Source organism: Kitasatospora sp. NPDC005856, assembly GCF_040629945.1.
Lineage (GTDB): Bacteria > Actinomycetota > Actinomycetes > Streptomycetales > Streptomycetaceae > Kitasatospora.
Map to the genome: position 1 here is coordinate 1 of NZ_JBEXWT010000011.1, position 115,343 is coordinate 115,343.

The 115,343-nt window shown below is 71.7% G+C and carries 95 protein-coding genes, 9 pseudogenes and 4 CRISPR repeat arrays (1 of these 108 running past the window's edge); of the genes and pseudogenes, 58 read left to right on the plus strand and 46 right to left on the minus strand.

Annotation, left to right across the window (positions count from 1 at the left end; translation table 11 throughout):
- Positions 1–450: 450 nt before the first annotated feature.
- Positions 451–834 (plus strand): annotated as a pseudogene (locus tag ABZ449_RS09265) (transposase); the annotation flags it as partial.
- Positions 835–904: 70 nt separating this feature from the next.
- Here ABZ449_RS09265 and ABZ449_RS09270 read toward each other — a convergent pair.
- Both ABZ449_RS09270 and ABZ449_RS09275 read right to left on the minus strand, forming a co-directional pair.
- The gene (locus ABZ449_RS09270; RefSeq protein WP_360343043.1) at positions 905–2,452 is read right to left on the minus strand and encodes an ISL3 family transposase; all 1,548 of its coding nucleotides are present in this window, start codon (positions 2,450–2,452) and stop codon (positions 905–907) included.
- Between the two features lie 70 nt (positions 2,453–2,522).
- Complete coding sequence (locus ABZ449_RS09275; protein ID WP_360343058.1) at positions 2,523–3,098, minus strand: hypothetical protein; 576 nt, start codon at positions 3,096–3,098, stop codon at positions 2,523–2,525.
- Here ABZ449_RS09275 and ABZ449_RS09280 point away from each other — a divergent pair.
- The 3 genes and pseudogenes from ABZ449_RS09280 to ABZ449_RS09290 all read left to right on the plus strand — a co-directional run.
- Positions 3,018–3,182: pseudogene (locus ABZ449_RS09280) on the plus strand (hypothetical protein); the annotation flags it as partial. The gene ABZ449_RS09275 and the pseudogene ABZ449_RS09280 overlap by 81 nt on opposite strands.
- Positions 3,130–3,489: a transposase gene (locus tag ABZ449_RS09285; RefSeq protein ID WP_360343046.1), complete on the plus strand. Its 360-nt coding sequence runs from the start codon at positions 3,130–3,132 to the stop codon at positions 3,487–3,489. The pseudogene ABZ449_RS09280 and the gene ABZ449_RS09285, both read left to right, overlap by 53 nt.
- A gap of 314 nt (positions 3,490–3,803) precedes the next feature.
- The gene (locus ABZ449_RS09290) at positions 3,804–4,208 is read left to right on the plus strand and encodes a nuclear transport factor 2 family protein (RefSeq protein ID WP_360342718.1); all 405 of its coding nucleotides are present in this window, start codon (positions 3,804–3,806) and stop codon (positions 4,206–4,208) included.
- A gap of 228 nt (positions 4,209–4,436) precedes the next feature.
- Here ABZ449_RS09290 and ABZ449_RS09295 read toward each other — a convergent pair whose 3' ends face one another.
- The 4 genes and pseudogenes from ABZ449_RS09295 to ABZ449_RS09310 all read right to left on the minus strand — a co-directional run.
- Positions 4,437–5,315, minus strand: a complete 879-nt coding sequence (locus ABZ449_RS09295) for an ABC transporter substrate-binding protein (protein ID WP_360342721.1) — start codon at positions 5,313–5,315, stop codon at positions 4,437–4,439.
- 104 nt (positions 5,316–5,419) lie between these two features.
- The gene (locus tag ABZ449_RS09300) at positions 5,420–6,175 is read right to left on the minus strand and encodes an SDR family oxidoreductase (protein WP_360342724.1); all 756 of its coding nucleotides are present in this window, start codon (positions 6,173–6,175) and stop codon (positions 5,420–5,422) included.
- Positions 6,142–6,531 (minus strand): hypothetical protein, encoded by a 390-nt coding sequence (locus tag ABZ449_RS09305; protein WP_360343061.1) that lies wholly within the window; start codon positions 6,529–6,531, stop codon positions 6,142–6,144. The genes ABZ449_RS09300 and ABZ449_RS09305 overlap by 34 nt, the downstream gene beginning before the upstream one ends.
- Before the next feature lie 135 nt (positions 6,532–6,666).
- A pseudogene (locus tag ABZ449_RS09310) lies at positions 6,667–6,792 on the minus strand (IS630 family transposase); the annotation flags it as partial.
- Positions 6,793–7,201: 409 nt separating this feature from the next.
- On the opposite strand from ABZ449_RS09310, the gene ABZ449_RS09315 reads away from it, so the two are divergent.
- The 3 genes from ABZ449_RS09315 to ABZ449_RS09325 all read left to right on the plus strand — a co-directional run bounded on the left by ABZ449_RS09315 (position 7,202) and on the right by ABZ449_RS09325 (position 10,478).
- Positions 7,202–7,549: a hypothetical protein gene (locus ABZ449_RS09315; protein WP_360342727.1), complete on the plus strand. Its 348-nt coding sequence runs from the start codon at positions 7,202–7,204 to the stop codon at positions 7,547–7,549.
- Positions 7,550–8,524: 975 nt separating this feature from the next.
- Positions 8,525–8,919: a CRISPR direct-repeat array (repeat unit 29 nt; unit sequence GTCCGCTCCGCCCGCGCGGAGGTGACCCG).
- 68 nt (positions 8,920–8,987) lie between these two features.
- Entirely contained in the window at positions 8,988–9,962 is a 975-nt protein-coding gene (locus ABZ449_RS09320) for a hypothetical protein (RefSeq protein ID WP_360342730.1), read from the plus strand.
- A 162-nt stretch (positions 9,963–10,124) separates the two neighbouring features.
- Complete coding sequence (locus tag ABZ449_RS09325; protein ID WP_360342733.1) at positions 10,125–10,478, plus strand: hypothetical protein; 354 nt, start codon at positions 10,125–10,127, stop codon at positions 10,476–10,478.
- Positions 10,479–11,062: 584 nt separating this feature from the next.
- Here the strand turns inward: ABZ449_RS09325 and ABZ449_RS09330 are convergent.
- From ABZ449_RS09330 to ABZ449_RS09340, 3 genes are all read right to left on the minus strand, one after another.
- Entirely contained in the window at positions 11,063–11,641 is a 579-nt protein-coding gene (locus ABZ449_RS09330) for a PASTA domain-containing protein (protein ID WP_329356610.1), read from the minus strand.
- Positions 11,638–12,186, minus strand: a complete 549-nt coding sequence (locus ABZ449_RS09335) for a SigE family RNA polymerase sigma factor (protein ID WP_360342736.1) — start codon at positions 12,184–12,186, stop codon at positions 11,638–11,640. The genes ABZ449_RS09330 and ABZ449_RS09335 overlap by 4 nt, the downstream gene beginning before the upstream one ends.
- 363 nt (positions 12,187–12,549) lie before the next feature.
- A complete protein-coding gene (locus ABZ449_RS09340) occupies positions 12,550–12,687 on the minus strand; it encodes a hypothetical protein (RefSeq protein ID WP_360342739.1) in 138 nt (45 codons plus the stop codon).
- Positions 12,688–12,702: 15 nt separating this feature from the next.
- Between ABZ449_RS09340 and ABZ449_RS09345 the strand changes: the two genes are divergently transcribed.
- On the plus strand, positions 12,703–14,187 hold the full coding sequence (locus ABZ449_RS09345; RefSeq protein ID WP_360342742.1) for a hypothetical protein: 1,485 nt from the start codon (positions 12,703–12,705) through the stop codon (positions 14,185–14,187).
- Here ABZ449_RS09345 and ABZ449_RS09350 read toward each other — a convergent pair.
- The 3 genes from ABZ449_RS09350 to ABZ449_RS09360 form a co-directional block, all read right to left on the minus strand.
- Positions 14,141–14,530 (minus strand): hypothetical protein, encoded by a 390-nt coding sequence (locus ABZ449_RS09350; RefSeq protein ID WP_360342745.1) that lies wholly within the window; start codon positions 14,528–14,530, stop codon positions 14,141–14,143. The genes ABZ449_RS09345 and ABZ449_RS09350 overlap by 47 nt on opposite strands.
- Positions 14,531–14,618: 88 nt before the next feature.
- Positions 14,619–17,036, minus strand: coding sequence for a tetratricopeptide repeat protein (locus ABZ449_RS09355; RefSeq protein WP_360342748.1), 2,418 nt, complete (start codon positions 17,034–17,036; stop codon positions 14,619–14,621).
- Positions 17,037–17,182: 146 nt separating this feature from the next.
- The gene (locus ABZ449_RS09360) at positions 17,183–17,662 is read right to left on the minus strand and encodes a hypothetical protein (RefSeq protein ID WP_360342751.1); all 480 of its coding nucleotides are present in this window, start codon (positions 17,660–17,662) and stop codon (positions 17,183–17,185) included.
- 513 nt (positions 17,663–18,175) lie between these two features.
- Between ABZ449_RS09360 and ABZ449_RS09365 the strand changes: the two genes are divergently transcribed.
- Positions 18,176–19,363, plus strand: coding sequence for a hypothetical protein (locus tag ABZ449_RS09365; protein WP_360342754.1), 1,188 nt, complete (start codon positions 18,176–18,178; stop codon positions 19,361–19,363).
- Between the two features lie 1,077 nt (positions 19,364–20,440).
- Positions 20,441–23,398 (plus strand): hypothetical protein, encoded by a 2,958-nt coding sequence (locus ABZ449_RS09370; RefSeq protein ID WP_360342757.1) that lies wholly within the window; start codon positions 20,441–20,443, stop codon positions 23,396–23,398.
- A gap of 413 nt (positions 23,399–23,811) precedes the next feature.
- Positions 23,812–24,329: a CRISPR direct-repeat array (repeat unit 29 nt; unit sequence GTCGGCCCCGCACGCGCGGGGATGGCTCC).
- Between the two features lie 241 nt (positions 24,330–24,570).
- On the opposite strand, the gene ABZ449_RS09375 is transcribed toward ABZ449_RS09370, so the two are convergent.
- A complete protein-coding gene (locus ABZ449_RS09375) occupies positions 24,571–25,848 on the minus strand; it encodes an NlpC/P60 family protein (RefSeq protein WP_360342760.1) in 1,278 nt (425 codons plus the stop codon).
- A 495-nt stretch (positions 25,849–26,343) separates the two neighbouring features.
- Between ABZ449_RS09375 and ABZ449_RS09380 the strand changes: the two genes are divergently transcribed.
- The 4 genes from ABZ449_RS09380 (at position 26,344) to ABZ449_RS09395 (ending at position 29,423) form a co-directional block, all read left to right on the plus strand.
- Complete coding sequence (locus tag ABZ449_RS09380; RefSeq protein WP_360342763.1) at positions 26,344–27,216, plus strand: hypothetical protein; 873 nt, start codon at positions 26,344–26,346, stop codon at positions 27,214–27,216.
- Positions 27,217–27,756: 540 nt separating this feature from the next.
- Positions 27,757–28,119, plus strand: a complete 363-nt coding sequence (locus tag ABZ449_RS09385) for a hypothetical protein (protein WP_360342766.1) — start codon at positions 27,757–27,759, stop codon at positions 28,117–28,119.
- A 102-nt stretch (positions 28,120–28,221) separates the two neighbouring features.
- Entirely contained in the window at positions 28,222–28,935 is a 714-nt protein-coding gene (locus ABZ449_RS09390) for an HAD family hydrolase (RefSeq protein ID WP_360342769.1), read from the plus strand.
- 56 nt (positions 28,936–28,991) lie between these two features.
- Complete coding sequence (locus ABZ449_RS09395) at positions 28,992–29,423, plus strand: hypothetical protein (RefSeq protein ID WP_360342772.1); 432 nt, start codon at positions 28,992–28,994, stop codon at positions 29,421–29,423.
- Positions 29,424–29,568: 145 nt separating this feature from the next.
- Here the strand turns inward: ABZ449_RS09395 and ABZ449_RS09400 are convergent.
- Positions 29,569–29,829: pseudogene (locus ABZ449_RS09400) on the minus strand (transposase); the annotation flags it as partial.
- A gap of 4 nt (positions 29,830–29,833) precedes the next feature.
- Between ABZ449_RS09400 and ABZ449_RS09405 the strand changes: the two are divergent.
- Positions 29,834–30,076 (plus strand): annotated as a pseudogene (locus tag ABZ449_RS09405) (IS110 family transposase); the annotation flags it as partial.
- On the opposite strand, the gene ABZ449_RS09410 reads toward ABZ449_RS09405, so the two are convergent.
- Entirely contained in the window at positions 30,069–30,554 is a 486-nt protein-coding gene (locus ABZ449_RS09410; protein WP_360342775.1) for a hypothetical protein, read from the minus strand. The pseudogene ABZ449_RS09405 and the gene ABZ449_RS09410 sit on opposite strands and share 8 nt — an antisense overlap.
- Positions 30,555–31,050: 496 nt before the next feature.
- On the opposite strand from ABZ449_RS09410, the gene ABZ449_RS09415 reads away from it, so the two are divergent.
- From ABZ449_RS09415 to ABZ449_RS09425, 3 genes are all read left to right on the plus strand, one after another.
- On the plus strand, positions 31,051–31,632 hold the full coding sequence (locus tag ABZ449_RS09415) for a hypothetical protein (protein WP_360342778.1): 582 nt from the start codon (positions 31,051–31,053) through the stop codon (positions 31,630–31,632).
- A gap of 142 nt (positions 31,633–31,774) precedes the next feature.
- Complete coding sequence (locus ABZ449_RS09420) at positions 31,775–32,326, plus strand: hypothetical protein (protein WP_360342781.1); 552 nt, start codon at positions 31,775–31,777, stop codon at positions 32,324–32,326.
- 221 nt (positions 32,327–32,547) lie between these two features.
- The gene (locus tag ABZ449_RS09425) at positions 32,548–33,558 is read left to right on the plus strand and encodes an endonuclease/exonuclease/phosphatase family protein (protein ID WP_360342784.1); all 1,011 of its coding nucleotides are present in this window, start codon (positions 32,548–32,550) and stop codon (positions 33,556–33,558) included.
- 1,664 nt (positions 33,559–35,222) lie between these two features.
- On the opposite strand, the gene ABZ449_RS09430 is transcribed toward ABZ449_RS09425, so the two are convergent.
- Entirely contained in the window at positions 35,223–35,909 is a 687-nt protein-coding gene (locus ABZ449_RS09430) for an AraC family transcriptional regulator (RefSeq protein ID WP_360342787.1), read from the minus strand.
- 63 nt (positions 35,910–35,972) lie between these two features.
- On the opposite strand from ABZ449_RS09430, the gene ABZ449_RS09435 reads away from it, so the two are divergent.
- The 9 genes and pseudogenes from ABZ449_RS09435 (at position 35,973) to ABZ449_RS09475 (ending at position 56,154) form a co-directional block, all read left to right on the plus strand.
- On the plus strand, positions 35,973–36,776 hold the full coding sequence (locus ABZ449_RS09435; protein WP_360342790.1) for an NAD(P)H-binding protein: 804 nt from the start codon (positions 35,973–35,975) through the stop codon (positions 36,774–36,776).
- Between the two features lie 414 nt (positions 36,777–37,190).
- Positions 37,191–39,869, plus strand: coding sequence for a S8 family serine peptidase (locus ABZ449_RS09440; protein ID WP_360342793.1), 2,679 nt, complete (start codon positions 37,191–37,193; stop codon positions 39,867–39,869).
- Positions 39,870–39,969: 100 nt separating this feature from the next.
- Positions 39,970–42,783 (plus strand): annotated as a pseudogene (locus ABZ449_RS09445) (DUF6603 domain-containing protein); the annotation flags it as partial.
- Between the two features lie 728 nt (positions 42,784–43,511).
- A pseudogene (locus tag ABZ449_RS09450) lies at positions 43,512–43,583 on the plus strand (hypothetical protein); the annotation flags it as partial.
- A gap of 57 nt (positions 43,584–43,640) precedes the next feature.
- The gene (locus ABZ449_RS09455) at positions 43,641–44,534 is read left to right on the plus strand and encodes a kelch repeat-containing protein (protein WP_360343049.1); all 894 of its coding nucleotides are present in this window, start codon (positions 43,641–43,643) and stop codon (positions 44,532–44,534) included.
- Positions 44,535–44,564: 30 nt separating this feature from the next.
- Positions 44,565–45,773 carry a kelch repeat-containing protein gene (locus ABZ449_RS09460; RefSeq protein ID WP_360342796.1) on the plus strand — a complete coding sequence of 403 codons (1,209 nt, stop codon included), beginning with the start codon at positions 44,565–44,567 and terminating at the stop codon, positions 45,771–45,773.
- A complete protein-coding gene (locus ABZ449_RS09465) occupies positions 45,770–49,075 on the plus strand; it encodes a hypothetical protein (protein WP_360342798.1) in 3,306 nt (1,101 codons plus the stop codon). Before ABZ449_RS09460 ends, ABZ449_RS09465 begins: the two co-directional genes overlap by 4 nt.
- Entirely contained in the window at positions 49,056–54,311 is a 5,256-nt protein-coding gene (locus ABZ449_RS09470; protein ID WP_360342801.1) for a hypothetical protein, read from the plus strand. The genes ABZ449_RS09465 and ABZ449_RS09470 overlap by 20 nt, the downstream gene beginning before the upstream one ends.
- Positions 54,304–56,154 carry a hypothetical protein gene (locus ABZ449_RS09475; RefSeq protein WP_360342804.1) on the plus strand — a complete coding sequence of 617 codons (1,851 nt, stop codon included), beginning with the start codon at positions 54,304–54,306 and terminating at the stop codon, positions 56,152–56,154. Before ABZ449_RS09470 ends, ABZ449_RS09475 begins: the two co-directional genes overlap by 8 nt.
- A gap of 249 nt (positions 56,155–56,403) precedes the next feature.
- On the opposite strand, the gene ABZ449_RS09480 is transcribed toward ABZ449_RS09475, so the two are convergent.
- Both ABZ449_RS09480 and ABZ449_RS09485 read right to left on the minus strand, forming a co-directional pair.
- Positions 56,404–57,255, minus strand: coding sequence for an NAD(P)H-binding protein (locus ABZ449_RS09480; RefSeq protein ID WP_360342807.1), 852 nt, complete (start codon positions 57,253–57,255; stop codon positions 56,404–56,406).
- A gap of 66 nt (positions 57,256–57,321) precedes the next feature.
- Positions 57,322–58,203, minus strand: a complete 882-nt coding sequence (locus ABZ449_RS09485) for an SDR family oxidoreductase (RefSeq protein ID WP_360342810.1) — start codon at positions 58,201–58,203, stop codon at positions 57,322–57,324.
- 107 nt (positions 58,204–58,310) lie between these two features.
- Here ABZ449_RS09485 and ABZ449_RS09490 point away from each other — a divergent pair, with 107 nt between their 5' ends.
- Positions 58,311–58,889 carry a helix-turn-helix domain-containing protein gene (locus tag ABZ449_RS09490; RefSeq protein ID WP_360342813.1) on the plus strand — a complete coding sequence of 193 codons (579 nt, stop codon included), beginning with the start codon at positions 58,311–58,313 and terminating at the stop codon, positions 58,887–58,889.
- A 370-nt stretch (positions 58,890–59,259) separates the two neighbouring features.
- Positions 59,260–59,808, plus strand: a complete 549-nt coding sequence (locus tag ABZ449_RS09495; RefSeq protein WP_360342816.1) for a hypothetical protein — start codon at positions 59,260–59,262, stop codon at positions 59,806–59,808.
- Between the two features lie 597 nt (positions 59,809–60,405).
- Here the strand turns inward: ABZ449_RS09495 and ABZ449_RS09500 are convergent.
- The 3 genes and pseudogenes from ABZ449_RS09500 to ABZ449_RS09510 form a co-directional block, all read right to left on the minus strand.
- Complete coding sequence (locus ABZ449_RS09500) at positions 60,406–61,614, minus strand: cytochrome P450 (protein ID WP_360342819.1); 1,209 nt, start codon at positions 61,612–61,614, stop codon at positions 60,406–60,408.
- Positions 61,615–61,706: 92 nt separating this feature from the next.
- A complete protein-coding gene (locus ABZ449_RS09505; protein WP_360342822.1) occupies positions 61,707–61,925 on the minus strand; it encodes a ferredoxin in 219 nt (72 codons plus the stop codon).
- 218 nt (positions 61,926–62,143) lie between these two features.
- Positions 62,144–62,450, minus strand: a pseudogene (locus ABZ449_RS09510) (ATP-dependent DNA ligase); the annotation flags it as partial.
- 34 nt (positions 62,451–62,484) lie between these two features.
- On the opposite strand from ABZ449_RS09510, the pseudogene ABZ449_RS09515 reads away from it, so the two are divergent.
- From ABZ449_RS09515 to ABZ449_RS09525, 3 genes and pseudogenes are all read left to right on the plus strand, one after another.
- Positions 62,485–62,583 (plus strand): annotated as a pseudogene (locus tag ABZ449_RS09515) (IS5/IS1182 family transposase); the annotation flags it as partial.
- Positions 62,584–62,745: 162 nt separating this feature from the next.
- Positions 62,746–63,042, plus strand: a complete 297-nt coding sequence (locus ABZ449_RS09520) for a hypothetical protein (protein ID WP_360342825.1) — start codon at positions 62,746–62,748, stop codon at positions 63,040–63,042.
- A gap of 394 nt (positions 63,043–63,436) precedes the next feature.
- On the plus strand, positions 63,437–63,814 hold the full coding sequence (locus tag ABZ449_RS09525) for a ribosomal protein L7/L12 (protein WP_360342828.1): 378 nt from the start codon (positions 63,437–63,439) through the stop codon (positions 63,812–63,814).
- Between the two features lie 61 nt (positions 63,815–63,875).
- Here the strand turns inward: ABZ449_RS09525 and ABZ449_RS09530 are convergent, their stop codons facing one another.
- The 7 genes from ABZ449_RS09530 to ABZ449_RS09560 form a co-directional block, all read right to left on the minus strand.
- Positions 63,876–64,340, minus strand: coding sequence for an NUDIX domain-containing protein (locus tag ABZ449_RS09530; RefSeq protein WP_360342831.1), 465 nt, complete (start codon positions 64,338–64,340; stop codon positions 63,876–63,878).
- 87 nt (positions 64,341–64,427) lie between these two features.
- Positions 64,428–64,973, minus strand: coding sequence for a dTMP kinase (locus ABZ449_RS09535; RefSeq protein ID WP_360342834.1), 546 nt, complete (start codon positions 64,971–64,973; stop codon positions 64,428–64,430).
- On the minus strand, positions 64,970–66,481 hold the full coding sequence (locus tag ABZ449_RS09540) for a radical SAM protein (protein WP_360342836.1): 1,512 nt from the start codon (positions 66,479–66,481) through the stop codon (positions 64,970–64,972). Before ABZ449_RS09540 ends, ABZ449_RS09535 begins: the two co-directional genes overlap by 4 nt.
- Positions 66,435–67,403, minus strand: a complete 969-nt coding sequence (locus tag ABZ449_RS09545; protein ID WP_360342839.1) for a hypothetical protein — start codon at positions 67,401–67,403, stop codon at positions 66,435–66,437. Before ABZ449_RS09545 ends, ABZ449_RS09540 begins: the two co-directional genes overlap by 47 nt.
- Before the next feature lie 169 nt (positions 67,404–67,572).
- Positions 67,573–69,042: a hypothetical protein gene (locus ABZ449_RS09550; RefSeq protein ID WP_360342842.1), complete on the minus strand. Its 1,470-nt coding sequence runs from the start codon at positions 69,040–69,042 to the stop codon at positions 67,573–67,575.
- Positions 69,039–69,992, minus strand: a complete 954-nt coding sequence (locus tag ABZ449_RS09555; protein ID WP_360342845.1) for a hypothetical protein — start codon at positions 69,990–69,992, stop codon at positions 69,039–69,041. The genes ABZ449_RS09550 and ABZ449_RS09555 overlap by 4 nt, the downstream gene beginning before the upstream one ends.
- A gap of 214 nt (positions 69,993–70,206) precedes the next feature.
- Positions 70,207–70,773 (minus strand): ATP-binding protein, encoded by a 567-nt coding sequence (locus tag ABZ449_RS09560; protein ID WP_360342848.1) that lies wholly within the window; start codon positions 70,771–70,773, stop codon positions 70,207–70,209.
- A gap of 256 nt (positions 70,774–71,029) precedes the next feature.
- Here ABZ449_RS09560 and ABZ449_RS09565 point away from each other — a divergent pair, with 256 nt between their 5' ends.
- From ABZ449_RS09565 to ABZ449_RS09575, 3 genes are all read left to right on the plus strand, one after another.
- On the plus strand, positions 71,030–72,394 hold the full coding sequence (locus tag ABZ449_RS09565; protein ID WP_360342851.1) for a tetratricopeptide repeat protein: 1,365 nt from the start codon (positions 71,030–71,032) through the stop codon (positions 72,392–72,394).
- Between the two features lie 466 nt (positions 72,395–72,860).
- Positions 72,861–73,175 carry a hypothetical protein gene (locus tag ABZ449_RS09570; protein WP_360342854.1) on the plus strand — a complete coding sequence of 105 codons (315 nt, stop codon included), beginning with the start codon at positions 72,861–72,863 and terminating at the stop codon, positions 73,173–73,175.
- A 413-nt stretch (positions 73,176–73,588) separates the two neighbouring features.
- Positions 73,589–74,653, plus strand: coding sequence for a hypothetical protein (locus ABZ449_RS09575; protein WP_360342857.1), 1,065 nt, complete (start codon positions 73,589–73,591; stop codon positions 74,651–74,653).
- 205 nt (positions 74,654–74,858) lie between these two features.
- Here ABZ449_RS09575 and ABZ449_RS09580 read toward each other — a convergent pair whose 3' ends face one another.
- Positions 74,859–75,107, minus strand: coding sequence for a hypothetical protein (locus ABZ449_RS09580; RefSeq protein ID WP_360342860.1), 249 nt, complete (start codon positions 75,105–75,107; stop codon positions 74,859–74,861).
- 104 nt (positions 75,108–75,211) lie between these two features.
- Here ABZ449_RS09580 and ABZ449_RS09585 point away from each other — a divergent pair, with 104 nt between their 5' ends.
- Positions 75,212–75,847 carry an HAD family phosphatase gene (locus tag ABZ449_RS09585; RefSeq protein WP_360342863.1) on the plus strand — a complete coding sequence of 212 codons (636 nt, stop codon included), beginning with the start codon at positions 75,212–75,214 and terminating at the stop codon, positions 75,845–75,847.
- Here the strand turns inward: ABZ449_RS09585 and ABZ449_RS09590 are convergent.
- The gene (locus ABZ449_RS09590) at positions 75,830–77,104 is read right to left on the minus strand and encodes a helix-turn-helix transcriptional regulator (protein ID WP_360342866.1); all 1,275 of its coding nucleotides are present in this window, start codon (positions 77,102–77,104) and stop codon (positions 75,830–75,832) included. The genes ABZ449_RS09585 and ABZ449_RS09590 overlap by 18 nt on opposite strands.
- A gap of 137 nt (positions 77,105–77,241) precedes the next feature.
- Between ABZ449_RS09590 and ABZ449_RS09595 the strand changes: the two genes are divergently transcribed.
- From ABZ449_RS09595 to ABZ449_RS09635, 9 genes are all read left to right on the plus strand, one after another.
- Positions 77,242–78,006, plus strand: coding sequence for a 6-carboxytetrahydropterin synthase (locus tag ABZ449_RS09595; RefSeq protein WP_360342868.1), 765 nt, complete (start codon positions 77,242–77,244; stop codon positions 78,004–78,006).
- Complete coding sequence (locus tag ABZ449_RS09600) at positions 78,003–78,728, plus strand: 7-carboxy-7-deazaguanine synthase QueE (RefSeq protein ID WP_360342871.1); 726 nt, start codon at positions 78,003–78,005, stop codon at positions 78,726–78,728. Before ABZ449_RS09595 ends, ABZ449_RS09600 begins: the two co-directional genes overlap by 4 nt.
- A complete protein-coding gene (locus ABZ449_RS09605) occupies positions 78,718–79,233 on the plus strand; it encodes a phosphoribosyltransferase family protein (RefSeq protein ID WP_360342874.1) in 516 nt (171 codons plus the stop codon). Before ABZ449_RS09600 ends, ABZ449_RS09605 begins: the two co-directional genes overlap by 11 nt.
- Positions 79,230–80,336 carry a glycosyltransferase family 4 protein gene (locus ABZ449_RS09610; protein ID WP_360342877.1) on the plus strand — a complete coding sequence of 369 codons (1,107 nt, stop codon included), beginning with the start codon at positions 79,230–79,232 and terminating at the stop codon, positions 80,334–80,336. The genes ABZ449_RS09605 and ABZ449_RS09610 overlap by 4 nt, the downstream gene beginning before the upstream one ends.
- Positions 80,337–80,423: 87 nt before the next feature.
- Positions 80,424–81,047, plus strand: a complete 624-nt coding sequence (gene folE, locus ABZ449_RS09615) for a GTP cyclohydrolase I FolE (protein WP_360342880.1) — start codon at positions 80,424–80,426, stop codon at positions 81,045–81,047.
- Positions 81,044–81,715, plus strand: a complete 672-nt coding sequence (locus ABZ449_RS09620) for a thymidylate kinase (protein WP_360342883.1) — start codon at positions 81,044–81,046, stop codon at positions 81,713–81,715. The genes folE and ABZ449_RS09620 overlap by 4 nt, the downstream gene beginning before the upstream one ends.
- Positions 81,712–82,764, plus strand: a complete 1,053-nt coding sequence (locus tag ABZ449_RS09625) for a radical SAM protein (protein WP_360342886.1) — start codon at positions 81,712–81,714, stop codon at positions 82,762–82,764. The genes ABZ449_RS09620 and ABZ449_RS09625 overlap by 4 nt, the downstream gene beginning before the upstream one ends.
- On the plus strand, positions 82,757–83,848 hold the full coding sequence (locus ABZ449_RS09630; protein ID WP_360342889.1) for an aminotransferase class I/II-fold pyridoxal phosphate-dependent enzyme: 1,092 nt from the start codon (positions 82,757–82,759) through the stop codon (positions 83,846–83,848). The genes ABZ449_RS09625 and ABZ449_RS09630 overlap by 8 nt, the downstream gene beginning before the upstream one ends.
- Entirely contained in the window at positions 83,848–84,501 is a 654-nt protein-coding gene (locus ABZ449_RS09635; RefSeq protein WP_360342892.1) for a 3'-5' exonuclease, read from the plus strand. Before ABZ449_RS09630 ends, ABZ449_RS09635 begins: the two co-directional genes overlap by 1 nt.
- Before the next feature lie 9 nt (positions 84,502–84,510).
- Here ABZ449_RS09635 and ABZ449_RS09640 read toward each other — a convergent pair whose 3' ends face one another.
- Positions 84,511–85,005, minus strand: coding sequence for an NUDIX domain-containing protein (locus ABZ449_RS09640; protein WP_360342895.1), 495 nt, complete (start codon positions 85,003–85,005; stop codon positions 84,511–84,513).
- A gap of 147 nt (positions 85,006–85,152) precedes the next feature.
- Between ABZ449_RS09640 and ABZ449_RS09645 the strand changes: the two genes are divergently transcribed.
- The 5 genes from ABZ449_RS09645 to ABZ449_RS09665 all read left to right on the plus strand — a co-directional run bounded on the left by ABZ449_RS09645 (position 85,153) and on the right by ABZ449_RS09665 (position 89,744).
- Positions 85,153–86,136 carry a hypothetical protein gene (locus tag ABZ449_RS09645; RefSeq protein WP_360342898.1) on the plus strand — a complete coding sequence of 328 codons (984 nt, stop codon included), beginning with the start codon at positions 85,153–85,155 and terminating at the stop codon, positions 86,134–86,136.
- The gene (locus tag ABZ449_RS09650; RefSeq protein WP_360342901.1) at positions 86,133–87,731 is read left to right on the plus strand and encodes a PEP/pyruvate-binding domain-containing protein; all 1,599 of its coding nucleotides are present in this window, start codon (positions 86,133–86,135) and stop codon (positions 87,729–87,731) included. Before ABZ449_RS09645 ends, ABZ449_RS09650 begins: the two co-directional genes overlap by 4 nt.
- On the plus strand, positions 87,728–88,372 hold the full coding sequence (locus ABZ449_RS09655; RefSeq protein WP_360342903.1) for an HAD family phosphatase: 645 nt from the start codon (positions 87,728–87,730) through the stop codon (positions 88,370–88,372). The genes ABZ449_RS09650 and ABZ449_RS09655 overlap by 4 nt, the downstream gene beginning before the upstream one ends.
- Positions 88,356–88,991, plus strand: coding sequence for a PIG-L deacetylase family protein (locus ABZ449_RS09660; protein WP_360342905.1), 636 nt, complete (start codon positions 88,356–88,358; stop codon positions 88,989–88,991). The genes ABZ449_RS09655 and ABZ449_RS09660 overlap by 17 nt, the downstream gene beginning before the upstream one ends.
- A gap of 321 nt (positions 88,992–89,312) precedes the next feature.
- Complete coding sequence (locus ABZ449_RS09665) at positions 89,313–89,744, plus strand: hypothetical protein (protein WP_360342907.1); 432 nt, start codon at positions 89,313–89,315, stop codon at positions 89,742–89,744.
- Positions 89,745–90,111: 367 nt separating this feature from the next.
- Here ABZ449_RS09665 and ABZ449_RS09670 read toward each other — a convergent pair whose 3' ends face one another.
- Positions 90,112–90,468, minus strand: a complete 357-nt coding sequence (locus ABZ449_RS09670; RefSeq protein ID WP_360342910.1) for a hypothetical protein — start codon at positions 90,466–90,468, stop codon at positions 90,112–90,114.
- A gap of 1,040 nt (positions 90,469–91,508) precedes the next feature.
- Here ABZ449_RS09670 and ABZ449_RS09675 point away from each other — a divergent pair.
- Both ABZ449_RS09675 and ABZ449_RS09680 read left to right on the plus strand, forming a co-directional pair.
- Entirely contained in the window at positions 91,509–92,159 is a 651-nt protein-coding gene (locus ABZ449_RS09675; protein WP_360342913.1) for a helix-turn-helix domain-containing protein, read from the plus strand.
- 250 nt (positions 92,160–92,409) lie between these two features.
- Positions 92,410–93,021: an AAA family ATPase gene (locus ABZ449_RS09680; RefSeq protein ID WP_360342916.1), complete on the plus strand. Its 612-nt coding sequence runs from the start codon at positions 92,410–92,412 to the stop codon at positions 93,019–93,021.
- Between the two features lie 1,265 nt (positions 93,022–94,286).
- Here ABZ449_RS09680 and ABZ449_RS09685 read toward each other — a convergent pair.
- The 3 genes from ABZ449_RS09685 to ABZ449_RS09695 all read right to left on the minus strand — a co-directional run bounded on the left by ABZ449_RS09685 (position 94,287) and on the right by ABZ449_RS09695 (position 97,792).
- Positions 94,287–94,523 carry a hypothetical protein gene (locus ABZ449_RS09685; RefSeq protein WP_360342919.1) on the minus strand — a complete coding sequence of 79 codons (237 nt, stop codon included), beginning with the start codon at positions 94,521–94,523 and terminating at the stop codon, positions 94,287–94,289.
- A 265-nt stretch (positions 94,524–94,788) separates the two neighbouring features.
- Positions 94,789–95,541 (minus strand): transposase family protein, encoded by a 753-nt coding sequence (locus ABZ449_RS09690; RefSeq protein WP_360342922.1) that lies wholly within the window; start codon positions 95,539–95,541, stop codon positions 94,789–94,791.
- A 402-nt stretch (positions 95,542–95,943) separates the two neighbouring features.
- Positions 95,944–96,948: direct repeats of the CRISPR family, unit length 28 nt; unit sequence GTCGGCCCCGCGCACGCGGGGATAGCTC.
- 13 nt (positions 96,949–96,961) lie between these two features.
- Positions 96,962–97,792 (minus strand): hypothetical protein, encoded by an 831-nt coding sequence (locus ABZ449_RS09695; RefSeq protein ID WP_360342925.1) that lies wholly within the window; start codon positions 97,790–97,792, stop codon positions 96,962–96,964.
- 856 nt (positions 97,793–98,648) lie between these two features.
- Between ABZ449_RS09695 and ABZ449_RS09700 the strand changes: the two genes are divergently transcribed.
- On the plus strand, positions 98,649–99,611 hold the full coding sequence (locus tag ABZ449_RS09700) for a 5'-nucleotidase (RefSeq protein ID WP_360342928.1): 963 nt from the start codon (positions 98,649–98,651) through the stop codon (positions 99,609–99,611).
- A 1,477-nt stretch (positions 99,612–101,088) separates the two neighbouring features.
- A CRISPR array of direct repeats spans positions 101,089–101,482; the repeat unit is 28 nt; unit sequence GTCGGCCCCGCGTACGCGGGGATAGCTC.
- 483 nt (positions 101,483–101,965) lie between these two features.
- Here ABZ449_RS09700 and ABZ449_RS09705 read toward each other — a convergent pair.
- Positions 101,966–102,613 carry a response regulator transcription factor gene (locus ABZ449_RS09705; RefSeq protein ID WP_360342931.1) on the minus strand — a complete coding sequence of 216 codons (648 nt, stop codon included), beginning with the start codon at positions 102,611–102,613 and terminating at the stop codon, positions 101,966–101,968.
- Positions 102,604–103,824: a sensor domain-containing protein gene (locus tag ABZ449_RS09710; protein ID WP_360342934.1), complete on the minus strand. Its 1,221-nt coding sequence runs from the start codon at positions 103,822–103,824 to the stop codon at positions 102,604–102,606. Before ABZ449_RS09710 ends, ABZ449_RS09705 begins: the two co-directional genes overlap by 10 nt.
- Positions 103,825–103,934: 110 nt before the next feature.
- Between ABZ449_RS09710 and ABZ449_RS09715 the strand changes: the two genes are divergently transcribed.
- Positions 103,935–105,545 carry a serine hydrolase domain-containing protein gene (locus ABZ449_RS09715; RefSeq protein WP_360342937.1) on the plus strand — a complete coding sequence of 537 codons (1,611 nt, stop codon included), beginning with the start codon at positions 103,935–103,937 and terminating at the stop codon, positions 105,543–105,545.
- 169 nt (positions 105,546–105,714) lie between these two features.
- Here the strand turns inward: ABZ449_RS09715 and ABZ449_RS09720 are convergent, their stop codons facing one another.
- The 4 genes from ABZ449_RS09720 to ABZ449_RS09735 are packed head-to-tail and all read right to left on the minus strand — an operon-like array spanning position 105,715 to position 108,525.
- Positions 105,715–105,879: a hypothetical protein gene (locus tag ABZ449_RS09720; RefSeq protein WP_360342940.1), complete on the minus strand. Its 165-nt coding sequence runs from the start codon at positions 105,877–105,879 to the stop codon at positions 105,715–105,717.
- Positions 105,867–106,808 (minus strand): hypothetical protein, encoded by a 942-nt coding sequence (locus ABZ449_RS09725; protein WP_360342943.1) that lies wholly within the window; start codon positions 106,806–106,808, stop codon positions 105,867–105,869. Before ABZ449_RS09725 ends, ABZ449_RS09720 begins: the two co-directional genes overlap by 13 nt.
- Positions 106,809–106,820: 12 nt before the next feature.
- A complete protein-coding gene (locus ABZ449_RS09730) occupies positions 106,821–107,579 on the minus strand; it encodes an ABC transporter permease (protein ID WP_360342946.1) in 759 nt (252 codons plus the stop codon).
- A 58-nt stretch (positions 107,580–107,637) separates the two neighbouring features.
- Positions 107,638–108,525: an ATP-binding cassette domain-containing protein gene (locus tag ABZ449_RS09735; protein ID WP_360342949.1), complete on the minus strand. Its 888-nt coding sequence runs from the start codon at positions 108,523–108,525 to the stop codon at positions 107,638–107,640.
- Between the two features lie 148 nt (positions 108,526–108,673).
- Here ABZ449_RS09735 and ABZ449_RS09740 point away from each other — a divergent pair, with 148 nt between their 5' ends.
- Positions 108,674–109,342, plus strand: coding sequence for a helix-turn-helix domain-containing protein (locus ABZ449_RS09740; RefSeq protein ID WP_360342952.1), 669 nt, complete (start codon positions 108,674–108,676; stop codon positions 109,340–109,342).
- Positions 109,343–109,634: 292 nt separating this feature from the next.
- Complete coding sequence (locus tag ABZ449_RS09745) at positions 109,635–110,054, plus strand: DUF5959 family protein (protein WP_360342955.1); 420 nt, start codon at positions 109,635–109,637, stop codon at positions 110,052–110,054.
- Positions 110,055–110,126: 72 nt separating this feature from the next.
- Here the strand turns inward: ABZ449_RS09745 and istB are convergent, their stop codons facing one another.
- Together istB and istA are read right to left on the minus strand one after the other, a co-directional pair.
- Positions 110,127–110,924 carry an IS21-like element helper ATPase IstB gene (gene istB, locus ABZ449_RS09750; protein ID WP_360342958.1) on the minus strand — a complete coding sequence of 266 codons (798 nt, stop codon included), beginning with the start codon at positions 110,922–110,924 and terminating at the stop codon, positions 110,127–110,129.
- Between the two features lie 11 nt (positions 110,925–110,935).
- Positions 110,936–112,558 carry an IS21 family transposase gene (istA, locus tag ABZ449_RS09755; protein ID WP_360343052.1) on the minus strand — a complete coding sequence of 541 codons (1,623 nt, stop codon included), beginning with the start codon at positions 112,556–112,558 and terminating at the stop codon, positions 110,936–110,938.
- Positions 112,559–112,946: 388 nt separating this feature from the next.
- Here istA and ABZ449_RS09760 point away from each other — a divergent pair, with 388 nt between their 5' ends.
- Positions 112,947–113,138 carry a hypothetical protein gene (locus tag ABZ449_RS09760; protein WP_360343063.1) on the plus strand — a complete coding sequence of 64 codons (192 nt, stop codon included), beginning with the start codon at positions 112,947–112,949 and terminating at the stop codon, positions 113,136–113,138.
- A gap of 10 nt (positions 113,139–113,148) precedes the next feature.
- The gene (locus ABZ449_RS09765; RefSeq protein ID WP_360342961.1) at positions 113,149–113,364 is read left to right on the plus strand and encodes a hypothetical protein; all 216 of its coding nucleotides are present in this window, start codon (positions 113,149–113,151) and stop codon (positions 113,362–113,364) included.
- Positions 113,365–113,490: 126 nt separating this feature from the next.
- On the opposite strand, the gene ABZ449_RS09770 is transcribed toward ABZ449_RS09765, so the two are convergent.
- The 3 genes from ABZ449_RS09770 to ABZ449_RS09780 form a co-directional block, all read right to left on the minus strand.
- The gene (locus ABZ449_RS09770) at positions 113,491–114,537 is read right to left on the minus strand and encodes a hypothetical protein (protein WP_360342964.1); all 1,047 of its coding nucleotides are present in this window, start codon (positions 114,535–114,537) and stop codon (positions 113,491–113,493) included.
- Positions 114,537–114,968, minus strand: a complete 432-nt coding sequence (locus ABZ449_RS09775) for a hypothetical protein (RefSeq protein WP_360342966.1) — start codon at positions 114,966–114,968, stop codon at positions 114,537–114,539. The genes ABZ449_RS09770 and ABZ449_RS09775 overlap by 1 nt, the downstream gene beginning before the upstream one ends.
- A 72-nt stretch (positions 114,969–115,040) precedes the next feature.
- Positions 115,041–115,343, minus strand: the 3' portion of a protein-coding gene (locus ABZ449_RS09780) for a hypothetical protein (protein WP_360342969.1). It continues 255 nt past the right edge of the window; the window shows 303 of its 558 coding nt (coding positions 256–558); its start codon lies off the right edge, out of view — the gene reads right to left on this strand; the stop codon is at positions 115,041–115,043.

Below are 115,343 nucleotides of genomic sequence, written 5' to 3' on the forward strand. Positions count from 1 at the left end.
GCCGCCGCGCGCGGTGAGAGTGCCCGGATGATTCGCAACTACGCCGTATTGACGTGACAGGGAGTGGCGACATCGCGGAAGATTGAGCCAGAGCCGCAACTCGTGGTTAAAACCATTCTCACGCGAGCACATCGCATTCCGGATTTGAGGTGCCGTGTTCTTCGAATTTGCCGTTGGCCTCGACTTACCGCTATGCCAGGTGACAAAACGCGGCGGACTGAGATTTGAGGGGGTGCAGTTAGGGTGTGGGGTGGCATGTGGGCTGGGGTGTTGTTAGTGAGGCGAGAACGGGCAGGTAGGGGTTTGCCGTGCCGGACAGGGGCTGCGAACTGGGGATATCGCGGGTTTTGTGAATGTGGTGACCGGTATTGAGGGTTTCACCATGTACTGATGGCTGTTTTCGGGTCAGGGCTGTTTTCCCTGGTCAGGGGGGATGTCTCGGGGGCTGTACCCCGCACCGTCGCCGGCTGGATCCTCCGGCGGCCCACGGCGCTCTCCGAGGCCGAACAGCTCCAGCTCAAGACCGTCCTGTCCCACTGCCCCAAGCTCGACGCCCTCACCCGACACGTCCGCACCTTCGCCACCATGCTCACCGAACGCCAGGGCGAACGACTCCCCGATTGGCTCGACGCCGTCCGTCAGGACGACCTGCCCAGCCTCCACACCCTCGCCGCCGGCATCGACCGCGACCGCGCCGCCGTCATCGCCGGCCTCACCCTCCCCTGGAACTCCGGCATCGTCGAAGGGCGCGTCAACCGGATCAAGATGCTCAAGCGCCAGATGTTCAGCCGCGCAGGCTTCGAACTCCTTCGCAAGCGCGTTCTGTTGGCGTGACGGAGAGTGGCGGCGCCACGGAAGTTCGGAAGTTGGCTCTGTCGCTGATTGAGGGGTCTTGGCTGGTTGATCAAGGTGACAGGAGGATGCGGCGTCGGAGGAGGTCGAAGTTGGCTCGGCCGTACATCTGTCTCTTCAGCAGTTTGATCCTGGTCACGTTGCCCTCGACTGCTCCCGAGGTGAGAGTGGTGTTCAGGGCCGCGAGGACGGCGGCGCGGTCGCGTCGGATGCCGCCGGCCAGGGTGCGGAGTTCTGGTTGTCCGTCGAGGCGGACGTCGGCGAGCCGGACGTCGAGGGCCAGGTGCTCGCTTCGGCGTTCGCGCACCATGGTGGCCAAGCGCCGGGCGTACTCGGTGGTAGTGGCCAGCGCGGGGTTGCGTTCGCACAGATCCTCAAGGGACTTGCGTTCGGTGTCGTCGAGCCGCTCGGGTCGGCGCATGATCCAGTCGGTGACGCGGCGGACCGTCAGGTGCGGCAACGGGGCCTCTGCTGGGATCGCTCCGGTGCGGTAGAGCCGCAGATGCCGCTGGACGGTGTTCACGTCACCGCGGTAGCCCAGTTGCTGGATCTCGCGGGTGAGTGCGGAGGCGTTGGTGCATCCCTCCATCCACCGGTGGTGCAGGTAGCGCCGGTAGTCGTCGATCACGCTGGGGCGGTGGGTCGCCGCGACGAGGAGTTGCTCGACGTCGGCGGCTCGGGCGAAACGCAGGACGGTGCCGCGGCTGAGGCGCAGTTCGCGGGCGATGGCACGCAGGCTGTCGCCGCGTTCGATGCGTTCGTGGATCTGCTGGTGGCGCTCGCGGGTTCGGGCGACCAGGGGACGCGGCCGGCCGTGGACGTCCAGCTCGTTCGAGCCGGCGGCCCCGGGGCGGGGCGTGTTGTCCTGCTCTTCTCTGAGGGGGAGGGGTTCGCGCAGGTCGGCGCGGTGGCGGCCGACAACGCGCTCGACGGCTTCGGCGAGGTTGTGCAGCAGGTGCCAGGCGTCGGCGACCTGTTGGGCCTGCGGCGCACCCGCGCTGGCACCGTCGCGGAAGGACCCGGCTCGATCCCGGCAGACGACCCGCACCTCGGGATGGTCGCGCAGCCAGGCGGCGAAGGTGTTCGCGCTCCGGTCGGCGAGGACGTCGACCGGCCGGTGGGTGTCCATGTCGACGAGGACCGTCGCGTAGGTGTGACCGCGGCGCACGGCGAACTCGTCCACGCCCAGATGCGGGACGAGGCCCGGCGACGGGACGGGCAGCGCGCGGATGAGACGAAGCAGGGTGTCGCGGCAGGTGGTGATGGCCAGACGATCGGAGATCCGGGCTCCGGCTCGTCCGCCTAGGAACAGGGCGATGTCGGTGAGCTGAGCGGTGAGGGCGGTCGTGCGGCGCGCGTGCCTGGACGTCAGATCCTGGATCTGCTCGGCGAACGTCCGCCGCCCGCACCGGTCGTTCCCGCACACGAGACGACGTGCCCTCAGCTCCAGGCGCACCCGTCGGCCAGCTATCGGGCGGTCCGCAAGACGCCGCCGGTAGTAGCAGTGCAGCCGCGACGATCTCCGCCCGCACCCCGGGCAGACGGCGGACACCGCCGCCGACCGCAAGGCGAGACGAACCTCGCCATCCCCGAGGACCATCTGCTCGACCTCCACGCCGATCCCAGGGAAGAGAAGGTCAACCACACGCGCCGCATCCGTCACGCCCAGTTCATGCCCACCACCCGTTCCTGGTCGGCACAGACCCCTCAATCAGCGACAGAGCCCGGAAGTTGAGCCAGAACCATTTCTCGTGAACATTCATGGGCCTCAAGATCAGCAACTGCCGCCCAAACCGGCGGACAAACGCTGCCCCTTGAAGTGAACGAAGCCACTGGTGCGGCTGCAAGGTCCAGTCCACCTCACCGAGACCTGCGACGACGGCACCGACGACGACGCAGGGACCCGGCCCCGGAGTCCGAACCTGATCACGGACGTGGCCACCACCGTGGCGACCGCGCCGGACGTGACCGCCACCGCCGGCATCCAGCACCGCCTGACGGAACGACAGGTCAAGCCGGGCGAGCACTACCTCGACTCCGGTTACCCCTCCGCCGACCTGGTCACCGCCGCCGCGGGCGAGGGCATCGCCATGGTCACACCGCTGTTGGCCGACCATTCCCGTCAGGCCCGGGCTGCCGAGGGCTTCGACAAGAGCGCCTTCCGTATCGACTGGACCGCTCGTCAAGTCCGGTGCTCCGAGGGCCGCACCAGTGCGGGCTGGTATCCCGTTCAGCAGCACGGCCACGACGCCATCGTGATCGAGTTCGCCCGCTCCCATTGCAGCTCCTGCCAGTCCCGCGACAAATGCACCACCGCGGCGCGCGGCAACTGCATGCTCACCCTGCGGCCCCGCGAGCTGCACGAGACCGTCGCCGCCGCCCGGGCCCGAGCAGAAGACCGACACCTGGCAGGCCAAGTACGCCCTTCGCGCCGGTGTCGAGGGCACGATCAACCAGGCTCTGGACGTCACCAGGTTGCGCCGGGCCCGCTACCGCGGCCTGCCCAAGGTCAACCTGCAGCAGGCCTACTCCGCCACCGCGATCAACGTCATCCGGCTCGATGCCCACTGGGCCGAAGGCCCCCGGCGCCCACGGAACAGCCGACTCACACGACTCGCTCATCAACTCGCAGCCTGAACACCGACCCGAACAGAGCAACAGAGTCCGGCACGCCGGCAAAGTGGTCAACTGTCGTGCAAGGGCACAAACCGTGCGCCCGCTGCCGCAGGTTGCCGCTGTGGTGCCTCTGGGGTTGCTTCTTGGGGTTGCGTCAGGTGGCGCCATCGGAAGCGATATCGGCGACTTGTCCTGTCCTGAAGCTGAGCCGCTGCCTTGGCGATCTACGCTGTCACCGTTGCCCATGACGTTCAACGGCCCGGCGTCCCGGGGGAAGCCTTGAAGCGATCCCAGGTCTCCGGATCGCTCCGGCCGCCTGCAGAGGGGACAGTGTGATGGATGCTGACATCCGGACCAGGGCCGCGATCGAGGAACACTGGCGGGCATCGGAACGCGGGGACACCGAAGCCGAGCACGCGATCTACGCTGCGGACGCGATCCTCGACTACCCCCAGTCAGGTGAACGATTCCGCGGCCGCGCGACGATTTCGGCGCAACGTGGCGGGCACCCTGCCGATCGGCACTTCACCGTCCACCGGATCGTCGGCAGCGGGGATCTGTGGGTGAGCGAGTGTGTCATCACGTACGACGGGGTACCCACCCACTCGGTGAGCATCATGGAATTTGCCCACGGTCATGTGGTGCACGAGACGCAGTACTTCGCGGACGCCTTCGGTGCGCCTGAGTGGCGGACGGCACTCGCGGAGCCGATGCCGGGCAGGAATATCGCCAGGGCCTGACCCAGGGTTGGCTTCGATCGTCCATGAGCCTGTGACAGCTGGCTGACGCGGGCTCTGGGCTCTTGTCGGATGGGCGTGTGCTGTCCTGTAGGTGTGGCGCGGCCCGAGTGTCGACTCGGGGGCGCACAGCTGCTGCCAGCCCCTGGCCAACCAGCGGCCGCGGGGGTCGCTGCGTGGGTGGTCTTGAGGTACGGCCCGCGCTTCGGCAGCGCCGGCGTCGCCGGGCTTCTAGGGTGTGGTGGTTGCGGTGCGGTAGAACTCAGCTGCCGTGACGGTGGCGGGGACACCGAGTTCGGCGGCGACCGCGGTGATCGCGCTGTCGCCGACCGCGAGGTCGGCTTGGCCGTCGGTGGTGAAGTACAGTGCGATGAACCTCTCGTAGTGGGCTCGGACTTCATCCTCGGTCTGTCCGCCGAGGAACGTCCGCATGTGCCGCACCGTGGTGTCGGGGTCGTTGTGGATCACCTGCAGGGCGCGCCGGTGGGCTCGTACGACGGCCTGGACCGCGGGGTCGTCCGGGGAGATGTAGGTGGGGTCGACGGCCACGCCCACGGTGGGGATCTGGAAGTGGTCGCCGACCCAGGCCGGAACCTGCCAGCCGTGCTCGGCGGCGACCGCCTCGGGTGCCATGGTGCTACCGACGTAGGCGGCGTCGATGCTGCCGTCGCGCAGCCCGCGCAGGTCCATGCCGTAGTCGCCGGGATGGCGGACAACGGTGTGGACGTCGCGGTCCGGGTCGAGGTCGGCCTGGCGCAGTACGATTCGGGCGAAGCACCCGGGTGGGGTGTGGGGGGCGTGTACCGCGAGCCGTCGGCCGGCCAGGTCGGCCAGGGAGGTCAGGCCGGGGCGGGCGAGAAACCAGAACAGCGGGTGCTGGGTGTTGACAGTGAGTGCGACCCACGGGGTGCCGTCGGTCAGCCGGGACAGCAGTGCCCGGCCGAGCCCGATGGTGGCGCAGCGGCGCAGGCGCTCGACGTCCCAGGAGCAGCCGTCGCGCACCGCGACGTGGACGCCCTCATCGGCGTGGAAGTCCTCCTGGTCGGCGATGTAGGCGGCCAGTTCCTCGTGCAGGCCCCGCCCGACATAGGCGAGATCGATCGTATACATGAGACTCTTCCTTGGTCCTGTCGTCGCCGCGCCGTCCCGCGCGGGCGCGGTACGGCGCGGCGTACGGTGCCGAGGTGACGGTGCGGCGGATACCGGTCGGACTGTCAGTCCATCGCCATTCCGCCGTTGACCGCGGCCGTGGTGCCGGTCATGAAGGCGTTGTCCTCGCCAGCGTAGAAGGCGACCGCTTGGGCGACATCGGCCGGGCGTGCCAGGCGGCCCACGGGGGTGAGGGCCACCTGCCGCTGCTTGATCTTCTCGTCGAGCGCGGACCCCATGCGGGTGTCCTCCACCGGGCCGGCTGCGACAATGTTCACCGTGATGCCCTGCGGGCCCAGTTCCTGGGCGAGGTAGCGGGCGAACTGCTCCAGGGCGGCCTTGGCCGCGCCCAGCGCAATCATGCCCGCCCGGGGGCGGCGGCTGAGGCCGGTGCTGATGTAGATGATGCGTCCCCAGCCCTGTTCGCTCATGGCGGGCAGGACGGCCTTGGTGACCGCGAACGCGGCATGCATCTCGGCGTCGATCTTGCCGCCCAGCTCCTCCCACGTCATGTCCTGGAACGACTTGACCGCATACGGGATCAGCGCGTTGTGCACGAGCACGTCGACGCCGCCCCACGCCACCTGGACCCGCCCGACCATGCTCTCGACGGCCGCTGCCTCGCGCACGTCGGCCTGCACGGCCATGGCCTGCCCGCCAGCGGCCTCGATGTCGGCCACGACCTCGTCGGCGGCCTTGGTGTTGCGCAGGTAGTTGACCACCACGCGCATCCCTCGCGCGGCAAGGAGACCCGCGGTGGCCGCACCGATTCCGCTGCCAGCCCCTGTCACCAATGCCACCCGGCCCTCTGCCCCAGCCACGAGCCCACCTCCTGATCACCGTCGCGGACCGTCGGAATGATCGCCCGGAGTCCTGCGCCGTCGGCGCCGGGGTCTGCTGAGCGGATCGCCCCGTAGCACACGGTGTCGACGGCCGCCCGCAGCAGATCCGCCGCGGTCCGGTCCGGTCCGCGCGGCACCTGCTGGTCGGGCAGCCGCTCCACCGCGCCGCGAGTGATCCCACTCGCAGGCAGCGCCGACCGCAGTCCCCGGCGGTGCCCGTCCTGGAGCAGCTCGTCGAGCCGCCGACAGACCACCGCGTCCACCCGCTGCCCCACGTACTGGCGCAGCATCGCATCGCCCCGCCCCGTCGCGAGCTGAGCCACGCCGATCCGCACGACGTCACGGTGCTCGCACTCTGACTGGTGAGGTTGTGCAGAGCACCGGTCCACCCCGCGAGGCGGCCAGCGCCTGTGGTCGCATGGGGGAGTCAGACAGTGTCCTCGGTCACTGGGATCCCGGTCTTCTCGGCGGACCACGTCCCGGATTTTGTCGATCAGCAGCGGGTCCGGAGAGATCTTGAATGTCTCCGTCCGCCACGGCTGCAGCCCGAAGGCCCGCCAGATCCGCAGCACGCTCGACGCAGAGATTCCGACCTTCGCAGTCAACAGACCCCGGCCCGAATTGAGCAACAGAGTCCTCAAAGGGGCGGTACCGGGCCGACGGCAGCACGGCTGCTGCCGACAACTGCCCGGCGCCGCTCACCGCCGTCGGCCGGAGGACCCGGCGCACTTGGTCGTACACACGACTGGCACCGACCCGAACACGTCCGGCGAAGTGGCGGACGGCCTCGACGCCGGTGTCGTCACCGGCAGTCCCCTCGCCGCCACGCTACCGGAGCCGGCGATGGGCGAGCGGGTCACGCTGGTGGCGGGGGCGGCCAGCCGATCGGCGACGGGCGGCCGCGGTCCGGGCTCGGCCTGGAGGCCAGGGAACTGGGTACCCGATCCGCCCCGACTGAGTAGCCGCGCTCATGCCAGTTCCTGCCCGGTGCAGTGGAATCGGTCCATGGACACCCTCCCGGCCGGATCCGCTCCGGCACCGCACCACCGCGACGCGTGGAAGTTTCCGCTCGTCGCGACGGTGCTGCTGCCGCTCTGCCAGATCCTCTACTGGTCCGTCGCACTGGTGCGCGCGGTCGACGTCGACCAGTGCATGCCACGGGGCGCCTGTGGGCGGGACTGGGGCCTGCAGTACAACGTCGCCTACGGCCTGATGGGCGCGCAGTTCGTACTCCTCACGATCGCCTGGGCACTGCCGCCCCGGACGCGCTGGGCTGCGTGGCGCTTCGCCGCGTCCGCCGTGAGCGTGATGTGTGGCCTGGCATGCAGTGTGGTGGTCCAGGACTTCGGCTGAGGGCGCCTGCTGGCGCCCGATTCGTGCGCCCGGACTCCCGGCGGTGCGGGAGAGTCGGGTCGTTTCGTATCCGTCGGGTCGTGTTGTGGTGGATGATCGCGGTGTGCGTACGTGGTGGGAGGCGCGCCGTTCGGCCAGGCTGGCGCAGGTGGCGTACGGGCCGGAGTTCTTCGGTGCCGAACCGGTGGCCCGGCCTCGGTGAATTCGCCCGCGTGGCCGGGGCCCTGGCCAGGGAGTACGGCGCCAGTGACCTGGGCCCGGCGGTACACCGCGCCGGCGACGTCCTGGACCGGGCCGCCGGCGCCCTCCAAGCCGCCGACGGCCTGCGCAGCACCCTTGTCCCGGTGGTCAACCACCACCTGCGCCACGCCGCCGCGGCTCTGGACGACGCCCGCACCTTCCTGCTCCCTTGCCGGGCGCAGGGCCTCCGGGGGCACCAGGCGGGTGTCCCGCAGCACGTCGAGGGCCTCGCCCCGCCTGCGGATCCGCGTTCGTCCGCCCGGCCAGCAGCACACGCGTCGCCTGCACAAAGCGATGCCACACCAGAAGCGTCCGCGCACCGCAGGCCGACCTCGCCCTCCACGAGAACCCCAACACCATCGAGGACGAAGCACCATGAGTGCTTGATGGCGTTGGAAATCCCGCGAGTCAATTGCCTGATCCGATCACAGACCCGGGATCTCAGCCCGCCGTGCATGCAGCTCGGAGCGGACGAGTTCGAGGAGACGCCCCGCCCAGTTGCGCCCTTGGCCGATAGCTCGGGGTGCTGGTCGTGCTTGGCGCGCAGCAGGCGCGGGCACCAGGACGTCGTTCTCCCCCACGTGCAGGTCCCCTGCTGGGAGAGTTCAGAGCCGTTGTCCGCGGCCCGTGGCACGATGAACGAACGCTCCTTGACACCACAACAGCACAGCCGATCAGACCCTCCAACACGGTCAAGAAATGGCAAAGACGCTGCTGCGCCGCAGGTCAGAAAGTGTCCGCTCCGCCCGCGCGGAGGTGACCCGCGGCTGCGCGCCGAACCCGTCGCCCAGCTCTAGTCCGCTCCGCCCGCGCGGAGGTGACCCGACCGCCCCCGTGGTGACCGGGTGATGTCGCCGGTCCGCTCCGCCCGCGCGGAGGTGACCCGACCCACACCCCGGCGGCCCGGAAGTCCGGTCTGTCCGCTCCGCCCGCGCGGAGGTGACCCGGCGAGGGGGTGATGCCGTGGCAGGCGAGCTCAGTCCGCTCCGCCCGCGCGGAGGTGACCCGCAGCTCCCGTTGCCGGCGGTGGTGTTGGCGCCGTCCGCTCCGCCCGCGCGGAGGTGACCCGCGACTGCTCGGAGTGGTCAGCGCCAGCCAGGAGTCCGCTCCGCCCGCGCGGAGGTGACCCGCCTTCCACCGCCGCTTCAACGTCTTCCCCAGCGCCTGGCGGGCAGCGGCCCATCTGGAAGAACTCCTGATGGCCAGTGGAGTCCTGCCCGACGTCGACAAGTACATCTGCTCCTTCCAACGATGGCTGCCCGGCCACCTGGCAGGCATCGCCGATCCCGAGCACCTGAAGACGATCAAGCTCTTCGCGACCTGGCGCGTCCTTCCCCACCTGCGTGAACGAGCCGATCGCAGTCGGATCACACCGAGCGTCCGCGGCTTCGCAGCCGAGCAGATCACCTGCGCGACAGCATTCCTGCAGTGGCTCAGCGCACGGAACACTACCCTCGCGTCCTTGGGCCAGCTCGACATCGACGCCTGGTTCGCCGAGAACACCGAACGCGGCCGCACCTCCCTGAGACCCTTCCTCAACTGGGCCATGCAGGGCTGCCGATGCCCACGCTCCCTCTCCATCCCCGCACAGAGGATTTCCCGGCGACCCGCCCTGAGCGAGGACGAACGCCTGGCCGCACTCGGCCGGCTGCTGACCGACACAGACGCATCGATGCGCCTCCGCGTCGCCGGGGTCATCGTCCTCCTCTACGCTCAACCCCTCACCCGGGTCGTCCAGTTGACAGTCGACGACGTGCTCCACAACGGAGAGACCACACTGCTGCGGCTCGGGGAACCCGCCTCGCCCGTCCCCACACCGGTAGCGGCCCTGCTGCTGGCGTACATCGCGAACCGCGGCAACATGAACACCGCCACCAACCAGGCATCCCGCTGGCTCTTCCCCGGCCGCCGAGCCGGCCAGCCAGCCCGCACCGACCACCTCTCCGCGCTCCTGGGCGAGATCGGCATCCCAGTCGCCGCCGCCCGCGGCGCCGCCGTCAGACAGCAACTCCTCGAACTGCCCGCCCCCGTCGTCGCGGACGCACTCGGCTACCACGACAAGACCACCAGCCGACTCCTCCGAGAGACCGGCGGGACCTGGAGCCGATACGCCGCAGGCGACCACACCCGGTCACCAACGGGCTGGGCTCCCCGGGGAACCCACGGCAGTTGAATGCGCGAGCCCACCAGTACCGAGGCCGTTCAAGCCCTCGGCGGAGGCCATCGCCGACCGGGCGAGCAAGCCGCACCGCCACCGGGCCCCGTCGCTGCCGGTGCGGGGGCCAGCGGACGAGAAGGACGTGAGTGACGTTCCGGTTCCGAATAGGGTGACGCCGTGCCTCAACGTTCTGGTCAGCCGCCTCTCCCATCCCGCCAGCAACTTGCCAACCTGCGGGACTTCGTCCATGGAAGGACCTACTCGGCCGCCTCGGTCGCCATCCGGCTCGACGGCGCTCCGCCGCATGCCGAGGGGTCACCCCTGGACGACGTGAGCAAGGTCGCAAATGCCCTGTACGAGGTCGTGAACACTCTCGGCAGGCCGGTGCTCGACGCGGTGCATTCCGGGCAGCCGAACGACGAGGCGTGCGCCTCGTGGATTGCGCTCTTGTTGATCGCCCAGCACTGGCGGGACTCACCTGATCTACCAGCAGACCTGAAAGCCCTGGTCGATGGGGCGCTTCCTCTCTGACGCACCTCGCCCGGTCGGACCCCAGAAGGCTGTCACGTTCAGTAGCAATGCCGGAACGAGGTGGGCCAACTCGCGACGGTTGAGTACGCCAGTATCGACCCCCAGCTTCGCCGCCCTGCCCGCCATCGCGCTCGCCACCGTGCTGTTCCCCGCGCTGGTGTCCGTCGTCACCCCGCAGGCGAAATGACGCATCGGGCCCCGGCCCGTCTTCGGCCGCTGCCGGTACCCGGCTGCTGGTGACAGGCCTCCTCGGGGCAACGCCCCCACCCGCCCTCCCTTCCCGCTCCGGGAGGGAGGGCGGCTTCTTTACCCGGTTCTTTCTATAGGGCGTCAGCACCACCGGACGCCGGTCGACCGGCGTCCGGTACGACCTGCGCGGACGCGGCGCGCCGGGCCCGCGTCCGCGCAGGTCGGGGCCGCCGCCTCGGGCAGGACCTCCGCAACCCAAAGACGATGCCGAGCGAGCTGCGCGGCTGACGGCATCGGAGCCCGCCACCCGCAGCCGTTCCCCCGCTCCGGGTGGCTCCCCTGCCCGACAGGACGGGGCGCCGTCCGCCGGTGCGCGGGCCGAAGGGCCCGGTCGCTCAGGTTCTGCCGGGTTTGCCCGTCGAGACCAGTAGGAGGACGGACGAGCCCGGTGCCACCGGTTCTGCGCCGCCCCGGGGGGCACTGCTGATCACCTGCCCGGCGGGAGCGTTCCAGTCCGTGTGCCGCATGATCGTGCAGCTCAGTCCGAGTCCGCGCAGCAGGCTTCCGGCCTGTTCGACCGGCATGCCGGCCAGGTCCGGCAGCGCGATGCCCGCTCCCGCGGTCTGCTCCTGCTCCTGTGTCGGAGTCGCATCGGCGCTTCCGCTCTTGGGGGTGCCGGTGGCGAGCGGGGTGCACGCCCCGTTCGCCGGTGGGGACAGGGACGGGGAGGCGCCGGGCGCGGGCGGCACGGGCTTCAGCGCGAAGAACCCCACCGTTGCGCACGCCAGCACGCAGCACGCCGCAGCGGTGCCGAGGAGCGCCCGGCGGGTGCGGCTGCGGCTGACGACTCGCTCGATCGCGGCCGCGTCGACGACCGGCGCCGTCGGCCCGTCGGCGAAGGAGGCCACCGCGGCACGCAGCTCGGCTTCGAGGCCCGGCTCGAACGGGGCGGGTCCGGACGACGTGTTCCTCACTTCGTACCTCCGAAAGCGGCCGACGGGGTGTGCGGCGCCTGGGCGCCCGATACGGAATCGCGCAGCTTGGCCAGGCCGCGGGCGAGCTGGGACCTCACCGCACTCGAAGAGATGTCCAGGACGTCGGCGACCTGCCGGGCGTCCAGATCGTGCAGGTAGTACAGGACCACCACGCTGCGCATGCCCATCGGCAGCCCGAGCAGTGCCTCGATCAGTTCCGCGCGCAGATCCACCTGCCCGAGCCGGTCCCGGGGGTCGGCCGTCTCGGGCACCCCCGACAGCCCGGGGCGCTCGCCCAGGCGCGACAGCCGCCGCCAGCGGTCGTTGGCCAGGTTGACCAGCACTTTGCGCACGTACGCCTCCGGCGAGTCCGCCACCGCGGCCTTCCGCCACTGTCGGCACGCCCGCTCCAGCGCCTCCTGCACCAGATCCTCGGCCACGTGCACGTCACCGGTCAGCGCATACGCGGTGCGGAACAACGCTCCCGACCGCTGTGCGACGAACTCCGTGAATCCGTTGCCCGGACCGCTCCTGCGAAACCTCACCCGCCGACCTCCTCTCCTCGTCCCGTCCCGATCACTGCCCCCATGACGGCGGAACGGGGCCGGGTGCTGCACCGAGCCGTCGGCAGTGACGTGAATCACAGCTTGGACGGAAGGGTGTCCCAGGACCTCGCGCCGCTGCCGCCCGGGGTGGGGGCGGGGCCCGGCGTCCCGCGCGGGCGGAGCGGAAGCGGGCTCGGGCTCCGACCGGCCGCCCGTCGTCACGGAACGCGGGCCGGCCCTCTCCCTGGAGGCGAGCTGGCGAGTCTGGCCGTCCGGGGGTTCAGTCCTCCGGGATGCCCGGCCTGGCCGGTGGGGGCGGTGGGGCTGCGGCGAAGTGGTCTCCGCCCTGGCCGGCGCTGGGTGTCAGTTCTCCCACAGCTCGGTCATCTCGCGGTCGCAGTACATGGATGCGCTGTCGGCCAGGTCGAAGAACAGCCCCGGGTTCGCCTTGTGCATCGCGGCCCCGACACCCGCACCGGCCCGCGCCTGCTCCCGCTGCACGACCTGCTCGTCGGGATGGACCGGCCCAAGGGCCGCCTCGTCTGGCTGAACAACCCGCAGGTCCCCGCGCTGCTGAGGGACCTCGCCACCGGCAACATCGCCCTCACCCACGAGGCTATCCAGCAGGTGCCGAACTGGCGGACCGCCGCCTACCTGCGCGATCTGCTCATGGAATGCGGCGTCCTGCCTCGCCAGGACCGCCAGCTCCTTCTCTTCCAACGCTGGCTGGCCGAACGGCTCGCGGCGACCACGGACCCCGAACACGAGCAGTTCCTGCGGCACTTCGCCCACTGGCACCAGCTCCGCAAGCTGCGCGTCAAGGCCGACACCGGCCCGCTGAGCGTCAGCACCGCCGGCGAACACCGCCAGCAGACCACCCAGGCCGGCGCCTTCCTCACCTGGCTCACCCACCGAGGCAGCACGCCGGCAACGGCAACCCAAGCCGATCTCGACGCCTGGCACGCCGAGAACTACGCCACCCGCCGCGCGGCGCAACCCTTCCTGCGCTGGTGCATGGACACGCAGCGCATGCCGCGCCTGGCCATCCCCTACCAGGCGACGGCCAACCCACTACCGCTGGGCCAGCACCAGCGGTCGACCGCCCTCCGTTGCGTCCTCGGCAACGAAACCGCGCCGCTGAGGGTCCGGGTCGCCGCCAGTCTCGTCCTGCTGTTCGCCCAGCCCCTCACCCACGTCGTCCGCCTGACGACCGGCGACGTCCTGGACGACGGCCAGCAGGTCCACCTCCGACTCGGAGACCCGCCCTCGCCCCTGCCCGAGCCTGTCGCCGCTCTCGTTCGCGGCTACCTTCGCTCACTCCCGGCCCACGCACCGGCGGTGAACCTATCCACCCGCTGGCTCTTCCCCGGCCGCCGCCCAGGCCAGCCGATGAACCCGAACAGCTTGCTCGGCCCCCTCCGTGACCTTGGTGTCCCGGCCCAGCGAGCACGCACCTCCGCCATCCGGCATCTCGTCCTCCAGGCCCCCGCGCCGGCCATCGCCAAGGCCCTCGGCTACCACGACAAGACCGCCACCAGGCTCGTCACCGAGGTGGCGGCACCTGGAGCCGATACGCCCCCGGCGACCACACACGGTGACAGCACCATCGCCCGGCATCAGGAATACACGACACTTCAACATGCGCGCCTACCAGTCCCGAGGCCGGACAGGGGCCCATTCCGCATCCGTCATGTCGGACGGGTAATGCGGTGCACGCCGCCCCGCCGCAATCGCCCCGTACTGGTGAACGTAGCAGTCGCACGTCAGAGTGTCCGAAGTGGCACCGGCCGGCACGCAGATGGTCAGCTGATACGGCAACGGGTCTCCTGGCCTGGAGGGTCGGTCTCGACAACCGCACTCCTACCAAGAGGCCCGTTCGCCTGCGCCCGCCCAGCAGCCAGCATGAACGTTCGAGGAAATGCTCTTGCGGAGCGGCCTGTCGCGGTGGACGCCGTCACACCCCTGGTGGAATGGCGAACGGGTCGTACTCCTCGGGCATGAAGCAGCCGTAGTCCTGCAGTGGTCGCGGGTCGTTCAGCACGATGTGCTTGCGCTCGCCCGCAGGTGAGAGTCCGTCTGGGCGGTCCAGAATCCGTTGGCCGGGGAGTCCGGCGGACGCCGGTGCGTCGGCTGCGAGTCGACCGAAGCGGTCCAGCAGGGCCCACACGGCCTCGTAGACATCACGGATGTCCTCGGCTGCCTTCTCCTCGGTGATTTCGGGGGAGGCCTCGCGGTACGCCGCGCGGGCCGAAGCGACAAAGCGCTCCGGATCGACGATCACTACGTCCTGGCGTATCCGAACGCTGATCGTCATACCCGTCATCGGGGCTGGCATCTCATCCACCGGCCCACGGTACTGCGTCGGAAGCGCGACCGACCGAAGCCTTCACGACCCGACCCCGCCGAACACCACCCGGTTCACCACCACGCTCTCAACCTTCGAGCCCATTGAGCCAGTAGTTCAGGTTCCGTTCGACGGCGAGCGTGTCGGGGTGGTCGGGACCCAGGACCCGCGCCATGTCGTCGAGCAGTTCGTCGTAGGCGGTCACGGCAGCCGCGATGTCTCCCGTCATTCCCTGCAAGAGAGCGAGGTTGGCCCGTGTGGCGAGGGTCTCGGGATGGTCGGGGCCCAGCACCCGTACCTCGTCCTCCAGTAGTGCGGCGTTGGTGACGATGGCCCCGGCCATGTCCCCCGCGATCGCCTGCCATCGCGCGAGCTCTTGCCGGGCAGTGAGGGTGTGGGGGTGGTCGGGGTCCAGCACCCGCTCCCGGTCCTCCACCAGCCCGGCCAGTGCCGCAGCCGCTCCCGCCGCGTCGCCCGCCACTCCCCGCCAGTGCGCGAGGTTGCCCCGAGCTGCGAGGGTGTGGGGGTGATCGGGGCCCAGCACTCGCAGCACGTCGTCCACCAGCTTGAGGTAGGCGGCCACAGCCCCCGCCGCGTCCCCCGCCTCGGCCCGCCAGTGCGCGAGGTTGCCCCGAGCGGCGAGGGTGTCGATGTGGTCGGGGCCCAGCACCCGCTCCCGGTCCTCCACCAGCTTGACGTAGGCGGCCACGGCCCCTGCCACGTTCCCCGCCTCGGCCTGCCAGCGGGCGAGATCGTGCCGGGTGTTGAGGGTGTCGGGGTGGTCGGGGCCCAGTACCCGCTTCCGGTCCTCCGCCAACCCAGCCAGCGCCGCAGCCGCTCCCGCCGGGTCCCCCGCCTCGCCAAGCGAATTTGCGTAGTCGTGCCGGGTGTTGAGGGTGTCGGGGTGGTCTGGGCCCAGTACCCGTCTCCGGTCCTCCGCCAGCCCAGCCAGCGCTGAAGCCGCTCCCACCGTTTCCCCCGCCACTCCCTGCCAGCGGGCAATCTCGCTTCGGATGGTGGGGGCGAGAAAGTGGGTGTCTGAGCCCACCACCCGCTCCCAGTCCTCCAGCAGTTCGGTTAGCGCCGAAGAGGCCCCCGCCGCGTCCCCCGCCTCACCAAGCCAGCGGGCAAGGTTGTACCGGGCGGCGAGGGTGTCGATGTGATCGGGGCCGCGGCGGCGCGCAGTTTGGTCGACGAGGTTCTGGAAGTAGTCGCGGGCTGCGGCGGCCTGCCCGGAACCCCCCAGGCTCCGGCCGAACCTGTACAGCACGACGTGGACGCTGGGTCGGTACAGGGCGTGGTCGGCAGCGGAGATGAGGGCCTCGGTGTTGGCACGCAGGGCCTGGGTGAGTGTGAAGGTGGCGGTGGGCTCCTCTTCGGGCCAAACGGCGTCCAGGGCATCGGCGGCGGTGCGGGCGAACTCACGCCGCTGGGTAGGGGTGAGAGCGTCCAGGGCGGCGCGTTGGATGAGCTGGTGGACGCGGACGGCCTGGTGCGGGGTGTCTGGGGTGTGGTCGACGAGGTTGAGCCGGTGCAGGACGCGTAGGGCGGCCGTGGCATCCTCCGCCCTCACCGGGCCGTCGGGGATCGGAGTGGTGAGGGTGCGCTGGCGGGTGAGATGGCTGAGCGCAGGTGGGCTGATCAGGACAGTGTCGGGAATGCCGCTGGGGTCGAGCATCGCAGTGAGCTGGAGCATGGGTCGGGCCAGGCCCTGCGGGCGGATTCGGTCGGCGTGCTCGATGGACAGTGACCAGGCGGCCGCAACGGTGGCCGCTTGATCGTCGGGCAGCGCGTTGGACTCCGGCAATAGGTCGGCGAGCTTCCTGCGCCGGTCGGCCAGCAGGCTTCGGTAGGCGGCGCAGGTGGTGCCGGCGTCGACGATGTACGCGGCGGCTTGGGCGAGGGCGAGAGGCAGACAGCCGAGGTCTTCGGCGAGGGCGTTGATCTCGTCGGCGGGCTCAGTGCAGTCGTGGGCGGTGAGCACGGCGGTGAGATAGGCCCCGGCCTCCCAGGGCATGAACATCCCCACATGGACGAGGCGGCGGCCTTGCCCGGTCAGGGCGGCTTCGCGGCGGCGAGTGGTGACCAGGGTTCGGCCGTGCTGATTGGGCGGCCAGAGGCCGCGCAGGTCGGCCGGGTCGGCGAGGTCGTCCAGGACCACCAGCCACCGGCATGGCTTCTCTTCCGGCTTGGGTTCCAGCCAGGCCAGGAACGCCCGCGCAGCCTGCTCCGGGTCGTCGGGATCCGCCGCGAGCAACTCGATGCCGGCCTGGGCGTATCCGGCCGTGATCGCCTGGCGGCTGCTCGCGCTGACCCACACCAGCACATCCACGCTGCCGTTCTCCCAGGCGGTGCGGGCGTAGTCGGCGGCCAGCTGGGTCTTGCCCACGCCGCCGGCCCCGGCCAGCACCTGGCTGAGGACCGCAGTGCCCCCGGCGTCGACCGCTGCACGCAGATGGTCGGCTTCGGCCCGCTGCTGGAAGGACAGTGCCCGGGGTGGGATCACGCCGACCTGGTGCGGCCTGGTGGCCGGTACGCGGGCCGCGGCGTAGTGATGGACTTGCTCGACGTAGCCAAAGGCGATGCCGCCGTGGTCGGCGGAGACGCTGGTGATGTTGTGGGTTGGCGCGGCCGAGGTGGCTCCGGGTTCGCTCAGTCCCGCTGCGGACCCGGCTGGGAAGGGTTTCCCAGTGTCACATTCCCCTCAATCTTCCCGGCGGCGATGGAGCTGTGGTCGGCTCGGACGTTCAAGTTCTTGCCGACAGCTACCCCACCGTCCCCTGCGGACACCCCGCCGGGTGCGTGGGAGGCGCTGTCCAGGGCCTGCACCTGCTCCACCGCCCGGTTCAGGGCCTCGCGGAAGCCGGGATCCCGCTCGGCGGCGTCCTCCAGGGTGAATGTCACCCACTGCCGGGTGCGGTCGCTGGCCTCGCCCTGGCTTGCCTCGGCCTCCTCGGCAAGTCGGTGCAGTGCGGGGTCCTCGCCCAGCTTGGTGCTGACCAGGTCGTGGAGGTGGTCCATCGCGGCGTCGAGCGTGCGGTCGACCTCTTCATCCGCCCGGCCGGCGACTCGGCTCGCCTTGCGGACCAGCCAGGCGAACACGTACCCGACAGCGATCTCAATGCCCGTCATCCGGACCCCCGAGCGTCGTTGACTGTCCGTCAGACAGTACTCGCTGCAGCCTGGTGAGGGGCGGCCGTTCTCGATACTGCGCGGGCCTGGGTGGTCCTGCTCAGCCCAGGCCACCCAGGTCGGCGCCGCCGATCTTAAGGCGGGAGCCGACAGCCTCCGCCGCCGAACGCGGATGACACGGGCCTGGTGCATCGGGTCGACACCAAGTCCCGGAGTCGGGCGGCCGCCTGGTGGTGTGTCTCCAGGATCTACCGCTGCTGCTCGTAGACGCCCCGGCGCACCTCGCCCAGACAGCAACGGGCCGGGGCATGGAACGCCGTCGTTCCGGGGGCGCGAAAAATTCTTCGAACCCGCCTGCAACCCCCCGGGCGGATGGACGTCTATCAGGGTGAGAGGCGGGGAGAGCGAGCCGGCGGAGCCGGGGGGCTCGGGCCGGCTCCTCGGGGCGCGACATCGGGCGCCCGTTCATCCGATCACCATCACCATCACCATTGTCCTTGGGGGGACTGTCACATGAACGCGTCCGTTATCGCCCGTATTGCGAAGATCGTCCCGCTGGCCGTCGTGGCCGCCGTCGGTGTCACGGCCTGCGGGCCGACGAACGGCGGCGCGACCGTCGCCGCCTCCGCTCCCACCCCCGCAGCCACCTCCTCGGCCACCCCCGGCGCGGACGCCGCCCCGACCACCCCCGCCCCGGCCCCGGCCGCGCCGACCACCGCAACGGCCCCGACCACCGCCGCGCCCACCGCCGAGACCCCCGCGCCCGCACCCGCCGTGCCCGCCGGGACCGCCGCCAAGCCCGCCGCGAAGGCCCCGTCCAAGCCCGCCACCGCCAAGCCGGCGCCCGCCAAGCCCCGTGGCATCGGAATCACCTTCAACGGCCTCCACCAGGGCCAGAAGATCCAGGTGGGCGACAAGGTCTCCTTCTCTGTGACCTGGAAGAACAACGACACCTCGGGCAGCCGCGCGGTGGCGCCCGTGGTGGCCACCCAGCAGTACGAGGGCGCGCAGTGCCAGCGGATGCTCTCGATGGCGCGGGGCACGCTGGAGCGCAAGGACACCTCCGGCTGGAAGGCCATGCCGTCCCTGAGCCAGGGCGGCGGAATGGACTACGCGGGCACCGGCAACGACGCGGCCTTCACCCTGGCCGCCGGCGAGAGCAGGACCGTCGAGTACCGGATGGTGCTCGACGCGGGCAACCAGCCGGGCCGACTGCTCGTCGAGGCGGACGCCGTGACGCCGTCCACCTTCACGGTGCTGACGAAGGGCGTGGTGGCCGCGTCGGTCGTCGACCGCCACCGCCCGGCGGTGGCCTCGGTCTCCAAGCCGACCCCACTCGTCGTCGGCAGGACCCCCACCCAGTTCTCCTTCAAGATCTCCTCGCCCGACGGGCCGCGCCTGCTGCGCCCGGTGGTGCGGCTGTCCGCCTCCACGAGCGAAGGCCTCTCCGCGTCGGACGTCACGATGGAGGCGAAGGTCGGCGGCGAGTGGAAGTCCTTCGAGGTGACCGAGGACTGCAACGGGAACCTCGGGGTGGCGCCGTCCCAGCTGGTGGGCGTGATGAAGGGCAACCCGACCGAGTACACCTTCCGGGTCGGCCTGAAGCGCACCGGCGCCGCGCCGGTGCGGATCGAGGTCGGCGGCGACTCGGACGGCCACTACGGCGCCCTCACCACCCTGCGACCCACCGTCCAGCACTGACACCCGCTTCCGCCATGAAGACCGAGGGGCCGGCCTCCCACTGCGCGGGAGGCCGGCCCCTCGCCGTGTCCGTCGGGCGATGGCTCAGGACCGGGCACAAGTGGGCACCCAGGTCCTCCAGGAGCCCGCGTACCGCGTCTGTGCCCGGATCGCCGGCCGCGGTCCGACGCAGTACCAGCAGGACCTCCCACAATGCCTCCAGGCGCCAGGCGGGCAGGGTGTACACCACCGCCTGGCCGGCGCCGCCCTCGGGGACCGCCTCGGCAGGGCCTCGATCGTCAGGCCCGCCGTCAGCAGCAGGTAGCGGTTGTCGTCGTGATGGGCGTTCGCCGCGGCGGCCGTGGCGAGGTACTCCAGCACCTGGTCACCCAGATAGGCCACGTCCCGGATCCAGCCCGGGCGGCCGGGTAGCACGCAGACACGATCCGGACCGGCAACTCGTGGAGTCTTCATCCCATCAGCCTCCCAACACACCAGGCCCGGGCGCAGGAAGACACCCGGACGACGCGACCCCGCGGTACGACCGCGCTCCGCCGAGTTGTGGCTCCCCGGCGCCGTCGGCTCCGTCACGACCGCGCCCGAGACCGCCCAATCCCCCGGGGGCAGCGGCGCGGCGGCGGTCACGGCCATAGGCACGGCTTTACGGAGCACAGGGCGTGTTATTGCCTCGGACCGACGCGTTCGCGATCCGGGCGAGGCGCCCGTGTCGGATGGATACAGCCGTTTCTTTCCTCTTGGTCGTGTTGTGCGGGTGCGATCACACCCGGCGGATGCTACCAAGAACCACCGACGGGGCATCCCTGATTGTTCGCCAACCACCCTGCCTACAGGGGAATTTATCTCTCTTTTATAACTCCTTCACACTGAGGGTGGCGTCCCTCGGGGCCGACTCCACCTCCTGAAGAGGTGATTTTTCCGTTTTTCTCCCAGCACCAGGCCGGACCTTCGCGCGCTTTGATCACAATGCGGCATCCGATCCCCCCTCTCGTCCGGAACAGAGACCTCCTAATTCGACCGGACCGTCACTGCCGGCTTGCATGATGGGGACGCCTGCAAACCGCACAGAAAGTGAAGGCGATGCACCGTCACAACGCCCACCGAATAGGGCGAACCACCCGGAGAACGGCTACCGCGCTGATCGCGGCCGCCGCCGTGAACATCGCCGTACTGGGCCACGCCCCCGCTCAGGCCAACACGGGAAGCGCCCGGCTCGAGGTCCCCTACAACCAGCCCCCGGTCCTCCACGACTATGCGGCGTGGGAGAGTCAGTGGACGCCGGGCAGCAGCAGCAACGTCAACGTGCCCTGTATCAGTGACCCGGCGGCCTGGCCCACCGTCGGGCGCAACGACGTCGTCCTGACCGCCAGGATCTCCGACCCGGACAGCGACGTCGCCCTGAGCGCCAAGTTCGAGGCCTGGAACCACGACACCGGGCAGTTCTTCCCGCCGGTCTGGGCTGGAGCTCCCAACGGTTCCTGGGCCGTCACGAGACTCGGCGCCGACAGCCTGCGTGACGGCGGCCGCTACAAGTGGCACGTCCAAGCCGAGGACGGCATCGCCGGATCGGGCTTCGGGCGTGACTGCGGATTCAACGTCGACAGCACGCCTCCCTCCAAGCCGACCGTCGCCTCCGCGGACGGCCACAGCATCGATGTCGGGGAGGTGCCCGCCCGCACCCCGCGCACGGTCAAGTTCGCTTCCAGCGACCAGTTCGGCCTGAAGGGGTTCTGCTACTCCCTCAACAAGCCGCTGCCCGTGGTCAACCAGGGCTGCGATGGCACCTGGGTGGACGCCGGCCCGGACGGGACCGCGACCGTCACGTTCACGCCCACCCTGTGGCCAACCAACCGGCTCACCGTCCAGGCCATGGACAAGGCCGGCAACCTCTCCGCCTACGACAGTTCGGACGGCGGCCCCAACTCCAGCACCAGGCTGATCACCACCGCATTCCCCAACTTCGTCCACGACGCCGCCGACCCGGCCCTGTCCGGCGACCGTCCCGGCGACCTGACCGGCGACGGGCACGCCGACCTGGTGGCCGCCACCAGCACCGGCGAACTCGTCCTCTACGCGGGCCACGGCGACGGCACCTTCGACCAGCCCCGCACCGTCGCCAACCCGGGCTGGTCCGGCGCCCAGGTCACCCACCGGGGTAACTTCACCACCCAGAACCCGGGCCAGACCGACGACGGCTACGAAGACTTCCTCGTCAAGCAGGGCACCCGGCTCTACCTCTACGCCGGCAACGGCATGGGCGCCCCCGACGAGTCTCGGCGTACCGAACTGTTCCACCCCAGCGGGGGCGACTGGTCCGCCACCAACCAGATCCTCGCCACCGGCAACCTCGATGCCCGTGCCGGGAACGACATGCTCACCAAGGACGGCGACACCCTCGTCCTCTACAGCGGCACGACGGCGGGTCCCCTCGCCTCCGAGATCGGCACCAACAAGTTGAATCCGGGCACTGTCGTATCTGCCTCCGGCTGGAGTGACTACGACGTCCTCGCCCCCGGCGACGTCAACGGCGACGGCATCCCCGACCTGCTCGCCCGACGCAACACCACCGACCCGAACGACGCCGAGTACGGACGTGTCCGCCTCGTGCTCGGTGCCCGCAACGCCGACGGTCGCGGATACCAGGCCGGCAGCCCCGCCACTGGCAGCGTGTACGCCAGCGGCTTCGACCCCCAGCACCGGCCCCTGATCACGTCGCCCGGCAACCTGCACGGCAGTGTCGCCGACAGCGGCAGGGGCTACCCCTTGTTCACCCCGACTCCGGGCCAGACCATCGGCGACGTCCTCGCCACCACGCCCGCCGACTCCGCCACCCCGGTGACCTACTACACCCCGGACGGAACCGCCCAGACCACGACCTGCCCCACCGGCTGCCTGCTGATGTACCCCGGCACGCCGACCGGGCTCGGACTGCCGCGCCTGGCCGCCCAGGGCAACCTGCACACCGTCACCGCACTCGACGGCGGACAGAGCCTGCGCAGCCCGGCCACCACCATGACGCGCGCCGCCAACGGCACGCTCGTTGCGGTCAAGGTCACCGCTGACGGCAACCTGTGGGCGACCAGCCAGACCGGCACCACGGGCGGGTTCCGCAGCTGGTACCAGCTCAGCGGCCAGGGCGTCCACACCGGCGACCCCGCGCCGATCCTGTCGCCGGCCGCCGGCGGCACCGTCCACGTCTTCGCCCGCACCCGCGCCGGACAGATCGTCGACTACGCCCAGGCCGGCCCCGACGCGTCCTTCAGCCCCGCCACGGCGGTCGGCGGCTCCGCTCCGGTGTTCGCCCGGGACCCCGCCGTCACCCTCACCGCCAACGGCAGCATGATCGTCACCGCCGTCGACACTGGCGGCGACCTGTGGGCGACCAACCAGAGCGCGCCCGGGTCCGCGTTCGGCTCCTGGTTCAAGGTCAGTGCCAGTGGCGGCCTCGCGGGCCGTCCCGCAGCCGTGACATCCCCCACAGGAGGCGGCACTGTCAACCTGTTCGTCCGCACCACCAACGGCCACATCGGCTTCTTCGGCCAGGGCGGCCCCACCAGCGGATTCAGCCCGGGCGCCTACCTCGGCGCCACCTCGCCCGCCTTCGCCGGGGACCCCAGCGTCACCACCGCCTCCAACGGCACCATGGTCGTGGCCGCCATCGACGTCAACGGCGACGTCTGGGCCATCGACCAGGCCGCGCCCGGAACACCGTTCCGCGAGTGGTACAAGATCAGCCTCACCGGCGGCACGGGCGGCGCCACCAGCATCGTGCTGTCCCCCGGAGCCGGCGGCACCGTCAACATCGTCGCCCGCACCACCAACGGCCACATCGCCCTGTTCGGCCAGGGCAGTCCGACCAGCGGATTCAGCCCGGGCGCCTACCTCGGCAATCCGAACATGATCTTCGCCGGAGACCCGCGCGTCACACTCCTCGACAACGGCGCCATGATCGTCACCACCACCGACACCACAGGCACCACCTGGGCCATCGACCAGGGCACACCGGGAGAGTCCTTCCGCTCCTGGTACCAGGTCTGACCACCAGCGGAACAACTCCGGTTGGCCTAGTGGCAACGCTAGGCCAACCGGCAGCTCAGCGCGCAGAGGCTGGGCAGGCCGTCCTGCCGGACCGCGTCGGGCCGCTCCGGGAGCCGTTAGCTCTTGTATCCCTTCGACATGACGGCGAGGGAGCGGACGTTCGGGATGACGGGCGCCGGGCCCGGGGCAGTGGACCAAGGAGAACGGCGGCCGCGGGTGTTACTCCCCCTACGGCAACGACAGGTCCGCTGCCGGGAGTTCGGCCTCACGCTCGCGAACATGGCTTCCTCGGTGTCAGGCTGAAGACGCGGGGTTCCAGGTCAGCCTGAGCTTCGGCCCTACACAGGCTGGGCTACGGATTCGAACTGAATAAATTGGCGTATCCTGAGGCGAATCACAGCAGGTCAGGAAGTGTCGGCCCCGCACGCGCGGGGATGGCTCCGTGGCCGGTGCAGACCTGGTCACCGACTGGCCGGTCGGCCCCGCACGCGCGGGGATGGCTCCGTCGCCGACGCCATCCGCAACGACCACTGAGGGTCGGCCCCGCACGCGCGGGGATGGCTCCCGAGGCCACCATCACCGCCGAGCCGATGGACCGTCGGCCCCGCACGCGCGGGGATGGCTCGAAGGCCCGCGACGGCGCCCGTGTCCTCCAGCTGTCGGCCCCGCACGCGCGGGGATGGCTCCCTGGGGCCCGGCATCCCGGTGCTCTCCATCACGTCGGCCCCGCACGCGCGGGGATGGCTCCTCCTTGGCTTCGGTGCCGTACCGGGCGGCGGCGTCGGCCCCGCACGCGCGGGGATGGCTCCGTCCACACCTGGCCGCCGCGGGCCATAGCGTCGTCGGCCCCGCACGCGCGGGGATGGCTCCTTCTCATGAGAAGCGGTTGACGTAGCCGCCCAGTCGGCCCCGCACGCGCGGGGATGGCTCCGGCCAGGCGCCCTTCCACGCCGGCGGCTGGAGCCGTCGGTATGCGATGCGGGAGCGAAGCGGTGTGGGGGCACAGCCTCGGCCCGGCCGACGGCCGTGGACACTGGTCGGGTGCGGTCCAGGGAGCCGGTGGCGTTGGCGATGAGTGCTCGTCGTGGAAGACCGCGGCGGCCTGGGTGTCCGGGCCGCCCTCATCGCGGCACGGTGTCCGGGCGGTAAGCCGACCCGCACAAGCTACAGCGCTATGAGGCGAGGTGGCGGTAGGTGAGGACCCTGGAGGCAGGAGCCAGGGGGGCGATGGTGACATGCTTGCCGGTTCCGGGCGCGTGGACGACCTTGCCGTCACCGATGTAGAGCTGGACATGGCCCCCGCCGTTGGTGATGACCAGGTCGCCCGGCACCAGGGCCCCGCGGGTGGTAGCCGTCCCCGCCTTGGCCATGCCCCAGGTGGTACGCGGCAGTGCCACCCCGCCGACCTGCCATGCGCGCATCACCAGCCCCGAGCAGTCGAAGGAGCCGGGCCCGGTGGCGCCCCACGCGTACGGCTTGCCGATCTGTGCCCGGGCAAAGGCTACGGCTGCTGCGGCGCCCGTGCCGGCATCGGTCCCGCTGTCCTTGGCCTTGCCGCCCTTCGCGTCACGGCGCTGGTTCTTCTTGCTCCTGGCCCCGGACTTGGTACTCGAGGACCTCTCCTCCTCGGGCAGCTCACGGATGCCCAGGGCCCCGGGCTCTGCCTCGGGCGTCACCCCGGCCCCGGACGGTGTCCCGATGACGAAGGGCTGACCGGGCGGGTCCCCGGCGGAGGCCGACCGGATGTCGCTCCCGGTGGAGAACCGGGCCGGCACCGCCCCACCGGACGCGTCCGTGACGGTCCCCGAGGCCGGGGAGTCGCCCACGGCTCCGGGCAGGCGCAGTGTTGCGCCGGCGTGGATCAGGGTCGAGTCACCCAGCCCGTTCAGCTCCTGCAACGTCTGCACCGTGGTGTGGTGGTCCCGGGCCAGCCCCCACAGGGTGTCCCCCCGCTTCAGAACCGCCTCGCGCGTCGCCGGGGCAGGGGCCGCCGGGGTGCTCGGGGCCGGTTGGGCACCGGTCGGGACGTCCGGACCGGTCGGGGTCTGCGGCTCCGTTGGGGTCTGCGGACCGGGCTCCTTGCCGGGGGCGTGCTCCTCATCCGGGGAGAGCGCCGGTGCCCCGGAGGCGGCGGCCGGCACCGGGCCGGTGGCAGAGCCCCCGACCGCCTGATGCACGCCGGCGCCCACCAGTACCGCGCACAGCAGTGCCAGGCCGAGGGGCACCGCCTTCCGCTTCACCCGGCCGCGAGCCCGTTCGGCCGCCGCTCCAGCGGTGCGGTACGTGGCGTGGCTCGGCTCGTCCGCCGTCGTACGAAGCGGCGGGGGCGAGTCGATGCCGTTGGCGCTCGTTCGTACCCCGTCACCCGCCGCGTCGGGGCGCGGGCCGGACACCGTCACCGGCCCCAGCGACACGCTCCGGTCCGGTACCGGGACCTGACCCGCCGCCATACCCGCCGCCATACCGGCGGCCAAGAACCGCCCCCGCGCCGGGCCGGTCTCCCGCGGGCCCGAACCGGTCGTCTGTCCCGTGCGCTGTGCCATCACAACCTCCCTCGGCGGCCGCTGCCGGCGGCCCTCGCCGGGGAGCCTTCTCGTCCCATGCGTGTCCGGCCAGGGCCTGGGGCGTCTGGGACAGTCTCGAACTGTCCGGGCAGGTCAGGTGGGGTGCAACCGCCCGTCCGACGGGCCCGTCTCAGGAGCCGGGCCGCCGTCGGCTGGTAGCGCGGACAGGTCCGGACGGTTCCGGACGCCGAACCTCCTTGTCCCCTCCGCGAGCCACCGGGCACGCTCACCGGGATCCGTGACAACAGGCGAGGAAGGGAATCCGACATGGGACGGGGAGCGTGGCTCACCGCCGGTACCGGGCGGCACCGCAAGGCGACCGGTTCGGTTCGGCGGGCCGGCAAGTGGCTGGGCGCTGGTCTGCTGCTGGGCGCCGCCGCGATGGCGGCTCCCGCCCTCGCCGTCGTCGAACCCGCGCCGCCCGCCCTCGCCACCACGCGAACCGTCCCCGCCCTCCTCCACACGGTCGCCGCCCGGCCTGCTCCGGCCGCGTCACCCGGCCCGACGCACACGCCCCCCTGTGTCTGCCCCCGTCCCGACGTCCCCGAGCACACACCGGTACCCCCTGGCGACGAGGACGACGACGGCGGCCAGAACACCGACGGCGACAACACCCCGGCACCCGGTGATCACAGCGGTGAGGGCAACGACGACCGGGGCGACGGCGAAAGCGACGCCGACCGGGGCGACAGCGAAAGCGGCGACCAGACAACCCCGGCCCCTGAGCACAAGGACAACGGCAACGGCATGGGTGAGAACGACCAGGACGCCGACAGCGGAAGCGACGGTGGGAACGGCACCCAGGACACCGACACCCCGGACACTCAGGACACCGACACCCCCAGCGACAGTCCCGCAGGCAGCGGCAGCGACAGCGGGAACAACGGCCCGGGCAACGACGAAAGCGGCGGCCAGGGCACTCCAGCCCCTGACGATCGGAACAACGGATGTTCCTGCCCCAGGAATCCGACCGCCGAGAAGCCGGCCCCCGGCAGCACGGACGGCGCCGACGCGAAGGACAAGTGCCAAAGCGGTCCCACGAAGAAGAAGTCCGAGAACAAGAAGAAGCGCGAGCAGACCGCGAAGAACAAAAAGGGCGAGAAGGGGCAGGGAAAGTCCCATGACTCCGGCAGGAAGAACGGCGCGTGCAAGCCCAAGCACTCGGCGCCGGACAGTTGCCCCAGCGAGGACAGCCTGCCTGGTCAGGTCGACCCCCAGGACAGCGCCCCGGAAACGAAGCCCTTCGTCATCTGACGCACCACCACCCTGGTCCAGTTCCGCCCCCGGCGCTCTCCCCAACAGGAGGAAGCGGAAGCAATCCGCGCTTGTCAGCACCACCTCGTTCGTAGGCCCGCTCAGCAGCTGAGCGGGCCTACGAACGTTCTCCATACCGGAGCCCCCGGTCAGCGAAGCCACGTGTCTGCCTGACGCGTTCGCCGACACCATGTCCAGTAGTGCCTTGTCACGTGTTGCGCGGCGTCTGGGCAGGCTCGGCATTCGGCGGTTCTCTGTCGGCGTGACTCAACGAACTGGCAGTGTTACGCGATGAGTTGGAGACGTTCACGGCGAAGGTGTTCGCTCCGCTGCGACGCTCGGATCAGCAGGTCAAGGGCCTGGCCACGGCCCACAGGCTGGACGCGGTCACCCACCAGCCGCGCTACGGCGGACTCAGACCCCGCCCGAAGCCCCGATATCGGACCCGCCCCGTGGCGCCGGCCGAGCACGTGCGGGCCGCCGGCCGAGCGGCGCCCCGCACGGTGACCTGGCGGCAGGGCTCCCGCAGCCGTCCGACCGGTGAGTTCGTCGCCCTGCGGGTCCGCCTGGCCGGCCGACGGCCACGATTGGAGCCCGACGGCACCCTGCCCGCGTGCTGGCTGCTGGCTGCCGACCCAGTGGCCCACCCACCTGGCCGAGCCGTCCCACTACTGGGTGTCCACCTCGCCGGCCGACACCCGGTTCGAGGAACTGGTACGCCCGGCCAGGATCCACTGGCGAATCGAGCACGACTGCCGCGAGCTGAAGACCGCCCTGGGCCTGGACCACTTCGAGGGTCGCTCCTGGACTGGCTGGCACCGCCACGTCACCCTCGTCACCGCCGCCCAGCAACAGTGGGAGTCGAACCGAGCCTCCAAACCCACCCGCCGCGAACAGAAGTGACCGCGCGGGCACGCGGGAGCCACGCCCCCAGAGGCCGTTTTCGAAGGTCACCCTTGATCAAGGGACTATTCCGGGGCGGCGCTGCCCGCCAGAATGATCGACATGACGATCCGTGGAGTGCTGTTCGATGTCGATGGAACCCTGTACGACTACGAGGCGGCCGAGAAGGCCGGACTTCACGAACATCTGGTGGCCGAAGGGCTCTCCGACCGGTTCGCGTCGCCGGCGGAGGCGCTGCGTGTGTGGCGGGAAGTCAGGGAGGAGGAGTACCCGCGCTTCCTGAGCGGCGAGTTGACGTTCGCCGCCCAGAAGGCCGCACGGATTCGGCGATTTCTCGCCCAGGCCGGAGTGGTCGGCGCAGTTGAGTTGACGGACGAGGCGGCTACGGCGTGGTTCGCGAGCTACGCGGTGCGGAGGGATACGAGCCGACGGGCGTTCGACGATGCTCAGCCGGCGCTGGGCGCGTTGGCGGGTCGCTTCCGACTCGGCGTCGTGTCGAACTCAGTGACCGCGCACCAGCGCGCGAAGCTGGATGCGATCGGGCTGCTCGGTTACTTCGCGGAGCCGTTGGTCTGCTCCCAGGAACACGGTTCCGCCAAGCCAGCGGCGAGCATCTTCCTGGCGGGCTGCCAGGCCCTGGGGTTGGCGCCCGCCGAGGTGGCCTACGTGGGTGACGACTACGAGAAGGACGCGGTAGGGGCACGGGACGCAGGGTTGCAGGCCTTCTGGCTGGACCGCTCGGCTTCCGGAGGCTCCGGTGCCGTGGAGGCCGGCGTCCGGGTGATCGCCTCGTTGAGGGAGCTGGTGGGTTTGTGATCAGTGCTCGGGTCGCTTGAGCAGGGAACAGGGCACTGCCGGGGTAGATAGGGAGCGTGAACGAGACCGAGGACCAAGGCGAGGCCCTGCCGGAGCTGTGCGATCTGTGCCACGCGGTGATCTCCGACGGCAGCGAGGTCTACTTCGTCGTGCGGGATTCCTCGGTGGTGCACCGCACCGACCCGGAGTTCGACGGGCGGCGGCTGCTCGTGGCCTGCGGCCGGGAGCACGGGCGGCGGCTGGTCGAGCAGTATCGCGATCGGCCGTTCGTCGGGCCCGAGCAGTGGGCGGCCGAGATCGGCAGGGCTCTGGACCAGCACCCGGACGGGCTGAGCGGAACTGGCGGAGGCGACCGGGCTCACGCCGGCCCAGATCGAGATCGGTGTGCGGTGGCAGGCGATGGCCGCCACGGACTGGCGCTCGCGGGCCGGCCTGGACGACGGGCCGGACGGCGAGCGGGCCTGACACGGCCAGCTTCAACGGCCTGACGGGCGACCGGGGGCCGCGGGAAAGTGGTCACCGGACGGCGCCGCGGGCGGGACCGGGCCAGGGCGGTGGCGGTGACCGTGAGAACGATCAGTCCCGCTGGGCCTCGCGGGAGGCCGGCTGTCCCGACCGCTTGGACTGCCGCTGAGTGATGCGCCTGGTCATCAGGGTGATCGCGACCCAGGTGATCAGCGACTCGGAGTGCTGGACGAGACGTTCGTAGTCCCGGGCGTGCCGGCGCGCGTGCATCACCCAGGCGTGACTCCGCTCGACCACCCAACGTCGGGGCAGGACCACGAACCCCTTCGCGGCCTTGGGTCGGTTCACCGTCTTGACCGTGAGGTTCAGGTATTTCCTCACCCAGCCGACCAGTTGCCCGGCGTAGGCGGAGTCGGCCCAGACGATCGTGTTCTCGATACGCGGCGAGCAACCCTCTCGCCGGGGCAACAAGCAGCTGAAACGGGCGTTCTTCCTCGCCGCGTTCGCCTCTCTCAGCGACCCGGCCTCCCGCGCCTACTACGACAAGAAGATCGGCCAGGGCAAACGGCACACCCAGGCCCTCCTATGCCTGGCCAGACGCCGGGTCGACGTCCTGTTCGCCATGCTCCGCGACGGAACCTTCTATGAGTCCCGGCCGGCCGCAGCGGTCAGCTGAACCGCGGGTCCGCCATCAGCACCACGCGCTCGGCTGCGGGGTCAAACCCGAGCACCGGGTGCCCGTAGTCGCCTTCGGCCGTCATGGCCACCGGCTTTCCCAGCCGACGACCGACCGCGGTCAGGAACCGGCAGAGGACGTCCACTCCTTCCTGGCCCTGCAGCTCGCGAAGGTCCACATCGAAGTCGATCTCCTCGGCAGACATCGGACGGAAGATCACCAGCACGCCCGGAACCGGCCAGACCCGCAGGTCGACCGTCTCGGCATCCGCCGGACGCGTCAGCACCTCCGCAGCAGGAGGCAGCGGCCCGGCGACGCCACCCTCCAAGAACTCCCAAGCCCAACCACTCGACCGGACCAGATCGAACACCGCCTGCCAGCCCTCCACCGAGGTGCCCTCCACGGACACGTCCGGCAGAGCACCCATCAAGTCAGGGTCGAAGAAGTTCCTGACGTCATCCCACAGAAGATCCGGCACCCCTCCATGCTGCCCGCCCACGCCTCCCGAGCGCAGCCCGATTTCCTTGACGAACCCCAGAGAGGCACCCCCCGGGTGAAGGACGCCCTCGCACCCGGGGCGCCGGGTGAGCCGGCCTTCGCGCAACGTCCCGAAGACATCTGCTCCGCTCCGTCCTCCGCTACCGGGCCGCCGTAGACGAAACGCCCGTCCGGTGTCCTGAACCGTCCCGGGGACAAGGCCTGACAGGCCCTCTGACCAGCACAGACAACGTCGGACGGTCTCGGACGGCACAGGTGTTGTCCACGGGATTCCCACCCGGCCAGGCTGATGTCCACCGGCCCCGCACCCCGGAAGACGACGCCACTTGGAAGGCGTCATCCGCGGTGCGGCGGGCCGCCCCCGCCACCGCCGGAGTCGACGACCGGGCGGGACGGGAGTACCGAACTCCGGGCCGCCCTCCGATCAGGACAGCGCCCCTTCCGATCGCCGTTTCCGAACCGAGGAGAGCACACTCATGAGCACCGTCCGAGCACGCCTGAGCCGCCCCCTGGCCGTCACCGCCCTCGCCGCCGCCCTCGCCGCGGGCCTTCTGACCGGTGGCCTTGCCCTGGCCGGTCCTGGGGCCCGCCACACGGCCGCTGTCGCACCGGCCACGGCCACGCCGCTGTCCCAGGACGACGTCGACGACGCCGACGCCCCCACCTCCACCGAGCAGCCGAACATCACCACCGCCGACACCACCACCGCCGACACCACAACGGCCCAGGCCGTGAAGGCATCCTGCGGCAGCAGCGCCTCCGGCTTCGCCAACACGTGGGGCCCCGTCAGCCGCTCCAACTGCTCCGTCCTCGGCTCCAAGGGCCACCAGGTGACCTACACCTTCTGGATCCCGGCCGGCACCCAGCAGGTCGCCACCGTGCGGGTCTGGGGCATCGACGGCAACAACAAGGGCCGGTGGTACAACGCCGGCACCATCAAGTCCAGCGGCCAGACACACCGCATCACCGTCCCCTGGGGCAACAACGCCGCCACCCCCCGGGTCCAGGTCAAGGGCGGTGCCAGCTCCGTGTTCAGCGGCGTCCGGTGGACCCACTGACCCCCGTGGTCTGACCCCGGTTCCCACACACCCCGCGGGGTCCGGCGCGGCCGGTACCCGGACCCCGCGCTGTCACCGCACGCATCGCCAGCCACCGGCCGACCGACACCACCACCCCGTTCCCGAACAGAGGAGTACTGCCATGCGCGCCCTTCGAGCACGTCTCACCAAGCCCCTGGCCGCCGCCACCGTGGCCGCCGCACTCCTGGCCGGCGCATTGCTGTGGGCCGCTCCCGGCGACACCTCCCGCGCCGCGGCCGCCTCGTACGACATGGCCCGGTCGGCCACCGGCTCCCCGACCACGTCCCCCGGTACGGAACGAGCCCAGGACGGCGACTCCGGCGCCGTCGTCCAGGCCAGTGCCCAGAACGCCTCGGGCTGCACCCCCGCTTCCTACGGAATGGTGTGCGGTGCCGTCAAGGGCAAGGCGCTGCGCGTCGACACCGCTCACATCGCCCGCGACAAGGTCTGGCCCGAGGCGATCTGCGACTACGAGGCCGTCCTGACCGTGTACAACAACAAGGGCACCAAGATCCACCAGCAGCGCAGCCCGCGGCACGGCGGCTGCAGCATGGGCCGGGCGTGGTTCGACCTCGACGTCCACAAGTCCTTCCCGGACAACTCGAAGATCGCTCTCTCGTTCTACGAGCGCGGCGTCCACCAGGGCACCACGAGCTACAGGATCACCCGATAGAGCCGACGGCCCGGTGCCGACGGCACCGGGCCAGGCCGCTGAACGAGGTTCGGCACATCGCTCGCCGACCCGTCACCGGCCGCGTTCCCCGGGGAGTGTCCCGCAGCACCGCTCACCTCCCCGACAGCCACGGAAGGCGCGCCCCCGTGAGGGTCGGCAGTCCCACGCCGACCCTCACGGCATTCCCGCCCTCCCCTTCGTCCGAAAGAGAGAGTGCACCCTTGATCCGAACCATACGAGCGCGGTTCCCCCGTGCCGCTGTAGCGGCCACGGTCACGACCGGCCTGCTGGTCGCCGGCCTGCTCTGGGCCACGCCGAACAGCGCACCTGCGAACACACCCGTCCTGGCCCGCACGGCGCCGCCCCCGACGACCCCGACGACCCCGACGACCTCGAAGACCTCGACGACCTCGACGAGCGCGGCCGACGAACAGGCCGCAACGGCCGGGCGGGGCACGGGGGTGGGCGCAGGCTCCCCGGCCTCGCCCCTCGTCCCGGTGCGCCAGGGCGTCGGGGCCGTCCCCGACCGGGTGATGACGTGGAACCTGTACGCCCCCGGCGCTGGAGAACCCGAGAACTACGCGGCCGAGATCGCGAAGTACAGGCCACAGGTCCTCGGGGTACAGGAAGGCTGCAAGCACGCGGTCGAAAGGACCGTGAAGATCCTCGCGGACAGGTACGGGCTCACGTACCAGGTCGCCTACGGCACCGCACGCCATGACCGGTTCAACTGCGGCGCCCTCGGTGAGAACGCCTACGGCCAGGCCATCCTCTCCGCCGCCCCGATCGCGCAAGCGGGCAACCAGCTCTACACCAGCGGCGGCTCGGAGGACCGCGCCTTCATGTGGGTGACCACCACCGTCGGCGGCAAGCAGGTCCGCATCTACAACACGCACCTGGCCGAGGGGCGGCAGAGCACCGTGCGCGCGGCTCAGGTCAGGCAACTAGCCGCGACCCTGGCGGGCAAGCAACGCGTCATCGTGCTCGGAGACTTCAACACCCAGCCCGACACACCCGAGATGGCCCCACTCTGGTCCGTGGGACTGACCGACGCCGATCCGAAGTGCGGCTGGCGGTCCACCGCGGGCTGCAAGCCGACCGCTGACGCCGGCCCGCCCCGCAAGAAGTTCGACTACATCCTGTTGAGCGGGGTCAAGTCCACCGGCGTGACCGTGGTCGACTCCGTCCACTCCGACCACGACGTGGTCTATGCGGCGCTGAGCCTGAGCTGAAGCCGGCCGCACAGGGGCGGTCCGTCGGACGAACCGGCGGACCGCCCGGCGGCCGTGCGGCCGCAGGCCCCGTCCATGGGCCGTTCCTACCCGTGATGCACACCGCTGCCGCAGCCCGGCGCACCGTCCCAGCACGGGTCCTCGGGCGCGGGGCCGGACGTCGACGACACCCCGCCGGTGGAGAACTGGGTGGGCCAGCCGCTCGACGCGGACTGCGGCAACGTCACCTGTGACGTCGCGGCCGGCAGGGGCGGCGGCTGCGATCGCGGCGCCGACGTCGGCACCGGCGTCGGCGGTGGAACCGCCGGGGCGGCCGGCGCGGACCTGCCCGCCGCCCCGCTTCCAGCCCCCGGAACGCTCGCGTTGCCCGCCGCGTCCGCGCTTCGACGCGCAGAGGGACTCACGGTTGCCACAGGAACGGCGACCCCGGCATCCCCCGTCGGCGGCGCCGATGCCGGCCCCGCCGCCGAGCCCGCCACCTCGCCTGCAGACGGACTCGCCACCGTCGCAGGGCCGGTCGTGGAGGGGACGACGGACGGCTCCGCAGTTCTGCGTCCGCCCCGGTCCGGCAGGCCCTCGATGCCGATGACGACAGCGGTCACCACGACCACCGCAACCGCGAGCGTGACCGCCGCCACCGTACGACGCCCCGGCGCAGCCAACCGCAACGTCATACGCGAGACAGCCTTGCCCGAAGCAGACGCCGCCGCCGCGGCCGTGTCCGCCGCCGCGGGCCTCTGCGCACCATCGCCGGCCGGCCGCTCGTCCGAACCCGCCGGCGGCACCTCCTCCCCGCCGTTGTCCCCGGCCGGTTCCGGCTCGGTGGCGGTACTCGCTGTCGCGTCCGCGCTCACACCGGACTGGACCGAGGACTGGGACAGCACGAGGGCGGCCGTCTCTGCGGGGCCCGCCGTACCCGGCTCCGTTGGCTCCGTCGACTCCGCTGGCTCCGGCGGTTCCACCGACTTCGATGCCTCCGATGCCTCCGGTGACTCCGGTGACTCCGGTGACTCCGGCGGCACGGGTCCGGGCGTCCGGATGGACTGGACGGCAACGGCCTTTCGGGCCGCGACCCAGACCACGACATCGTCCGCATCGCCCCCGCACGCCCGAACGAAGGCGGCCACAAGGTCCTCACGCGGAAGCTCGGCACGCCCCAGGGCCCCCGCCAGCGTGGCACGGGGGAGAACCTCGCCGGCCTGCTCGGCCCGCCGTTCAAGCTGCCGAAAGCTCAGGCCCGACCACTGCCGAAGCTGACGCATGACCCTGACGAACTGCTCCGGCGTCACGACCTCCACCGGACGGGGAGCGCGTCCAACTGACGGGTCGTCACGCAAGTCGGATTCGGATAAGGAAGACGGATTCACACCCGGTAGCGTAGGCGCGACCACTCGCGAGCCGGGGCTTCTCACGGCTTTCCCCCAGCCTCGTGCCCTACTCGTTACTGAGATCTGCGCTTCAGGGTGACGGTTCACACTGCCTGACCCGGTGCATCGGCTACCGGACCTTCACCGACGACGAACGGGCCGGCCTCCCCACACGCCTCCCGGCGGACCCGCCGTGCGCGGCGCCCGACACGCCGACCGGCAGGTGAGGCCGGCCGACGGCCGAGGAAGGCCGGGATCAGCGAGCCGCACCGCCGCCCGCACCTCGCCCGGGGCGTCTCAGGCGGTGCACAACGTCGCGGCGGGGCGCCGACCGGCGGTGAACGCGGCCGGTGGGACGCCCATGAAATGGCGGAACTCGGCCGTCATGTGGGACTGGTCGTAGTAGCCGGCCGTCGCCGCGATGTCCGCCCACCGGCCCGCGTCGGCCGCGAGCACGGTGCGGAGGCGGTCGATGCGTGCGAAGTGCTTGGGGGACAGGCCGGTGGCGTCGGTGAACAGGGCGTGCAGGCGGCGCTCACCGATGTGCAACCGGGCCGCGGTCGCGGAGACGGTGGTGTCGGCCAGTAGACGCGCCGCCTCCTCGAGCCGCTCCGACGGCTCCGGGCGGTCGGCCACTGCTCCTTCGAGCGCGGCGACCGGGTCGGCGGCGAGCCGGTCGATGTCCAGGCCCGGTAGTTCGCCAAGCGGCAGCACACCGTCGGCGAGCCCGTTCAGCGAACGTCCGAGCAGGGCTTGGGCACGACCCGGCCGCAAACGGACCCGCACACACGAGCGGCCGGGCGCGGCGATGTGATAGGTGGCCCGGGTGCGGGGGCCCATGACGATCAGTTCGCGCTTGTCCGTGCGCACGATCAGTGTGGTGGCGTGGTCGGGCACGTCGACCGCCGCCGAACCGGCCGCCGTGGCGACGTCGATCCCGGCCACCCACCGCAGCAGCGCGGGCGGCACGACGAGAGAACTCACCCGGCCCACGATAGTGCCGAAACTTCCTATCAGGAGCCGTGGGAGCGCTGTCATCGTCGGGACATGATCCTTGTTACCGGTGCCACCGGCACCATCGGCAGTCACGTCGTGCGCCTGCTCACCGAGCGGGGCCTGCCGTTGCGGGCGATGTCCCGCCGCGAGCGGCCCGGCGGGGTACGGGCCGACTTCGACGACCCGGCGTCGCTGGCGCGCGCCGTGGCCGACGTCGACACGGTCTTCCTCGTCACCGTGCCCCCCGCACCGACCGCGGACCACGACATCGCCCTGATCACGGCCGCGCGGGCGGCAGGCGTCCGCAAGATCGTCAAGCTGTCCGCCATCGGCACCGGCGAGCGCTTCGACGGAGCGACCGTCGGCGCGTGGCACCTCGCCGCCGAGGAGGCGATCGAGGCCAGCGGACTCGCGTGGACGATGCTGCGCCCGCCGAGTTTCGCCTCGAACGTCCTGTGGCACCGGGCCCTGATCCAGGCCGGAGAACCGATCCCGAACCTGACCGGCGACTCCCGGCAGGCCGTCGTCGACCCGAGGGACGTGGCCGCGGTCGCCGTCGCCGCCATGACCGACGACGCCCACGACGGACAGCGGTACGACCTGACCGGGCCGCAGCTGCTGACGTCCGCGGACCAGGCGGCGATCCTGGAGGACGTGCTGGAACGACCCGTCAGGATCACCGACACGAACGCGCTCGACCACTTGCCGGCCGAGATGGCCACCGGCATCGGCTGGGCACGCGCCGGCGGTGCGGCCTACGTCACCGACCACGTGCCGCGCATCCTCGGCCGGCCGGCGGGCACGTTCGAGCAGTGGGCACACGACCATCGGGAGGCATTCACGGCGTTGCCGTAGCCGACCGCCGCGGACGGCCGCCAGGGCTCCGGTGGTTCGAGGGATCCAGCCCGTTCTCCGTCGGTGCTTCGCTGGAGCCGGTGAGAACTCGCGCAGATGGGTGGGGGGCGTGGTCGCCGCCTACGGGTGCTTTGTGGTGATCGACCCGTCGGTGGCGATCCGGTCCAGGACGAGCGCGGAAGGGCGGGCAGGCCCTCATGCAAGATTCATTCGATTATTAAGATCGACGATCGTTCAATTGACCTGAACGAGTGAATTCAATACCAGGAGCACCATCATAGATTCGTGTACGGCATCAGCTGCCATAAGCGAACTGCGCCCCTGGGCACGTTGAACGGGGCAGAATACTGATTGACAGTGGATTTTCCCGAGCCCATGATAAGCGCCGTCCGACGGTCGGCTGCGAGGCGACAGATGACGTACACGAAGCTCGACGAATCGCTGATCTCGCGCGTGCACGCACTGAAACAGGCTGCCCTCCACCGGGACGAGGACGACGGTGCGCGGCTGGACCGGACCGAACGGATCAAGGTCCTGCTCCAGTTCACCGGTGACCTCGCGGCGGTGGAGGGAGCCGGTTTCTGGACCGATTTCCACACCGCGCGGGTCGCGGTCGGCACCATCGCCGCCGAAGACCTCGAACGGATCTCCGAGCTCGACAACGTGGTGGCGATCCAGAGCGACCGTCCGGCGGGGTTCACGGGCGCCGAGGCTCCCGCCGGCGAGGCGGCCGGCGTCGGCGGGACCGCCGCCTCGGACCTCGTCCACGCCATCCCGCCCGGACTCACCGGACAGGGCGTGGTCGTCGGAATCGTCGACAGCGGCATCGACATCTTCCACCCGGCGTTCCGGAAACTCGACGGGACGACCCGAATCACCTCGCTCCTCGACCTGACCCTGCGCCAGACGATCGAGGTCAAGGGCGCCCCCACCGGAGGTTCGATCGTCCTGCGGTGGTTCGCTCCGGACTTCACGCGCGAACAGGCGACCAGCCCTCTGGCCTTCCCCCTGACCGCGTCGACCCTGCAGGCCGCGCTGGGAGCGTTCGGGGGTGTCGCGCCGGGCGACATCGTCGTCACCGGTGGCCCCCTCCCCACACAGCCGCTGACGATCGATTTCGAAGGCAACTTCCTCAAGCCGGGCTTCGACAGCGCGAGGATCAACGCCCTCCGCCTGACCGATGTCACCCTGACCGGGGGGACGAGCCCGGAAGTGAGCGTCGTCCGGGGCCGCCTCATCTCCCCCAATGAGATCAACGCCGCCCTGGCCGCGGCCCCGCCGCCACCCGCGGCACCACCGCCGTTCGTCTCGCGCGACCCCGACGGCCACGGCAGCCACGTCGCCGGCGTCGCCGCCGGCATCGGCCTTCCCCGCTGCTGCTCCCCGGATCGGACCGTCGGACTCGCCTACGGTGCGGACCTCGCCATCGTCCGCACCGTGCCCTCCGAGAGTGACATCCTGCGGGGAGCCGCACACTGCCTCGAACAGCCCTGGCTCCCCCCGGGCACCGACCCGAAGCCGCCCGCGGTGGTGAACATCAGCCTGTTCGTCACCAGAACCGCCCACGACGGCACGTCCGTCCTCGAAGCAGGGCTGGACGATCTCCTCGTCGGAGTGAAACGCCGGGCGATCGTGGTGTCCGCGGGCAACGCGAGCGGGCTCTACAGAGCCGGGACTCCCGGATCCGCCGCCGAGGAGTCCGGACAGCACGCGTCCAGGATCGTCCCCGCCGGGCAGTCGATGACGCTCGGGCTCGCCGTCACCCCCCGCACCGCCCAGTCGCTCCTGATGGACGTCTGGTACGCGGGACCGGGACAGCTGACCTTCGCCCTCACCCCACCGCCCAGCGTCGGCGGAACGCCGATGACACCGGTTCCGCCCAACCCGAACCCGAGCGCACCGTCCGTGCGCCAGACGCTCGGACAGGGGACGACCGCGCACGTGGTCTTCGTCACCTCACGACTGTCCGAGGCACCGAGCAACAAGCGTCTCATCCGCGCTCAGATCAGCCCGCCTTCCGCCGTGCCGCCGCTCGGACCTCAGATCACCCCCGGCGTGTGGACCATCACCCTCACGGAGACCCAGGGAAGCGACACCCGGTTCGACTGCTGGGTCTTCGGCAGCTCCAACGACCCGAAGTCCCGATTCGTCCTCACGGATCAGGAACCCACCCGGACCGTCACCTCACCCGGCACAGCACGCCTCCCGATCACTGTGGGTGCCTACGACCCCCGGACCAACCTGCTCGCGGCCTTCTCCGGCCGGGGGCCGACCACCGACTTCCGGCTCAAGCCCGAGGTGTGCGCGCCCGGCATCAACATCGTCTCGGCCAAGGCCGGCGGCGTGCCCCCCGATCTGGTCATCGCCATCGACGGGACCAGCCAGGCCACGCCGTTCGTCACCGGCGTCGTCGCGCTCATGTTCGAGGTGAATCCCGACCTCGACCACCCCACGATCGCCGGGCACCTCACCTCCACCTGCCAGCCGCCGGTGCCGCCCGTCCCACCCACACAGTTCGACAGCGGCTGGGGTTTCGGCCGTGTCGACGCCGAGAGGGCCATCCTCGCCGCACGGCCCGCCCCGCTCGCGGAGGCCTTCGCCGCCGGCGGCGAGCCGCTCGTGCTGCCCACCGCCGCCTACCCCGCCGCCCACGTCCCGGTGGCGGTCCGGATGCGCGCGGTGCTCGACCGGCTGGCCGAGAGCCCGACCGGTCGCCGTGCCGCCGAGCTGTGCTCCGCGCACGTCGAGGAGACGCGCCGGCTGGTGGACACCGAACGACGTGTCACGGTCGCCTGGCACCGGATGCACGGCGCCCTGCTCATCCGGCGGCTGCTGCTCAGCGACCTCGCCCACGACAGACCCGTCCCGCGCACGCTCGGCGGCCGCTCGGTGGCAGAGGGGCTGGCCCGTCTGCTCGACGAACTCTCCGCCGCCGGGAGCCCGGCACTGCGCGAGGCCGTCACCGTGCATCGCGACTTCCTGCTCCGACTGCCCGGTGCGCGACTGTCCGACCTCGATGCCCTGGCCGACCCCGACGACCCCGACGACACGGACGACACGGACGACACGGACGACCGAGCGGAGTTGAGCTGAGATGGCCGCCGGAACCCTGGAACTGCTCGCCCGGGAGATCGCCAACGCCCTACGGCCGCTGGAGCAACTGCTCGGCGCGGAGCAGCGGCAGGCGTTCCTCATGGAGCTGGGCCTGTGGCTGCCGGGCGGGCTCGGCGCCGCCGACGGCCCGCTCGGCACGATCTCCGTACAGGCCGGAGGCCTGGGCCCGATCGTGCTGCGGCTGGACGCCGCGATCGAGGATGACGTCGCCGAGCGCATCACCCTGGAGGGGGTGTCCCTGGTCGGCGCCCTGGGGCAGGTGTTCGGCGCACTCGATGCCCTGGGACCCGCCCTCGACACCGCGGTGGCCGGAGCGCCCGGTCTGACCGACGCCCAGCGGGCCAGGATCCGGGCCGAGGCCAAGGAGCTGCCCCGGCGGATCCTCGACTGGGCGCTACTCACCCGCATCGAGGAGAAGAGCCGAAACGCGCTGGACGTGCTTTCCGTGCTCGGGGTCCTCACCGACCTCCAGGTGTTCTCCGATCCGGCCGACCCGACCGTCCTGCCGGGCCGCCGCCGCACGCTCCACCTCGACCGGCTGCCCACCCTGTTCACCGCTCCCGGCGACCTTTTCCGCGACGCCTTCGGCTTCGGTACGCCCGGCTTCGACGGTACCGAGCTGTTCCGGCGCCTCGTCGAACACCTGGTGGCCCGCGGTCGGCACTTCACCTACGAGAGGCCGCCCGGCGGCCCACAGGTCCTGGACGCCTACGTCCTGCGGCTGACGGTCGACCCGGCGAGCGGTCCGCCCTCGCTGCTCGCCCGGGCCGATGTGGTGGCTGACACGGACCTGGTCCGCGAGTACCGGCCCGGTCCGCTCTGGAAGATCTCCTTCGAGGCCCGGAGCAGGTTCGACCCGGGGCTGGAGGCCCGGGTCCGACCGCCACTGAGCATCGAACTCCACCCCTTCACCGGCTCCTTGCAGCTGGCCGCCGCACTCGGGCTGACCGCCGAGAAGGCCGATGGCACGCCGATCGTGCTGCTGGGGAAGGCCGGCGGATCCCGCGTGGAGATCCACCGCTTCACCGCCGCCCTCGGACTGGCGGCGCAGGCCGGGCCGGGCGGCAGCGCCACGGCCGAGCCCACCGCCCGCCTCGACCTCGCGGGCGGCCACGTCCTGATCGACCTCTCCCAGGGCGACGGCTTCATCAGCAGGATCACCGGCGGCGGGAGGATCGAGTCCGACTTCGAGCTGCGGGCCCTCTGGTCGCCGTCGGGCGGGCTGCGCCTGGAGGGCAGCGGCTCGCTCGACCTGGCGGTCCCCGCACACCTGGAACTGGGTCCGGTCGAGGTCACCACGCTCTACCTGAGCGCGGGGGTCGGCGCGGACGGCTCGGTGCCGCTGGAGGTCTCCGCCGCCTTCAACGCCGAGCTGGGTCCCATCAAGGCGGCGGTCGACCGGGTCGGAGTGATCGTCAGGTCGCGGTTCCGCGAGGGCGGCAACCTCGGCCCGCTGGACATCGGCTTCGAGTTCAAGCCGCCCACCGGCGTCGGGCTCTCGGTCGACACCGGGGTGATCTCGGGCGGAGGCTTCCTGTCGGCCGACCCGGCGCGCGGCGAGTACTCCGGCGCGCTGGAGCTGAAGTTCGCCGGGTTCGTCGATCTCAAGGCAATCGGTCTGATCAGCACCCGGATGCCGGGCGGCACCGACGGCTTCTCGATGCTGATCGTGATCACCACCGAGTTCGGCGGCCTCGGCCTGCAGCTGGGGTACGGCTTCACCCTGCTCGCCGTCGGTGGCCTGATCGGGCTCAACCGCGGGATGAACCTGCAGGCGCTCGTCGAGGGGGTGCGCACCGGCCGGATCGAGTCGGTGATGTTCCCGCGGGACGTGGTCGCCAACGCCCCGCGGATCCTCAGCGATCTGCGGGCCTTCTTCCCGCCCGAGCAGGGGAAGTTCCTGATCGGGCCGATGGCCAAGATCGGTTGGGGCACGCCGACGCTGGTGAGCGTCTCGCTGGGCGTCGTGATCGAGATCCCGGGCAATCTGGCGATCCTCGGGGTGCTGAAGTGCGCGCTGCCCACCGAGGAGCTCGCGCTGCTGGTCCTGAAGGTCGCCTTCATCGGCGCGGTCGAGTTCGACAAGTCGCGGCTGTGGTTCTTCGCGCAGCTCTTCGAGTCGCGGGTCCTCACCATGACCATCGACGGCGGTATGGGTCTGCTCGTGGACTGGGGGGACAACCCCAACCTGGTGCTCTCGGTCGGCGGGTTCCACCCGTCGTTCCGGCCCCCGCCGCTGCCGTTCCCGGTGCCCAACCGGCTGGCCGTCGACATCCTGAACCGGCCCGGGGCGCTGATCCGGGTGTCCGGGTACTTCGCCCTCACCAGCAACACCGTCCAGTTCGGGGCGGCGGCGGAACTCCGGCTGGGCTTCGAGGACTTCGGGATCGAGGGCCATCTCTCCTTCGACGCGCTGTTCCGCTTCTCCCCGTTCTCCTTCGTCATCGAGATCGCCGCCGACGTCTCGCTCAAGGCGTTCGGGGTGGGGCTGTTCTCCGTCGACCTGCGGTTCCGGTTGGAGGGCGTGTCGCCGTGGCGGGCGCGCGGGCGCGGCTCGATCTCGCTGCTCTTCCTGGAGATCTCCGCCGACTTCGACATCAGCTGGGGCGAGGAGCACGACACCACGCTGCCGCCGATCGCGGTGCTGCCGCTGCTCGCGGGCGAGATCACCAAGGTCGAGGGATGGCGCACCAAGCTGCCCCCCGGAGGCGGCGACCACCGGGTGACGCTGCGCGCGCTGCCGGAGACCGACAAGCTCGTGCTGCACCCACTCGGAACCCTGTACGTGCAGCAACGGGCGATCCCGCTCAACGTCCGGATCGACCGCGTGGGCGCGCAGCGGCCGAGCGACGGCCGGCGCTTCAGCGTGGCTCCGGCGTCGGACAGCGGCCTGGTCCAGCTCTCCACCCCGGACGACAAGTTCGCGATGGCCCAGTTCCAGGACATGGACGACGCGGCCAAGCTGTCCGCCGCGCCGTACCAGGACCAGGACGCCGGGCTGGAGCTGAGCGCCGAACGGGACGCGCTCGCCTCCGCGCGGGTGGTCCGCCGCAGCACCCGCTACGAGTTGCACATCATCGACTCCCGTCGCAGTGCCGGTACCGCCGCGGGCGCTGCCGCGGGGCCGGCCGGGGCGGCGGTGGCGGTGGGGGTGACGAAGGCGACCGGAGCGGCCACCGCCCCGGCGGGGACCCGCCGCGCGAGGTTCCACGACGTCCCCGCCGCCGTCTACGCGCAGTTGCTGGAGGGCAGCAGCACCAGCCGCTCCACCCTGTCGCGGCGGGACGCCGAGCGCCGCCGGCCGTTCACGGGCGGGGACACCGTGCAGCTCACCGGACAGCGGTTCGCCGTCGCCTACCGGCGCAACAACCTGCAGGCCTTCCCGCCGACCTCGGGGGTCGACCGGGGCGCGACCACCTTCCGCAGCCCCGCGACGGCGGCCGACGCGCTGGCCGAGTGGGTCGCCGCGGACCCGGGCCTGGCCGATGCCCTGCACGTCATCCCGGTCTCGGAGGTCGCCGCCCCGCTCTCCGTCCCCGGGGCGTGGTCCGCGGCAGCTCCGCTGCCGGTCGCGGCCGCCGGGCTGGAGGCGGTCCGGCTGGCCGGCTGGCCGGCGGCACCGTGCTCGTCGCCGGCGGCGCCGACGGCACCGGCCGAGCGCTCCCGTCCGCGGCGCGGTTCGATCCGGCGGCCACGACCTGGTCGGCCGTCCCGAGCCTCGCCAGCGCGCGCCACGGGCACTCCACCACCGTGCTCGACGACGGGCGGGTCCTGGTGGCCGGCGGCTACGGCGCGGACGGGAAGCTGCTCGGCTCCAGCGAGGTCTTCGACCCGGTCGCCGCCACCTGGAGCCCGGCGGCCCCGCTGAAGACACCCCGGGCCGGGCACTCGGCGACGCTGCTGAGCACCGGCGCGGTCCTGGTGGCCGGCGGCACCGGGGCGCGGGGCGGCGGCGAGGGCACGCTGGAGTCGGCCGAGCTGTTCGACCCGCGCACCGGAAGCTGGTCCCCCGGGAAGCCGATGGCCGACGCCCGGTCCGGGCACCGCGCGGCCGTGCTGCCCGGCGGCCGGGTCCTGGTCGTCGGCGGGGCGCTCGCCACCGGTGGCCGCCCGGCCCCGCTCGCCTTCTGCGAGCTGTACGACCCGGTCGCGGGCACCTGGTCCGCCGCCGGGAGCCTCACCACCCCGCGCCGGGGCCACCAGGCGACCGTGCTGGCCGACGGCTCGGTCCTGGTCACCGGCGGCGAGGCGACCGGCATCCCGGCCGGCGGCCGGTTCACCGTCGCGCCCCTCGCGTCGGCGGAGCGCTACGACCCGGGCACCAACACCTGGAGACGGCTGCCGGACATGCCCGGCGGCCGCAGCGGGCACCGGGCGCTGCCGCTGCGCTCGGGCAAGGTCCTGGTGGTCGGCGGCACCGCCGGACCCGCCTTCGCCGGCGGCTTTCGCAACGCGACGCTCTACGACCCGGCCGACCACGGCTGGACCACCACCGGCGGCCTGGCCGACGGCCGTACCGACTTCGCCGCCACCGAGCTGGCCGACGGCCGGGTGCTGGTCGCGGGGGGCGTCACGCTCTCCGGCCCGGCGGCCCCCGGGGAGGCCGCCGTCATCACCGCCGGCACCGAGATCCTCACGCCGTGACCACGGCCAGCCCGAAGGGTTCGACGAGCCATGACCGACGCCATGACCGACACCGCGACCGGCGCCATGACCACTGCCGCGACGATTGCGGCGGCCGCGTCCGGCGGCGCCTGGACGAAGTCCGGTGACCTGCCGTCACCGGCCTCCTGGTACGGGCAGTACGACGGCGCCGTCCTGCTGAAGAGCGGCAAGGTGCTGCTGGTCGGCGGTTCGGACGCCGCCGCGGCGGTCCTGACCCGCACCGCGGTCTACGACCCGGCCGCCGGGACCTGGACGGCGGGTGTCCCGCTGCGCTTCCCACGCCGGCTGCACACCGTGACCCGGCTCGACGACGGCCGGGTGCTGATCGCCGGGGGGACGAGCGGCGCGTCGCCGTTGTCGCCCGGCCTCGCCGGCGCCGAGCTCTACGACCCGGCCGACGGCAGCTGGAAGACCGCCGCCGACATGCGTGAGGCCCGTTGGGGGCACAGTGCGGTGCTGCTGGCGGACAAGCGGGTGCTGGTGGCGGGCGGCGTCGCGGTGCGCTCCGGCGACTCCGTCAAGGCGCTGCGGTCGGCGGAGATCTACGATCCGGCCACCGACACCTGGACCGACGCCGGGCCGATGACCGACGCCCGGACGGGCCACTCCGCCGTCCTGTTCAAGGGCGGTCAGGTGCTGGTGTGCGGCGGCACCGCGCCGATCTCCGGGCACGACGACGCCTCGCTCGCGTTCTGCGAGCTGTACAACCCCGTCACCAAGGCCTGGACCCCGACCGGCAGCCTCCTGCGGCCCCGGAGCCGGCACCAGGCGGTGGCCGCCTCCGACACCGTCGCCCTGGTGTTCGGCGGTGCCACCCCGGGGGCCCCGGGCGACGGCACGTACGACCCCTTCGCCGAGCTGACCGCCGAGCGCTACGACCTGGCCACCGGGACCTGGGCGGCGATGCCGGCCTCGCCCGGGGGCCGCGGCCTGCACCGGGTGGTCCCGCTGGGCGGCGGGAAGTTCCTGCTGGTCGGAGGCACCGCCGAGGTACGCGACGGCGTCGGCTACAGCAGCGCCCTGGTCTTCGACGACACCACGAGGGCGTGGACGGCCGCGCCCGGCACGACCGTCGGCCGCTGGGCGTTCGCCGCCACCGCCCTGTCGGACGGCCGGGTGCTGATCGCGGGCGGGACGGTCCGCGCCGGGCTCGCCGCCGCCGATCCCGCGGTCCACGAACTCACCGCCACCACCGAAGTGCTCGGGGCCGCCTCGTGACGACCAACGCCTACTCCTTCCTGCCGTGGCTGCGCGGCGGCATCGCCACCAAGATCGCCGCCGACCCCGCCGGGCCGGTCACCCGCGCCGAGATCCCGGTCCGCCTGCACCTGACCGGCGAGGCCGTCACCGGCCCGCCGCCGGAGCAGTACGTCGAGCAGAAGGTCCAGCTCTACGGCCCCGGTGACATCCTCGGCATCGATCCGCGGGTGGTCTCGCGGACCGAGCCGCGGGCCTGGGTCACCAACGCCGAACCCAACTACCTGGCGCACATCGAGTTCTACGACGAGGACTTCCCCTGGCAGTACAGCCCGCTGGCCCCCGAGGCGGACACCGGACGGCTGCGGCCGTGGCTGGCCCTCGTCGTGCTGGAGGGGCCGAAGCAGACCGGCGAGCCGGGCGAGTTCACCGAGGGCGCGGCGCCCGGGCGGCCGCTGCCGTTCATCACCGTCACCGACCCGGCGGGCACACTGCCGCCGCCGGAGCAGCTCGGCGCCTGGGCGCACGTGCACGTCGACGGGGAGCTCGACGACCCGATCGTCTCGGAGAACATGCCCGCCGTGCTGGCCGCGCTGCGGCAGGTGCTGCGCGCCAACCCCGACCGGGCCTGCTCCCGGCTGATCTGTCCGCGGCACCTGCGGCCGAACACCGGGTACCACGCCTTCCTGGTGCCCGCCTTCGAGACCGGGCGGCTGGCCGGCCTCGGCTTCGACCCGGGTGCCGCGCCGAACGCCGCGCACTGCGCCTGGGGGCCGAACTACCCCAACCGGCAGGCCCCCGGTCAACTCCCCTACTACCACCGTTGGTTCTTCGGCACCGGCACCGCGGGCGACTTCGAGTACCTGGTCCGGCTGCTGCAGCCCGCTCGGCCCGACCCCCGGGTGGGGCGGCGCGATGTCGACGTCCAGCGCTCGCCGGGACCGGGCCTGCCCGGGATCACCCAGCCCGCCGCGCTCGGCGGAGTGCTCAAGCTCGGCGGGGCGCTGCGGGTGCCGGACCGCCTGCAGGACCTGTGGGACAACTGGGACGGCCGCTTCCCCCCGCCTCCACCACCGCCACCGCCGACCCCGCCGCCGCCCGTTCCGCTGCCGTACCCGCACCCCTTCCAGGAGGCCCTCGCCGGGCGGATCAACCTGGCCGACGACTACCTCGAACACCCGCCCACGGTCGCGCACGCCCGGCTGGCCGAGTCGCTCGGTCCGGCGGGCCCGGCCGCGGCGCCGGCGCCCGGTGCGGCCGATCCGGTGATCACCCCGCCGTTGTACGGACGCTGGCACGCCCGGACGTCCCGGCTGCTGTCGCGCCGGGACGGCACGCCCGTCCCGGCGCCGGAGAACCGCAACTGGGTGCACCGGCTCAACCTCGATCCGCGCTTCCGGATCGCGGCCAACTTCGGTACCCAGGTGATCCGGGCGCGGCAGGAGGAGTTCGTGGCCGCCGCCTGGGAACAGGTCGGCGAGGTGCTCGCGGCCAACGACCGGATCCGCGCCGCGCAGCTCGCGCGCGAGGTCGGCCACGTGCTGCACGGCAAGCACCTGGCGCCACCGGTCCCGCCACCGGGGCCCGCGGCGGGTGGCGCGCGGGCCGCCGCCGCTCCCCCGCCGCCGTCCGGCCGGTCCCTGCGGCTGACCGCGCCGGCCGGCTCCCGGGTGACGACCGGATCGTCGCCGGCGGCCCGGGCAGCCGGACCCGGCGGTACGGAGCCGACCGAACTGGTGGCCGTCGGCTTCGAGGTGGCCCGCAGCCGGATCGCGTCCGCGCCGGTGTCACCGCCGATGCGGCGGATCACCCGACCCCGCTCGCGGCTCATGCGCGGGCTGCCGTTCGCCGCCGCGAACCAGTCGCCGGACGCGCTGCTGCCCCGGATGGACGACCCGGCCACCGGGATCGCCGCCGCTCCGCCCAAGACCGCGCCGGCGGCGATCGTCACCCCGGACCAGCTCGCCGACGTCCTGCACCCGTCCGGGCCGCCGCCGGCCGGAGCGCGGGAGGCCGGGCCGTCCGATCCGGTGGGCGGGCTGCCGAGCAGCTCGGACTTCGTGCTCAGCCTGCCCGGGGACGGGGTCGTGCCCCACCCGGGCGGCGAGGACTCCGCCGAGGCGCTGCTGTTCAAGCTGGCACTGCGGGACCTCCACGACGGCCTGGACGCCGCGGTGGTCGGCGGGCGGACACCGGAACGCCTCCCGCTCGGCATCACGCCGGTCACCGGCACGGTGCTCGCCGGGCTGAGCGCCGACGAGACCGTGCCCCGGCAGCTGCTCAGCGGAGTGCGGCTCCCGGAACGGCTCCAGCCCTTCGCCGAACGGTTCCTGGAGGCGATGGCGTACCCGGTCATCGACCTGCCGATGTACCAGTCGCTGCTGGACATGTCGGTGGACACCTTCGTGCCCAACCTCGGGCTGGTTCCGCCGAACACGATCACGCTCCTGGCGACCGACCAGGAGTTCATCGAGGCGTTCATGGCCGGGCTCAACCACGAGTTCGCCCGCGAGCTGCTGTGGCGGGAGTTCCCGACCGATCAGCGCGGCACCTCGTTCCGCCAGTTCTGGGATCCCCGGGTGGATCCGCCCCAGCACGGCGAGACGGCCGCGGAGCGCCGGGAGCGGCTGTACGACATCACCCGGATGGACGGCTGGACCACGGACACGGCGCTCGGTGCGCACGACAACCGCGACCTCGTCCAGGAGGAGGAGCTCGTCCTGGTGATCCGCGGCGAGCTGCTCAAGAAGTACCCGACGGCCGCCGTCTACGCGCACCGCGCCGCCTGGGCGACGAACGAGGACGGCGTGGTCGACCCGAGCCTGGAGCGGGTCCTCGCCGACGTGCCGGACGGTGACCGCCCGTCCCCCGAGCTGATCAAGCTGCCGATCTACGAGGCCAGGGTGGAGCCGGACGTCACCCTGCTCGGCTTCGACCTGACGGCGGACCAGGCGCGGGGGAGGCCACCGCTGGACCCCGGCTGGTTCTTCGTGATCAAGGAGCGCCCGGGCGACCCCCGGTTCGGGGCCGACGACGGCGCGGGCACCGCCATCGAGGTGTGGAACGACCTGTCCTGGCGGGACATCGACCCGCTCGACCGGCGCTTCATCAGCCTCGACCCGGGGGTGCAGGTCCCGCTCGTCCGGTTCGACGGCTCCGAGGACGACCAGGAGAAGCGCGAGCAGCGCCGCGAGGACGCCGCGCTTCCGCTCTGGCACTCCCGGCTCAGCTCCGCGGACATCGCCTACGTCCTCTTCCAGGCACCGGTACTGATCGCCGTCCACGCACAGGAGATGCTGCCCGATGCCCGCCCCGCTCAGTGACGACCTGCCGGTCCTGCTCGGCCCCGTCCGGTTGGAGACCTGCTTCACCGAGACCGAGCTGCTGATCCGGATCTTCCCGGACGAGTGGGCGGTCGACACGTCCGAACCCCTGCCCGGCGAGGCCGAGTTCACCGCGCTCAGCGCCTACTGGACGGCGGTGTGGCGGGCGGCCGGCGACGGCGCCGCCGAACAGGTGGCGTGGCACGAGTTCACCGGCCGGGTCGCGGTCGGCCGGGCGGCCTGGCTGCGCGCGGAACATCCGCCGGCCAACCCGTCCGAGCAGCCGGCGAACCTGCCGCACGACACCGTCGTGCTGGTCCTCACCGGCCCCACCTCGCCCGCCGCCGCCGACCGGCAGCCGACCACCGCCTACTGGACGGCGGTCTGGCGGGCGCACGGCGACCGCGCCCGGCTGCGCGCCGCCGACGCGGCACTGCTGGCCTCCGTCGGCCCCCAGCGGGCCCAGGCCGTCCGCGGCCGGCGGCCGACCGGGATCGACGCCGCCCCCACCGACCCTCGCGACGGCGTCCTGGTCGCCTTCCTGGTGCTGCCGCGCCCGGCCGAGGTGGCCCGGGACTCATGGACCAGGGCCCCCAAGGCCGCGCTGCTGCCCGACAGGTTCACAGCGCTCGGCTACGTCGGCGGCACCCAGGTCTTCTCCGTCCCCGGCAAGCCGGTGCCCGACGAGCTGGCGGTCGGCCCCGATCCCGGCACCCCGCCCGACGAGCAGCTCAAGGTGGACGAGCGGACCGGCACCCTCCGGGTGCCCGCGCCGCTGCGCTGGCTGACCGACTTCGAGGAGGCCGTCCAGGTCGGCATGGGCATCCGCGTCCCGCTCGACGCCCTGAACCGCAAGGGCGTGGACCGGCTGGTCGTCCTGGGCCTGCGCGAACGCACCGACCCGCAGCAGTCCGCCGTCGAACTGGGCAGGCTGGTCACCAGGCAGCTGCGCAGTCCGGCCGGGTACGCGCTGCTGCCGCAGGGCACCCCCACCAACAACTCCGAGCAGGCACCGGCCGGCCAGGACACCCGCGAGGAGGCTGACGCCGCTCTGCGCACGGCGGCCGGGTTCACCGCGGCGGCCGCGCCCGGCGACTGGACCACCAGGACCGACGGCCAGTGTCTCGCCGAACTGCTCGGCATCGACCCCGCCGTCCTGGCCGGGGTGCCGAACGCCGACCGCACCGACCAGCGCGACGCCCGCGCCGCCAACACCGCCCTGTGGCCGGCGACCTGGGGCAGCTTCCTGCAGACCACCCTGTACCCGATCGTGCCGCCGCAGGCCGTGGCCGACACCCGCGACTTCTTCCTCCGCCACGTCAGCGGACGCGGCCCCGTCCCGGCCGTCCGGGTCGGCCGGCAGCCCTACGGCATCCTGCCGACCACCGCGTTCAGCAAGCTGGCCTGGCCCGCGGCGCAGGCCCACCGCACCGCCCTGCACCGGCTGTTGAGCGCGGCACTGGCCGACTGGCGGACCGCGGCCGAGAAGGTCGCGCACCTCGGCGGTGGCGACCCCGACCCGCACCAGCGGCTGCTGGACATCCTGGCGCTCCACCCCACCTCGGCCGAGTACCACCAGCGGTACGCACAGAGCGTCGAGGACGTCTTCAACCGGGAGAACCTCGGCGGCCTCGGGGACACCGTGCTGCCCGCGCTGGAGGACCGGCTGCACATGCCGCAGCCGATCCGCGCGCTCCTGGCCCGGCTCGGCTACCAGGTGCACCCGCCGGAGCGCCCTGACCCGGCGCTGATCCGCCGGCTGTTCGCCGGGACGCAGCACCCGCTGCTCGCCCCACTGGTGGACGACCACCCGCTCTCCGAGACCGACCCGGTGCACGCCTCCACGGCCGGCCCCGACCCCGCGAACTACCTGCACTGGCTGGTCCGGTACGGGCGCACCGACCTGGACACGGTGCGGCTGGAGAACGGCTTCGCCGGGAACCGCCCGCCGTCCGCGCTGCTGTACCTCCTGTTGCGGCACGCCGTCCTGCTCGGCTGGGAGGACGCCGGACGGCGCCTCGCGGTCGCCGCCGGACGCCCGGCCCCCTCCCCGGCCGACCCGCTCTTCGTGCACGTCCGCACCCAGCGGCCCGGGGAGCCGGCGGCGCCGGCGAGCGAGAGCCGGTACCGGCAGCTCTACGCCCCCGACCCGGCGATCACCCACAGCGAGGACCCGGACCTCCTGGTGCACCGGTTCATCCCCGGCGTGCTCGAATCGAGCCCGGCGACCGCGGCGCTCGCCGGGCAACTGCGCGCCGTCGAGCTGCTCGCCGACGTGCCCACCGCCCGGCTGGAGCGGGTGCTCGCCGAGCACCTCGACTGCGCGGCCTACCGGCTCGACGCCTGGCTGCTCGGGCTGGCCAACGAGCGGCTGGCCGAGCTGCGGTTCGGGACCGAGGGCACCGACGCGCCCAGCCCGGGCGTCCACCTCGGCTGCTACGGACTGCTGGAGGACGTCCGCCCACGCGCGTACCCGCTCGGGTCGGTCACGCTGGACCCGCAGCTCGCGACGGTGTTCGGGGCGGCCGAGATCCCGTACGACCCGGCCAACGGCGGCTACGTCCACGCCCCGTCACCCGGCCACGCCACCACGGCCGCCGTCCTGCGCGCCGGCTACCTCGCCAACGGGACGCAGGCCAACCCCGGCACGTTCGCGGTGAACCTGAGCTCAGGACGGGTCCGGATCGCCCTGGAGCTGCTCGACGGGCTGCGCGCGGGCCACTCGCTCGGGGCGCTGCTCGGGCGGCGGTTCGAGCGCGGGCTGCACGACCGCCACCCCGGCGTCGAACTGGACCGCTTCCTCCCGGCGCTGCGGCGCGCGTTCCCGCTGCGCGCGGGCAAGCTCTCCGAGGTGACGCCGCAGGGCCGGGCGGACATCGACGTGATCGAGGCCCGCAACGTCGTCGACGGGCTCGAACTCGTCCGCCGCGCCACCCGCCCGCCGGCCGCCCCCACCTACCCCTTCGGCGCCCAGGACATGCCGGAGGCCTCCCCCCGCGAGCAGGACGCGATCAACGCCGAGCTGCGGCAGCTGCTCGATATCCACGACGCGCTGGCCGACCTCGCCGTCGCCGAGAGCACCCACCAGGTGCTGCTCGGCAATGCCGAGCGCGCCACCGCGACACTGGACGCCCACGCCAAGGAGGGCTTCCCGCCGGACCCCGCCGTCGTGCGGACCCCCCGCAGCGGCGTCACCCTGACCCACCGGTTCGCCGTCCAGCTCACCGCGGGGCTCAACCCGAACGCCGGCGCCGCCCGGTTCCGCGGCGACGGCCCACGGGCCAAGGCCGAACCCGCCGTCAACGACTGGCTGCCCGGTCTGCTGCCGGCACAGAACGACGTGGCGGTCCGGGTCACCTGGACGGATCCGCTCGACGGACAGCCGCGCCACAGCGACGTCACCCAGTTCGACCTCGAACTGCAGCCCATCGACCTGCTGTGGACCCTGCGGCCGGCGCGCGAGACGGCGATGACCGATCTGGACGACCGGATCCTCGGCGTCGTCGTCGCGCGGGACAAGCCGCGCCCGGACGTCCCGCTCACCATCGAGTACACCACCCGGGTGGACCGCAAGGTCACCCTGTTCGAGGTGTCGCCGCTGGTCGAGGCGCTGCGTTCGCTGCTGACCACCTCCCGGCCGCTGCGGCCCACGGACCTGGTCCCGGCCTCGGGACCGGCCGGGGTCGACCGCTCGGCCGACGAGGCCGTCACCGTGCCCCGGGAGCGGCCCGCGGCCGTCCGCGCGGGCCTGGACGCCCTGCGCGCCCGGGTTGCCGACCACCTCGCCGCACTGACGGGGCTGTACCCGCCCGACCCGGCTCCCCCGCTCCGTGCGGAGGTGATCGCCCGGATCGACACGCTGATCGCCACCCACAGTCAGCTCGCCGGCACCGCCGGTCTGTTCGGCCTGCTGCGGAGCGGCTGGGCGGAGCTGGTCGAATGGCGCCGGGCGGTGTTCGCCGACGTCCTGACGGCAGTCGCCGTGGCGGCCACGCGGATGGCGCGTTCGCTCGCCGAGGCGGACGCGCTCATCGCCCGGTACGACGCGCTGCCGGCGTCCACCCCGGCCGAGGAGCGGTACCGGCTGCTGGAGCAGGCCGAACGGCTGCTCACCACCACGCCGACCAGCCCGCGCCCGTCGACCCCGGCCAAACTGCGCGTCATCGTCGCCGGCCGCAGGTCCGCGTTCGACTCCCGGTTGCAGGGGCTCCTGCGCCTCGCCCGGACCACCCGCACGACGCTCGCCGCCCTGCTCGCCGACGTCCGGGCGCAGCTGCCGCTGACCGCCTTCGACCCGGTCGGCCTGGATCTGACACCGTACGAGGACCGGATCGTCGAGCTCGGCCGCGACCTGCTGGCCCGGGCGCGAGCGCTGCAGACGGACCTCACCGGGCGGCTCGCCGCCGCCGACACCGCGCTCGCCGAGTACGACGCGGCGGCCACCGACCCCGACCGGGTCCGGGCCGCCACCGCGGCGCTGGTGGCGATGCTCGGCGAGGACGTCCTGGTGGTGCCCGAGTTCACGCCCTCCGACCAGCTGGCCCAGGACTGGAAGCGGGCCCGCGCCGACAGCCCCGCGCTGGTGAAGCACCTGACGGACGACTTCGGCCGGGACTTCCCGGTGGACGACTGGGTCCACGGCATGGCCCGGATCAGGGAGAAACCGCGGCTGTGGGAGAAGGCCGTCGCCCTGGGCGACGCGCTGCGCGGGCCCGGCGGGCTGCTGGGCAACATCCCCGGCTGGCAGGAGCCACAGCTGACCCCCGTCCAGTTCCCCTACCGGCAGGGTGACCACTGGCTGGCGATGGAGTTCCGGACGGGCACCCGGATCGATGAGGACCGGCTGCTGTTCACCGCCCACTACGCCTCCGAGCCGCTGCTCGGCCCCGCCCGGCGGTGCGGGATGCTGTTCGACGAGTGGACCGAGGTGGTGCCGGCCGCACAGGAGACCACCGGGATCGCGGTGCACTACGACGGCCCGGACTCCGAACCCCCGCAGACCATGCTGCTGGTCGTCCCGCCGGCCCGGACCGGCGCCTGGGTCTGGGACGACCTGGTCGCCGCCGTCCAGGAGACCTTCGACCTGGCCAGGGTCCGGGCCGTGGAACCCGGCCACCTCGACGGCACCGCCTACGCCCAGTTCTTGCCGGCCACCGTCCTGTCGGCCACCCGGCAGCCGATCACCATCAGCACCGATCTCGCGATCGCCAACCTGCGAGGGAAGGCCCGTGGCTGAGCCCCGAATCGAGAACCTCCGCGAGGCACTGGACAACCGCCGCGCGCCCACCGTCGGCCTGTGGAACCGCATCGAGGGCAGGCCGCGCACCACCGACTTCGCACGGGCGCTGCGCGCCGAGGTACGCGATCCGCTGTGGATGCTCACCCGGCAGTGGCAGATGGGCGAGTTCCGCGGCACGGACGGCGGTTCGCCGGTCACCGCCACCTACTCGGTGGTCGCCACCCCGCCCAGCAGGTTCCGGCCCGCCGACGGCGCGGTGGAGGCACTGCCCACCGACCGGCCGCTGGAGGCGCTCGCGGAGCGGCGTCCGCTGCCCTTCGCGTTCGCCGCCGACCGGATCTCCTTCGACCTGCGCCTGGCGATCGGGCGCCGTTGGATGAAACTGGTCGGCAGCACCCCGATCCTGCTCGGCCTGGGCATCCGCCAGAAGTACGTCGACCGCTACCCCGTCGCACTGCCCGACCCCCGGGTGGACGCGGACTCCCCGAGGGTGGCGCACCCCGAGGTCTGGTCCGCCCTGCAGACGGTGGCCGGGCGCCGGATGGACGGCTACGAGTTCTACCTCGCTCTCGAACAGGGACGGCCCGCGCACGACGGGATCGACGGACTGCTGGGCCCGCAGCGCGAGGCGCTGGCCAAGCTGGCCCGGCGGCTGACCGCCTGGTTCGACGCACTGATCGACCAGCCGGCCGAGGACCCGGCGACCCACACCGGCAACACCGCCTGGGATCCGGCGCGCCTGGAGCACCGCTTCTCGGTCGCGGCCGGAGCGGGCGGCGGGGCGGAGAAGGTCCTCACCGCCCAGGAGTACCCGGGCGGCACACTGGACTGGCACGCGTTCTCCGTCGACCCGGCCGGCCCGCTCGGCGGGGCCGCCCCGCCGCCCGCGCCGCTGAACCGCACCGTGTTCCCGGCCCCGGTCCGGTTCTCCGGCATGCCGCTGCCGCGCTGGTGGGCGGTCGAGGACGGGCGCACCAACTTCGCCGCCGTACGGCCGGACAGCACCGACCTGGCGCGGCTGGTCTTCCTGGAGTTCGCGCTGGTCTACAGCAACGACTGGTTCCAGGTGCCCTGCGACCTCCCCGCCGGGACGGTGGCCTCGATCCGCGGGCTGGCGGTGACCGACGTCTTCGGCCGCAAGCTCTGGATCACGCCCGCCGGGGCGGGTGACGACGCCGCCTGGCAGCGCTGGTCGATGTTCACCCTCGACACCATCGGCGACGCGTCCGTCCCGGCGGACACCGACCTGCTGCTGCCGGCGAGCGTGCCCAAGGTCGCCGAGGGGCCGGTCCTGGAGGAGGTCACGCTGGTCCGCGACGAGAGCGCCAACATGGTGTGGGGCGTCGAGCAGACCGTCCGGCTGGCCACCGGCGAGCCCCGGCGTGGCAGCGAGGTGGCCGCCGAGATCCTCGCCCACCGGCTGGCCCTGCACCCGCCGGCGGAGCCGCCACCGGCCGCCGCGCCGGTCCGCTACGAGGCGATGAACACCGTCCCGGAGAACTGGATCCCGTTCATCCCCGTCCACGTCCCCGGGCAGAACCGTCAGATCCGCTTGCAGCGCGCGGCCATGCTCGGCGTCGTCGACGGCGAGCCGGTGCCGGCCCGCACGGCCCTGCTGCGCGAGGGCTTCGACCAGGGCCGCGCCTACTTCGTGCACGAGGAGGAGGTGCCGCAGACCGGCACCGGGATCACCTCCTCCTTCAACCGCACCCGCTGGAGCGACGGCCGGGTCTCCCTCTGGCTCGCCACCCACCGCCGCACCGGCCGGGGCGAGGCGTCCAGCGGGCTGGCCTTCGACTTCCTGGAGGACACCGCGCCCCCGCCGGGCGCCGCCGGCTGAGGCCCCTGTCCATCGGGGACCGCTGCGTCCCGCCCCCGGCGCAACGGCGGCGGGGGCAGGACGGGGACGGACCAGCGGATTTTCCAGCGGCGGGGCCGCATCGGCCCGGGAGTCGGCCGATGCTGAAGGCGCCGTCCGGTGGGGGCGGGGAGTCGGTGGCCTCGGCGTCGGTGACCGGGGCGGTGCGGCCGACCAGGTCCGCCAGGTCGTCGCCCTCGGCACCGAGCTGGCCAAGCCGGCCCGGCGGGCTCAGCGGAAGTCGTCGGCGTGGTCGGCGGCCCACTGGGCGTAGGTGTGGGCCGGGGCGCCGGTGATCTTTTCGGCGATGGCGGAGGTCACCGCCGCGACGCCGTCGGCGGCGGCCCACTGGCTCACGATCGCGTCGGCCACGACCGGGTGCATCGTTCTGGCGACGTCCGCGCGGGCCTGCTCGTCGGAGATGTGCTCGACCCGGATGTGACGGCCGATCGCCTCGCCGATGTGCTCGACCTGGCGTTGCAGGGTCAGAGACTCGGCCCCGTGGACGGTGTACGCCTGGTGCGAGTGGCCCGGTTCGGTCAGGGCGGTCACCGCCAGCGCCGCGATGTCCTTCTCGTGCACCGGTGCCGACTGGGCGAACGGACGGGGAAGGCGGACGACGTTGTCGGTGCGGATCGATTCGGCCCACCAGGTGCGGGTGTTGGTCGCGAACGTCCCCGGCCTGAGGAACGTCCAGTCCAGGCCGGAGCGTTGGACGGCCTGCTCGATCGTGCGGTTCAGCCGGGCGACCGGGTGGTCGGCGTCGGGGTCCAGGACGACCGCCACCGACGAGAGCAGGACCACCTGCCGGATCCCCGCGGCTGCGGCCGCCGCGGCGACCTCGTCGATGTCGTAGGGCTGCCGGGGGTCGAGCATTCCGTACAGGAACACCCTGTCGGCGCCGTCGAACACCGCGGGCAGCGTCTCGGGACGCCCCAGGTCGGCGACGACTGCGTCGTACCCGGGCGTCGGGCCCGCGACCGGGACCCTGCTGACCGCTCTGACCTGCTCACCGGCGGCCAGCAGGCCGCCGGCCACGTGACGACCGACGTTGCCTCGGGCGCCGAAGACCACTGTCGGCATGATGGGACCTCCTGCTTGTCGTGGACGTGAAGTGCCGTATGGGCACGAATGGTTGTCGATCACCGGTCAGGGCCGGATGTTCTCCAGGTCCGCCAGGAGGCCGGGGTGCCTCGGCTCCCAACCGAGCGCCTGCCGGGTACGGGTGCTGGACGCCGGCTGGTCGGCCTTGAAGATCGGGCCGAGCGGGCCGTACGTCTCCTCCGGCACCGACTCGACCGGAACACCCAGCCGTCGGCCGATGACGGCCGCGATGTCCCGCACCGCATCCCCCTCGTCGGCCACGGCGTGCCAGGCGGTACCGGCCTGCGCCCGCTCCAGGGCGAGCCGGAAGAGGACGGCCGCGTCGAGCGCGTGGACGGCGGGCCAGCGCTGGGTGCCGTCGCCGGGGTAGCCGGAGATCCCGCTCCGGCGTGCGATGTCGGTCAGCAGGCCGGCGAACCCGCCCGCGCCCTCGCGGTGGACCGTGCGCGGCAGGCGTACGGACGTGCTCCGGACCCCGCGGGAGGCCAGGCCCAGGATCGCCGTGACCGTGCGACCGCGGCCGCCGACCGGCCCGTCGGTCGGCACCGGGTCGGCCTCGGTGGAGGCACGGCCCGGCACCCAAGGCGTGCCCGAGACGGTGACCAGGGGACGGTCGCTGCCGACGAGTTCCTCGCCGAGGGTGGTGAGGGCGGCGGTCTCCTCGGCGACGTTGCCCGCGAGGGCCTCGGGGCTGCTGAAGTCGTTGCCGAAGGCCAGGTGGACCACCCCGTCGGCCCGGGCGGCGCCGGAGCGCAGGACGTCCAGGTCGGCGAGGCCTCCCCGCAGCGGCTCGGCGCCGGCCGCCTCGGCGGCCCGTGCGGAGGCCTCGGAGCGGGCGAGCGCGAGGACGGTGTGGCCGTGGCCGAGGAGTTCGGCGACGACGGCGGAACCGATCAGACCGGTGCCGCCGGTGACGAAGACGCGCATGGAAAACCCTCCACAAGCGATGGGACTCTTGTCCCATCACCATACAGCGTGACGGGACAAGAGTCCCATCACCACGGGACAAGGGTCCCGTCGCATATGCTGAACCCATGGGTCGATGGGAACCAGGTGCGCGTGAACGCCTCGTCGTGGCCGCGGTCGACCTGTTCACGGAGCAGGGGTACGACGCCACGACGGTCGCGCAGATCGCCGAACGCGCCGGAGTCACCAAGAGCACCTTCTTCCGGCACTTCCCGGACAAGCGCGAGCTGCTGGTCGCCGGGCAGGAGACGCTGTGCTGGCTGCTGGCCGAGGGGATCGCCGACGCGCCCCACACCGCCAGCCCGCTCGAGGCGGTCGCCCTCGGCCTCGAGCGCGCCTCGACCGCCATGGGCCCCGGCAGTCGCGAGCTCGCCCCCCGCCTGAAGGCGGCCGTCGCCGCCAGCACCGAGCTCCAGGAACGCGACGCCCTCAAGACCGTCGGCCTCGCGGCCGCGATGACGACCGCTCTGCTCGCCCGCGGCGTGCCCGGTCCGACCGCGGCCCTCGCGGGCGAGCTGGGCGTCCTCGCTTTCAAACGGGGGTACGCCGAGTGGGCCGAGGACGACCGTGGCACCGAGAACGGGCTCGCCCGGTGCGCCCTGGCGGCCCTGGACGAACTGCGTGCCGCGAGCGCATCACTGGGCTGACCGGACGGGCACCGTCCGGCGCCGGTGCTGTGGACGGAAAGCGTCACCTTGCGGGTGTGGTGGCCGGCCAGCAGGTCGTGCGGGTAGCCGAGTTCGATCCGGCCGGCCTCGTCGAGGCGGTCCGACCGGGAGGCGCTGAACTCGACCTTCAGGGCGACCAGCGGGGACCAGCCGCGCAGGTCGGCGACCGCCTGCATGCGCGAGACCTTCCAGGCCTGGGCGTTGGAGACCGCCACGTACAGGACCGTGCCCTGCCGGACCAGGGTGGGCCCCCTTGATCTGCGGGTCGCACCGATTGTCGCGAAGCCTTGACACTGCGTCGCAGGCTGAGAACCCTGGTGCTGTACTCCAGGGACGCGAGGGGCACGGCATGCCATGGGTCGACGAGAGCGGACGCCACCGGGGTTTCCCGGCGGCGGTGCTGGCGGACGGCAGTGAGCCGGCGCCGTTGCCGGACGGGCGCACCACGTGGTGGCTCTACAACGGTGCGGACGGTCCTCGGGCCGTTGCGGTGCGCGGTGGTTGCGGCTGCGGCTGGCGGGGTGAGCGGGTGCACCTGTTGGACTTCGGTGACGACGCGGCGACCGAGGCGGTGGGCGAGGCCACCGGGCCGTTCGCGGACTGGGAGTGGCACGTCGACCTGGCCGAGGGCGTGGTGCCGCGCGAGGTCGAGGAGCTGGTCGCGGCACTGGTGGACCGGATCTGCGACCTGACGGAGAGCAAGCCGTACGCCGCCGCCCGTGCGGCCGCCCGGTTCGAGCGCGCCGCCGGTTCGACCGCGCTGCTCGCCGGCCGCAAGGCCCGCAGCAACCTGATGTCCTGGGAGTACATCGGCCGCGCCTTCGGCTGCGGGCCGGAGGAGGCGCTGGAGCGGTTCGGCGAGACGCTGCCCGACGTCGACTGGGGTGATGAGGTGTAGGTCGTCAGTCGTCACGCGTCGGACAGGCGTCGGACAATGGCTGTCCCACCAAGCGGGTGCCCGCGTCACCACGACGGGCACCCGCTCCTCAACACCCCCGGTCCTGCCCGGACCGGGCTCCCGCCCCGATGCTGCCGCACCCCTGCCTGCGCGCGCCAGCCCCACTCCCCGAAGGGGTGACAGGTGCCAACCCTTCCGATTCCTCCTGCTCCGCGAGGAGCCCGCCTTCAACCAGTACTGGGCCTTCCACGCGGTCGGTTCGGTCGCCGACCCCGTCGGGCCGGGGAACGTGCGGCTCGACACGGTGCGGCGCCTGCGTGCGTGCCGTCCCGCACGTCCGCAGGGCAGTCACCGCGTCCGGGCGCTGACGGCGGTCCTCAGGCGGCCGGACGGCGCGGCGGGCTGACGGTCCGTCGCACCGGGTGGCGGGCCCTGATGACCGGCGTCCTACTCGGGGCAGGGAGCCCTGGACGAGCAGCCTGCCCCGAGTCCTACCTCGGCACCGTCACCGCAGCCGCTCTCGCCATCTGGCTCCGCACATGATCGCCCGAACAGCTCCGCCCAGTACTCCCGTGAGAGTTCTCCGTTGGGCCCCGCTCACCAGGTCACGGGCAGTGACCGCATCCCGTAGATGAACGACTCGGTACGGAACTCGCGCTCGCCGGTCAGCCGCAGCCCCGGCAGCCGGCGGAACAGCGTCTCCAGGGCGATCTGGAGTTCGGCGCGGGCCAGCGGCTGGCCCAGGCACTGGTGCACGCCGAAGCCGAACGCCAGGTGCCGCCGGGCGTCCCGGTCCAGGTCCAGCTCGTCCGTCGCCCGATGGCCGGCGCCGCCGAACACCGCCTCGTCCCGGTTGGCGGTGGAGAGCATCGCCATCACGCCCTCCCCGGCCCGGACGGTGACGCCGCCCAGCTCCACGTCCTCCAGCGCCACCCGGGGCAGGCCGGTGTGCACGATGGTCAGCAGCCGCAACAGCTCCTCCACCGCGCCCGGCAGGGTGGCCGGGTCGGCCAGGCCGGGGATCTGCTCGGGGCGCTCCAGCAACAGCGCGGTCGACAGCGAGATCATGTTCGCGGTCGTCTCGTGCCCGGCGATCAGCAGCAGCACGCCCATGCCGGCCACGTCGTCCGGAGTCAGGTCGTCCCGCGCCGCGAGTCGGCTGAGGGCGTCGTCCTCCGGCTGTGCGCGCTTGCGGGCCGTCAGGTCGCGCAGGTAGTCCCGGACCTCCTCCTGGGCCTCCCGGAGCTGCTCCACCGTGCTCTCCCGGCTGAGCATCGTGCGGCTCAGGCTCTGGAAACGGTCGTGGTCCTCGTACGGCACGCCGAGCAGCAGGCAGATCACCAGCGAGGGCACCGGCAGCGCGAAGTCGGTGACCAGGTCGGCCGCGGTCCGGCCCGCGGTCATCCGGTCCAGTACCTCGTCCACGATCCGCTGGATCTCCGGGCGCAGCGCCTCCACCCGCTTGACCAGGAATTCCCCGGTGATCATGCGGCGCTGGCGGGCGTGCTCGGGGTCGTCGAGCCGCAGGAAGTCCGGATTGTCGGTGATCAGCTTGCGAGCGCCGGCGACCAGCAGCGGGAAGGCCGGGTGGCGTATGTCGGCACTGAACCGGCGGTCGGACAGCACGGTGCGGACCTCGGCGAAGCCGGTGACCAGCCAGCAGAGGTCGCCGTCGGGCAGCTCGGCCCTGGTCACCGGCCCGGTGGCGGCGGCCTCGGAGTACGCGGGCGGCGGACCGAACGGGCAGCCGCTGGAGTGCGGGGCCGGCAGCAGCGGGACGGCGGGGGCGGTGGGTGTGGCGGTCACGGCGGGGGTCTCCTCATGTCGCGGGGGTCCTCGTGGGGCTGTCGGGGGTGCAGGGAGTCCCCGGCGGCCTGTGGGGCCGGCGGCGGGGCCGGTCAGGCCCCGGTCTGCGCGGGCTGGTCCTCGGTGACGGTGATCGCCCGACCCGGGCAGAGGTCGGCGGCCAGTCTGACGTCGTCGAACTGCTCGGGCAGCAGCGCGATCTGACGAAGCCTCACCAGACTGTCCCGGTCGTCCTGGTCGAAGACCTCGGGGGCGTTCATCACGCACATGCCGGAGCTGCAGCAACGGTCCCGGTCTACGCTCACCTGCATGTCGGGCACCTTTCGCCAGGGCGGCGCCGGCTGCCCGGCGGCCGCCTCTCGTTGTCACGGTCAACCTAGCCGTCGCCGGTCCGTTCACGGAGGGGTACGGTGGCCGGATCGAGAACGGCTGATTCGGCCCCTGTGTGTGAACCCCCATTGCGGCGTCATGCGTTTCAACCGACGGTACTTCGCCGGACGGGTCGGCGGACCCGGCCGTGCGGACGGCCTCACGAGCCTTCGGCGGTGGCCAACTCCCGCACGGAGGGCACCGTGTCGGCCTCGGCGGCGCTCTTGTCCGGCCGGTAGCGCACCACCCGGGCGAACCGCAGGGGTCAGCCCGGCGGGGTAGCGGGGGCTGCGCTGGAGGCCGTCGAAGGCGACCTCGACGACCGGTTCCGGCCGGACCAGCACCGTCCGGACCAGCACCGTCCGGGCGTCCCGTGCGGTCTCCCGGGCGGGCAACTCGGCGGTCTGCCAGGCGAGCGTCCGGTCGGTCAGCCCCTTGAAGGTCTTGCCGAGCATCACCCACGGGCCGAGCCCCGGCTCGCCCGCCGCCCGGGCGGTCGGCGAGGCCCCAGGACGGTCCCGAGGCGGTCGCACCACCAAGATCCACCTGAGCGCGGAGGGCGGCTTCCGGACATTGTCCCTGGTCATCACGCCGGGACAATGCGCCGACTGCACCCCGTTCGAGCCGTCATGGACAAGAGTCAGCCCTGACCCCGGACCGGGGCCGAACAGCCCCTCTACGTAAGCCTTCTGGGCTGGCGCCCACAAGACCGGTACGCTGCCGTGGATGGCCTGTGCCGTCGTCGATGCAGGGGGATCGCACATGTCGAACACCATTGTCCTGCTCCTCTCCATCGGCCCGCTCGCCATGGTCCTGGCGATGATCGCCGCGCACGGGTTGGGCGAGAGCAAGGACGCCTACACCGGGGTGGTCACCGGCCGGGGGGTGAGCAGTTCGACCGGTACCTACGGCCCGACGGGCCACTACATGATGCACATCCGCACCGACGAGGGGCGGGAGCTCAGCATCGAGGTGAACGGCCGGACGTATCGGTCGCTCGCCGTCGGCGACCGGGTGGTCAAGGAGTGGGGTAGGCGCTGGCCGGAGCGGTCGGAGTAGTCGGAGTAACGGAGCGAACAGCTCTGCCGCACCGTCCGGCACGCCCTCGCCGCCCGCGACCACCTCACGGCCCTGTACCAGGCACTCGGCTTGCCCGAAGGCCCGCAGGCACGCCGACCGGACGCGGGTCGCACCGGGACACCGCAGACCGCGCGCGGCTCGCGCCTTCGCGGCGGCGGGCGGGGCGGGCGCGGCGATGGAGGTGAGCGCGGCCGCACCACGCTGGGTCCAGCCGCTGGTTGAGGCTGAGCTCACAGACCCGTTCGCGTTCGTCTTCCTGATCCCCACCTGACGCCTCTCCACCGCGGCTCGGCTGCCGCCGAAAACCGGTGGGCCGAGGGGTCTGTCCGCCGACATACTGGGGCGGTTCCCCATTGCCGGAGGAGGTGCGCCCGTGGAGGTGCCAGGGTTCACCGCGCTGGTGACCGGATCCGGGAGCGGGGGGCCGGATGCCCTGCGAGCCGTCAGGGCGGTGACCGGGCTGAGCCTGTGGCACAGCAAGCTGCTCCTGGGCAGCGCCCCTGCGGTGGTTCTGGAGGAGGTTCCGTTCGACGTCGCCGTCGGGGCGGCCCGGCGGTTGCGGGAGGCGGGTGTGCCCGCGGCCGTCCGCTGCACCTGGTGCGACAGGACGGCGCCCGGGGACGAGACGCCGCTCGACCCGGGCCCCTGTGCGTCCCGCTACTGGCCGTCGGCCCATTGCCAGGCGAACTCCCTCACAAGCTGTGCCTGCAAGTTCTGCCGCACCTACGGGCCGACCGGCCTCACCCTCTGAACCCCTGGCACTCCTGAAAGCAGCAAGGGGCCAGAGGGTGAGTACGGGTGGGCCGGGGCCGTCACGCAGGCGGCCAGCCGTGGTGGACCAGGCCGCCGGGATCGGTGAGGGCGCCGCGGATGCCGGCGGCGGGGTAGGGGATCAGGTCGTCGGGCAGGCCGTCCTCGGTGAACCAGCGCAGGTCCAGGCACTTGTCGGGTTCGCGGTTGACCGGCTCCCCCTCCCATTCGGCGGCGAGGTAGAACAGCCCCAGGCGCAGGATCGCCGGGTCCTGGCGGTGCAGGACGGTGTGGGCGAGGTGGAGGTGGGCCGGGTCTACCGTGATCCCGGTCTCCTCCTGCAGTTCGCGGGCGGCGCCGTGGGCGGGCTTCTCGCCGGGGTCGAGTTTTCCGCTGGGGGCGTGCCACTGGCCGTAGCCGTAGGGGCCGCCGCGCTGGGACAGCAGGACCTTGCCGTCCGGGGTGCGCAGGATGACGTGGACGTCCACGACGGGAAGCGGGGCGGGACTCGTGTCGCTGGTGCTCATGTTCTCTCTAACTCCCGTACGGGATTTTGGTGTTGATCGTCCGGGGTGGGACCTGTTCCAGGATGGCCCGTGCGGTCTGCTCGGGGGTCAGGTGGGTGGTGTCCACGGTGTGGAGCCGGTAGCCGAGCCGTTCGAGCACGGGGACGGCCTCCTGGTAGAGCCGCAGTTCGCGGGCGGTGGCGGCGGCGTCGAGTTCGAAGCGGTGCCGGGTGCCGCGGTGGGCGAGGCGGCGCTGCACGGTGTCGGGTCGGCGGTGAGGAGGACGGCAAGGTCGGGGACGTCCGCGCCCTCGTTGACGGCGAGGAGGAAGTCGGTGTCGACGCCGTCGGCGCGCTGGAGGACGAGGGTGGAGGGCAGGTAGCGGTCCAGCAGCACGGTGGTGCCGGCGGCGCGGCGGGGGCGGACGTCGGTGTCGAGCTGGTGGAGGCGGTCGGCGGCCACGGCCAGGGCGAGGGCGCGGCCTCGCATCGTCGCGGCGGCCGCGCGCACGGCCTGGCCGTAGGGGGTGGCGGAGGGCCCGGTGGCGGTGTGGACGGTGTGTCCGGCGGCCCGCAGGGCGCGGGCGGTGGCGGCGACGGCGGTGGACTTGCCCAGGCCGCTGGGCCCGTCCACGGTGAGCAGCAGTCCGTTCACGCGGTCACCTCGCGGCGGGCCGCGGCGGCGTTGCGGTGGTGCTGTTCGCGGGAGATGTCGGCGAGCCAGCCGTAGAGCCGGGCGAGGGGGACGTGGCCGAACTGCTGGCCGGTGGCGAAGTTGAACTCGTCGCGGCCGCGCATCGCCTCGTCGGCGCCGTGTGCGGTGAGGTCGACGTCCTGGTAGGTCTGCATGGCCTCCGGGTCCCAGCCCTGGCGGACGAGGTCGGCGAAGACGGGCGAGCCGGGGTAGGGGCGGAAGGTGAACGCGGAGGCGCGGAAGGTGCCGGGCAGGCGGTCGGACAGGGCCCAGAGCTCGCGGATGTGGGCGAGGGTGGCGAGGGCGTCGTCCGTGGTCTCGCCGGGGTAGCCGAGGATGAAGTACCCCTTCACGCCGATGCCCTTCTCCAGCAGCCGGCGGGCGACGGTGAGCGTCATCGCGGGGGTGATCCGCTTGTCCATCGCCTCCAGGATCCGGGCGGAGCCGGATTCGATCCCCAGCGCGACCTCGCGCAGTCCGTTGCCGCGCAGCCGCTCCAGGACGGTGTCGCTCTCGCGGTCGAGGACGTTGATGCGGCCGGTGGCGTCCCACACGTACCTCTCGCCGACGCGCTCGGCGGCGAAGGCGTCCAGGGCGGGGTGGATGACGCGGCGGGCGCCGAGGAAGAGGTCGTCCACCGCGCGGAAGGCCGTGCACCCGAAGTCGGCGTCGAGCCGGTGCATCTCGGCGATGATGTTCTCGGGGGTGCGGGTGCGGATGCTGACCTCGGGGTTCATGGAGGCGGCGGCGCCGCAGAACCCGCACTCGTAGGGGCAGCCGCGCGAGCACACCAGGTTGGCCTCGATGCGGCCGTCGGCGGCCCGGTACGGATCCTGGGCGAGGAAGCGGCGGTCGACGGCGAGGGCGTCGATGTCCGGGGCGAGCCAGCGGGCGGTGTCGCCACGTCGCGGGATGCCGCAGGCGGTGGTACCGAGCAGGCGGTCGCGCCACATCACCTTCGGCAGTTCGCGGCGCCGGTGGACGTCCCCGAGCAGGGCGGTGACCCGCATCTCGCCCTCGCCGACCACCAGGGCCTCCAGACGGGCGAAGCGCGGGTCGGCCAGGACCCGCCGCGGGTCGGCCTTGGCGTGGTGGCCGCCGGCCATCAGCGCGATCGCCGGGTCCAGGGCGGCGGCGATCCGCGCCGTCAGCTCGTAGGTCGGGGCGAGGAGGTTGAAGGCGGCCCAGCGCGGCCGCAGCGCGTTGACGATGTCGGCGGTGTGCCGGATGCCGAGTCCGTGGGCCTCGGCATCCAGGATCCCGACGTTGAAGCCGTGCGCGGCGACGTGGGTGGCGATGTAGCCCATGCCGAGGACCGGCAGCGTGTAGTCGTTGACGCGCGGGCGCAGGCCGTAGTCGCGCAGCGGGGCGTTGACGAACAGGCAGTCGAGGGCGCGGTCCGGGTCGGCGCCGGCGACCAGGTCATGGGCGGTGCGGGTCTGTTCCTCCGAGCTGATCGGTGCGGGCATGGGCCCCCCAGGTGAGTGTCGACAGGGTGAGGGTGTGCAGGTGGCGCGGTTCGTCGCCGGCCAGGTGGTGCCAGTGCGCGCCGAACAGGGCCTCGGTCTTCTTCGGCTTGTCGGCGGCGGGCCAGGGGTGGTCGGGGGCGATGCGGGCGGCCCAGGTGCGGACCGCGAGGTCGGCGTGCGGGTAGACGGAGAAGTCGCCGGTGAAGTCGGCGGCCGCCGCGGCCGCCGTCCAGGGCCCGATCCGCTCCACGCCCACGAGCTCGGCGGCCAGGGCCGGGGCGTCCAGCCGCTCCCAGCGGGCCCGGTGCTCCAGGTACGCGTTCGCGGCCGCGCGCAGCGCGGTGCGGTGGAACGTCGTTCCGACGGCGGCGAACTGCTCGTCGGTCAGGGTGAGGACGGTCTCGGGCGTCGGCGCGGTGTGCAGGGTGCGGTCGGGAGCGGGGCCGCGGCCGTTGTCGGAGGCGGGGCCGTTGCCGTTGTCGGAGGCGGCGCCGTTGCCGGGAGCGGGGCCGTTGTCGGGAGCGGGGCCGTTGTCGGGACCGTTGCCGGGGGCGGGCAGCTCGGTGCCGTGGGCCGCGCACCAGCCGCGATAGAGGCGCCGGGCCTGGTCGGCGCGGACGACCTGGCGCAGGACCGCCGTGGTGATCGCGTCCCACAGCCACGGGTTGGCCACCCGCACGCTCGGCCCGAGACCGCGCAGGCCGGCGAGGAGGGCGGGCGGGACGGTGCCGGGCAGCGACGTCGGGTCGGTGGTGACGAGGGCGGGCTTGGTGTCCTCCGTGCCGTCCACGCAGGCCAGGTCGAGGCCGTCGGGGGTGAGGGTGGCCAGCCAGCGGCCGTCGGCGGTGCGCAGGGGGCGCTGCCGGTGGCCCTCGGTGTTCTCCTGCCAGGCTGGGTGATCGGTCGTCAGGACGGTGTGCACGGGGCGCTCCTTGCCTAGGGTGCCGAAGTGGGCCGCCCCAGCTTGCCAAGTCCGGGCGGGCGCCGGGGCCGGTTCGGCCGGGATCCCGGCGACGTCGGGGCACCGGAGCGCGGGGATCCCGTCGGCATCGGGGCACCGGAGCGCCGGGGTCATGGGGCCGGGTGCTGCGTCACCGGCGCTCGGGCACGGGGTCGATCACGCCTGCGGCGGCGAGGCTCCGGTAGAGCGCGTGGTGCTCGGCGTCGGTCATCCGGCGCGAGTGCGCCGGTGCCTCGCCGCCGACTGGTGGGGGCCAGGCGGAGACCGGCGGGACCAGGTCGGAGGCGGCGTGGGCGGCGGAGCGGTAGGGGCCGCGCAGCATGAGGGTGGTCGTGCCGGGCAGCATGACGGCCCGGTGCACGAGCGTGGGCGCCAGGGTGTAGCTGCTGCCAGGGAGTTCGGTGGTGGTGACGGCCGGGCGCAGGTCGCCGGAGGTGAACGGGCCGTCGGCGCGGTCGTCGGCGCGGCCGTCGGCGCAACCGTGGGTGCGGCCGTCGGTGCGCAGGAAGACGGTGTGGAGGTAGCCGCCGGTCAGGACGCGGGCGGCGAACGGGTAGGCGTGGTCGTGCGGGAGCAGCTGGTTGCCGGGGCGGGGGTTGGTGTTGAGGCGGATCTCGTACCCGAGGTCGTCCGCCGTGGACAGGACGAGACGGTCCAGCAGCAGGGTGGTGCGGGAGGCCTCGTACCGCTCGGGGGCGAGGACGGTGGTGGTGACCAGGTAGGACAGGAGACCGCGGTCGGCGGCGAGGCGGTGGAGGACGTCGGACTCGGCGTGGATCCGCGGCAGGTCGGCGGCGCGCAGGTCGGGGATGTCCTCCAGCCGGGGTGCGGCGGCCCGGGCCGCACCGGTCGGGCGGGGGCCGGTGAGGCGCGCGTGGGCGTCGGCGGCGGCGGCCCGGTACTCGTCCGGGGTCAGCGGCGCGGTGCCCGGGGCCGGGGTGGGGGCCTGGGTGGAGGCCGGGGCGTGGGACGCGATGAGCTGCGCGCTGTCCGGGGAGCCTGTGAGCCGGGTCGTGGCACCGGCGTGCAGGAGGCAGACCTGGCCGGGGTCCAGGGTGCGCAGGTACTGGGGTTCGTCGTGGTCGACGTCGTCCCGGTCGCGGTAGAGGGCGAGTTCCAGGGTGCCGACGAGCGGGACGAGGGCGGTGGTGCGGTCGGCGGGCCAGGGCCCGGCGCAAGTGGTGCCGTCGGGGGAGGTGCTGTCAGGGATGGAGCTGTCGGGCAGGCGCAGGTGGATCGCCGGGTGGCCGTCGCGGGGCGCGGCGAGCAGGAGCAGGGTGTGGCCGGGGGCGGTGCGGGAGCCGGCCGCGAGGGTGCCGGGGTCGGCCCGGTCGAGCAGGTGCAGGGCCAGCTCGGTGGCGGGGGCGAGCCAGGCGTCGGTGACCAGGTGCTCGGGGCGGTCGGTCAGGGCGTCAGGGTCCAGGTCGGCCAAGCCGGCGGCGGCCAGGGGGTCGGCGGCCAGGGGGTCGGCGGCGGCCGGGGTGCACTGCGACGGGGTCATGGGCATGGTGATCTCCTCCGTGAGGTGGTGGCCGCACCGCAGGACCAGGGGCTCGTGGACCTCCGGCAGCGGGCGGACGTCCGTGCGGGAGGCCGTCATCGCGGCCCCCAGTTCCACGGGGCGGGGTGGGCACCGCGCAGGCAAGCGACGCGGTGGGCGGCCTGCCGGTGGGCGGCGGCGTCGAGGTGGGCGCGGCGCACCGTGTGCATCACCGCGGTGAGGACGACGACGTCACGCACGACCTGGTAGCCGGACCAGGCGCCGATGTAGGGGTGGTCCGGGAGCCGGCCCTCCCGCTCGTAGGAGAGGTAGGTGTCGGCATAGGTCCGGTGGTCCTCGCGCGGGCCGGTGAGCAGTTCGGAGCGCCAGCGGGCGGCGACCAGGTCCCACTCCCGGTGGCCACGCGTCAGCGGGCGGCGCAGCAGGAGGCCGACGTGGACGCCGTCGTCGTGGCAGGGGACCAAGCCGAGGGCGCCGAGGACGACGGTGTCCGGTGTCGGCCAGTCCAGGTAGTCCCACTCCTCGCGCAGCTGCGCCGTGTGCTCGCGCAGGAACCGGCGGGCGGCATCGTCGAGCGGGGCGTCGTCCAGTCCGTCGAGCAGGTGGGCGAACGGGTCGTGCTCCCTCAGCCACGGCGCCGACGCGGGGTCGATGCGGTGGGTGAGGGCGGTCACCCATGCGGACAGGGACGTGTCGGTGCTCGGCCTCCCGGGGTCGTGCCAGAAGGTGACGGCCCGGCCGTCGGCGGCCGGGCGGATGTCGGTGTACCAGGGAGAGGCGACGGGAAGCCGGTGCTGCCGCAGGAACTGCGCGCCCTTGACGAGCGCCCAGGCCTCGTCCAGGTCCGGGTGCACGATGGCGAGCGCGCGCGAGCGCGAGCCGAGCGACCACAGGTGGTTCGGGCTGTCGCTGACCAGCTCGGCCTTCGCGGAGTCGTCGCCGGTGGCCACGCAGGCCTGCGTCAGGGCCTCGTAGGAGGCCGCGATGTCCAGTCTGCGGGCCGGGCTGATGGTCCTGAGCAGCGTCTTGGTGCGCGTTCCGACGCTCACGGCGCAGTCCTCGGGTTCGGAGTGGACGGATGGAGGGGGAAGCGGCCCCGGGAGGCGGTGAGCGTGCACGCCCCGTGCGGGCGGGGCGGTGCTCTTCCGCCACCCGCCGCCGTGTCGCTCCAGGGACGGGTGTTCCGGACTCCGGTGGCACCGGTGTGCACAGGCAGCCGTGTGCGGAGGCGGCAGGTGCTACCGGAGGCCTACGAGGTGCCGGTCACGCCGGTATTCGGTCGCGCGCCGGCTGCCCGGGCAGCCGGCCCACGGCGGGCCGAGGCCGGAACTCCCGCACGAGCGCGTCCGCTCGCGGCGCCGCGACCCGCGGGTGGACCTGCTCGCCCACGGTGGCCGCCGGACGCGCCTGCTCGGGAAGCCCGATCTCGGCCCAGATCTCCTTGCCGCCCTCGGGGAGCTCTTCGACTCCGAACCGGGACACGACCGCCGTGACGAGCATCAGCCCGCGACCGCAGGTCGCCTCGTCGCCGGCCGACCGGTACTCGGGCCGGCCGAGCCCCGGGTCGGTCACGGACACCCACAGCACACCCGCGTCGTACCGCAGGCGGGCGGTCAGCATCACGTCCGGCCGCTCGCCGCCGCAGCCGTGCACGACGGCGTTCGTGCCGAGTTCGCTCAGCACGAGCTGCAGATCGTCCAGCACGGCGTCCTGCTGCCGACCGTCCAGGCCGAGCGTCGGCAGCGCCGTCCTCGCCCAGCGGCGGAGATCGCCGATCCGTTCCCGTTCGGCAGGGAACCGTGTCGTGATGGTGCGTGATCTCGGCTCCATGGGGGCGCCTCACTCGCTCGGGGTCGGGTATCTCGGGGCACCTCGTGGCACCCTGAGAACGGACACCTCGGGACTGGTCGCAGCGCGAAGTCACGGCGACGGTTCGTCCAACAGAACCGCTGCTCTTGAACATTGGCGGTACGTTGGGCCGTGTTGAGGTGCCTGATCAGTTCAACACCGGAGCGGTATCTCTCGGTACAGTCAGCATCACGGAATGTGGTTCACAAGGTTCACATCCGGATCTGGGGAGGGACCTATGTCAGCGTCCAACACTGCTCTCCAGCAGTTCATCAGTGGTCACGGATTGAAGCTGGACGTGGTGGCACGTGCGCACCGCGAGCAGGCGGCCGTCAACGGCGACCTCGGCACCGGGACGACGAAGTCCACGGTGTCGATGTGGTGCAGCGGCCACCGACGACCGAAGGCGCGCGCTGCCGAACATCTGGCCCAGGCGCTGAGCAAGATCGTGGGACGACTGGTCACACTGGACGAGATCGGGTACGGCGAAGCACACCCGCAAAGCCTTCCGACGCTGTCGACCGACCCGGTTGCCGCCACCACTGACCTCGGGAGGGTTCTGATGGACATCAACCGCCGAGACTTCCTCCAGCACTCCGTCTACGTCTCGGCCGCACTGGCCCTGCCACTCAGCTACGACCACGAGGCGGTCGACCGTACGCTGCGTGCCCGCCAACCCGGCGCCCGGGTCGGCAAGGCCGACGTGGCCGCCGTCCGGAACACCGTGCAGGTGTTCCGTGCCGCTGACGAGCAGTTGGGCGGAGGCCACGGCTTGACCGCGGCCACCTTCTACCTCACCGACGCGGCCACGCCGATGCTCAGCGGTCGGTACGAGGACGAGAAGGTGCGTCTCGACGCCTTCAACGCCGTTGCCGAACTCGCCTACCTGCTCGCGTGGAAGCACCACGATCTTCAGCAGGAAGGAGCTGCCCAGCGCTACTACCTCCTCGGGTACCAGCTCGCCTGCATCGCCGACTACCACGGCCACGGTGCGTGGATGCTCCGGGCACTCGCCCACCAGGCACTCAACCTCAAGCAGCCCGAGCACTGTGTGGCCCTCGCGGAGGAAGCCTTGCGCCGCGCCAACGGCCGTGTCGACGCCCAGACGTGGGCGATGCTGCTCATCACGAGCGCCCGTGCCTATGGCGCCACCCGGCAAGGCGGCAAGGCCGCGGACGCGCTGCTGTCCGCGGAGGACGCTCTCGTCAGGACCACCGATCCGGCCGCCGACTACGCGCTGGCCGCTGGACCGGCCGGCGCCACCATCAGCTCCCACACGGGTAAGACACTCTCGGAGCTGGGCGACCACAGGAACGCCGAGAAGCACCGCCGCGCCGCGCTGGCCGGCCGTGACCCGGAGAAGTACCGGCGAGTCCATGCGCTGACGCTGGGCGAACTGGCGAGCACCCTCGACAGCAGGGGCCAGATGGACGAAGCCGTGTCCACGTGGGGAGAAGCGTTGGACCTCATGGACGGCATCACCTCGAAGCGCAACACCGAGTCCATCCAGTCCATGCGCAACACCATGCGGCGGTACCAGGCACGCGGCGTACCCGGCGCCGCCACGCTGTCGGAACGCGCCCGGAAGGCTCTCGCCGCCTGACTCATCCGGACACGGCCGGAAGGAAGTTCCGAGGCAGGCACCTGGTTTCCGATCGGGCACGGCAGCGCAGAGCCGCAGGAACGCGAATCCTGTCCACCAGCGAGCCGAACCCCTGCCGCCCCAACCGCTTTCCTCGTGGCGAGGCCATGCACTTCGCCGACCGCGCCGCCGCTCTCGACGTGCTCGAGCAGGTGATCCACCAGAAGCCGAGGCCCGGTGACGCCGGGCAGAACATATCCCCGCGAGCGCGGGGCCGACGGCTGCGAGGGGCTGTCGTACCTCCTTGCCTGGGCCTTGGTGCGGTGGTCGCGGTTGGCGTGGTTCTTGAGCTATCCCCGCGTGCGCGGGGCCGACGCGTCGAGCGATGATCACGGACGACACCCCGGGCATGTTCTTCACGCACAAGGTCGAGTAGGGCGGGCCGCCGCTCATCCAGCTCTCGGTCCGGAGCACGTGGGAACGTCAGGTGGCGGCTCTGGGCGGGGCGGTGCTGAACGGCTGTGCGGTCCTGGACGTCCTCGCCTGGGACGAGAGCGTCACCCCGCGTCGCCCGGCGGGGGTGCGTGCCGCGTTGATCTGCGCCGACTACGACGTGGGCATGCACGGCTGGCGGGCCCACGCCGACAACCGCGACCTGCGCGTCGCCTTGGGCCAGCCCGTTCACCACAGTCTGGAGCCGCACCACCAGCCTTCCGCCCGTCACCTGACGAGTCGACCCCGACCCGACGAAGACCAGAACGGAGGACACCAGCACTACCCCGAGCCATGGAACCCGTCGTAGCGGCAGCAACACGCGACGACCCCGCCCGACACTCTCGGGAACAAGCCGGGGGAACCGATCACCTCATCGAGCAGCGATCACGGCTGACGAATCGGGGTGAATGATCACTCGGAACCTCTGTCGCGCGCCCCGCAGGGCGCCAATGCGACAATTGTGCCAGCATTGAAATAGTGGCCTCGTTAGGGCCGGTGACACGCAGGCATAATCAATAGATCATTCCGGGCGGTATGTCGTGAGCTCGGGCGGGCGAGTTTCTATCCGACTTTGGTTGGCCGGGCCTTGGCTGGATCGCGACGCCGACACCTAAGCTTCAGTCGTTGAAAAACCACCCCTGTCGCCCCGGGCTTTCTGCTCCGCTCCCCACGCTCGACTTTGAAGCTTGGTGGCAGTTTCACATGAGAAGGGGATCTGATATGAAGATTTCCGCTCATCGTTTCCGCGAGTCAATGGGATGGATCGCAAAAAGACGCGAAGCGCTGTTTGTGTTCGGTACCGTTGTCGTGGGAGTAGTCGGACTTGGGCTTGTCTTGTCTGCTCCCTTTGATGATTCGGCCCGCATCGGACTGGGTTCCGCGTTGATCACGGGCCTAATCGTCGGTATTGCTGTCGCCGCGATCGAGCGAGGCATCGAGTCCCGCCGAGTGGCGGCCGAGCGTAGGCGCGAAGAGGAACAGCGCGAGGCAATGTTCGAGGTGGCGCGGAACAGGCTTGGTCACCTGATCGCGGCACATACTTGGACCTATTGGAATCTGCTCCTCGAATACCGGGACGACCCGAAGTTCGTCATGAAGCCGCCGACGGGATTCCGGAATGACGATGTACGCGATGTCCACCGGACTCTGCAGTGGCTGCGAGAAATAATGGGCGCCGACCAGCGCTGGTGGCAGGACACCGATCTCCTTGAGACAGCCGATGCACTGTCATTCGTTGCGGTTGATCTTCTTGAGAGAACGGGGTTTCCGGAAACCCTGCGAGAGGAGGACCCTCGTTTGCAGTCGCTCGCACTTGCGCGAGAGCGCACCGTGGAACGACTCACAGGTATCGCGCAGCGTCTTGCCGAAGCAGGCGACTCCCAACGTGCATTTCTAATCGATGGTCAGCTCGAATTTTTTCTATCACCCGATCTTCCCATGGCCATCTATGCCCCTACCCTTGACCTGCTAGAGACCAAGGATGGGATTGCGTGGCTTGATCGCCCCTTGTCTCCGATGCGAGACGAGGTCGGCTGGATCGTCGACCAGCTTCGACCTGACCCAATTGCCGTGAACGAATACGGTGAGCCCGCCACCCCCGGTGCACCGAATCCAGCTGAATACCGCTGGGGCGGCCTACTCGATGATGGCGAGGAGGGAGCGCTTGCGTGGGATCAGAGGTTTTCTCCGGGCTCGTGGCTTCGGCGCATCTTCGATAGGGCAGGCAAGGATCTTCCGGCAAGATTCGGACTTGAATCTCGGGGGGCTCTACCGAATTTACCGTGATAGCGGTGACGTTTACTTGATGGCAGGGCTTTCCCTTTGAATGTGGACATCCTGGACAGATCTGGTGGCGCAGGGTGTCGGGGGTGAACCCGGCGGCGACGTCGGTGTGGCCAGTGTGCGCCTCGGCCCAGACGTCGGCGAGGATATCGAGCAGGTCGGTGGTGTGGCTGGCGCTGCAGGGCGATGGCGGGGCTCATGTGGTCCTTCAGGCAGCTGGCGGGAGAGCGGCGGCGTGGTCGGTGTCCAGGTACTCGGTGACGCAGGGCACGGTGCGGTGGGCGTGCGGGGCGTCGGCGATGTCGTTGAGGGAGCGGACGAGCCGTTCGGAGTGGACATCGGGCAGGTGGGCGAGGGCGCGGCGGGCTGCGTCGGTGCATGTTGTCCTACCCGCCGAGCCGGGGACGTGAAGCCAGGCTGCTGCGGTGTGCGGCGCGCCAGCGAGGCCGAACCGCATGTCCCCATGTCGAGGCTGTCACCGGTGTGCCAGCTGTCCAACGCCGCATCCATCGGATTGCCCGAGGCCGCCCGGAACTTCGCGTTGCGCCGTAGGCTCTGGGAATGGTGAAAGCTGGAGCGTCCGCCTACCGTGGGTTGATCCTCGACTTCTTCGGTGTCCTGACCTTCAATATGGTCGAAGTGATCTCCGCGTTCGAGGGCCGGGAAGGGATTGCCCGCGGGACCTTCCTTCGTGCCTGGGCCGATCCTCGAGGGCAGGAGCTGTTCCGTCAGCTTGAACTGGCCCGCATCTCCCAGGTGGACTGGAACAACGGGTTCGCGGCCCTGATGGGTGTGGCGCCGGACAACCTGATGGCCCGGTACCTGCACGATGCCTTCCCGGCTTACCCAGTCGTCGAAGTCGCGCGGCAGGCCCGGGCTGCCGGGGTCAGGACGGCGGTGCTGTCGAACAGCCTCGGGCGAGAGCCCTATGACCCCTACGCCGGGTTCGACCTCGTCGGCTCGTTCGACGAGGTGGTGCTGTCGGCCGAGGTTGGTCTGCGCAAGCCGGACCCGGCGATCTTCCGCCTCGTACTGGACAGGCTCGGCGTGTCGGCGGAGGAGTGCCTGTTCGTCGACGACAGCGAGCAGAACTTGGCCACCGCAGCCGAGCTCGGAATCACCCCGGTGCTCGGGCTGGACGAGAAGGTGGTGGCCGGCCGGCTGCGCGAGTCGCTGCGCCTACCTGGCCTCTTCTAGGAAGTCGCGGACCGGGCGGTAGGCGGTGTGCGGCGCAAGCTTGTCGCGCAGGCCCTTGAGCTGGGAGGCCGACCGGGCGGAGTCGACGGAGCCGAGGCAGACGGCCGCGCGGCGGCCGGTTGCGACGGCCGCGTCGAGGTCGTCCTGCGCGAGATGAGCCTCCGCCGCACGGGCCAGGTAGATGGCGTGGCTGCGGGGGAACTCTTCGTCTCCCGGGTATGCCCGCATGCCGGCCTCGAAGCGGCGCAGTGCCTCGGCCGGGTCGCCGAGGTCGAGCGCCGAGGATCCGGCGATCATCTCGATCTCGCCGTAGGTCACCCAGTACAGGAAGTCGGGGTCGTCGTCCCTGGACCCCTTGTCCAGGGCGGCGTGCGCCAGGTGGAGCTGGTGCCCGGTCGCCGTCCTCGCCCCGGTCTTCGACAGCGCGCGGGCGGTGCGGGCGGCGAGCATGGCCTCCATCCGCGGGGTGCCCTGTCCCCGCACTGCGGCCCGGGCTGCGTCGAGGAGGTCCACCGCGCGGTGGGCCTGGCCGGGCGTGGAGTAGCACTGCACTGCCGCGAAGGAAAGCGCGTAGGCGCCGCCGATGACGTCGTCGGCTTCGGCGGAGGCCCGCAGGGAGGCGTCGAAGTAGCGCTGCGCGGTGCCGGGACGTCCCTGGTCGAAGCTGCACCACGCCACCTGCCGGGCGGCTTCCGAGGCGATCCGGTACAGCCGGGTGGAGGCGTAGCGGCCCGTCTTGAGCAGGGTCACTGCAAGGGACAGCTCGCCGGCTGCTTGCTTGCGGACCTCGCCGCTTCCGAGTTCGTCGTCGACCCGGCGTAGATGGTCCAGGCGGTGTTCGATGTTCGCGAGCAGCCCCGGCCCCCCGCCGGCCTGGGCGGGATGGTCGGGTCGGGCTCGGCCGAGGGCCTTCACCCAGCGCCCGGCCGAGGCCGACAGCGCGACACCGGCGGTGACGAAGCTCCTGCGATCCACTCTTCTCCCATCCACCAGTTCCGCGAGGACGGTCAGGGTCGCTCCGTCCTCGTCCCAGCCTGCGGTCGAAGGCCCGTCAGCCGCCAGTGCTCGGGTGAATCTCCCACCCGAGCGTAGAACCCGGTCGTAGGCGGCGGCCACATCGGCGGTCACCGCTCGGTTCCCGTTCTCCACGTTGCGCAGATACGCGGGGCTGAAGCCCACATCCCGGGCGAAGCGCTCCCAGGACAGGCCGGAGTCCCGGCGTGCCTCTCTCATACCGTTCCGCAGTCGCTCGGACATCGCGACGCTCCTCGGATTTGGGATCGCTGCTGGATCGCCCGATTCCATTGTCCCTGCCTCGCTGGCGGTGTGTGCTCGTTTCAGCACAGAAAGCAACGACGGCAGGCCAATTGGCTGCCCGTTCAGAAGGGGGCACGATGCCGAACTCCGAACCCCTGCTCAGGCTCTCGCCCCAGGCGGGCGCGTCCTCTTGGGAGACGCGTCTGGCCGGCACCTACACCATCGGCAAGCTCGTCGGCTTCGATGCCGCCCGCACGGTGCACGGTGTCGACGGGAGCGATCTGATCACCGCGGAGATGACGCTGACGGCGCGTGAGCTGACCGCGCCCGGGTTCGTCACCGACTTCGGCGACCTCGCCGGGTTCCGCACCCACATCGACACGGTCCTCGATCACCGTGACCTGGACCGGGTCGTCCTCGACCCGAGCGATCAGGGGATCGCCGAGCACCTGCACGCCTGGGCGGCGGTGAACCTGCCCGACGGCGCCCGCGAGCGCCTGCACGCGATCCGCGTGCTGACCGGCCGGCTCCCGCGCGCCGACCAGGCGCACAGTGTCCGGTTCAGAGCCCGGCACTGGCTCGACGGCCTGCCGGACGGGCACAAGTGCGGCCGGCAGCACGGCCACGCCTACCTGGTCACCCTGCCGTCCGGACCGGACGGCAACCGGCTTCTGCCCGTACCCGGCGAGCTGCGTGCCCTGCTGGCATCCGGGTTCGAGGGGAAGGTCCTCAACCGGGTCGTTGACGTCACCCCGACGTCGGAGCACCTGGCCGCGCACCTCGCCGGGTGGCTGGCCGGCCGCGGCCTGGCGGACGCGCAGGGCCGGCTGTTCGCCGTCCGGGTGTCGGAGACCGAGAGCACCTGGGCGCAGTTCACCCCGGACGCGCGGGTGTCAGCATGACGACGACGGACGTGATCCTCGGCCGGAGTCGGCCGCGGGATGTGCTGGTGTGCGAGGTGTTCGGCCCCACGATCCAGGGCGAGGGCCCGTCGGCCGGACAGCTCGCGTCGTTTCTGCGCCTGGGCGACTGCAATCTCGCCTGCGACTCCTGTGACACCCCGTACTCGTGGGACTGGAAGCGCTACTCCCGTGCCGAGCAGACCAGCCCCTTGCCGGCCGAGCACGTTGCCGCCGAACTCCTCGGGCACCCGACGAAGCTGGTGATCATCACCGGTGGCGAGCCGATGATGCAGCAGACCCAGCTCCTGCCCGCCGCCGGCCGCCTCACCGGCGCCGGGCGCCGTATCGAGATCGAGACCAACGGCACGATCGCCCCCGATCCCGCGTTCGACCAGCACGTCTCGCTCTACGTCGTGTCGCCGAAGCTCGCGCACATGGGCATGCCGGCCTCGCGCCGGATCAGGCCCGCCGTGCTCAAGGCGTTCCAGGCGACCGGCCGGGCGGTGTTCAAGTTCGTCCTCGACACCCCCGCCGATGTGGAGGAAGTCGCCGCCCTCCAGGACGAGCACGGCTTGGAGCAGGTGTGGGTCATGCCGCAGGCCACCACGGCCGCGGCCGTCATCGCCGGCCTGCGCGCCCTCACCCGCCCCGCGGTCGAACGCGGCTGGAACATCTCCGGGCGCCTGCACACCCTGATCTGGGAGGACGAACGTGGCCGCTGACGTCACCACCAAGTATCTGACGTGGGACGACATCGCCGATCAGACCGAACGGATCACCCGTGCCCTGGGGCCGGGCCCTCTCCCGCAGACCGTTGTCGGTGTGGTGCGGGGCGGCCTGGTCCCCGCCGTGATCCTCGCGCACCGGCTCGGCGTCCGGGACGTGCGCGCGCTGGAGATCACCCACACTGTCGACGACTCCACCGACGCGGCGAAGACCGCCCGGCCGGTGACCCGCAACAGCGCCTCGCTGGGAGACGTCGCCGGACGGGACGTCCTGGTGGTCGACGACGTGGCCGGCACCGGCGAAACCCTCGCCGCCGCCGCGCGCCTGGTCGAGCAGGCCGGTGCGGCCCGGGTGCGCAGCGCGGTGCTGGTGGTCAACACGGCGAATTGGACGGGCGACCGGCCGCCGGCCCACGCGGTGACGTCGATCGGGGAGACGGTGCGGTGCTGGGTCGTCTTCCCGTGGGAAAGCGCCGTGGACCGGACGGGGGAGGGGGCGTGAGCACGGTCGCGTTGTGCCTGCTGTCCTACCGGCTCGACCAGCCGTCGGGGATCGACCGGTCCATCGGGGCCCTGGTCGAGGGCCTGCGCCGGCTGGGACACACGCCGCTGGTCCTGGCGGCCGGACCCGCCCCGTACAGGCCCGAGCCGGGTGTGGTCCGGCTGGGAAGCGTCAGCCTGCCGCAGCCGGCGACCAACGCCGACGTGCTCGCCGCCCTCGCCGACCCCCGCCCGGTGGTGGAGGAGGTCCGCCGCATCCTCACCGGTTGCCGGGTGGACGCCGTCTGCTGGGGCGACACCTTGTGGGGCCTGGGCTACCTCGACCCGGCGCCCGACGGTGTCACCACGGCCCTGATGGTCCACAAGATCCGCCCCAGGGATGAGGACCGGTGGCAGCGCGCGCTGATCGCGGCCGACGTCATCTGCCCCGCCAGCGACTATCTCGCGAACAGCGGTGCCGCGGCGGGTCTGGACACCACCCGCTGGGTGACCGTCCCCAACGCCCTGCACACTCTCCTTGCGCCCACGCCTGCCGGAGAGCGGGAGAAGCTGCGGGAGACCGGGCCGGTGCGCATCGTCTCGCGTGCCGACCCGGCCAAGGGACTCGCCGAACTCCTTTACGCCCTGCCCGACAGCTGGGCCCGGCCCGTCGAACTGGTACTCGCCGAGGCGGGCTTCGAGCTCCGGCCCGGCGGGCAGGCCCAGACCCTCGCTGCCTGCCGGGCAGTCGCGGCCCGGCGCCCGGACGTCGTGTCGGTCCTGCCGGCGCTCGGCTGGTCCGAAGTGCCCGGCTTCTTCGCCGGCGCAGCGGCCACCGTCATCTCCACGACCGTGCCCGAGACGTTCTGCTTCACCGCGGCCGAGGCCCTGTCCGTCGGCACCCCGGTGGTCAGCTTCGATCTCGGCAACGTGCCGCTGCTGGCCCGAGCGGCCGGACGCACCGTCCCGCTGGACGCCGGCCCGCACGCACTGTGGTCAGCACTCGGCGTCCTGCTGGCCGACCCGGACGGCTACCGGCAGGCGAGCACCATGGCGCCCCGGCAGGTCGCCCGGTTCACCCCCGAGAAGTCCGCCCGCGCGCTGCTGAACGCCTTGGGCCTGTAGCGCCGCCCACTCGAGCACCGCCGCCGCGCCGCGCGGGCGCACCGCGCGGCCCCGTCGCTCCTTCCCACGGACAAGAGGAGGACCCCCGTGTCCCACACCGTGACCATTCCCGCCCCGCCGGCCCCTTCCCGGGCGGCCGCCGGGCCGATCGACACCGCAGTCGTCGAGGACTGCGTGCGCCAGCTGCTGCGCGCGCTCGGCCAGGACGTCGACCGGCCGGGCCTGCTGGAGACGCCCGCCCGCGTCGCCCGGTTCTGGGCCGAGTTCCTCGGCCATGAGCCGGGCGCCACCGGCACCGTCTTCGAGCACACCGTGCAGGGCGAGGACTGCGTCGCCGTCGGCGGCATCCGCACCGCCAGCATGTGCGAGCACCACCTGCTGCCCTTCACGGTCGAGGTGTCCGTCGCCTACCGCCCTGACGGGCAGGTGCTGGGCCTGTCGAAGATCGTGCGGATCGTTGAGCAGCACGCCCACGCCCTGCAGCTACAGGAGCGCCTCACCGCCCAGGTCGCCGAAGAAGTCGCCCGGCTGACGGGCAGCCAGGCGGTGGCGGTGTGGGCGGTGGGCGAGCACCAGTGCATGACGGTGCGGGGGGTGCGCGCCCATGGCGCGCGCACCGCCACCGAGTACCTGCTTCCCGCCCTGGCCCGCGACGCGCTGCTCGCCGAGCGGCTGCGCCGTGCGGCGGAGATGACGGGAGCCGGCCGGTGACCGCATGGGTGGCGCTGGAAGGGGTGAACGGGGTCGGCAAGAGCCACCTTGGCCGCCGGGCCGCCGCCGCGCTGGGTCAGCGGTGCGCGGCGCTGGTCGAGCTGCCCGACTCCCCGCCCTCGGGCCTGCCCGGCCAGGTGATCGCCGCGCTGCACGGCTCCGGCGACCGGTTCCTGCGCACGGGGCACCCGCACACTGAGACGCTGCTGCTGGTCGCGCTCCAGGTCCACCGCTGGGAGGCGCTGGCGCCGGTGGCCGCTGGCCGGGTGGTGCTGGAAGACCGCGGCCCCGCCTCGGTCGCCGTCTACCAGGCCGCCGTACTCGCGGAGGCGGCCAGCGCCACCGACACCTGGGCGCTGCAGCAGGCCCTGGCCATCGAACGGACCGTCACCGCTTGGCGGCCTGCGCCCACCACCACCGTGCTGCTCACCGACGACCCCGCGGTGTGCCTGGCCCGGTTCGAGGAGCGCACCGGCCATCCGGCCGGCGCTGACGAGCGGGCGCTGATGGCCCGCGCCGGCCGCCTCTACGACCTGCTCGCCGCCGACCGGCCCGAGCAGTATCTCGTGCTCGACCGGCGCGTCCTCGGCGAGGACCAGGCCGTCGAGTCCATCACCGAGGCGTGCCGCACCGCGGCCGCCACGACCCCGGAAGGGGTGACGCAGTGAAACCCGTCAAACCGATCAGCCTGCTGTGGGGGCTGCGCTCGTACTGCGCCTCCCACGGCTGCCTGTACTGCTACTTCGGGACGATCAGCGAGCACCGCGAGCAGATGCCCACCGCGCCCGGGGTGCTCTCCCACCTGTCGCCGAACGACCTGACCACCGCCCACGTGCTGGCCTTCGCCGAGACGCTTCACGACTCGCCGGTCGGTAGGGTGTTCCTCGCCGGTGGCGAGCCGCTGCTGTGGAAGCCGATCATCAAGCTGATCGAGGTCCTCAAGGCGGGCGGCCTGGAGGTGGTGGTGTGCACCAGCGGCGTCGCTCTGAACCGCCCGGACCTGCGCCAGCCGCTCGTCGAGCTCGGCGTCGACGCCGTTTCGGTGTCGCTGGACAGCGCCGACCCTGTCCACAACGACCGGTGGCGGCCTCCCCGCCGGGACGGCGACGGCTGGGATTCCGTCGTGTCGGGAATCAGCGCGCTGATCGCCGCCCGCGGCCCCAGGCCCCGGCCGAAGGTCGGCGTCTACAGCGTCATCACCCGCCGCAACCTCGCCGACGTCGTCGCCATGCCCGAGCTCGCCGCGAGCCTGGGCTGCGACTACGCCGTCCCGCAGCCGATCGCCCTCGACGCCGATCACCGCCTGGCCGCTGAGCTGTCCCTCACCGCCGAGCACCTGCCCGAGCTGCGACAGCGGTTCGACGACCTGTACGCCGCCGAGCTGCCGCTGGTCCTGCCCGAGCGCAGCTACGCGGGCCGGATCGCCTCCGCCGTCGCCCGGCCGACCGACCTCGTCCCGGGCTGCTTCGGCGGCGACACCCTCTTCTTCGTCCAGCCGGACGGCACGGTGTGGGACTGCCCGTCGTCCCTGAAGATCGCCGCCACGCCGCCCGGCCGCCACCGCAGCATCAGGGGTGCCCAGGCGCGGGAGCTGTTCCCCGCCCCGACCGGCTGCGGCAGCGACTGCGCGCTGTTCTCCGTGGACTGCGTCAACATGTGGCCACTCACCGGCTTCCCCGTCCTCGCGCCGACCGGCCCGGAGGCCCCCCGTGTCTGAGAAGCCCGCGCACCGGGCGATGGCCGCCGCCGTCGCCCGCATGCCCAACCCGACGAGCTACCAGGAGGCCACCCTCCTGGAGACCGAGCTTGCCCACGTCTTCGGTGCCCGCCGGGCCGTCGCCGTCTCCTCCGGCACCGCGGCGATCACCACCGCGCTGGCCGCCTGCGGCATCGGAGCAGGCGACGAGGTCCTGCTGCCCGCCGTCACCGTCATCATGACCGTCGCAGCCGTCGCAGCCTCCGGCGCCCGCCCGGTGTTCGTCGACGCCGCCGACGACGGCCTCGGCATGGACCCGAGGGACGTCGCGGCGAAGACCGGCCCCGACACCAAAGCCCTGGTGGCCGTGCACCTGGCCGGCCGCACCAACAACATCCACGACCTCGCCGCCTACACCCGCACCGCAGGGCTGCGCCTGGTCGAGGACGCCTGCCAGGCCCAGGGCACCATCACCCGCGGCCGCTCGGCCGGCACCATCGGCGACATTGGCTGCTTCTCCCTCAAGGACGGGAAGATCATCTCTTGCGGCGAGGGCGGCTACCTCCTCACCGACGACAACGTCCTCGCCGACCGGGCCGCCGCGCACCGCACCCACTGGCAAACCGACGCCCCCGACGCCCCGGCCGGAAGCCGCCTCGGCTTCAACCACCGCCTGGCCGAGCCGCTCGCCGCCCTCGCCCGCCACCACCTCAACCGTTTCCCCGAAGCCCTGGCCCTGCGCCGGCGACAGGCCGCCGCCCTGCACCGGGAGGTCGACGGCACTCCGGGCCTTGAGCCGATCGCAGCAGCCGACGACGAGCGGCCCAACGGCTACGGCGCCCTGTGGCGGCTGACCCTGCCCCGGCCGCGCGCCTTCAGCATCCGCCTGGCCGAGGCGGGCGTGCCCAACAGCGTCGGCACCCACCGACTGACCGCGGCCCACCGCCACCCGGCCAGCGCCCGTTTCGCGACCTGCGATCTTGCCCGCGCAACGGCTACTGTGGATGCCCTGTTGGCCGTTCCCTTCACCGAGCACGACAGCGAACAGGCAATTCAGGAGCGAGCGTTGACGATCCGACAGGAGTCAGCAAGGTGGACCGGTTGATGCAGGACCAGCGCTTCACCGGCACGACCTTCGTCATGATCGACTTCGAGGGACTCACCCCCGCCGGCCGGCCCGCCGAGCCGATCGAGGTCGCGGCCCTCGCACTGCGCGCCGAAGGCAGCCGACTGGTCGAGGTCGGACGGTTCGAGTCCCTGATCCGCCCGCCCGCCGACGTCCCCGTCACCGCGTTTGACACCGCGCAGACCGGCATCACCGCGCAGATGCTCGACCTCGCACCGACGGCCGCCGAGGTGATGGCCCGCCTGGACGCGCGCCTGAGCGTGCCCCCGTACCGGCTGGTCGCCCACCACGCCTCGACCGAGGCCGGGATGATCGCCCACCAGGCCGGGCACTGCCCCAGCCTCGCCTCCACATCGCTGCTGGACACGGTGCGCCTCGCGAAGGCCGTACTGCCCGGACTTGGTACCTACCGGCTGGACAACCTGCTCGGCTACTACGGCATCCTGCGGCCCGCTGACCGGCACCGGGCGATGCCGGACGTCGAGGTCACGGCCCAGCTCCTGGCCCGACTGCTGGCCGACGGGTGCGCCGCCGGCCGTTGGCGCACCCTCCTCGACCTCGACTCCACCGCCGGGTTGCAGCCCAAGCGCCTCAGCCCCGAACCGTTGCTGGAGCAGAGCGCCCTGTTCTGACCCCCGGGCTCACGCCGACAGGCGCAGCGACCCGTCCGCGATCACCTCGAAGAGCTGCTTCACCTGCAGACGCGAGTCCTCCGACAGGCCCTCGGCCTCGGCGATCTCCTGCTCGGTGAACCACCGCACCTCGTGCACCGCGCCCTGAGCGACCGTGCCGTCGTGGACCTGGGCGACGAAGACGTGGTCGATGTGGACGTGCGGCTCGCGGGTGTGGTTGTCGGCGCAGGCGTCCATCTCGACCACCCACCACGGAGCGGGAACCGCGCCGTGCGGGAACCCGGCCGGAAGAGGCAGCGACGGGCCGGGCACCAGTTCGGCCCGCAGCCCGGTCTCCTCCCCGACTTCGCGCAGCGCGGCCTCGGCCGCACTCTCGTCCGCCTCCACGTGTCCGCCGGCCGGCAGCCACAGCTCAAGCCGCGGGTGCCACACCAGAGCTGTCCTGCGGACGCCGTCCCCGTCGGTGCGGAAGACGAACGCGCTGGCCGTCGATTCCTTGATCACTTCTACTCCTCGGCATTCGGCCCACGGCGCCGCCCGGGCCCACCCCCGGGTGGCAGGGGCCGAGCCTTTCACACCCCGCACCACCGACCTGACCAAACGTCACCGATCCGGCCACCGCGCCGCCCTGCCCCGGCAAGGGAGAAACCTGTGGAGAGAGTCTGGAAGGGCCTGCTCACCTGCGACTACGAGCACACCAGGCCCGGCAGCACCGCGCTGGAGCTCGACCTTTACACCACCTCGCTCACCCGCTGGCCGGCGGTCTTCATGGACGACCCCCGCCCGTACGGGCGACTGCGGCGCGCGGGCATCGTCGACATCCCCGAGTGCGACCACCTCGCCCTCACCGGCCGCTGGCACCACCTGCTCGCTGATCCCGCCTACGCCACCGCGATGGTCACCGCCGCCGAGCGGCGCCACCAACGCTCCGACGCCGCCCTCCTCGCCCTGGAGCACCAACTGGACCACGGCGAGGCGGCCGAGCGGCAGCTGGCCGCCGCGACCGAAGCGTTCCTGGGAGTGATGAGCGCCCACATCGTCAACTGGCTTCTGCCCGACGACCAGTGGCAGGAGTTCCTCGCCGGGCTGCTCGGAAATGACGCCGACGGGCGGGCCTGCCGCCTGGCCCTGAACACCCCTGATGCCACCGGCCACCTCCTGAACGCCCACCTGATGCTCCTGGACGGCGCCGCCGCCCTCGCCGAAGGCAGCGACCTCGCCACCGCAGCCGGCACCCTCGCCGCCCGTGCCGGAACCCTGTACGGCGACGGCTCACCGGCCGCCGTCGCGATGCCGCTCGAAGACCGCGCCCGCGCCGCCCGCCTACTGACCGCCACCGCCGCCACCAACACCACCGGCCAGCGCAACCTCATCGACGCATCGCGCCGCCGAGCGGTCCAGCTGCGCAACGCCTGGACGCTGGCCGCCCACCTCGCCGCCGCCGGCAACCCCACCGCCACCGCGCGGACGACGGCGCTGACCTGCGTGTGCCGATGGGCGGCCGACAGCGAGGAGAGCCGCAAGGTCCAGCGGCACCGCCTTCTCGCCGCCACCCGCCGCTGGTGCCAGCGAGCCGCCGCCGACCCCGCCACCATCACCACCGCCGACCTGCTGGCCCCGGGAGCCGCCCGATGACCGCCACCGATCTGCCCTCACTCGACCAGGACCTGCACACCGCGACCGCCGGAACGAAGGCCACCACCCTGGCCCGCCTGGCCGCCGCCGGTCTGCCCGTCCCCGCCGGGATCGTCATCCCCGTCGACCACCCCGACGAACGTCTGCCGGCCGCGGTCGCCGAGATCCTCGCCCGCTGCCCCGCCCCCCACGGGCTGATCGCCCGCTCCTCCGCCGTCGCCGAGGACGGCACCACCGCATCCTTCGCCGGCCTCTACACCTCCCGCATCAGCCCCGCCCACCGCGACGCGCTGCTCGACGCCGTCCGCGCCGTCCGCGCCTCCGCACTCCACCCGACCATCACCGCCTACAGCCAGGCCCGAGGCGTCATCGCCCTGCCGCGCATGGCCGTTCTCGTGCAGCCCGCCCTGCGCCCGGCCTGCTCGGGTGTCCTGGCCGCCTACGTCACCGAGGGCCGGTGCACCCGCTGGCGGATCGAGGCCATCCGCGGCCTGGCCGAGCCGCTCGTCAGCGGCATCCAGACCGGCGAGATCCACACCGCCAGCCAGAGCCACCACGCAACCGTCCGGCTCACCGTCCAGGAGACCATCCAACTGCCCGCAACTCCGCAGGAGTTGGAGATGCCCCCGGGCGAATGGGTCCGCTTCGACCCGGCTGGCTCCGTACTGGCGAAGATCCGAACGTCCGACGCGGGCGTGATCCACGTCTACACGCCGGCCGAACTGGCCGAGCGCCCCGTGCTCACCCCTGAGGCACGCGAGCGGCTGCTTGCCGCCGCCGCCACGGCCGCCACCGCCCTCCGCCTGCATCACATCGACGTCGAGTGGGCGATCGACCCCCACGGCACGCTCTACCTCGTCCAGGGCCGCCCGCTCACCGCACCCCTTACCAACCACGCCACCGACAGCCAGGCAGTCACGGCCGACGACCACGTGCTTCACGGAATCGCAGCCGCCCCCGGACGCGGCACCGGACCCACCGTCCGCACCGGCAGCGCTGACCTCGCCAACCGGGTCCTGATCTGCCAAGCGCTCGGCCCCGAAGCGGTCCCGGCGCTGCTCACCGGTCCGGCCGCCGTCGTGTCCACCACCGGCGGCGAGCTCTCCCACACCGCGATCATCACCCGCGAACTCGGCATCCCCTGCGTCACCAACGTCAACACCGCGCTGACCGCCCTGATCCCCGGTGCCGTCGTCGAGGTCGATGGCGGCGCCGGCACCGTCCGCCCCGCCCCGGCCGTGCCCGCCCAACGCACCCCCCAGGACACCGGGCCGCTCAGCGCCACCGCGGTCCTCACCCGCACCCTGGAACAGCCGGCGCCCGACGACGGCCGCGCCGCGACCCTGCTCTGGCACGACCCCAACGGACCCGCTCCCGATCTGGCCGCCTTCGGCACCGGCGGCCCGCACCCCGTCGGGGTGCTGCTTCCCGGCAACCACCCGGCCCCGGTCTTCGTCCCGGCCGGATGCTGCCCGATCCGACTGCCCGGGCTCGGCACGCTGCTCTGGCCCCAGGACGCCCCGCCCCCGCCCACGGAGATCGCCGTCCTCGGCCCCGACAGGCAGATCCTCCACCGCAGGACGGTTTCCCGGTGACCGATCCCGCCCCCCTTACTCGTGGCGCGCAGGCGCTGATCGTGGACTGGCACGGCACCGTGGTGGACAACACCGCGGCCCGCCACGCCGCCCTCCAAGCCGCCCTCGCCCCGCACGGCATCCCGGCCCCCGCCGAGCGCTACCTGACTCTGGCCGGCCTGCCCGTGCGCGAGGTGATCTCGTGGCGCGCCGCCGACGCCGCTCTCCTGCCTCCCCCAGCCGAGGAGGTGGTGGCGCGCAGCCGGGCCGAGTTGCTCGCCGGTCCGGCACCACACCCCGTCCCCTGCACCCTCGACCTGCTGCACACCACCCGCAGCCACGGCATCCCGCTGGCCGTCGCCTCCAGCGCCGCCGCCGTCCTCGTCTACGACGGCATCCAGCAGCCCGGGCGGCAGGCACTGCTGTCCGTTGTCGTCACCCTCGACGACGTTCCCCGGGGCAAACCCGCCCCCGACGCCTACCTGGAAGCCGGCCGCCGCCTCGGCGCCGCTCCGACCCGATGCCTCGCCGTCGATGACGCCGAGGACGGCATCGCAGCCGCGCTCGCCGCTGGCATGCACACCCTCGCCATCCATCACGGCCGCCTCGTCCTGGCCACCACCGCCCACACCCCGGGAGCTGTTCGTGCCGCGCAACCCTGACGATCAGCTGGCAGGACCGCAGTCCGTGCTCGCCGTGTTCGCCCACCCCGACGACGCCGAGCTCTGGGCCGGCGGCACCCTCGCCCTCCACGCTCGGCACGCGCCCGTCCACATCGCCATCCCCCGCCACGACCCGGTCCGCGACGCCGAAGCCCAAGCCGCAGCGGCCGTTCTCGGTGCAACCCTTCACCAACTCCCGGAACTCACGCCGGCCGCGATCCGGGCCCTGCTCGTCGAACTGACGCCGCACGTGGTCATCACCCACCCCGTTCACGACACCCACACCGCCCACCGGCGCACCGCCGAGGCCGTCCTCGAAGCCCTGCCCGAGGCAAAGATCGAAACCGGTCGGCCGCGCCGCCTCTACAGCTGCGACACCTACAACTCCCTCACTACCAACGGCCAGGTCACCCCCACGGCGATGGTCGACGTGACCGCCACCTTCCCCACCAAGATGCAGGCTCTGCACTGCCACAAGTCCCAGCCCATCGACGACCACTTCGGCCCTATGGCCGAAGACCTTGCACGCCTGTGGGGACGGCGCAGCGGCGCCGACTTCGCCGAGGCGTTCACCGCTCTGCCCGTCCTCGGTCGCCTGCCCGGAATTGCCCACCTGTGACACCCAATCTCCCCGGCATACGATCCAATCTTCACCAAGCGCGCCCGGATTGACCACATACCTGGACGTCTCGGTCGGCCTTCGGCAAGGGCCGCCTGCCGGATCCGGCCTCATCCGGGTCAAGCCCCGCCGAGTGGGTGCCGATCACTGCTGCATGACTCCTCTTCTGCTCCAGCCCGGGTCGGTCTTCGAGGGCCGCCGATCGTCTCCGCCGATCCCGAGCTCGCCCGCGCCTGCCCCGGTGAGAGCCTGACCGAGGCCCTCCGGGACACCTTCGTCCCGGACGGGCCCTGGTGCCGCGTCGGGGTCCAGGTCCACACGGTGGACCGTGGTGCCCTCGAGCTGCGCCTGCGTCCGACGAGGGCCGGGTGGCACGCCGACTTCTTCAACGCCGGCTGGCGCGATGACTTCGCGGACATCCCGCCGGAGTACCGACTCGCGGTGGCTCGCCACATCGCGATCCGAGACAGACAGCAGAGCCTCCTCCTGCTGGCCGGCCGTGCCCCGGAGAAGTACCGGCGAGTCCATGCGCTGACGCTGGGCGAACTGGCGAGCACCCTCGACAGCAGGGGTCAGATGGACGAAGCCGTGTCCACGTGGGGAGAAGCGCTGGACCTCATGGACGGCATCACCTCGAAGCGCAACACCGAGTCCATCCAGTCCATGCGCAACACCATGCGGCGGTACCAGGCACGCGGCGTACCCGGCGCCGCCGCGCTGTCGGAACGCGCCCGGAAGGCTCTCGCCGCCTGACTCATCCGGACACGACCGGAAGGAAGTACGCCCTCGCGCGGCTGAGAGCTCGGCGAACTCATGGGGTTCCGGCCTGCGGGAGGTGCGGGAGCTGGCAGGACAGGACGGCCGATCTGGCTGATGCCCCACAACCCGGCGTACGAGCCGATCAACGGCGATACCGCGGGCGTCCTGGGCAAGGTCGTCGCCATTGACGTACGCTGCGCCAGGTTGTCGACGGCAGAGCAGCGCCCCTCGACCAACCTGGCACTGTGCCGGCAGCCGAACTACGGGGTACGTGCGGGACTACAGCCTCCCGAACCGAGATGGACCACGACCGACCTGAGCAAGCCGGTCGCAGCGAGGCCGGTCTTCGACTGGCGGCAGCTCAGCGCGTCGGGCAGGACTTGACCCAGGGCGAGGACTCGAAGTGCCCCGACCAGACGAACTGCGGGCTGGGCAGGGCGTTGATCGAGTACCAGAGGTGCCCGGAGGGCCCCTTGAGCGCGCAGATGACACCGACGCGTTGGCCCGCCGGGATGGAGCCGATCCGCTCGGACGAGGAGCTGGGCTTGCGGTAGATGGGCGCCTTCTCGTACGCCAGCAGCTGCACGATCGCCGACTCGGCGGCCGAGTCACGCACGTCGGTTTGGGTGGCGGGCGCCGAGTGGGCCGCCGGAGCGACCACGGCCGCCAGGACGACACCGGCTCCCCCCGCCAGTACCTTCCGCATGGACCTGTTCATGAACGCACTCCTTGAAAGTGACGAACCATCAGATGCGCATCCACAGCGCATGCTCATCATATTAGCGACACCTCTCTAATATGTGGAGCGCGCCCCGCAACATCGCCCGCAGCAACGTCCGCACCACCGATGAACGTCGTCCGAGAAGCCCTTCGGGGCGTTCGCCCAGTGGCACCCCCTCGACCGCGAGCAGGGCCCGGAAACAAGCGACTGGCCAGGCGATGAGACGGTGTCCATGTGGCCAGTCGGCCGCTGGAACGCGAGGGCGAGGCCCAGGCTGTGCGTTTCACTTTCGGCTGTGTCCGCATCATGACCGGGAACCCGAAAGTGCCTTCTGAACCAGGACGATGAGGCTTGTCTAAGGTCTCCGTCAGCCCAGCAGGAAGGCACTCTCCAGGTGCCCACCACCGGGTCACGCCCCCGGCTCGTTGTCTCCACCGACGGGCGAGTGGTCAACCACGTCGGATCCCGCCTGCCGGCCGATCCCGCCGACGCCACCGGCCTCACCCGCGCCCTCAGTGGCGCCCTGCGCCGACCGGGCCCACATGACACCGGCCACGACCCAGGACGGATCGCGGCCGTCCTGGCAGTGATGCTCGCCGACGGCGGCGAGGCGATCGCCGACCTACCCCTGTTACGCGATCAGCCCGACGGTCTGGCCCGGTCGCCTCCACCCCCACCGCCTGGGGGCTGCCGGCCGGCGTCGACACGGCCGCGCTCGGCGCCCTGCGCGCGGCCCGCGCCACCGCCCGCGAGCTCTGCAGGCCGGCGAGAACGGTCCTTCAGCTCCAGGAACTGCTCGAAGCCAGTCCGGGTGGACTCGATGACCAGATCGGTGGCGGTGGGGCGCGTCCGCGTACCGGGCTCTGGTGCCGTCCACGGTGGGGACCGGCGGGGTGCCGCGCCAGAACAGCGACATGGTGATGCCGCTGCCGTTGTTCCAACAGACCAGCGAGACCAGCGGGGTGGCTGGGGCCTGCCGGTCGCCGGCCGGGGCACCGACCGCCTCCTCCAATGCATTGGAAAGTATCCTCCAGAACATGGCAAGACCCTCCCGCTTCGACCACGACCAGTTCCTCGACGCCGCCGTGCGCCTCACCGCCGCCGGCGGCCCGCAGGCGGTCACCATGACCGCCTGCGCCCAGGAGGTCGGCGCCCCCAGCGGCTCCATCTACCACCGCTTCCGCTCCCGGCCCGTCCTGTTGGCCGAGGCGTGGCTACGCACCGTCGAGCGCTTCCAGAGCGGCTATTTCGACTGCTTCGCTGCGCCCACCACCGTCCGGCGCACCTGCCGGGCGGCCGCCCGGCACGTCGTCGCCTGGAGCCGGGCGAACCCGCAGGAGGCGGCCCTGCTGCTCTACGGCGCGGCGGATTTCGGACGCGCCGACTGGCCCGAGGCGTACGTGCGGCGCGCCAACGACGGCCACCAGCGCGTCCGGACGGCCATGGTCGCCGTCGCCGACCTCATCGCCCCCGGCAACACACCGGCCGTGGACCGCACCAGGCTCGCGCTGATCGATCTTCCGCTCGCCGTGGTCCGGCGCCACCTGCGCTCCGGCGAGCCGCTGCCCGACCACGCCGAGGCGCTCGCCGAGGACGGCGCGGAGGCGCTGCTCGGGCCGTTCGACTCCGACCGCCGGCTCCTGCCGCTCGACTTCCGGACGGACGGCGACGCCGGGGCGGGCGCCTGACCATCACCGCGCACCTTCGAACTGGGTCGGCCGGGTCACAAGAGCGCCTCCTGGGTGTTCGACCACTTCGTCCGCTGGTCCGTACGGCACCGTCATACCCACGGAACTCCCCGCCGCCATCCTCGCTCGGATGCTCGGCGTCCACATCGAGGTCGCCGTCCACGTGGCAGCAGGCATCCGCCGGAGACGGGGCCGCCTACGCCGCCGACATCGCCAACCGCAGCCCACAACAGTCCCGTTCGGAAGGGCCATGATGACCAGCAGTCCGAAGGCGTCGTCGAACGTAGACGAACACGGCATTGTCGAATTCCCGCCGCGCGAGCAGGCGATCATCCTCATCACCGGCATCCAGGCTTCTGGAAAGTCGACGGTCGCGCAGGCGCTGGCCGAACGGCTGCCACGCTCCGTGCACGTGCGTGGCGACCAGTTCCGCCGCATGGTGATCAACGGCCGCGCCGACATGACCTCCGCAGCCAGCGAAGAGGCCGTTCGCCAGTTACGGCTCCGTCACCAACTGACGGCACATGTCAGCGACGGCTACTTCCAGGCTGGCTTCACCGTGGTCGCACAGGACGTCATCCTCGGTGAGCACCTCGCCGAGACCATCGCTCAGGTCCGCAGCACACCCCTGCTGGTCGTCGTCCTGGCCCCGGGACCCGACACCGTCCTGGCCCGTGAGGCCGCCAGAACCAAGAACGCCTACGACACGCTGACCGTGCACATGCTCGACAAGGTCCTTCGCGAGGAGACCGCACGCCTCGGCCTCTGGATCGACACCTCGCTCCAGACTCCCGCCGAGACCGTGGACGAGATCCTTGCCCGCGCTTGGACTGAGGCCCGCATCGGAGAACCACCAGCATGATCCTGCAGGCATTCCGAGAGTTCCGTACCCGACTGCACCGTTGTCCCGCGACCGCGACGGCAGGGCCAGGAGGCTGCGGGTGAGCAGGGCGTCGGCCTCGGGCTGCTGGGCGATGCACACCGTGGTCTCCACCGGCACCGGCCTCCTCACGGACGGATGTTGTCCGCCCGGTGTGAGCGCGCGGGCCCGACCCGGCGGGCACCCCACGCCGCCCCGGGCCGGGCGGGCACTCGCCGACCCCAGGGCAGCGGCGTTCGGGGTGTGACGGATACAGGTGTCGCCAGGGCCGGTCGGGCGGCCGGCCCTGATGATCAGGCCGGAGTGCATCTTCTCAACGGACTCGCCCGCTGCCCGGCGCCGCAGCAGTGTGCAGCATGTCATCGATGATGACGGGGGCCGGCCACCGTGCTTGCCCTTGCGGGCGGCGGCATCGAGTTCTTCGAGGGTGGCTTCGTGGATGCTCTCGCGCTCGGTCCGACCATCGCGGCGAAGAACCCGAAGAACATCCGGCCGGGCCAGGGCGAGGTGGACCAGGGCGAGCGCGTCCGTCTGCACCGCGCGCTCGCACTGGCGCGTCTTGGCGTTGTCCTGGCGGCGCACGGTGGAGAGCCCGTCCATCCGGCGGACCCCGAGGGTCGCCACGCCGACGGTGGCGACAGACGCCCCGCCGGGCGGGACTATCACGATCCAGGTGTACGGCACCCGGTTGGTCTAGGCGTTGATCTTCCTGGCGGGCGTGGGCCGGATGGCCTATCCCAGCGCCCGGCCTGGCTGGTCTCGACCCAGTTCTTGCACCGCGTGTTGGACCGCGTCCGGGCGACGCACTGGATGCCGTCGATCGGGCGGAGGCCGATCCACAGCCGGTCGTTGATCACGAACAACATCGGGGGCGATGGCCCAGATTCTGCTCACGCCATGGATCCTGCCAGACGGCACAGCCTTCCCCAGGCGGATTTGGTCCACCCGGTCAGCCACCAGCCCGGCGCAGCGGGGAAGTCGCCCGCCGCCGATGGTGGCTGTCGCGTGGGGTGTTGTCGCGCCCCGACCTCGCACGGAGGTAAGCGCCCATCCGGGGCAGGTCACAGGACGCGACAACACCCCACGCGGCAGGGGGACGCGACAGCACCCGCGACAGCACCACGGTGGCCGGCACTCAGGCGGCGCGGTCCTTCACCGGGTAGAGCTTGGCGTGCCGCACCCGGGCCTCCCACAACGGATCGTCCGGGGCGGAGACCAGGGCGGCGACCTGTTCGCGCTTGGTCGGGTCAGAACACCTCGCGCACCCCGAAGGCGCCGCTGCCCCAGTACACGGACGGCTCCTCGGCCCCGCTCGGCCAGTCGCTCTGCAGATGGCGGCGGCCGTGTCCGAGGGCCCCGACCCGATGCGGGCTCAACCGCCCCGCTATCAGGTCGTCCGCCTCGGCGTCCGTGATCGGCAGCACGGTCCGGTACTGCGCGTCCTGTGAGGCGACCCAGTCGACGTACTCGGTGAAGACGCTCACAAAGGCCTGCGAACAGAGGCCGCAACGCTGGACAGAGACGATGAAATGCGAGTCGTCCTGAATTATCCTCTCGACCCGGACCCCGTTCTGGCTCTGGTGGTGCGCCCCCGCCACCACAGCGTCCTCGGCGCAGCACGCCACGCACCCGAAACCCGCACGGTCACTACCGTCTTGCGAACCCACGAATCCCCCACGCTTGAGCAATCCCTGACTGGCCGCCACCATAGCAACCCACGGGTGAGTCCCGTCTGTTGAATGAGCCCTTTCAACGTTGCGTCTCCAGGGTGAGGATGGCCTTGCTGGCTGACCCGAGCCGGCTGGGGCTGCGGCGGGCGTGTCGGAAGATGCGCCAGCGCTTGACGGTGGCGACGCCGCGTTCGACCGGGCATCGAAGTCGGGCGTGGGCCGTGTTCAGCGATTTCTCTTTCGCGGTCAGCTCGCTCTTGGGCCGTCGCCGGACCGGGACGGCGACGCCTGGGCCGGCTCCGGTGTAGGCCAGGTCCGCGAGCGCCGGGATCCGCAGCCGGCCGCAGGTCGCGACGATCCGGTGGCGTCGGGCCGCGGTCAGGTCGTGGGTGCGACCGGGCAGCGGCCGGGAGACCCACAGGACGTTGCCCTCGGGACCGGTGATGACCTGCAGGTTCACTCCGTGACGGCGGTGCTTGCCGTAGTCGGCCCGGCCGTCGCCGACGCGGTCGCACTCTGCGAGGGTTCCGTCGACCAGGACGTACTCCGGATCGGCCTCGCACAGGGCCCGGGTCAGGCCGGGGGCACGGCGGGCGAGGAGGTCGGTGACCTGGTGAACATAGGCGTGAGCGGTGCCGACGCTGATTCGGAAGCCGGCCGCGATCTGCGCGAGCGTGTCGTGCTTGCGCAGGTACACCAGTGCGACCAGAGCACGCTGCGAGGGGCGGAGCTTGCACCTGCGGTCCCCCCCCCCCCCCCGGGTGACGATCAGCATGGTGACCCACTCAACGAGCGCGTGCGGCAGGTCCAGTGCGGCCGGATATGTGACCACCAGGGCTCCCCGGCCGAAGAGTTGAGACGTCAGATACCTCACTCAACTGCCCGGGAGCCCTGTCCGTTCTGCCTTGGGCCGCGACCGCCCGGCCGTCACCCGATCGGTGGCCGCTCTGAAAAGGCTCAGTGTCCCGGCGGCGGCGTCGCCGAGCTCAGGGTTGTTCCTGCGTCAGCCGCTCCGCCCCCGGGCCCTGACCGCCGTCCTCACCGGCGAACCCGTCCTCTGTACCCACACCTGACTTCAACAGCCCGTACGATGCTGTCGGTGGTTCAGAGTCGGCTCGTCGGGGCGCAGCTGGGAGAGATGGTCTCTGGGGCGTCGGCTCCGTACACACGGGGCTCCGGATTCGAACTGAATGAACTGGCGCACTCTGGGCCCAATCGCCGCAGGTCAGGAAGTGTCGGCCCCGCGCACGCGGGGATAGCTCCCGCCTTCAAGGGGCTCGCCATCGGCGCCCAGCGTCGGCCCCGCGCACGCGGGGATAGCTCCGGACACGGGCCGCTGACGGGGGTCGGGACGGCGTCGGCCCCGCGCACGCGGGGATAGCTCCCACTACAGGATGGTAGCCAAGGCGCACGAGCTGTCGGCCCCGCGCACGCGGGGATAGCTCCAGGCCCTCGGCCTCAGCGCGAACCTCGATGATGTCGGCCCCGCGCACGCGGGGATAGCTCCAGCCGCGACTGGCTGGCGGTCGGCCGCCGGGCGTCGGCCCCGCGCACGCGGGGATAGCTCCGACGTCGCCCCGACCGACGAGATCTTCATCTGGTCGGCCCCGCGCACGCGGGGATAGCTCGTCATCTACCAGGACGTGAACGGCGCCAACATCGTCGGCCCCGCGCACGCGGGGATAGCTCGCACAGAGCCGCGGGGAGCGAGGCCCTCGTGTCGTCGGCCCCGCGCACGCGGGGATAGCTCCCGACCCAGCAAGCAGATCGGTCATCAGCGTGCGTCGGCCCCGCGCACGCGGGGATAGCTCCTCGACGAAGCCCGGGAAGCACTTAGCGCCGGCGTCGGCCCCGCGCACGCGGGGATAGCTCCATGGCCGCGGTGCTGTCGGAGTTCGCCCGCCAGTCGGCCCCGCGCACGCGGGGATAGCTCCGGCCAAGCCCAGACCCTCATCGCGGTCCGGCTGTCGGCCCCGCGCACGCGGGGATAGCTCCGGCGGGACGACGCCTCAGCTCCCGATTCCAGGGTCGGCCCCGCGCACGCGGGGATAGCTCCGGGTCGGGGGACCCCGAGGACCGGTGGCCGCTGTCGGCCCCGCGCACGCGGGGATAGCTCCAGCCCTCCGGATTTACCGTGGTAAACCTCGGAGTCGGCCCCGCGCACGCGGGGATAGCTCCGGCGCTGGGTTAGCCCCCTCCCGCAAGGGAGCGTCGGCTCCGCCTTCGCGGGGATTGCGCTCGACGCAGCCCGCCTACGGGCGCATGCGGGTCTCCCATCGATGGGCAGCCACTGCCCGGACCTCTGCCAGCGCGTGTTCGCGATCGACGGGCGGCGGCTGGAACCGGCCGCCGGACCGTCGGACGTGTTCCTCCCAGCGGTCCTGCCAGAACTCCACTGTCCAGCCGGGCCATCGCTGCGGCATCTCGTAAGCCTCGGCCGACGCCCCGAGTACCCACCAGCCCACCCGGCGCCGAACCGGATCGACATGGACCCCGGCTTCAGCCGACATGCGACACGCCTCATGCTCCGGGCCGCCGGCCAGCCGGTCGAGAAGTGAAGTCCCCTCCCGGATCGGATGGTCGGAAACGTTCGCCACCACATAACAGCGGTCCGACCCGACCGTCACCACCGCGACCATCGGCTCAGGGTCTGCCAGGTCCTCCGACTCCGGTTCCAGCAACTCTCCGACGAGAACATCGGGGTCGCGGTCGCGAACGAGTTCAGGATCCAGCCCCAGGTAGGTCCGCAGTTCCGCGGGACCGTCGTACGCCCACCGCACCTCCCAACCCGCCCAGGCCTCTCGCAGCAGCTCCATGGCCGCAGCCCTGTGGCGCATCACGACACTCGGCCCCTCCCAGGCGAACACCAGCAGCACCCTGCGACCGAGGTCGATCAGCGCCGCCCCCTGGCAGTGCACGTCGTCCAGCCACCAGCCATCAACTTTCAGCTGCCGGACCATAGAGAGGGCCTCCGCCGGCCCGGCCAGCAGGTCGAGGTCGATCCCTACCGCGCCGAACCGGGAGAGATACAGCTCGTACTCGCCGTTCTCGCGGACGACGACAAAGTTCGCGCGGTCAGCCACCTGCCCAGGATGGCCGACACCAGAAGCCTGCCACCACCGATTTCACGCAGCCGCGGAGCCACAAGGCCGAAAAGCGGCGACCTCGACCGCGCCCTCGTTGCCAACGGCGGCCAGCACCTCACTCCGCGCTACGCCAGCGGCAGCCCATCAGCCGCCCCCGGCGGCGTCATCGTGAACACCCCTGGCACCAGCATCAGCGCCCCCCGTCGATACCGACGCCCACTTCGCCGTCGCCATCACCGTCCACAAGGTCCTGCTCACCGCCCGCCTCACCCAACGGCATCCGGACCACCCCTGAAGACCTCAAGCTCATCAGCACCCCCCGCAACCGCGCCACTGGCACCGTGATCATCAATTCCCTCCGACCACCGCACCGCCACTGGCCCGGCAAGGACCTGACACGGCCTTCCGCCGGGGCCGCCTGCCGCGGCCGGAGACCGGTCAGCGCATGCAGCCGGGATCAGCCGATGAGCCCCCGTGCCCGGTGATGAGAAGACCGTACGTGACCCTCGACGACCGGAGCGTCCGGGTCCTGCTCCGGCAACTCGACGACCCCGACCACGTCGAGCTCCCCCCCGGTGGCCACGATAATGCTGCCGTTCGAGCGCGGTTCGACCGGCTCGCAGCCCGCTTGGACCGATGGTTCCGGTGCAGCTGCATTGTCGGTCGGTACGGCGAAGACCTCCGGCGGTCCGTCGGCGCGGGCGCTGTCTGGTACGGCATGTGCGGTGGTCCGTCCGCCCGTCAGTCCGGTCCGCGGTCCGCGCTTGCCCACTGGCCAGGCCCTGCGCATCGGCATCGCCTCAGCCAGTGGGACGATGTGACCGTCGTTTCATGTGTTGAGAAAGGGGCCGATGTGCCGTACGAACTCGCGGGTCGGCTCGTCGTCGGAATCGCCTCCAGCGCCCTGTTCGACCTCGCCGAGAGCGACCGGGTCTTCCGCGAGCAGGGCGAGGAGACCTACCGCGCCTACCAGCGCGAGCACCTCACCGACACTCTGGAACCGGGTGTGGCATTCCCGTTCGTGCGACGCCTGCTGTCCCTGAACGACCTCGCCGAGCCCGACGACCCGCTGGTCGAGGTCATCGTGCTCTCCCGCAACGATCCGGACACCGGCCTGCGGGTGATGCGTTCCATCCAGTCCCACGGCCTGGCCATCAGCCGGGCGGTGTTCATGCAGGGCCGCTCGCCCTACCGCTTCATGCCGGCGCTGAACATGTCGCTGTTCCTGTCGGCGAACCAGGACGACGTGCGCGAGGCCGTCGCCCTCGGACTGCCCGCCGGACATGTCCTGGGCCCGGTCGCCGAGGACGAGCCGGAGGACACGGACCTGCGGATCGCCTTCGACTTCGACGGCGTCCTTGCCGACGACTCCGCCGAGCAGCTCTACCAGAGCGGTGGCATCGAGGAGTTCCGCGCCCACGAGGTCGCGAACGCGGACGTCGCCCACGATGTCGGTCCGCTCAAGGAGTTCCTCACCGCGGTCAACCGGATCCAACAGCGCGAGGAGGAGGAACGGCGCAAGGACCCGACTTCCCGGATCCGCGTGCACGTGTCCATCGTCACCGCCCGCAACGCCCCGGCCCATGAACGAGCGGTGACGAGCCTGAACCGCTGGGGACTGCGGGTGAACGACGCGTTCTTCCTCGGCGGGATAGACAAGGGCCGGATCATGTCCGTCCTGAAGCCGCACATCTTCTTCGACGACCAGGCCGACCACCTCGAGAGCACCGCCCGGACCACACCGAGCGTCCACGTCCCCTTCGGCCGGCTCAACCAGCCGCCCGCGCCGCCGACCACGGCCACGCCCAACCCCTGAACCGGCCCAAGCCCTGCCACGCCCCTGCCCACCGGCGCTTCCGCCGAGCGGGCGCCGGCTCAGCTGACCGCCGACGTGCAGGACAAGCCCGACGGGAGCGCGCTGAGCGCCACCCTGTCGAGCCCGCAGGTGACACCGGACAGAGCGCACACCAGCCGCCCGGTCCTGTCCGCCGGTCGCCCGGACGCTGGGTACGCCGCTCAGGGCCGGGCGACACTCGAAGCGGTCGGCGGCTGGCAGCCCGGCGGGGGCGTCCGTCGCCACCGTCGCCGTGACGGCCCTCGGGGTCCACCGGATGGACGGGCTCTCCACCGTTCGCCGCCAGGACAACGAAGTCCGCGATCCGGCTGCCCAGCTGCTATTTCCAGTACATCGTGCAGCTCGTCGACCAGTCGCCGCCACCTGCCTCGACAAGATCAGCCTGACCGCCAAGGCGCTGGCCGACGGGATGCTCCTCCAGGGCAGCACCGGCATCCGTGGCCGAGGCGGAGCCGTCGTCACCAGCGGCACCGTCCGGGCGGGATCGGGGACGTGGACGACACCGACCTTCCGGGACGGCTGCACCTCGCTCGCTGGCCGGTGCTCGGTCGGGAGTAAGAAGAGGCCCGACGGGTCAGGGATGCTGCGCGGAATCGCGGCCGTACCGGCATCGTTCTGTGGCGGCATGGTCGCCGTCATCGACGACCCCGCATGGGGCCGCGCCTGGGAGACATTCCAGTCTCGCTGGCGCCAACGGGCAGGTCACATCCCTCTGGCTCCAGCCCAACAGGGACTTGAAGTTGAAAGCGCATCTGGATGGTCCGGTGGCTGGGTCGCTTCAGTGAGGTGGCGTGGTCCTGCGTCGACTGACCGTATTTCGGAGCCTGCGGCGACGCCACCGGGCGGAGTGGTGGAGGCCGCTGCCCCGGGTGATCTCCAACGCAGGGAAGGCGGTTCGGGGCGCGCAGTTGTTCAAGTGCTCCCGACACGGTGCTCGTCCGCCTACATTGTTGAGGGGCGGCCTCAAGCGCCCGCGTACCTTACGCGGCTCGGGGGGCGTATCGCTGTTCGCCGCTGGTATGAGCAGAGATGGGGAGGCCGGTATGGCCGTGAGACGTGCAGGGACAGTCCTGTTGGTGTTGGGGGAGTTCTGATCGCAGCCGGCGGTGTCACAGCAGCGGTCTTTGCCCGGGACTCAGGAGGGGTGGCGACGCAGGAAACCTGCCGGTCATCCCGGAGATGCAGAAGTATGTCGAGACTCCGGCAGCGTTTGAGGAGCACCTGCGTTCGCATCCGCCGAAGGCCCTGATGGGTGAGATCCATGGGGAAGACAAGTAGCGCACAGGGGCGGGGCTGCGCAGGCCGAACGCGCAGCTGGCTTGTCAGGGTGCAGCTGGGAGAGATGGTCTCTGGGACGTCGGCCCCGTACACGCGGGGCTCCGGATCCGAACTGAATGGATTGGTGCACTCTGCGCCCAATCGCCGCAGGTCAGGAAGGGTCGGCCCCGCGTACGCGGGGATAGCTCCAGGTCGCCGAGGTCGTCGGCGAACGCCTGCCCGTCGGCCCCGCGTACGCGGGGATAGCTCGGCCTGCGCGGCGGGCTCGGTTTCGGTGGCGGGGTCGGCCCCGCGTACGCGGGGATAGCTCCTCTTCGAGGTCGATCTTCTGTCGTCGCGGGTCGTCGGCCCCGCGTACGCGGGGATAGCTCGTGTCTGAGGTGTGACCGACTCGGGACGGCGGAGTCGGCCCCGCGTACGCGGGGATAGCTCCGTCGCGGCCAGCTGCTTCTGGTCGAATCCGCTGTCGGCCCCGCGTACGCGGGGATAGCTCCTCCATCAAGGGCCGAACGGTGACCGTCGGCGTGTCGACCCCGCGTACGCGGGGATACGTTCTGCCCGGCGTCACGGTCCTCGGCTTCTGGTGGATCACCTGCTCGAGCACGTCGAGAGCGGCGACGCGGTCGGCGAAGTGCATGGCCTCGCCACGAGGAAAGCGGTTGGGGCGGCAGGGGTTCGGCTCGCTGGTGAACAGGATTCGCATTGCACTCCCACCGTCGCGCGCGGCTGACAGGCCGTCAAGGACGCGCGGGGGCAGCAGGGTGCAGCACGCGCTCTGCGACGGGGTTCGAGGCGGGTCGTCCGGACTCGGGTCCTCGGCTCGGTCAGGCGGCACGGCTCTTGCCGTCGGCGATCGGACCGCGGACGTAGCCGGACCAGGGGCTTGTGACGTCTCCTGTGGCCGGGCGTCCGAGGCGATGAATGCCGGGCCGGCGTACTCCTCGCGCAGGCCGATGACCTTGTCGGTCTCCGGCACCGCCGACGGGCATCCTTGCCGCTGCCATGGCGGAATGCGCCGTTCGCAGGCGGCCTGCCTCCTATGCGCGCAGGTAGGCGAGCACGGCGAGGACACGGCGGTGGCCTTGACCGTCGAGGCGCAGTTGGAGCTTCTGCAGGATGCTGCTGACGTGCTTGTTCACGGCCGCCTCCGTGACGAACAGGGCGCCGGCGATCGCGCCGTTGGCGAGTCCCTCGGCCATCAGGGCGAGGACCTCCCGCTCGCGAGAGGTGAGCCGCTCCAGTGGATCATGGCGACGGTTGAGCAGTTGGCGGACCACCTCGGGATCGATCACCGTCTCGCCCGCCGCGACCCGGGTGACCGCGTCCACGAACTCGGCGACCGCGCTGACCCGGTCCTTCAGCAGGTAGCCGACGCCGGCGTCGGTGCCCAGGTCCAGCAGGTGGGCGGCATAGGACTGCTCGATGTACTGGCTCAGCACCAGGACCGGCAGGCCGGGCCACTCGCGGCGCAGGGCGATGGCCGCCCGTAGCCCGTCGTCGGTGTTGTCCGGAGGCATCCGGACATCGGTGACCACGATGTCCGGCCGCTGCTCGCGGACGGCGTCGATCAGTGCGCCGGCGTCGCTGACAGAGGCGGTGATTCGGTGGCCGAAGCGGGTGAGGACGCCGACGAGGCCGTCACGCATCAGGGGAGAGTCCTCGGCGATGACGACGGTCAGTGGCATGGCAGCTCCAGGTGCAGAAGGGTCGGTCCACCGGGCGGGCTGGAGACGCGCAGCCGCCCGTCCGCGGCCGCGGCCCGGTCGGCGAGGCCCACCAGTCCCGTCCCGGTCGTGGGGTCCGCTCCGCCGACCCCGTTGTCCCGGACGGAGACGGTCAGCATCCCCGCGTGCAGATGTGCCTGCACCCCTGCCCGGGTGGCCTGGCTGTGCTTGGTCGTGTTGGCCAGGGCCTCGGCGACCACGAAGTAGGCGGTGGTCTCGACCGGGGTGGGCAGGCGGCGCGGCAGACGGATGTCGACCTCGACGGGCAGGACGGAACGGGCAGCAAGGTTCTCCACGGCGGCGGCGAGCCCGTGGTCGGTGAGGGCCTTGGGGTGGACTCCGCGGCTGAGTTCGCGCAGCTCGGAGACAGCCAGGGTGAGTTGCTCCTGCGCGTCGGCGATCCGCTGGTCGAGCGTCGATCCGGGTCCGGCGTCCAGCCGGGCGAGCCCGAGGGCCACGTTGAGGGAGACGAGCCGCTGCTGGGCGCCGTCGTGCAGGTCCCGTTCGATCCGGCGGCGCTCCGCGTCGAAGGCGTCGACCAGCCGGGCGCGAGAGGCGTGCACCTCGGTGAGCCGGTAGCCCAACTCGCCGTCGCGCGGCGCCAGCAGCAAGCGGGTGACCGCCCCCCTGGCCGCGGCCCAGGCCGTGACCGTGTACGGGCCGGCGGGCAGCAGGCACAGCCCGACCACCAGCCACGGCCAGGCCGAGGGGTCGTCGAGCGGCGCCGTGATCAGCAGGAATGGGACGACCAGGCCGAAGGCGAGGACGAGCAGGTCCATCCACCACAGCGCGGTCATCGACACCGCGGTGAAACCCAGTTCGCGCCAGGTGGCCGGCTCTCGCAGCCGGGTGCGCAGCCACCCCCGCGCGCCCGGCCGCTCCGGCGGCCGGTGCGGGTCCGGCACCGGGTCCCTGTCCGCCAGGCGCAGCCGCCACCGCTCGAAGCGGGCCACGGGCACGCCGGACAGCGCGACGGCGAGCACGAAGACCGCGCCCACGCCGACGGGCAGCGAAGCCACTCCGATGGCCAGCAGGGCCGGCAGGACGACGACGGTCGTCCCGCCGAAGGCCACGCCGGTCACCAGGTAGGCCAGCGAGCGCCACGGCCATGCCGAGCGCAGGACTCTCAGCGGATTCTCGGCCAGGGCCTGCCAGGCGGTCCGGTGTCGCATGCCGCGACGCTATCGAACGGCGAAGTCGCGTGTCGGTAGTGCCTGTACTACCTCTCTTCTCCCATCCGCACCAATGCGCGGGCCGCCGGTGGACCGCTGCACTGGAGGACATGAAGACGCTCCCCACCACGACCGGTTCCGGCCGCGACTCGGTGCACAGGTCGGCCCGTACTGTCGCCGGTTCCACCCCCCGCACCGCGGCACGCCGCCTGGCCGCACTCCTGACCGCCGCCGCGGCGGCGGTGGCCCTCGCGGCCGGGCCCGCCGCTCTGCCGGCCTCGGGCGCGCAGGCTGCCGGGCTGACCTCGGACGCGGTCGACCGCTACGTCCGGCACTACGTGGAGCGGACCGGTCTGCCCGGCGCCGTCGTCGCGGTGACCGAGGGCGAGCGGGTGGTGCACACCGCCGGCTACGGGCACACCGCAGCCGGTCAGCCGATGACCTCCGCAACCCGGGTGCCGGTGGCCTCCCTGTCGAAGGCCATGACGGCCATCGCCGTCGTGCAACTCGCCGAGGAGGGCCGGGTCGACCTGGACCAGCCCGTGCACCGCTACCTGCCCGAGTTCACCATGGCCGACCCGCGGGCCGAACAGATCACCGTCGGCCAGTTGCTGACCCAGACCTCCGGCATGGCCGACTCCGCCTACCCCGACCTGACCCGGGCCCAGCCGCGCACCCTCGAGGAGGCGGTCGCCGCCATGCGCGGAGCGCACCTCGCGGCCGCTCCGGGCACCAGGTTCAGCTATCACAACCCCAACTACTTCGTGGCGGCGCGGCTGGTGGAGGCGGTCAGCGGGCAGGAGTTCGGCAGCCGGCTCACCGAGCGGATCTTCGGTCCGCTCGGGATGACGCACACCACCTCGGTGGCGCAGACCCTCGACATGCCGGAGCAGGCCCGCGGCTACGTCCGCGCGTACGGGACGCTGGTCGCCCGTCCCCACCCCCGCTGGTTCACCGAAGGCGCGTTCGGCGTCGTGACCACGGCCGACGACCTCTCCCGGTGGCTGATCACCCAGAACGACCAGGGCCGCACCGCGGACGGCCGTCGCATCGTCTCCCCATCCGGCATCGACCTCACCCACACCCCTCCCGGGACACCGGACGACGCTCGTTATGCGATGGGCTGGACGGTCGAGAACCGGGACGGCGGCCCCGTGCGGCTCCAGCACACCGGCCAGCTCCTGACCCACAACTCCATGGCGGTCCTGCTGCCGAGCAGCCGGGTGGGCATCGCCGTGGTCACCAACACCGGCATGGTCTCCGGGGACGACGCCCAGCAGATCGCCGAGGGGCTCGTCGCCGTGGCGCAGGGCAAGCACCCCGAGGTCGAGGAACCGTTCACCATGACGGCCGACTGGGTGCTGCTGGCCCTCACCGTCCTCGCGCTCGCCCTCGGTCTCCGGGGATGCCTCCGGGCCGGGCGCTGGGCCGAGCGCACCGTCCGGCGGCCGTGGTGGCAGACCGCGCTGCGCGTACTGCCGTACGGCCTCGTGATCGCCTTCTTCACGCAACTGGCGAACCTGCTGGGCCTGTTGTTCAACCGCTCCGGCACTCTTGCCCAGGCCGCCTACGCCTGGCCGGCCCTGTTCGTCTGCGCGGCCGTGGGCGCGCTGGCGGGGGGCGTGGTGCTCCTCGTCCGGAGCTGTGCGCTGCTTCTGCGCTGGCGGGCCGGCCGGACGCAGCGGGGCCTGGCGCGGCTGCCGCAACGCGGCCGGCGCTGACGTGACGCCGGCCCTCTGCCTTATCCGCCCTCATCCAGTGCCCGGGACGAGCCGGTGGGCGATTCGCCGGGAGGAGCCCGCGGCTGCCACGCGCGCCGTCACAGGTGGCGCATGACTGCGACAACAGCTGCTGTTCGAACCCACGCTCCGAGATCACTCCAGTGAGCTCCTACGCCTCGACCGCAAGGCCGACGAGCGGGACGGCCGCCCCATCCAGCACCGGCAGTGTGAGCGCGGCGGCCACCTCCTCCCTGGCCCGCTCCAGGAACGTGCCGACGAGACGGTCGGGGAGCCCGGCCTTGCTGTGGGCGGAAGGCTCGGTCAGGGGCAACATATGCCAGGCCGACGGCTCCACCCGTTCGAGGACGTCGAGTACCGCGGCCTGCCACAGGTCTGCGACGACCGGACCAGGGCCGAGTTCAGGATGCGCGCGGCGAAGCCCTCGCGGCTGACGATCGGGTCGAACTGCGCGTGCACCCGGGCCGAGACGGCCAGCTGGGCCACGGGCAGCCCCGCATGGACGTACCCCGTGGCCGCTCCGTCCATCGGCAGCGCCACGGCCACCGGAACGGTGGGACCGAGCCTCCTTGTGGAGGCGGCGCCACCCGGGCGGGACGGGATCAGCGTGTCGTAGACGCGCCAGAGGGCGCCCCCGGTGGTCCGGGCCTCCCGCACCCGGACGGCGTGCTCCGCGCCGTCGACCGGCAGGCTCAGGGAGGTGGCGTCCTGCCAGCTCAGTCGCAGGACCCTCTGCTTCGGGCCGGTGGGGTCAGCAGTCGCCACGGTGACCTGTTCGAGGTGGCGCAGGAAGAGCAGGGAGCTGTCCTGCCGGTTCTCGAACCACTCGAGGAGTTCCTCGGCCGCGAGGACCCCGGGGTCGAGCGGGATGCGGAAGACCGTCCATTCCCGCCCCGAGATGTCCGCCGGCAGGCGTAGGAGGTCGGCCGGTTCCAGGGTGATGCCGGCGAATCGCACGTGGTACGGGTGGCCGTGCACCTCCCAGGAGGTCGAGAGCAACCGAAGTGTCGTCAGGCCGATGCCGAACCGACCGGTGCTCGCGGAGTCCAGTCGCTTGCCGCTGATCCACGGCAGCCCGAGCCTCGGGATGTCGGCCAGGCGCAGGCCGCTGCCGTCGTGCGCGATCAGGAGCTCGGTCGGCCGCCGGTGGAAGCGGATCTCGCGGGCTCCGGTGTCGTCGGCGTCCCGATCCCCTCTGCGGGCCCGAGGCGGACCGCGTCGGACGCCGCCTCGGGCCCGCCTCACCGACGCGCGGTATCAGCGGTTGTAGAGCTTGCGCGCCAACAGGTAGCCGGCGAGCGCGATCACCGCGCTCCACGCGACGGCCTTCGTGAGGTCGGCGCCGGCCGGCTGGGCGGCGAGCAGCTTGCGCAGGGTCTCGATGACCGGGGTGAACGGCTGGTGGTCGGCGAACCAGCGCAGCGGCGTCGGCATCGACGAGGTGGGCACCACGCCGCTGCCGAGGAACGGCAGGATCAGCAAGGGCATCGGCAGGTTGCTGGCGGTGGCGACGTTGCGGGTGATCATGGCGAGCGCGACGGACAGCCAGGTGATGGCGAAGGTGAACATGGCCAGGATGCCGATGACACCGAGCCAGTCCAGGGCGGTGGCGGCGGGCCGGAAGCCCATCGCGAAGGCGGCGGCGGTGGTCGCGGTGAGCGCGAGGAAGTTCTGCACCAGGGCGCCGAGCACGTGTCCGGTGAGGACGGAGACGCGCGCGATGGCCATGGTCTTGAACCGGGCGACGATCCCGCCGGTCATGTCCATCGCGACGGCGATGGCGGTGCCCTGGGCGGCGCCGGCGATGGTCGTGGCCATGATGCCGGGCGTGAGGTAGCCGACGTAGGCGGCGCGGCCGCCGCCGATGCCGGCGCCCATGGTGCCGCCGAGGACGTAGACGAACAGCAGCAGGATGATCACCGGGACGGCCGTGTAGGTCAGCAGCGGCGTCGGGTAGCGGCGGACGTGTTTGAGCTGGCGGCGCAGCATGGTCGCGGAGTCGGCGACGGCTTTCATCGGGCAGGTTCCTTCACAGCGATGTCGTTGGTGCCGTTGATGGAGTTGGTGTCGTCGGTCAGGGCGAGGAGGACTTGGTCAGGGCGAGGAAGACGTCGTCGAGGTCCGGGGTGTGCACCGTCAGCCCCGCCACCTCTGCGTCGATCGCGTCCAGCTGGCCCACGACGGCCCTCAGTGCCTCGGCCACGCCGCCGTCCGGGATCTGGACGGTGAGTTCGGCGTCGTCGGCGAAGCGCACGGCGATGTGGCCGCCGGGAATCAGGCGCTTGAGTTCGTCAGGCGTCCCCTCGGCGACGAGCCTTCCCTCACTGAGCAGGGCCACGCGGTCGGCGAGCTGGTCGGCCTCCTCCAGGTACTGGGTGGTCAGGAAGACGGTGACACCGTCGTTCTCGACCAGGTCCCGCACGGTGCGCCACAATTCGCGGCGGCTGCGCGGGTCCAAGCCGGTGGTCGGTTCGTCGAGGAAGATCAGCCGGGGCACGCCGACCATCGTCATGGCGAGGTCCAGGCGGCGACGCAAGCCTCCGGAGTAGGTGGCGACGGGTTTGCGGGCGACGGCCGTGAGGTCGAAACGTTCGAGCAGCGCCTGCACGGTCCGGCGGCGCCGCGAGCGGCCGACGTGCAGCAGGTCGGCCATCAGGCGCAGGTTCTCCTCGCCGGTGAGCAGGTCGTCCACTGCGGAGAACTGGCCGGTGACGCCGATCGCGGCGCGCACCGCGTCGGGGTCCCGGGCCAGGTCGTGGCCGGCCACGCGGATCTCGCCGGCATCGGCCTTGATCAGGGTGGACAGGATCTGGACGATCGTGGTCTTACCGGCGCCGTTGGGGCCGAGCAGGGCGAAGACCGTGCCCTGCGCGACGGTGAGGTCGACGCCGTCCAGGACGAGGTGGGCGCCGTAGGACTTGCGCAGTCCAGTGGCGGAGATGATGGCATCTGTGTTCAGCACGAGCTGAAAGCTACGTTGCGTTCAGAGAAAATGTCTACGGATAGATCCACATAACCGCAGTTCAACGGCCATATTTTGATGCAATGACGATGCCGCCGAATGCACCGTTGGCGTTGCACCAGGTGTCGCCGAATGCAAGACTGCGGCCATGCCAGGAGGAAGACTGACCCAGCAGGACCGCCACCGCATCGCCGCCGGACTCGTCGAGGGGCTCTCCTACGCCGAGATCGCCCGGCGCCTCGGCCGGACCACGTCGACGGTCACCCGGGAGATCGGCCGCAACGGCGGTCCGGCCGGCTACCGCGCCGAACTCGCGCAGCAGGCGACGGAGCGCCGGGCACGCCGCCGCACGCCGAGCGCCGGGCGCACGCCCGGCGCCGGGCACACGGACGCCCAGGACCAGGCGGTGGAGCTGGCGGTGGGCACCGGGCTGCCGAAGATGATGGCCAGGGTCCTGATCGCACTGTGGCTGAGTACGGACGGCAGGCTCACAGCCACCGAGCTGACCCGGGAGCTGGGAGTCAGCCCGGCATCGGTCTCGGCGGCGGTCGGGTATCTGATCCGCCAGGAGCTGATCCGGCGCGAGGCCCAGGGACGCCGGGACGTGTACGTGGTCGACAACGACGCCTGGTTCCAGTCGACGGTGACCGGCGCGGAGCAGACGCTTCATGCGGCACAGGTCGCGGTCCAGTACGCGGAGCAGATCGGCCTCGACACGCCTGCCGGAGCGCGGTTGGCGAAGAGTGGGGCGTTCCTGGAGCGGATCAGCCTGGACGCGTTGGAGTCGGCGGCCCGGTGGCGCGACCTGCTGAGGTGACACGAGTCCCCTGCGTCTTCAGGCGCTCAACGGCTTCTCAGCACGACCGATGGCTTGACAGTGAGACCCGCATTGAGGGGTATCCCGCGCCGCCTGGTGCCGGACAACCTGAAGACCGGCGTGTGGCTGCGTAGGTGACAACGGACAGCACTTGTCGACGAGTTTGGGCAGCAGATGCTGATCTTCGGGCTGCGAAGTGTCGGTGAGAACTGACAGCACCGACGGCGGTGTCCGTGCTGTCGGTGGTCTCCGGAATGATGCCCCTGTCCGAGGTCGATAGAGAGGGGCTGTCATGGATGACGAGCTGGGCGATCTGATCCACCTGGCTGATCCGCCGGGAACGAGCGGTCACGCTGTGTCTCTGCGTGTACTGGAGTGGCCCGCCCCGGGCGGCGAGTTCCTCGACTGCGAGTTCGTCGTGTCGACCGGGACCATCAACGGCAGCTTTCCCGTCGGCATCACGTCCGATGACCTGGACCAGTGGGAGGAAGCCCTGGACAAGCTGGTCGGCAATCGGTTCGTCTCGTGGCTGAACTCCGGCCGAACGGTCCAGCTCGGGATCAAGCCGTTGGCTTCTGGAGCGATCGGTGTGTCGCTTCAGGACGCTCCGTCCTCGCAGGTGACGGTCAGCCTGCCTCTCTCGCCGTCGGCCGGCTGGATCGAGGACCACCGTGTGCGCCTTGATCATGTGCGGCGGGTGTTTGCGGGCTGACCGTTCCGGGGCGGTGTTCGAAGGGCATGGCCAGGTGGCGGCGCTCTCCGAACACCTGGCCCCAGACAGTCGTCAGCTGACGGCTGCCTGCTGTTCGGCGCGGGCGCGGGTGGTGGCGAGGCGGTAGGAGTCGGTGCCGGTCTCGATGATGTTGCCGCCGAAGGTGAGTCGGTCGACGATGGCCGCGCAGAGGCGGGGGTCGGTGAAGGTCTTGGTCCAGCCGCCGAACGACTCGTTGGAGGCGATGGCGACGCTGTTCTTCTCCTCGCGCTCGGTCAGGACCTGGAACAGCAGTTCGGCGCCGCGTCGGTCGAGTTCCATGTAGCCGAGTTCGTCGATGCACAAAAGATCGACGCGGCCGTAGCGGGCGATGGTCTTGGTGAGCTGCTTCTCGTCCGCGGCCTCGACCAACTCGTTGACGAGCTTGGTGGCGAGGACGTACTTGACCCGGAAGCCGGCCATCGCGGCCTCGGTGCCCAGCGCGATCAGCAGGTGGGACTTGCCGGTTCCGGAGTCGCCGATGAGGCAGAGCGGCAGGCTCTTCTTGATCCACTCGCAGGTGGCGAGGGTGTGGATCATCGCCGGGTCGATGCTGGGGTTCGCGTCGAAGTCGAACTTCCGCAGCGACTTATCGCGGGGGAAACCGGCGGCCTTGATCCGACGCTCCGAACGGCGCCGGGCCCGGTCGTCGCACTCGGACATCAGCAGTTCGGCGAGGAACCCGAGGTAGGACATCTGCTCGCGGGAGGCCGTCTCGGCAAGTTCGGGGAACTGGGCGCGGATGGTGGGCAGCCGCAGCATCCGGCAGGCCTGGTCGATGGCCGCGTTGGCGGCCTGCTCGGTGAGTCCTCGCTGACGGGGGAAGGTCACGGCGCTCTCCTTCAGGTGGTGGTCGGGCGGTCCTGCCGGTGACGGCGCAGGAGCTGGTCGTAGTGGGCGACCGACGGCAGCGGCCGGGTGTCGGGAGGCAGGTGGGCCAGGCGCCGCGCGGTCAGGGACGTCACCTTCGCGCGGTCAGCCGCGGGTGGCTCCGGCCCGGCCGGCTCCGCGGTGTCGGCTTCGGCCGCCTTGCGGGCCTCCAGCGCGACGGCGTCGGCGGTCAGCGCACCCGCCTTCAGGGCGACCGCGAGACCAGCCACCAGGTGCTCGTGGGGCAGGTGGCGGCTCAGCAGCAGGACCTCGATCAGGGCCCGGGTGCCGTCGCGCTCGCCGTGAGCCTTGCAGGCCGCCGCCCACCAGGCGTCGTGGACGGGGGTGAACCTGCCTGCGGAGCGGGCCTGGTCGAGCGCGGTCGCCCCGGGCAGGGCACCCGGCTTGCGGACCAGCACCTCAAGGTAGTGGTCGAGGTCGAGGCGGGTGCCGCCCTTGGCGATCAGCCGCTCGTGCCGGGCGACCTCCTCCCTGCCCTCGTGGACGACCACCTCGGAGGCGTGCAGCATCACGCGGACGGTGCGGCCGATCAACCGCACCGGTACCGAGTAGCGGTTCGTGCGGACGCTGATCTGGCCGTAGCGGTCGACCCGCAGCGTGAACAGCCGTCCCGTTTCGAACGGCTCGTCCGGAAGCGGCGCCAGCAGCGGTCGCTCGGCGGCGAAGTACTCCCCGATGGTGCGGGGCCGAGAGCGGATCCGGCGGACGTTGTCCTCCTCGTCCCACCGCTCGATCATGGCGTTCAGCTCGGCGAGCGTGGCGACTTCGGGGACGGGGACCAAGTGGTTGCGGCGGAACCAGCCGATCTGGCCCTCGACGCCGCCCTTCTCGTGGGCGCCACGAATGCCGGGCTGGCAGTAGAGGGCGTCGAGGGCATAGTGCGAGCGGAACGCGGTCCAGCGGTCGGCCTCCACCCGCTGGCGGGAGAAGCCCAGCACCTGGGCGACCGCAGCCCTAAGGTTGTCGTAGCGGACCTTCCCGGTCGGCACCCCGCCCAGCGTGTTGAGAGCGTGGACGTGGCCTTCGAAGAACGCCTCCTGGCCGGCCGAGGCGAAGATGCGGTGCACCGCCTTGCCCGAGTAGGACAGCCGGAACGCGAAGAGGTAGCAGGTCACCAGCTCACCGGCCAGACGCACTGTCACGTCCCCGAAGTCGACCTCCGCTTCCGCACCGGGCTTGTGGGTCTGCGGCACGAAGGCGTCCACCGTGCCCCGCCCGGCCTCGATGCGGATCTCCTCGCGCCGCGACGCCACGTAGCCGCGGACCATCTGGTAGGAGATCTCGTCCGCGTCGTGCTCGTCCACCAGCCGGTCGAAGATCCGCTTCACTGTGTGGCGCTGCTTTCGCGGCGCGTCCAGGTCGGCCCGCAGCATCTGGTCGATCAACGGCTTGAACGGGTCCAGCCTGGTTGCCCTGGGCTGCAGCTTCTTCCGCGGCTCCGGCCAGGCCGACGACAACGCCTTCTGCACCGTGCGGAACCCGACGCCGTACTTGCGCTCCAGCGCCCGGCCGGACAGGCCCGCCCGGGAGTCGCGGCGGATCGCCGCGTACAGATCGACCTTGGACTTCGGCAGCACCCATGCCCCCTCGTCGTGCAGAGCACAACCATGGTGTCGAAGCAAGCACTCAGGCGCTGTCAAAACTCGACGACATCACTCTCCCGTGGCACAGGACGCTGTCGTCGCTGACCGACAGGTGCTGTCACAACTCACATATAAAGCCAGGCGTGGACAAGCCGGACCTCTACGACCCGAAGATCAACAAGTCGTACGCCGAACTCGCCTCCTACTATGGGGCGTTGGTGGACCCGGCGAGAGCGTCGCACCCCAAGGACAAGCCCAGGGTGGAACGGCCCATGCCCTACATCAGGGACTCGTTCTGGAGCGGGCGCACGTTAACCTCCCTCGACCACATGCAGGCCGAAGCCCTCATCTGGGCGAGGGAGACCGCCGGACGCCGCCAGTGCCAGCCGCTTCAGGGGCGGCGCCACTGGCGGTGTTCGAGGCGGCGGAGGCCGGAGCCCTCCTCCCACTGCCCGAGACGCGGTTCGTGCTGGCGAAGTGGTCGACCGCCACCGTCGGCCCCGACATCCACATCAAGGTCGGCCGCACCGCTGTCCAGCCGAGGTTGACCAGATCGTCGAACCTGCGATGAGGACCATCGTTTGCCCAACGGCCCCGCGTGGTCGGCGAAGCCGCACACCACTATTTCGACGGTGCCCGCTTCGGCCCGCTTCGTCCGAAGGCACCTCAGCGACGCCGAGCCCAACACCCGGTTCGTCACCGAGTTCAGCGAGCACTCGAATCGGACGACGGATGCGGAGGCCGAGTTCCTGCAACAAGCCGAGAAGGCACTCGCGGAACTCATGGATCCGAACTAAACGGACGGGGCGAAGACCGCCCAGTGACGACGAGCGGGCGGGCCACCCCGAGGATCCGGATGGCCCGCCCGCAGGATGAGATGACCGAGGCCAGCGCCCTGGCGTTCGCACAGTCGTCGTGAGCCGTCAGAGGAGCGTGTAGACGTTGGTGTCGACAGCAGGCGCCGACGGATCGCCATCTCCGCCCTGTCCCGCGGGCGGGTTCTTGGTGGGGTTCGGGGCGAACGGTGACGGCACGTCTTCCCTGGGCTGCCCGGTAGGCGAGTCCTTGAAGTGTCGGAGAGCGCGGTCCAGGCCCGTAAGTTCCCTTGAAACGACAAGGTTCGGGGTCTTCAAGACCTCGGATACCAGCTTGATGTTCTCGTCGATGCACCCGGCAGCGGGCTTGTCGGGGATCTTCCACTTGTCACCGGCGGGGTAGAACTCAGAGTTGGCGCCGGTGTCCACGAGCGCGATGGGGCCGATCTTGAGTTGCTGGCCGCCATCGTGCTCAAAGGCAACGTCCACCACGCCAAGCCACGGCGAGTTGCCACCGGGGATAGTCGGTAGTCCCACCGTCAGCATGAGGCGGTCGTGCTTGTTCGCGGTCACCTCGTAGCTGATCGCCTTCGTGAGCGTGAAGGGCTTCGCCGGCGGTACGGGCTGCTGATCCTCGGGAATCTTGAACTGGTAGTTGGCCGAGACGACCAGCTGCCCGCCGACAGCAGCGCACGATTTCAGGGACTGGAGGCGGTTGAACGTAATGCTGGCCTTCGTGACCAAGGAAGTGCCGTTGGCGATGTTCCCCAGCGTGATGTCGATGTGGGGACCGTGAAGGTCTACCTTCGTTCGCGCCGCGTTCTGGACAGAGGCGTCGTATTCCTCGCCCTCGATGCCGCCCTCGATGTAGGCAGAGACCTGCGACGCTGCGAGATTGGACTTCAACTCCGGCCCGCTCCGGGCCAGGTCATTGGAGGTCTGCGAGTCCCGCTCGATCCGGAAGACGACGACGCCCACAGCCACAGCGACAACCAGGCCCAGGGCGATGCCGATCCTGACGAACCGGTTGTGCTTCGCTCGGCGTCCGACCTCCTTCGGCGAATCCAGAACGATGTCGCCGCTCTGGGTGATGGCCTGTGTGGCGTTGCCGTAGGCGTTGATGTTCTGGGAGCCCGGCTGGTCGGGGCTACCCATCACGGGGTCCGGGCCTTGTTGCCGACCACGATGTCGCCGGTCTGGGTGATGTTCTGCGTGGCGTTGCCGTAGGCGTTGATGTTCTGGACAAAGGTCTGCTGCGGCGCGGGTACCGCGGCACGGACCTCCTCGACCAGGGCCCGGAGGTCGTCTTCGAGCTCCGGGTTCTCCTCCAGCAGCTCAGTCAGCTTCACCGTCCACCGGTCCCGGAGCGCCGCCCGGACGCGCTCTTGCTGCGGTTCGGCGGCCTGGTCGAGTTCCATCGGGATTCGGTCGAGCTGCACCGACACGCGCTGCTCGTCCCGGTCGTCGCCTCGGCCGAACAGCCGGGCGACCTTGCCCTTGGTGCCCTGCCAGATGTCCGTTGCCGCCGCGCCGACAACCGCGGTTCCGCCCGCGGCTGCCAGTTCCACCAGTGCGTCCGTCAACACCTGTGATCTCCCGCTCCGTTGAGGGATGCGCGGACACGTGCGGCCCGCTAGGGCACACAAGGTAGTGCATAGTCAGATCACGGGCGGGTGAAAGTACGCAGTAGGCCTGTCGCTATACGCGCGGACGGTTGATCCCGGTGAAGGTGAGACCCCGAGGCGCGGGGAGCTCGTACCAGGGCCGGTAGGAGGTGAGCTTCTCCACGAGCGTGTCGTGCCCTCGTTCTCGCGGTCGACCTCGACCAGGAGGACCAGCACGTCGGGGCCGGGGTCGCGCAGCACCAGGTCGGTGAACAGCGAGCGGCGGTGCCGGATCGGGTGCTCGACCTCGGTGGAGAACGCTTCCAGGTACCCGATGTCGGCGCGGGCGAGAAGGCC

Excerpts from the sequence above, each read along its gene's own strand:
- ABZ449_RS09420 (WP_360342781.1), top strand. The coding sequence starts at position 31,775 with ATGCGCGCCCTTCGAGCACGTCTCACCAAGCCCCTGGCCGCCGCCACC.
- ABZ449_RS09390 (WP_360342769.1), top strand. The coding sequence starts at position 28,222 with ATGACGATCCGTGGAGTGCTGTTCGATGTCGATGGAACCCTGTACGAC.
- ABZ449_RS09720 (WP_360342940.1), bottom strand. The coding sequence starts at position 105,879 with ATGTTGCCCCTGACCGAGCCTTCCGCCCACAGCAAGGCCGGGCTCCCC.
- ABZ449_RS09680 (WP_360342916.1), top strand. The coding sequence starts at position 92,410 with ATGATGACCAGCAGTCCGAAGGCGTCGTCGAACGTAGACGAACACGGC.
- ABZ449_RS09595 (WP_360342868.1), top strand. The coding sequence starts at position 77,242 with ATGCCGAACTCCGAACCCCTGCTCAGGCTCTCGCCCCAGGCGGGCGCG.
- ABZ449_RS09590 (WP_360342866.1), bottom strand. The coding sequence starts at position 77,104 with ATGTCCGAGCGACTGCGGAACGGTATGAGAGAGGCACGCCGGGACTCC.
- ABZ449_RS09435 (WP_360342790.1), top strand. The coding sequence starts at position 35,973 with ATGATCCTTGTTACCGGTGCCACCGGCACCATCGGCAGTCACGTCGTG.
- ABZ449_RS09715 (WP_360342937.1), top strand. The coding sequence starts at position 103,935 with ATGAAGACGCTCCCCACCACGACCGGTTCCGGCCGCGACTCGGTGCAC.
- ABZ449_RS09675 (WP_360342913.1), top strand. The coding sequence starts at position 91,509 with ATGGCAAGACCCTCCCGCTTCGACCACGACCAGTTCCTCGACGCCGCC.
- ABZ449_RS09315 (WP_360342727.1), top strand. The coding sequence starts at position 7,202 with ATGGACACCCTCCCGGCCGGATCCGCTCCGGCACCGCACCACCGCGAC.
- ABZ449_RS09745 (WP_360342955.1), top strand. The coding sequence starts at position 109,635 with ATGGATGACGAGCTGGGCGATCTGATCCACCTGGCTGATCCGCCGGGA.
- ABZ449_RS09705 (WP_360342931.1), bottom strand. The coding sequence starts at position 102,613 with ATGCCACTGACCGTCGTCATCGCCGAGGACTCTCCCCTGATGCGTGAC.
- ABZ449_RS09360 (WP_360342751.1), bottom strand. The coding sequence starts at position 17,662 with ATGACGGGCATTGAGATCGCTGTCGGGTACGTGTTCGCCTGGCTGGTC.
- ABZ449_RS09520 (WP_360342825.1), top strand. The coding sequence starts at position 62,746 with ATGTCGAACACCATTGTCCTGCTCCTCTCCATCGGCCCGCTCGCCATG.
- ABZ449_RS09575 (WP_360342857.1), top strand. The coding sequence starts at position 73,589 with ATGAAGATTTCCGCTCATCGTTTCCGCGAGTCAATGGGATGGATCGCA.
- ABZ449_RS09730 (WP_360342946.1), bottom strand. The coding sequence starts at position 107,579 with ATGAAAGCCGTCGCCGACTCCGCGACCATGCTGCGCCGCCAGCTCAAA.
- ABZ449_RS09565 (WP_360342851.1), top strand. The coding sequence starts at position 71,030 with ATGTCAGCGTCCAACACTGCTCTCCAGCAGTTCATCAGTGGTCACGGA.
- ABZ449_RS09370 (WP_360342757.1), top strand. The coding sequence starts at position 20,441 with ATGCACCGTCACAACGCCCACCGAATAGGGCGAACCACCCGGAGAACG.
- ABZ449_RS09365 (WP_360342754.1), top strand. The coding sequence starts at position 18,176 with ATGAACGCGTCCGTTATCGCCCGTATTGCGAAGATCGTCCCGCTGGCC.
- ABZ449_RS09415 (WP_360342778.1), top strand. The coding sequence starts at position 31,051 with ATGAGCACCGTCCGAGCACGCCTGAGCCGCCCCCTGGCCGTCACCGCC.
- ABZ449_RS09270 (WP_360343043.1), bottom strand. The coding sequence starts at position 2,452 with ATGGTCCTCGGGGATGGCGAGGTTCGTCTCGCCTTGCGGTCGGCGGCG.
- ABZ449_RS09380 (WP_360342763.1), top strand. The coding sequence starts at position 26,344 with ATGGCGGCTCCCGCCCTCGCCGTCGTCGAACCCGCGCCGCCCGCCCTC.
- ABZ449_RS09485 (WP_360342810.1), bottom strand. The coding sequence starts at position 58,203 with ATGCGCGTCTTCGTCACCGGCGGCACCGGTCTGATCGGTTCCGCCGTC.
- ABZ449_RS09740 (WP_360342952.1), top strand. The coding sequence starts at position 108,674 with ATGCCAGGAGGAAGACTGACCCAGCAGGACCGCCACCGCATCGCCGCC.
- ABZ449_RS09295 (WP_360342721.1), bottom strand. The coding sequence starts at position 5,315 with ATGTATACGATCGATCTCGCCTATGTCGGGCGGGGCCTGCACGAGGAA.
- ABZ449_RS09710 (WP_360342934.1), bottom strand. The coding sequence starts at position 103,824 with ATGCGACACCGGACCGCCTGGCAGGCCCTGGCCGAGAATCCGCTGAGA.
- ABZ449_RS09635 (WP_360342892.1), top strand. The coding sequence starts at position 83,848 with ATGCAGGACCAGCGCTTCACCGGCACGACCTTCGTCATGATCGACTTC.
- ABZ449_RS09440 (WP_360342793.1), top strand. The coding sequence starts at position 37,191 with ATGACGTACACGAAGCTCGACGAATCGCTGATCTCGCGCGTGCACGCA.
- ABZ449_RS09585 (WP_360342863.1), top strand. The coding sequence starts at position 75,212 with ATGGTGAAAGCTGGAGCGTCCGCCTACCGTGGGTTGATCCTCGACTTC.
- ABZ449_RS09495 (WP_360342816.1), top strand. The coding sequence starts at position 59,260 with ATGCCATGGGTCGACGAGAGCGGACGCCACCGGGGTTTCCCGGCGGCG.
- ABZ449_RS09345 (WP_360342742.1), top strand. The coding sequence starts at position 12,703 with ATGGACCGGCCCAAGGGCCGCCTCGTCTGGCTGAACAACCCGCAGGTC.
- ABZ449_RS09505 (WP_360342822.1), bottom strand. The coding sequence starts at position 61,925 with ATGCAGGTGAGCGTAGACCGGGACCGTTGCTGCAGCTCCGGCATGTGC.
- ABZ449_RS09540 (WP_360342836.1), bottom strand. The coding sequence starts at position 66,481 with ATGCCCGCACCGATCAGCTCGGAGGAACAGACCCGCACCGCCCATGAC.
- ABZ449_RS09480 (WP_360342807.1), bottom strand. The coding sequence starts at position 57,255 with ATGCCGACAGTGGTCTTCGGCGCCCGAGGCAACGTCGGTCGTCACGTG.
- ABZ449_RS09375 (WP_360342760.1), bottom strand. The coding sequence starts at position 25,848 with ATGGCGGCGGGTCAGGTCCCGGTACCGGACCGGAGCGTGTCGCTGGGG.
- ABZ449_RS09290 (WP_360342718.1), top strand. The coding sequence starts at position 3,804 with ATGGATGCTGACATCCGGACCAGGGCCGCGATCGAGGAACACTGGCGG.
- ABZ449_RS09770 (WP_360342964.1), bottom strand. The coding sequence starts at position 114,537 with ATGGGTAGCCCCGACCAGCCGGGCTCCCAGAACATCAACGCCTACGGC.
- ABZ449_RS09550 (WP_360342842.1), bottom strand. The coding sequence starts at position 69,042 with ATGACGGCCTCCCGCACGGACGTCCGCCCGCTGCCGGAGGTCCACGAG.
- ABZ449_RS09650 (WP_360342901.1), top strand. The coding sequence starts at position 86,133 with ATGACCGCCACCGATCTGCCCTCACTCGACCAGGACCTGCACACCGCG.
- ABZ449_RS09530 (WP_360342831.1), bottom strand. The coding sequence starts at position 64,340 with ATGAGCACCAGCGACACGAGTCCCGCCCCGCTTCCCGTCGTGGACGTC.
- ABZ449_RS09460 (WP_360342796.1), top strand. The coding sequence starts at position 44,565 with ATGACCGACGCCATGACCGACACCGCGACCGGCGCCATGACCACTGCC.
- ABZ449_RS09320 (WP_360342730.1), top strand. The coding sequence starts at position 8,988 with ATGGCCAGTGGAGTCCTGCCCGACGTCGACAAGTACATCTGCTCCTTC.
- ABZ449_RS09490 (WP_360342813.1), top strand. The coding sequence starts at position 58,311 with ATGGGTCGATGGGAACCAGGTGCGCGTGAACGCCTCGTCGTGGCCGCG.
- ABZ449_RS09560 (WP_360342848.1), bottom strand. The coding sequence starts at position 70,773 with ATGGAGCCGAGATCACGCACCATCACGACACGGTTCCCTGCCGAACGG.
- ABZ449_RS09470 (WP_360342801.1), top strand. The coding sequence starts at position 49,056 with ATGCCCGCCCCGCTCAGTGACGACCTGCCGGTCCTGCTCGGCCCCGTC.
- ABZ449_RS09670 (WP_360342910.1), bottom strand. The coding sequence starts at position 90,468 with ATGAACAGGTCCATGCGGAAGGTACTGGCGGGGGGAGCCGGTGTCGTC.
- ABZ449_RS09580 (WP_360342860.1), bottom strand. The coding sequence starts at position 75,107 with ATGCGGTTCGGCCTCGCTGGCGCGCCGCACACCGCAGCAGCCTGGCTT.
- ABZ449_RS09600 (WP_360342871.1), top strand. The coding sequence starts at position 78,003 with ATGACGACGACGGACGTGATCCTCGGCCGGAGTCGGCCGCGGGATGTG.